The sequence below is a fragment of the Methylobacterium sp. AC832 genome (assembly GCF_979256025.1).
Genome location: NZ_CEEDMV010000001.1, coordinates 363,665 through 477,305, shown reverse-complemented (window position 1 = coordinate 477,305; position 113,641 = coordinate 363,665). Strand labels below are relative to the sequence as shown.

Sequence of the window (113,641 nt, the reverse complement as noted above, 5' to 3'; positions counted from 1 at the left end):
CTTGCCCCCTCGACCTTCCTCGATACGTTCCGCATGGCGGAGCGCTACCAGGCCATCGTCGATGCCGGCGGCTGGGGCACGCTGCCCGCCGATCTGACGATCAAGCCGGGTGCCCGCGACCCGAACATCCCTGCACTCCGACAGCACCTCGTGCTCACCGGGGACCTGCCGGCCGGCGTGCCGAGTTCGGACCTGCTCGACCCCGTCCTCGTTTCGGCGGTGAAGGCGTTCCAGGCCCGCCACGGCCTGCCCGAGACCGGCATGATCGGCCGCCAGACAGTGACCGCCCTCAACGTGCCGGCGGCGACCCGCCAGCGCCAGCTCTCGGCCTCGGCCGCGCGGCAAATCGGCTCCAACTTTCCTTATGGCGACCGTTACGTGGTGGTGAACATTCCCTCCGCCGCCGTGGAGGCGGTGGAGAACGGCGTCGTCGTGCGCCGCTACGTGGCCGTGGTCGGCAAGCCCGACAAGGCGACGCCGAGGATCGAGGCGCGCATCACCGACGTGAACCTCAACCCGACCTGGACCCTGCCGGTCTCCATCATCAAGAAGGAGATCATCCCCAAGATGCGGAAAGACCCGGGCTATCTCGCCCGCGAGCGGATCCGCATCCTCGGCCCCGGCGGCGTCGAGGTCGATCCGACGACGATCGACTGGGCGGGCGAGAAGGCGGCGAATTACACGCTTCGCCAGGATTCGGGCCTCGATAATTCCCTCGGTCAGGTCCGCATCGACATGCCGAACAAGCAGGCGGTCTACATGCACGACACGCCGTCGAAATCGCTGTTCGCCCGCGAGGTGCGGTTCCACTCGCACGGCTGCGTGCGGGTGGCCCAGGTGAAGGAGCTGGCGGGCTGGCTGCTGGAGGGCACTCCCGGCCCGAGCGGCCCCGGCTCGACCTGGGGACCGATGGAGATCGAGGCCAACATCGCCACCAACGAGCGGCTCGACATCAAGCTGCCGAAACAGATCCCGGTCACCTTCGTCTATCTCACCGGCTATGCCACCCCGGACGGCCGCGCGCATTTCCGCGACGACATCTACGGCATCGATTCGCCGGCGGTGCCGATGCGGGATGCGGTCATGACGGGCTCCATCACACCGAAGAAGGCGGCGCCGGTGGCACCCGCCAAGGCCATGGGCGACGCGCCGGTCCCGCCCGGCAGGATACCCGCCAAGGCGGCGCGACCGGCCGCGAACTGATCGGATCAGCCGCGCTGCAGCAGCTCGATCCGAACCCCGTCCGGCCCATCGAGGAAGGCGGTGCGAAGCCCGGGGCGGACATCGGTGATGTCGATGACGAAGGCGATGCCGCGACGCTTCAGATCAGCGACCGTGCCGTCGAGGTCGTCGACCGCCAAGCCGATATGCTCGATGCCCCGGTTAGGCGGCGTGGCAGAAGGGCCGGCTTCGGGTGCATGCTCGATGAAGAGGGTGAGCCCACCGAGGTCGAGGACGACGCGGGTCACGGTGGCGCCGCCGTCACGGGTGAGTTCGCGGGCGCCGAAGGTCTCCACGTAGAAACCGGCGGCCGCGACGGCGTCCTGGCTGCGAAGATGGAGGTGTTCGAAGCGGAAAGTCATGCGGTCCTCGCTCTGTGCCGAGACTCGTGGCAGGCATCGCGCCCACGCCGTGTTCGAGACCTTGCCCGATCCCAGCCGATGCCCCAGCGGCTCAGGGATAGCTCGCAGAAGCCACCGTCAACGGCTGGCAGGGGAGATCGCGATACAAGGCCCCGCCCGTGTCCGGGCGAGGCGGTCGGCGTGAGATGATCCTGCGGGATCAGGCCTCAGGAATCGAGGCCGGCATCCTCGTCGATATCCACGAGGAACACGATATCGGCGTCGTCTTCGCCGTCCTCGTCTTCGTCCTCATCGGGCTCTTCGGCGCTCTTGGCATGACGCATGTCGGGCTCGAACGGAGCGTCTTCCTCCGAATCGTCCTCGGCCAGAGCATCCTCGAAGATTTCGATCTCGTCCTCGGTGGCGGGACGGATCTTGAGCTCGGAGGTGCCGTTCCACAGCACCTTGCCGTCGCTCTTCATCGCCTGGATGTCTTCCTTGAAGCCGTCGCAGGTGAACAGGTCGCGAGCGGTTTCCTCGGTCCCGTTGATGACCGCGATGGCCACGCCATCGATATCGAGAGTGAACATCGCACAATCCTCGTTCTGGGCGCGCCGGAAGGCGGCCGCGTCGGTGTGGGAATCGTCAGCCCGACAGCCGCTCGTGTAGGGGCGAACGGGGCCGAGGCCAAGACCTCAAGCCAAGACCTCAAGCCAAGACCTCAAGCCAAGACCTCACACCAAGACCTATCGCGTTGTCCGGGGCGGTGCTGCGCTCAGGCTCCACCGGCCGCCCGGCCGATCGCGCGCTTGACCACGCCCTGCACCTCGGGATTCGACAGGAACAAGTCGTGGTTGATGAGGCCGCCGCCGTAATCGGACGCATCCGCCACCCTTACGCCCAGGGCCTCCAGCCGCTCGCGGTCGGCCGCGCCCGCACGGACGACGCCGCCCGCGATGGCACCGGAGAGTTCCAGTGCGCGGTCGTTGGTCGAAGAGATCACCGTGATCTTCGAGACGTCCGGCCCCATTCGCTCCACCGCGCCGGTGAACAGGTCGATGTCGATATCGGGCGCCGCGAGGACGATGGCGCCGATCCGCGACATCGCCGCCTCGCCGGCCTCGGCACGCAGCATACGGATGGTCTCCAGGGTCAGGAGAGTCCCCATGGAATGGGCAACGATGTTGATGCGCCCGCCGCTCGGCGAACTCGCCAGCGACTTCAGCAGGTCCTCGAACGCATCGCGTGACCACAGCGCGCTCTCGCGGTCGTAACCGTAATCGAAGGTGGCGGCCGCCGACGGCCAAGTGAAAAGGCCCGATGCGCCCCTGAAATGTATGCCGTCGGAGAGCCGGGCTGCGCTGACCGCCGCCGAGGCGAAGCTCTCTCGGTAGCCGTGGACATAAATGAGCACGTCGCGCCCGAAGGCCGCCTGGGTGAAAGCCGCCGCCGCGCCCGCCCCGGTCTCCACCTGCGGCACGGCGGTCACCGCCCAATCGCCAGACACCACGGAGGAGACCTTGCCGATGAGCGACCGGTCCGGCGCTGAGAGGCGCACCTCGGCAAAGCTCAGGCCGCGACCGCGCTCGGAGCTGAAATACGGGCTCTTGGGCGGGCTGCCCACGGGTTTGCGCGTCGTCGCCACCAATAGGATCGGGCTGACGTCGAGATTCGACTGGCGCTCGGGTCCGGTCCCACCGGTGACGAGACCGTCGGCGACGCAGCCGGCGAGGCCCGGCGTCAGGCTGGCAGCGCCCATGAGCGCGGCGGCGCGGAACAGCGAGCGGCGGGTCGGCAGGGATGCCCCAACAACGTGGTTTCGGATCATGGCGTACTGACGGCCTCGTGACGGCCCGGCGCTTCAAGTCCCGGCCCCTCCTCCTACCGTGTCGTTGACGATCGTGACCATGGCAGGGCATGAGCGTGGCGGGGGCCGATGTGAATAGCGGGCAGAGGCCGGCCTGTGGCCGGTCGGGTACAGGCCGGCCAGCTCAGGGGGCACGTGCCCCCTCGACGAAACCGAGCCGGCCCGGCATGAAGGGCTCATGGCGCTTCCTCCCTCTCTCGACATCGACTCCCTGCGCGACCGGCTGCTCGCGGGCGACCGCGCAGCCCTGGCACGGGCGATCACGCTGGCGGAATCGAAACGGGCCGATCATCGCGCCGCAGCGCGCAGCCTCATCGATTCGGTGCTTCCCCAGACCGGCACGGCGATCCGGGTCGGCATCACGGGGGTGCCAGGGGTCGGCAAGTCCACCACGATCGACAATCTCGGCGCCAACCTCACCGCCGCCGGCCACAAGGTAGCGGTGCTGGCGGTCGACCCCTCTTCCAGCCGCACCGGCGGGTCGATCCTCGGCGACAAAACCCGGATGGCGCAGCTGGCGCTCGACCCGAACGCCTTCATCCGCCCCTCCCCCTCATCGGGCACCCTCGGCGGCGTCGCGGCCAAGACCCGCGAAACCATGCTTCTTTGTGAAGCCGCGGGATTCGACGTGATCCTGGTGGAGACGGTGGGCGTCGGCCAGTCGGAGACGGCGGTGGCCGACCTCACCGACTTCTTCCTCGTGCTGATGCTGCCCGGCGCCGGCGACGAGTTGCAGGGCATCAAGAAGGGCATTCTCGAACTTGCCGACATGATCGCGGTCAACAAGGCCGACGATGGCGAGGGCGAGCGCAGGGCCAACGCGGCAGCCGGCGAATACCGGGCGGCGCTCCATATCCTCAGCGCTCCGAGTTCGACCTGGACCCCGCCGGTGGTGACCATTTCCGGCCTCAACAACAAGCGTCTCGACGCCATGTGGGACAAGGTGGTCGACCACCGCAACAAGCTCACCGCCACAGGCGAAATCGCCAAGAAGCGCCGCGCTCAGGACGTGAAGTGGATGTGGGCCCTCGTCCACGAACGCATGCACCAGCGGCTCGTCGGTTCGCCGGAAGTGCGCAAGCAGACGGCCGAGGCGGAAGCCGGCGTGGCGCGAGGCGAATCCTCCCCGGCCGCCGGCGCGGAGGCCATCGCGACGCTGATCGGGCTGTGACGGGGGGGCATCTCCTCGTCACCGGGTTCGGCCCCTTTCCCGGCATGCCGCGCAACCCGAGCGAGACGCTCGCTCGGCAGGTCGGACATCTCGGCCGGCATGGCATCGCCGGGTTCCCGGTGCGCACGCTCATCCTGCGCACCGCCTATGCGGCTCTTTCCGAGTCGTTGAAGCCGGCCCTCGCCCAGAGCCCGGCCGCCGTGCTGATGATCGGCGTCGCTGGCCGCGCCAAACGGGTTCGCGTCGAGGCTCGCGCCCTCAATCGGGCAAGCCGGCTGTTTCCCGATGCATCGGGGCGGATTCCGACCACCCTGCGGCTCGACCGTCAGGGACCAGTGCAGCGCGAAGCTCCCATCGCGGCCCGCGCCCTCGTCTGCCTGAAACGGCAGGGGATTTCGGCGATCCCATCCCGGAATGCTGGCCGCTACCTGTGCAACGCCAGTTACTTCCAGGCGCTGGCCGAGCCCTGCCCGGTTCTGTTCCTCCACATCCCACCCGTCCGGGCGGCATGGCGGCGATCCGCGTCGCCCGCGCGAAAACGGCGCGATCCCCTGGCGGTCCTTCCCAGGGCGGTATCCGAGGTGGGGCGTCTGCTCCTCATCGAAGCACGGGAGCGACACGCCCCGTAAACGGCTCGCTCAAGAAAGTTGTCTTGCGATGGTGCGCTTGGCCGGTTCGCACGTTCTGTGACCATCGGATGCGGGCGCCGCCTTGGGAGCGCCGCTCACGCATCTGCGATTCTGAAGGAGTTGACCCATGGTTGATACGGATCGAGTCGTCGGGACGGCCAAGGACCTCGGCGGCCGCGTGCAGAGCGCCGTCGGCGATGCCGTCGGATCGTCGCGGACCTCGGCGGAAGGCCGCTACCGCGAGGCGGAGGGCCGCGCCCAGGAGGTCTACGGTCAGGCCAAGGACACCCTTCGCGATGTGGCCGGCAACGTCTCCGACTATGCCGGCGATGCCTATGACCGCGGCGGCAGCTACGTTCGCGATGGAGCGCGTGCCGTGGAGAGCCGTGTCGAAGAGAACCCGCTCATCGCCCTCGTGATCGCCGGAGCCGTCGGCTACGGCCTCGCCCTGCTCCTGCACGGCCGCCGCTGAACACCAGATCCGCTTGAAACGAGCCCGTCCCGTCGTGCCGACGGGGCGGGCTTTTCGCTGCGTGCTACTGCGCGGTCCAGCCGCCATCCATGGGGATATTGGCGCCGGTGATCTGACTCGCACCGTCGCTGCACAGGAACACGGCGAGGGCCGCCACCTGCTCCACCGTGACGAACTGCTTGGTCGGCTGGGCCGCCAGCAGTACGTCGTTCATGACCTGCTCCTTGGTCATGCCCCGTGCCTTCATCGTGTCGGGGATCTGCGCCTCCACCAACGGCGTCCAGACATAGCCCGGCGAGATACAGTTCACGGTGATGCCATGGGTGGCGAGTTCGAGGGCGGCGGTCTTAGTCAGGCCGGCGATGCCGTGCTTGGCCGAAACGTAGGCCGACTTGAACGGTGAGGCCACGAGGGAATGGGCCGAAGCGGTGTTGATGATGCGGCCCCATCCCCGCGCCTTCATTCCGGGGATGGCGTATCGCATGGTGTAGAAGGCCGAGGAGAGGTTGAGCGCGATGATCTGCTCCCATTTCTCGGGCGGGAAATCCTCGATCGGCGAGACGAACTGGACGCCGGCATTGTTCACGAGCACGTCGACCGAGCCGAATGTCTCCTCGCCAAGGCGGATCAATCCCTCGATCTCGCCGGGCTTCGTCAGGTCGGCCGGGGAATAGGCGGCCTTCACACCGAAATCCGCCTCGATCCCGGCGCGCTCCTTCTCGATATCCTCTGGCTTGCCGAAGCCGTTGATGACGACGTTGGCGCCCTCCTTGGCGAAGGCGCGGGCATAGGCGAGGCCTATGCCGCTGGTGGACCCCGTGACGATGGCGGTCTTGGATGTCAGGATCATGGAAGCCTCTCGGGTCATCTGGGCGATCAGGCGAGATAGTCGTGCAGCACCTGCCCGTAGGGCAAGGTGAAGTCGACGATCATGTGCCGGCCGCCGACGATGCGCTTCACCGGCAGGTCGGCGACCCGACAATTCACGTGCGGGATCAGGTCGAGGCGCGCCTCGCCGTCCCAGGCGCCGTGAACGGTGATGTTCTCCAAGCGATAGCCGACGAGCTGGGCCACTTTCGGCGCGCCGGTCACGTCGGGAAGGAGCTTGAGGTTGACGTTGAGGCGGCCGAGGCCGGCCTTCACCGTGTCGAGCTCATTCTCCAGGCTCTTGTGCTTGTAGGTCATGGTGCCCATCGCCACGCGCTCCTCGTCGTAATGGAGCGTGCCGGTGAGCGTGTCCTTCATCACCTTGAGGCGAGGCACGCCCCATTTCTTCGGGAAGCCCCAGATCTCGCGGCCGGCCGTGATCGGCGGCTCGTCGTCGAGATACATCTGGATCGAGAAGTTGCAGGCCTCGCCATTATAGGTGGCGACGGCGCCCGATCCGCTCTCCTCGTAATCGCCGAACCCGGAGGAATCCGGCATCTTCATCCACTCGTAATAGACGAGGTTCTCGGGGTGGGGCTCCAGCGGCTCGGGCAGCGCCCGGCGCAGGGCCTCGGCATCGGTCTCGTAGGTGATGATGAGGTATTCGCGCCTGAGGAAGCGATACGGCCCGCGCGGATAGCTCGGACTGAAGGCGGGCATCGACGGAACTTGCAGGATCTCGTCACGAGTCATGGCGTATGGGCCTCCGGGATGAAGCGGTCGGGATGACGTCAGTCGCGGGCGTCCCGCGTCAGGTCGAACACGGCGACGCCGGTTTCGTCGTGCACTCGGTCGCACCAGGCTGGAGAGCGCAGAGAGCGGCGCATGTCACCGGCACCCGCCGCCCAATGCTCCAGCATGGTGGCGCGGGAGAACTCGTAATCCTTCGAGTTTCCCTCATAGGCTTTCCGCCGGTAGATCAGCTGCATCACGGTCGTGAAATTGGCGTGGGAGACCTGGCGCAGGTAGGCGACGTCCTCGTCGCTCATCAGCTCGGGCGGCAGCTTCTCGGCCAGCCGTCGGAACGCGGCTTTCGCACGCCGGGCTTCGAGGTTCTTGTCGGTGTTGAGCCGCGTGCGGCTCGAGAAGCGGATGTCTTTCTCGCGCTCGGCCGATTCGACCAGGGTGCGGGGCATCGGCCCGCGCGCGGCGAAGAGATCGACCTGATAGACCACGAGGTCACGGCTGCGCTCCTCGTCGAGGATGTATTGCAGCGGCGTGTTCGAGACGATGCCGCCGTCCCAATATTGCTCGCCGTCGATGGTCACAGGCGGGAAACCCGGCGGCAACGCCCCCGACGCCATGATGTGCTCGGGCGTGATGCGGTCGCAGCGATTGTCAAAATAAACGAAATTGCCGGTGCGCACGTTGACGGCTCCGATGCTGAGCCGGGTGCGCCCCTCGTTGATGAGGTCGAAATCAACCAGCCGCTCCAGCGTCGCCCTGAGCGGAGCGGTGTCGTAATAGCTCAGCGCCTCCGGGGCGCCGGGCGGATAGAACGTCGCCGGGGGAACGCGTGGCGTGAAGAAACCGGGCACGCCGAAAGTGGCGATCCAGTTGGCGCTGGCCTCGTTGAAGGCCGCACGCGCCTTCTCGCCGGGAAACCAGGGTGAGCCCATCACGCCGGACGAGACCTGCTCCCAGAACGCCCTCAGCCGCTCGACGCGGCGCTCGGGCGGATTACCGACGATCAGGGCCGCGTTGATCGCGCCGATGGAGATGCCCGCCACCCAGTCGGGCAGGATGCTCTCGGCCGCCAGCGTCTCGTAGATGCCGGCCTGGTAGGAGCCGAGTGCGCCACCGCCCTGGAGTACGAGGACGTGGGATTCGCCGCTGGGAAACGCTATCACGGGCGCGGACCTCTCCATAGCGTCCCAGACGCCATACACAGAGGCTGGAGAGTGGACGCCGAACGATGACGGCACCATGACCCAAGGCCAAGCTTAAGGCTATCGTCGTGTAGGGCGAAGGCCGGCTCTGAGAGCCAGGATGGTTGACAGGCGGTGTTCCTTCGCCAACACCCCCGGCCAATCGCGGCTTTTCCCGCCCGCCCCGGACGCCTTCCGTCGCCGTTGTCTCCGACACGGCATCCCGGCGCACCAATGGCGACGAACAAGGATCTCTGACCGATGTCGGTGACGCGCTCCTATCTCGATTTCGAGAAGCCGGTGGCCGAGCTCGAATCCAAGCTGGAGGAGCTGAGGACCATGGCCGCCCGCGACGGTGCGGTCTCCATCAGCGAAGAGGTCGGCCGGCTCGAGGGCAAGGCCGCCGCCGCCCTGTCGGACATCTACGCCACGCTGACGCCCTGGCAGAAAACGCAGGTGGCACGCCACCCGCAGCGGCCGCACTTCATCGACTACTGCGCCGGGCTGATCACCGAGTTTACTCCCCTGGCAGGCGACCGCACCTTCGGCGAAGACCAGGCCATCGTCGCCGGTTTCGGCCGTTTCGAGGGCCGAGCCGTCTGCGTGCTGGGCCAGGAGAAGGGCTCCTCCACCGAGAGCCGCCTGCGCCACAATTTCGGGATGGCCAAGCCCGAGGGTTACCGCAAGGCGGTGCGGCTGATGGAATTGGCCGATCGGTTCGGCCTTCCCGTCCTCGCCTTCGTCGACACGGCCGGCGCGTTCCCTGGCATCGAGGCGGAGGAGCGTGGGCAGGCCGAGGCCATCGCCAGTTCCACCGAGGCCTGTCTCGCCCTCGGCGTGCCCAATGTCGCCGTCGTCATCGGCGAAGGCGGCTCGGGCGGTGCCATCGCGCTTGCCACCGCCAACCGCGTACTCATGCTCGAACATGCGATCTACGGTGTGATTTCGCCGGAGGGTGCGGCCTCTATTCTCTGGCGCGATCAGGGCCGTGCGGCGGATGCGGCCACCGCCATGAAGATCACTGCGCAGGATCTGCTGCGCCTTGGCATCATCGATGGCATCATCCCGGAGGCGACCGGCGGCGCCCACCGCGGCCGCGAGGCAGCCATCGCCAATACGGGCAAGGCCGTGGCCAAGGCCCTGGCCGAATTCGATGGTCTGAGCCCCGACGAGATTCGAGACCGCCGGGCCGCGAAGTTCCTCGATATCGGCCGCAAACTCTGATGCGTCGTTTTAGCGCACCCCTCATGCGGAACCGTTGAAGAGTTTGTTAAATCCCGCCTCGGGACTGGTCGTGAAGCCCCGCTATGACGACGGGCCTACGGCGCATCGCACAGAGAAATACCAGCGGAATCAAGTCGATTGCTCTCCGACTGGCATGCCTGAAAGTCGAGGCTCGACGACACTTTGCGGCAAGGTGTTGCCCACAATGAGGAAGCCACCGAAATCCACATCCTCACGAGCCGGCCATTTGCGTCTTCTTGCGGTAACAACCGGGTAAGTTTAACGACGCTATTGGGTTGGGGAGTGGCGTTCGACGGGCGAGATCCCGCGAGCGCATGAATGAGGACGGGGTTCCCCATGGCTTTGCGCCCGCTGGCTCTACGCCTGGCTACGGCTGCCGGTATCGTTGCGCTCGCTCTCTCCCTCACCGCTTGCCAGGACGGCTCGATGGGCGGCGGCGTCCCGTTGCGGGCCCTGACTCCCGTCCCCGCGAAAACCTTGGCGCTCATGGCGCAGAAGGGCATGGCGACGAACGACCCCATCCTGATCCGCGCTTTCAAGAAGGAAGCGGAGATGGAGGTATGGAAGCGTGGCGCGAACGGCCAATACGCGCTGCTCAAGACCTTCCCGATCTGCCGCTGGTCGGGCCAGCTCGGCCCCAAGACCAAGCAGGGAGACCGGCAGGCCCCTGAGGGTTTCTACACGGTGACACCGGGGCAAATGAACCCGAACTCGTCCTATTATCTCTCTTTCGATACCGGCTACCCGAACACGTACGACCGGGCCAACGGGCGGACGGGCAATTACATCATGGTGCACGGCACCTGCTCGTCCTCGGGCTGTTTCGCCATGACCGACGAATCGATGGGCGAGATCTACGCCCTGGCCCGCGATTCCTTCGCCGGCGGGCAGCGCGCGTTCCAGTTCCAATCCTACCCGTTCCGGATGACGGCGACGAATTTCGCTAAGTACCGCAACGACCCGAACGCACCGTTCTGGAAGAACCTGAAGGAAGGCTCGGATTATTTCGAGGCCCTTCGCGAAGAGCCGCGCGTGAACGTCTGCGGCACACGCTACGTCTTCGGCGGACAGGATGTGGCGGCCGGCTCGTGCTCGCCGAAGGTGGATACGCTCGTTGCCGAGAAACGGGCGCGGGACAACCACGACATTGCCGAGCTCGTCGCCAAAGGCACGCCCGCGACGCGTGTCGTCTATGACGATGGTGGCCAGAATCCGGTCTTCCGGCCGCAGCCGCCCGCCTCGACGATGGCCTTCGCGAATTTGACGAAGAAGGAAGAGCCGGAGGCCCCCTACGACCCCAAGGAATATGCGCGCCATCATCTCGGTGAGGTGAGCCGGCCCGAGAGCCTGGCGGCCGGCGAGCGCGAGGTCGAGGTGGATGCCAAGGGACGGCCGGTGATGCTTGCCGCCGCCGAAGCTCCGATCCCGACCAAGGCCGCTGCGGCCGCCCTCAAGCCGGGGGCCGACAAGACCAAGTCCGGCAGCATCGTCGCGAAGACGGATGCGGCGTCCGAACCGCAGAAGCCGGCAGCGACGGCGCGCATCATGGTGGCCGATGCCGACGCGGATTCACCTGCCTACACAAAGGTTCTCGGCAGCCTCTTCACCGCGAAGGCTTCACCGACGCCCGCGACCCCATCGGCCAATGCCGCCACGATCCCGGCTGTCGCATCCGCGCCGGAAACGATCCAGACGGCACCGAAGGCTGGCAAAGCGCCCCATACTGGTCATGCGATCACGGTGCCGACAGTGACCGGCGCCGTGGGACAGAAGGCCAAGATCGCCGCCGACCCCGTGAAAACCGGCAAGGCCACGACCAGCGGTGCGCCGTCACCTGTTGCCAAGACGCCTCCGGCCAAGGATGCCGCGCTCAAGGAAACATCGGTGAAAGCCACGGCGGCCACACCGAAGCTCTGAACGGCAGCACTCTCTAACGGTCGTCGCACAAAAAAGGGCCCCGATCGGGGCCCTTTCACATTCACATTGCTGCTGCGATCACATCCGGTGCATGCGGCGGTGATGCATCATCCGGTGACGCATGTGGTGGCGGTGCATGCGCATGTGGTGACGGCGGTGCATCCGACGATGCATGCGGCGCTCAGCATGGTGCATACGCACGGGAGTGACGGTCTCGGAGGAGGTCACACCCATCGGGGCGCCGGGGGCGGCCGAAGCGCTCGTGGCGAGGCCGGCTGCGCCGAGGCTTCCGACCATGGCAAGCGCGAAGATCAATTTTCTCATCGGGCGTTTCCGTTCTCTTTGACCCGAGCTCCGCGCTCGGATTGATCTCCCCCGCTGGCGCCGGGGAGATGATTGCCGCACGCCGAGACGTGCGGCGGGTCCGGTTCGACCCGCCGCTGATAACACTCAAGTCAGAGTTTCGTTTCCTCGAAGGCCCGTACCCATTCCGCGCAAATGCCCGAACGGACGATATCGTCGAGGGTGAATTCGACGATCGGGATCGGCATCATGCGGCTTTTGACGAGATGGATCACGGTTCTGAGGCCCGACGTCTCGCGCAGGTCGGTCTGGGACACGTCGCCATTAATAATGACCTGGCAATCGTCGCCGATCCGGGTGAGGAACATCTTGATTTCGGCGGTGGTGGTGTTCTGCGCCTCGTCGAGGATCACGAGGCAGTTCTTGAAGGTGCGTCCGCGCATCACTTCGAAGGGGACCACCTCGATGTCGCCGGTCTTCATGGCGATCTCGTAGGCGGCGTCGCCCATTCGCTCCTTCATGGTCTCGGTGAGCGGGGTCACCCAAGGCGCGATTTTTTCCTCTAAGCTGCCTGGGAAGAACCCGAGCGAGCGGCCAGCGGGGACGTTGGGGCGGGTGATGATGACCTTGGCGATGCGGCGCTGGCGGAGCTGATCCGCGGCGCGGGTTCCAGCAATGTAGGTCTTACCGGTACCGGCCGGGCCGAGAACGATGACCTGCTTGTTGACGGCGAGAGCGTCGAGATACTCCGCCTGTCGCTCCGTGAGCGGTTGGATCGGGGCCAGGTTACGCTCGTCGTCGAACCGGGTGCGGTGCAGCCGCACCGGGCGGTCTTCTACCAGTTCAAGTCGCGTGCGCCGTCTTTTCATCGATCAACACTCCAACTGGACTTGCCAACTAGGGTTTAACTGATCTTCGACCTGCTGACGTCTTTTAACCTCGATAACATTTCCTGCACGGCTAACTTTATCAACACTACGCCAATTCGAGAGCAGGTCTTTCAGTTCCGGATGTCGCCACGACGCCTGTGGACGACTGGCCTCGAAGATGATGCGGGCCCCGCATGCGCGACCCACGAATCACCTACGCACGCACCATGCCGCTCCCGTCGCGACAGGGGCGTGACAGCGCGAATTCTTGAGTGTGTGGCTGAATATCTCTCGGAAGACTCGGCGGCGACAGTTGAAGCGGGTCATGCGGATGGAGAGGGCGGGATGTCGGCGCATCCATCTCGACCATGACACTCCTGCCCTGCTCAAGGGCTGAACCGGCCGGACCACATCGCTTATCGAGCGTGGAGCCGGCTGGGTGCTTCAGCCGGGCTGGATGAAGCTGTCGAGAACCATCTTGCGGCCGGCCTTATCGAAGTCAACGGTCAGCTTGTTGCCGTCGACGGCCGCCACGTTGCCGGGGCCGAACTTGGTGTGGAAGACTCGCATACCATCCGAAAACGCGGACGGCGCACCTGTCGACTTTGCCACGAGCTCGCCTTCGATCTGGCGAGGGCCACCATTGCCTCGTCCGGGCGGCGAGGACCGTCCGAAAGCTTGCCGATTCCCGCCTCCGAACTCCTGGTTGCCGGCAGTGTTGGCTTGCGCCCGCTGCCAGCCCGGCGTCGCGTAGGAGGAACCGAACGGCGCCGGGTTGCGGTCGAAGCGCGAGGCGCCGGCGGAGAAATGCGCCGGGGCGTCGACCACGTCGACGGCGTCGGCGGGCAACTCGTCGATGAACCGGCTCGGCACCGTCGAGGACCACAGCCCATGGATGCGCCGGTTCACCGCAAAGGACAGCTTGGCGCGTTTGCGGGCGCGGGTCAGGCCCACATGGGCGAGACGGCGCTCCTCCTCCAGCCCGGCGCGGCCGCTCTCGTCGAGCGCCCGCTGGTTCGGGAACAATCCGTCCTCCCAGCCGGGCAGGAACACGGTGTCGAATTCGAGCCCCTTGGCCGCATGCAGGGTCATCAAGGAGACCCGGTCCGCCCCTTCCTGCTCGCTCGCCTCCATCACGAGGGAGACATGTTCGAGGAAGGCAGCCATGTCGGGGAATTCCTCCATGGAGCGCACGAACTCCTTGAGGTTTTCGAGACGCCCGGCGGCATCGGCGGATTTGTCCTTCTGCCACATCTCGGTGTAGCCGGATTCCTCCAGAATGGTTTGAGCCACTTCCGAATGCGGCTGGGTACCGACCATCCGCGCCCACCGCGAAAAGCTCTCGACCAAAGCGCGGACGCCCGAGCGGGCGCGCGGCTTCAACTCGTCGGTCTCGATCAGGCTTCGAGCGGCCTGGAGCAGCGGCACGCGCTGCAAACGCGAATAGCCATGCAGGATTTGTAGGGTAGCGTCGCCCAGGCCCCTCTTCGGGGTGTTGAAGATGCGCTCGAAAGCGAGGTCGTCCGCCGGGTTCATGGTGACACGCAGATAGGCCAGCGCATCGCGAATTTCGGCACGTTCGTAGAATCGTGGTCCACCGATGACGCGGTAGGGCAGACCGAGCTGAACGAAGCGGTCCTCGATCTCGCGCATCTGGGCCGAGATGCGCACGAGCACAGCGATCTCCGAAAGCGGATGCTGCTTGGCCTGCAGGCTCTCGATCGATTCGCCGAGTTGGCGCGCCTCTTCCTCCGAATCCCAGGCGCCCGACACAGTCACCTTCTCGCCGGCCACGTCTTCGGTGCGCAGGGTCTTGCCGAGGCGGCCTTCGTTCTTGGCGATGAGCCCGGATGCGGCGGAGAGAATATGACCGGTGGAGCGGTAGTTGCGCTCGAGCCGCACCACGGCCGCACCGGGGAAATCGTGTTCGAAGCGCAGGATGTTGTCGACCTCCGCCCCGCGCCAGCCATAGATCGACTGGTCGTCGTCGCCCACGCAGGCGACGTTGCGGTGCCCCTGCGCCAGAAGGCGCAGCCAGAGATACTGGGCGACGTTGGTGTCCTGGTACTCGTCGACCAGGATGTAGCGGAAGCGCTGCTGGTAATTCGCCAGCACGTCCGGGTTCTCGCGCCACAGCTTGAGGCAGAGCAGCAGCAAATCGCCGAAATCAGCGGCGTTCAAGGTCAGGAGCCGGGCCTGATAGGCGGTGTAGAGCGCGCCGCCCTTGCCGAAGGCGAAGGCCCCCGCCTCGCCGGGGGGGACCTGCTCCGGCAGGAGGCCGCGGTTCTTCCACCCGTCGATGGCCGAGGACAGGGCGCGGGCGGGCCAGCGCTTCTCGTCGATGTTCTGGTCGACGATGACCTGCTTCATCAGGCGCAGCTGGTCGTCCATCCCCAGGATGGTGAAATCCGATTTCAGTCCCACCATCTCGGCGTGCCGGCGCAGGATCTTGGTACCGATGGAATGGAAGGTGCCGAGCCAGGGCATCCCCTCGCCGGCCGGGCCGATGAGGGCACCGATCCGGTGCTTCATCTCGCGGGCGGCCTTGTTGGTGAAGGTCACCGACAGGATGTCGTAAGGCCGCGCCTTGCCGGTCGAAACCAGATGGGCGATTCGCGTGGTGAGCACCCGCGTCTTGCCGGTGCCTGCACCAGCGAGGACGAGGACCGGTCCTTCCGTCGTCTCGACGGCGCGGCGCTGCTCGGGATTCAGCCCTTCGAGATAAGGCGAACCCTGTGGCCTGAGGGAGGCCATGGCGCGCGCGGCGATAGAGGTCTGCGCGGCCTCGGCCGCCACGCCGGAGGCCGGCGCCGGCACAGGGGCCGTCGTCGCGTCGGGATGCTGTTTCATGTTGCTTCCCTGGACCAAAACGCGAACGACGTCGAGGGTTGGGACAAAAGGTCGGCCCCAGATGGGTGGCCGGGAGGGGAACCACGGTTTCCTCTCGGGCGTCGTCTCACCATACCGTGAACATCATCACCAGAGGACGTTCCATGCGTACCGCCCTATCCGCCATCTCGATGCTGACCGTTGTCGCCGGCCTATCCCCCGCCCTGGCCCAGTCGCCCGGCACGCGATCACTCAACGAAACCAACGACCGGCTCGCGACCCAAAGCGAGATTCGCGGCGTCCGGCATCAGCAGCAATTCGAGAACAATCAGATCCGCATGCAGATGCAGCGCAACGAAGTCACCCGTCCGGCCCCGATCGGCTCGGGACTGACGCCACGTCGCTGACTGGATCGGCTCCGGAAGGCATGCCCGGCAGCTGTTGACCGCGAGAAACGCCTCTGGCGCGGAACCGGTCACCTTGTGCTATGCCGCATAGGGTGGGGGCACGACCGGGCATGACGTCCGGTGAGACAACGTGCCCGCCCCAAGGCAGTCCCGGAGACCGGGCCGGAGCGAGGCGGAAACCAAGACGGTGCGAGACATCCTGACCGCGCTGGCGGGCGCCGTCATCCTGATCCTCGTCGCGGCCCTGGCGGTCCCGCCCCTCGTGGCTTGGGAGAGCTACCGCACATTGGTGGACCGGACGATCGGCAGGTCGCTCGGTCTTGACGCGCGGACCGAAGGACGGATCGCCGTCAGGCTTCTCCCCTCGCCGCAACTGAGCGTCGATCGGCTGCGCATCGGCGGACAGGCCGACAAGCCGGCGTTGGATCTTTCGCTCGTCAAGGCCGAAATCGGTCTCACGCCGCTGCTGACGGGTGAGGTCCGCTTCACCGAGACGCGGATCGGGCGAGCGGAAATCAAGCTCCCGATCAGCGACGACGATGCGGTCCGCCTTCCCGCCGATCTCTATCAGACGCTCGCCGACCAGGATCTCGCCATCGAGGACCTGTCCATCGGACAGGTCATCCTCACGACCGTCGTCCCGCAGAGCGGCCGCACCGATCAGGTGCGGGCCGAGACCGTGCATCTCTCGGCGCCCCGGCTCCTGGGCCCCTGGCGGATCGAGGGGACGAGCGGCGCGGTCGCCTTCCGGATCGCCACCGGCGAACCCGCCGAGGACGGCAGCGTCGCCGTGAAGTTCTCCGGCGGCGGCGATACCCGTCCGCGCTTCGAGGCCGACACTCGTATCCGACTCGAACCTGTGCCCGGCGAGGCTCCCGTACAGGGTAGCCAGCTGCGTGCGATGATTCCGAAGGCCGAAGGATCGGCGCGGGTCGTGGTCGGGCCGCCGGTTCAGGTGGCGGGCGCCTACCTGCCGTTCTCCCTGGGCGGCACGTTCAAGGCGCGGGGACCGGTGGTGCGGTTCTCCGACGTGAAGGCCGAAATCGATCCCGGCGGTCAGGCCATGCGACTGGCCGGAACCGGACGAATCGATCTGCGCTCCTGGCGGGCAGCACTGACCCTGGAGGCGCGCCGCCTCGACCTCGATGCCTTCCTGATTTCAACGGCAGGCCAGGCCATGCTGGCGCGCGGGATGCCCCGCGCCGGATCCGAACTTCCGATGATGGTCGATCTCGACCTCGCCCTCGAAAGCATCGGCCTCGGCCTCGACGAATGGACGAATCTCCAGCTGTCCGGCACGTTCGACCGGACGGGAGGCCTCGCGCTTCGGCGCTTCTCGGTGACGGCGCCGGGCAACACCGCCCTCACCGCATCCGGAGAGGTCGATACGCAACCGGCCCTGCGCTTCACGGGCAACGTCTCCCTGGACGCCGCTGCCTCCGACGGGTTCGGGCGGTACCTGCGCAAGTTCGGCCTCGGCGGCCCGGCTGTCGCGGTGATGGACGGGCGCCCGATTCAGGCATCCGCGGACGTCTCGACGGCGAGCCCGTCCTCGTCACTGCGAAACCTCCGGCTCTCCCTCGGCGAGGCGCGGATCACCGGCAACGCCCGCTATACCCAGGCCGAATCGGGCGGGCGCGGGCGCTTCGATGCTCAGCTTTCGGCGCAAGGAATCGATGTCGCAGCTCTGCCTTCCTTCGGCAGCGCCTTGTCCGGCCTTCACGACCACGACCTAGGCCTGACGATCCAGGCGCGGGACGTGCGCTACGGGCCGGCCGGGGCCGATTCGGGCAACGGAACCATCGCCGCCAGCATCCAGTCGGACGGAGCGAGCCTGAACGTCGGCAGCCTCGACGTCACCGACCTCGCCGGCGCCAACGCCAAGCTGTCGGGCCGGATTGCGCCGGATGGGTCAGGCCGTATCGCGGGCCGGATGTGGGCGCCGGTAGCCGCCCCCCTCATCGCCCTTCTCGACCGGACGTGGATGGCCGAGGCTCGGATGATCCCCGGCTTCCTGCGGGCGGGCAGCCTCGACCTCGCGGTGACCCTGGAGCGCGAGGCAGGGGCCGCCGACACCTTGCGTACCAGCGCCAGCGGAACAGCCGCAGGCGGCAGCCTCGGCCTCGACCTGCTCTCGCGGGGCGGGCGTATCGACAGCCTGTCCCTCGATCTGACGACGCCGCTCGCCGGACGTTGGTTCGAGCGCGAGGACATGGCCGCCCTGCGCAAGCCGGCGGCCCTGCACATCAGCGGAGCACGCGGTCAGCCCGCGCCCGACGGCTCGGTTCCGGCCCTCGGCCTCGATATCTCCGGCACCATCGCCGACCTCACGCTCGCAACGGTGAAGCCGGTCGTGCCCGGTCCGGGCCAGACCCCGCCGGAAGCCGGCGAGATCCTTTTGAAGACGCCGGATCTCGCGCCCTTCCTCATTCTCGCCGGGAGCACGGATGCCCTACCCTTGCCGATGCCGGCGGAACTGCTTGTTGGTCTGTCGCGGGCCGGACGCGATGCCCATGCCGACGTCACGGGGCGGATCGCGGGAGCCACGGTTCTCGCCAATGTCAACCGATCGCCCGCCGGCGACATCTTCGGCAGCGTCGCGCTCGGCCGACTCTCGCTGCCCTGGCTCGCCGCTTCCCTGATCGTCCCGCCCGACGCGAAGAAACCGGAAGCCGGAGACGGCGCACGGTTCGGCGCAGCGCCGGCTGTCAGACCGCCCATCGACCTCGACGTCAGGGTGGATAAGCTCGATCTCGGCCGGCGCTTCACCGCCGAAGGGGCGGCTTTCGGTGCCCGGCTCGACAACGGCGTCCTCACGATTCGCGACGTCAACGGACGTCTCGCCGGGGGACGCCTCGTCGGCAACATCACGTTGTCCCGGCAGGGTGGCGCGGCAGCGATCTCCGGGGAAGGCAGCCTGAGCGACGCCTCCATCGCGGACCTCGTCGGTCCGGGACCGATCTCCGGCCGGGCCAGCGCGACCCTTCGCTTCGGCGCTTCGGGCCAGAGCCTCGCGAACATGGCGAACAATCTGGGCGGAAGCGGCGATCTCAGCCTTACCGATCTGGTGCTTCCCGGCGGCGATCCGGGCGGGATCGAGCGCGCTTTGGCCAAGGCGCTCGCGGAAGACGATCCGCTCCGGGAGGGACGGCTCCAGGCCCTGGTGGCCGAGGAGCTCGCCGCCGCGCCCATGGCAGTGAAGGGAACGGTGAAGGCACCCGCGACCCTCTCGGGCGGCTCACTGCGTGCCGCGCCCCTCACCTTCGATCTCGGCGGACCGCGCTGGGCCGGCACCCTCTCCGTCGACCTGACGACGGGGCGGTTCGATGCACGCGGGACATTGACGGGTGGCGGCGCTCCGAAGGGCTGGACCGGAGGGATTCCCTCGATACAGCTCGCCTATTCCGGCCCGCTCGCGAAGCCCGACCGCAGTGTCGATACCGGGCCCCTGACCACCGGCCTCGCTGCCGTAGTCCTGCAGCGCGAACTCGATAAGATCGAAGTGTTCGAGGCCGATCAAATCGAGCGCCAGCGGCGTCGCGCCAGGATCGAGATGGACAAGGCCCGTGCCGCCGCCATCAAGGCGGCGGCCGAAAAAGCCGCAGCGGAGAAGGCCGCCGCCGACAAAGCCGCGGCGGAGAAGGCGGCCGCCGAGGAGGCCGCCCGTCAGACGCGCATTCGCGCACTCGCACCGAGCCTAGACGATGCCGCTCGCCGCGCCGCCGATGGCGTACCGGCCCCGGATGTCCTTCCAGGCCGGGTTGTCGAACCGCCCGCACCGCAGCCCTGATCGCGGCCGGTTTCAAGAACGAAGACGATCAAGGAACAGGCAGCGCGGCCCGGGCCGCCACGATTGCGTCGGTCATCACGGCATTGGCGCCCTCGGCTTTGAGGGTAGCGAGGGGAATGACCTCCACGTCGGCGCAGGCCTGGACGACATGGGCGAGGTCGAACTGGACTGCGAGGCCGCCCGCCTTCGCATCGAGCCAGACAGTCATCGCAGGCGGCTCATCGCCATCTGGCGTCGATACCGCCTCCCGGCACTCGTCGTCGTCGGCATCCGCCTTCGCCTGACCGGTCCTGGGGCGATAAGCCTTGAGGTAGAGGTCGAAGAGCCGCTTCGAGGACAGGGACACCATCCTGCTTCCATCCATCTCGGTCTGGAGCGCGACCTTGCCGGTGAGAGCGGGCGGAAGCAGCGCGGTCCAATCGACGGGAGCACCGGAAACGAGGTCGTAGACGATTGCCGAGGTGCCGGTATTGGGATGTACGCCGCCGCAGAAGGCGCCGTCCGTCATCGTGTAGCTGAGGAAGCGGGGGCCCCGCATCGTCACGTCGATATGCCGGCCGTAATCGGCATGTTTGCCTCCCTGCGCCAGACACTCGGCCGCGGCTTTACGCGCCGCTCCGTCTAGGCGCTGAACGGCGGCGTTGATCCGCCGCTCGGCGTCGTCGACGGGGTTGGCGATCCGCGGCATCGCCGATAGATCCTTGGCGAGGTCGGGGGGAACCTCGAGGGCCACCGTCCTGTCCGCTGCCGCGCCCGGCACCAGCGTCGCCAGGAGGCACCCAGCGGCGGCAGCGGTTCGGACGAAGGCCGTCACGGCTGCAGGCTCTCGCTGCCACCAGCCAGCCCCGCCGCCCGGAGGGCGAAGGCATAGATCAGGGCCACTTCTTCCAGCCGGTCGAAGCGTCCCGCCGCCCCGCCATGGCCGGCTTCCATGTTGATCCGCATCAGAACGGGGCCTCCGCCAATCATCGTGGCGCGCAGGCGCGCCACCCATTTCGCCGGCTCCCAATAGGTCACGCGCGGGTCGGTGAGTCCGCCGAGCGCCAGGATCGCCGGGTAGTTCTGCGCCGAGACGTTGTCGTAGGGCGAGTAGGACAGGATGCTCTCGAAATCCTCGACGCTCGCGCCCGGATTGCCCCATTCCGGCCATTCCGGCGGGGTCAGCGGCAGGTCGCCGTCGAGCATGGTGTTGAGCACGTCGACGAAGGGCACGTCTGCGACGATCCCGGCGAAGAGGTCCGGCGCGAGGTTGGCCACAGCCCCCATCAGCATCCCCCCAGCCGATCCGCCATGGGCGACGATGCGCCCCGACGTCGTGTATCCGGCGTCCGCCAGGGCGAGACCGCAGGCGACGAAGTCCGAGAAGGTGTTGGGCTTTTTGGCCCGCTTGCCGTCCATGTACCAGTGCCAGCCCTTCTCCGTTCCGCCGCGCACATGGGCGATGGCGTAGACGAAGCCGCGATCCACCAGCGACAGCAGGTTGGTGCGGAACGCGGCCGGCATCAGGGTGCCATAGGAGCCATAGCCATAGAGTAGCAGCGGAGACGAGCCGTCGAGGACGAGGTCACGACGGTGGAGGAGCGAGATAGGCACGCTCTCTCCGTCCGGTGCCGTGGCGAAAATCCGGCGTGTCACATAGGCGGCGGGATCGTGCCCGCTGGGGATGGTCTGGCGCTTGCGCAACTGACGGGCGCGGGTCGAACAATCGTAGTCGTAGGTCTCGGCCGGCGTCGTCATCGACGAATAGGTGAACCGGATCACCGCCGTCTCGAATTCATGGCCCGGCTGGAGGCCGAGGGAATAGGCTTCCTCGGCGAAGGCCACGATGTGCTCGTTGCCCTGCGTATCGCGGACGACGATGCGGGGCCGCGCATTCTCGATCTCGAGACGCACGAGATGCTGGGCGATGACATGCTGGTGGCGGATCATCACACCGCGCCGGTGTGGAATCAGATCGGTCCAATTGGCGCGGCCCGACGCACCGATGCGGGTGGTGACGATCTTGAAGTCCTCAGCCCCATCCGCATTGGTTAGAATGAAGAGGTGGTTCCCCCAATTCTCCACGGAGTAGATGAGCAGCGGCTCCCGCGGCTGAACGCATAGCAGTGTTGCATCCGGCGACCGGCGATCGAGGAGATGCACTTCCGAGGTTTCGTGGTCACTTGCCGTGATGGCCAGGTAATCGCGCGACTGGGTCGTCTCGATATGGACGAAGAAGCCAGAATCGCGCTCCTCATAGAGCATGCTGTCGGCGGACTGGTCCGTCCCGACGACGTGATGCATGACGCGGGCGGGACGATGGTTCTCGTCCACGGCTACGTAATGGAACGACAGGCCATTCGCTGCCCAGACCACCTCGCCGGTGGTCGATTCGACGCGGTCCGGAAGATCCTGTCCCGTGCCGAGATCGCGGACGCGGATCGTGTGAAGCTCGGACCCCTTGGAATCCGCGCTCCAGGCAAGGCGAGCATGGTCGTCCGAATGCACCGCCGCCGCGAGCTCGAAGAAGGCGAGGCCCCTCCCCTCCTCGTCACCATCCAGCAGGACCACTTCGCCCTCCTCAGCCCCACCCGTACCGGCGGTCTCCGCCCCATGACCGGGGATCACCACCACCGTGCGCGGCCGGCGGCAGACGAGGGGATGCTGCCCACCCTCGCGATGCCGGGTGTAATAGGCGAATGCACCGTCCGGCTCGGGTACGCCGCTATCGTCCTCGCGGATGCGCCCGCGCATCTCCGCTACCAGCGTCTTCCGCAAGGGCTCGAGATCGCCGAGCGCGGCTTCCGTATAAGCATTCTCAGCATTGAGATGTTCGCGGATATCCGATGGAAGGGCACTAGGATCCTTCAGGACGTCGCGCCAGTTCTCGGCTTTTAGCCAAGCATAATTGTCGGAAATTGATCGGCCATGCACCGTGAATGTGTGCGGGCGCACGTCAGGGACAGGCGACTTGCTTTCCAGGTGGAAAAGATCGTCCATGGATACACCTGCAAGGTTGCCAAACATCGTCGGCTGAATAGCGTAGCGGCGATCAATTCGGCTCGTGATCGCCTTCGATGTCTGCATGTGTCCCAGCTGAACGCTGTGGGCAAGGTGGAGCGGAAAGTCTTTTCCTGCCGTCTTCGGCCGAACTGTGCCAGACCGGTCAACCGATCGGGAATGCGCGGAATGAGAATGCGTCCAATCATGCATGCATAAGTGACGTCAAACTTGCGCCAATGCATGATCACGCTGAATTGAACTATTGTTCAAAAATCTTGATTCGGCATATCCAGAGGTTTGACTTATGTCTTGCAGGGCCAACTTGAATATCATAAAATGACTGACATGGCGATTACCATCGCCCATCATCATGGAACACCGCTGCGTGACGCCACGATGCCGAAAGTCAATGCCGTGGTTTGCCAAAACGCCTCTTGGCTCCTCGCCCGCATACTTAACAGACTGTTACCGGCATCGTGCTTAAGGGAACCGTTTAGACAATGAGCGACATTGAGAATTCGGCCGACTTCGTTGAACTGACGGTCGACATCGTCTCGGCCTATGTGAGCAACAATCCTGTGCCTGTCGGTGAGCTCGCACAGCTCATTACCAAGATCCACGCCTCGCTGACCCAGGTCGCGAGCGGTGAAACCGAGGCCAAAGTCGCAGCCGCCCCGCAGCAGCCTGCCGTTCCCGTCAAGAAGTCGGTGACTGCCGACCACATCATCTGCCTCGAGGACGGCCGCGTATTCAAATCGCTCAAGCGCCACCTTCGCGCGAAGTACGATATGAGCCCGGAACAGTACCGTGCGAAGTGGGGCTTGCCGTCGGACTACCCGATGGTCGCCCCGAACTACGCCAAGGCTCGTTCGGACCTCGCTAAGGCGATCGGTCTCGGCCAGACCCGCAACGGGACCTACGACGAAGCAGCGTAAATCGACCGGCCGGGCATTCGCGAAATCTCGCAGCCCGGCCTTTTCCCGTTCCGCAGGAGCGGGGATTGTTCGTACCCGTGAGCGACGCTGAACAAAAGCCGCTTGCGCTAGGATATTTTTCCTTTATTCTTCCCTGAGCCAACGCGGCACCCGCTGTCACGTGCTAGGGAACATATCATGAACATATCCCGGATCGGCCAAACTCGCAGCACAAGCCGGCGACCAGTGTCGGTCAGTGTTCCGACGGAACTCGGCCGCGACGCGGCCCGCCTTCTCACGGCACTCGACGCGGAGGGGGCCTACGCGTTGTCGGACCCTTTGGCCGAGGGAGACATCATCGTCCGCAGCGGTGGCGACGGGATCTCGGTAAGTCGCGGACGCTACCTCGCGCAGGCCGGTCAGACCCTCCTGTCCTGCGATCTCGCCGAACAGGCGGACGGGCGCCGTGCCAGGCTGACCATCAGCGCCGCGGGCCGGGCCAGGCTACGGCGGGAACGGGCCGGCCGGGACACCCCCTATCTCGCACAGCATCTCGATCTCGAAGGCCGCGGGGAACCGAGCCGACCGGTTCGCGACACATCGGAAAGTCCACTTGCCTGGATGGCCCGGCGGCGGGATCGGGACGGGACGCCCCTGATCGACGCCGCCTGTTTCGAGGCAGGCGAGCGGCTGCGACGCGACATGACCATGGGGGCATTGATGCCCCGGATGGGTTCGGACTGGAGCGGGGTCAAGGTGGATGGTGGGGGCCCGCGCGATCCCTCGGCTGGGTCGGACGCCATGCTGGCGGCCCGGCAGCGAGTCCGGGTGGCACTCAGTGCGGTAGGCAGCGACCTGTCCGGATTATTGATCGATCTCTGCGGCTTCGTGAAAGGCCTGGAGATAATTGAAGCCGAGCGCCGTTGGCCGGCGCGTTCGGCCAAGGTCGTCATCCGTATCGCCCTGGCGCGGCTGGCGGAGCATTACGGGCTGGAGCGGGAAGCAGTAGGGCCTAGCCAGTCACGCCTGCGCCTATGGCGTGACCGCGCCTGAAGGGCTCAGGCGGCCAGTTGCGCGGCATCCCGGTGGATACGCTCGGCCATGGCCCGAACTCCGTTGGAGCGCTTCGACGTTAGGTGGGCACCAAGGCCGATCTGCTTGAAGACCTGGAAAACGTCGACTTGGGCGATCTCCTTCGGCGTCTTTCCATCGTGCAAGGCCATCACCAGGGCGATCAATCCCTTGGTGATGAACGAGTCACTGGTTCCTCTCAAATGCAGACGCGGAGGCTGCTGCGAATGATCGATGTTAGAATCGACCCAAACCTGGCTTTCGCAACCATGGACGCGATTCTGCTCGGTGAGCAGTTCATCAGGGAAGGGCGGCAAGGCACGGCCGAGTTCCATCAGATACTCGAGCTGGTCCGGCCCGTCGTCGAGGATTTCGAAATTGTCGATGATCGTTTCGATGGGCGGAAGCATAATGGCGGGCTGAACTCTTACGAATGCCGACACGGCGCGCTGTGAATGCGCGGACCGTTGCAGCCATATAGGAAGCGGGGGCCACCCAAGCGACCCTCGCTGGCGTGAAAGTCCGTTATTCCGAGGGATGGACCAGAGCTTCCGGCAGTTGAAGCTCCATCGGATCCGAATGCGTTCCGGTGCCTCGCACCGCGATCTCGGCCTGTGCGGCATAGGCCGCCACCAGCCGGGGGCCAAGATTGGGCACATCCGCCACGCTGGCCGCCGGCTGATCGCCGCCGGAAACGATGGTGAGCCGAACCGGAGCGCCAGCCGTGGCATCGATGGTGATCGAGATCGTGCAGGACACGGAATCGGACGTAGCGTCGAGGCATTCGGCGACGACCTCGGCGACGATCATGCCTAATGCGTTGGCTGTCCTCGGCTCGACGAGGCTGGTGCCGCGCCCTCCCACCGTCACGCTGATCCGCCCGGCCCGCCGCAACTGGCCGAGGCCGGATGCGAGCCGGTGGAGGTAATCGCGCAGGTCGATAGAGGCGATATGTGGCGCCTCATGCAGATGCTGCTGGACGAGGGCGATCGCGCGGACGCGCTGGCCGAGCGCCTCGAAGCTACCGCGGCAAGGTGCCGGCGCGGCGCGGCCGTAAAGGCCGATCAGGCTCACCATCACCTGGAGGTTGTTTCTAACCCGGTGATATACTTCCGCGAGAAGGGCCTCCTTCTCGACGAGCGCGTGTTCGGCATGCTCCTCGGCACGCTTGCGGTCGGTGATGTCGAAGCACGAGGCGAGGTAGCCCTGGAACGTCCCGTTCTCGGTGAGGGGGCGGGCGTTGTTCAGCAGCCAGCGATAGGCACCGTCATGGCGGCGCAGGCGAAACTCGATGGAGTATGGCGCGCGCGATGCAAAGGCCTCTTCGACCAGCGCCGCGTGCCGGTCGAAATCGTCCGGATGCAAGCCACGCCGCCAGCCATGACCGAGCTCGTCGTCGCGGGACCGGCCGGTGAAGTCGAGCCAGCATTCGTTGTGATGGATCGCCCCGCCCTCGGTATCGGAGCGCCACATCATCAGAGGCACGAAATCCGCGAAGCGACGGAAATCGTCGCACGGCACGGCCTCGTCGATGTTTGCCTCGGTCGACTGTGTCTCCGCGGCCATGGTGCTCCTACTCTAACCGCTGCGCGACGCTCGCCCGACAATATCTATCGGCGCCGGTCAACGTATCGGACATGGCACCGTTCCTACGGCTTGGGTCTGCCGATGCACATAGATCGATAAACTAGCAAGCCTCGTGCAAACCCGGCTCCGGGCCGGAGGCGGCGACGTCAGAGCATGCTGGGCAGAATCCGGTCCGGCGGGCGATGTCCATCCATGAAGGTCTTGATGTTGATGATGACCTTCTCGCCCATATCGGTCCGGCTCTCATGCGTCGCCGAGCCCATGTGAGGCAGGAGCACGACCTTGCCGGAACGCGCCAGCTTGACGAGGCGCGGACTCACGGCCGGCTCCTGCTCGAACACGTCGAGGCCGGCGGCGGATATCTCGCCCGCTTCGATCAGGCGTGCGAGGGCCGTCTCGTCGATCACCTCACCGCGGGCCGTGTTCACCACGATCGCCTCCGGCTTCAGCAGCTTCAGACGGCGGGCCGAGAGGAGGTGGTAGGTCGCGGGCGTGTGGGGGCAATTGACCGAGACGATGTCCACCCGCGCCAGCATCTGGTCGAGGGATTCCCAATAGGTCGCGTCGAGCTCGCGCTCGATCTGCGCCGGTGCCTTGCGCCGGTTGTGATAATGGATCTGCAGGCCGAACGCCTTCGCGCGGCGAGCGAGGGCCTGACCGATCCGCCCCATACCGACGATACCGAGGCGCTTGCCGGTGATGCGGCGGCCGAGCATCCAGGTCGGGGACCAGCCTTCGTCCCAATTGTCGTCCGGAATGATCCGGGCGCCTTCGGCGACGCGGCGCGCCACGGCGAGGATCAGCGCCATCGTCATGTCGGCCGTGTCCTCGGTGAGCACGCCGGGGGTATTGGTGACGGTGATGCCCCGCTCCAGTGCGACCGCCACGTCGATATGGTCGACGCCATTGCCGAAATTCGCGATCAGGCGAAGGTTCGGGCCGGCCTGGACGAGGAGACCGGAATCGATCTTGTCCGTGACAGTGGGAACGAGGACGTCGGCTTCGCGCAAAGCGGAGGCCAGGGCCTCGCTGCTCATCGGCTTGTCATCGGGGCTGAGGCGAATATCGAACAATTCGCGCATGCGTGCCTCGACCACCTCAGGCAGGCGACGCGTGACCACAACGAGTGGCTTGCGCTTCAACGACGACATGCACCCTCCGCGAACGTTTCTGCTAGGCCGGTCTCTTCCGTGAGCCGGAGTTCATGCCGAGGCTTGACCTCGCATTAACCACGCATCGGCCAGACAGGTCCCATAGCTCCGACGCCTTGGCTGCCGGTTCCCGAGGCTTCTCTACCAGAGAGGGCACGGAACACAACGTACCCCCGCGCCCGAAGCATCGCGCGGGGATCGCTAGACGAGGATTCACGATGCCGATCGTGGCCATGACGATCATGGAGACATGGCCGTCCGGGAAAATGACGATCGCGAACCTTTGGGAAGACCGATGATGCGCCTGCCTGGATTCCTGTTCTTCACCTGCCTGACGCTGGCCTCCTCATGGGCGGCGCTGCCTTCGAGGGCGATCGCAGCCCCTGCAGGCGCGGGCGATGCGAATCGCGGCCCCGCGACGGGCCTGCCCCTACCCCGCTACGCGAGCCTCAAGACGGATCGCGTCAACCTGCGCGAGGGACCTTCGAAGGATCACCGCACGCTGTGGGTGTTCCAGCGTGCAGGCCTGCCCATCGAGATCGTCGCCGAGTTCGAGACTTGGCGCCGTATCCGGGATTCCGAGGGGACCGAGGGCTGGGTGCTGCACTCCCTCCTTTCCGGCCGGCGCACCTCCATCGTCATGGCAGCCAAGGGAGGAGATTCTGCGATCCCGCTCCATGCGCGGGCGGAAGAAGGGGCGAGCGTGGAGGCGAAGCTCCAGCCCGGCGTCATCGGCAGCGTCAAGAGCTGCACCGGAAGCTGGTGCCGGGTCATCGTCGCGCTGCCACAGAAGAGCGGCGACGTGGACGGCTATATCCGCCAGGACCGCCTCTGGGGGGTGTACCCCAACGAGAAGATTGACTGAGCCGGAACGCGCAGTTCGGCGGACATGAAAAAGGCCCGGCTGAGCCGGGCCTTTTTCATGATGGCGGGCAGGAGGCCGTAGAGGTTCAGGACTGACGCGCACCGTGCCGACGGCGCAGGCGGACGATAACCTCGACCCCGGCGATCTCCATGCCTTCGGGCGCATCTGGGAGCGAATCGACGGTGATGCCGCAATCGGGCATGTCCAGCACCTGTCCCTCGTCTTCCAGGAAGAAGTGGTGGTGCTCACTCGGGTTGGTGTCGAAATAGGCCTTCGACCCATCGAGAGCCAACTGGCGTAGCAGGCCAGCCTCGGTGAACTGGTGCAGCGTATTGTAGACCGTTGCCAGCGAGACCGGCACCTTGGCGCGCATGGCCTCGTCATAGAGCATTTCCGCCGTGAGATGGCGGTCGCCGCGCCCGAACAGGAGCCAGCCGAGCGAAAGCCGCTGGCGGGTCGGACGGAGACCGGAGCGGCGCAAACGGTCGCGCAGGTCGGACAGGGGACATCCCCGACGACCGGCAGCCGAAGCGGCGTCGAGGGGAGCGCCACGAGCGTTCAGCATGGCTTGCAGCGGCAGCGAGTTGGACATCGGCGGTACTGACATCTCACGTAAATAACACAATACAGCGGGAACTCTATACGAACCTCCCCCCTCGTCGCAACCCGAGCTGGTTGATGGGTGGCCACGCGGTGTGAACATGAGGCTTGTTTAAAGTCATTCCATTGAACACGACGAAAACGAGGTGTTTTGAGGCGCAAAGCCGCTGTGTTAACGAAGCGCCGCTCGCGAGCTCGGATCGTGTCGTGGCCCTGGATGGCCATGCGCGTCCGATGTTTCGAGGGCGATGTCCGGCGTTTCGAGCGCGCCCTCCACCAAGGACCGACACACCGATCATGTCTTCCGATCCCGAATCGTCCGCCGCCGCCGGTTCAGCACAGACCGCCCCCCGCGCCTCCCACTACTCCCATGAGGAGTTGCTGGCCTGCGGTCGGGGCGAGCTGTTCGGTGCCGGAAACGCGCAGCTTCCCTTGCCGCCAATGCTGATGTTCGACCGCATCACCTCGATCGGGACCGAGGGCGGCGCCTTCGGCAAGGGTCATGTCCTGGCGGAATTCGACGTGCGGCCGGACCTCTGGTTCTTCGGTTGTCACTTCAAGAACGACCCGGTCATGCCCGGCTGTCTTGGCCTCGATGCTCTCTGGCAGCTCGTGGGCTTCCATCTCGGATGGCTCGGTGCCCCAGGGCGCGGCCGGGCGCTCGGCGTCGGAGAAGTGAAGTTCAGCGACCAGGTGCTGCCCACCGTGAGCAAGGTCGTCTACGGGATCGACATCAAGCGCGTGCGCCAGGGCAAGCTCGTTCTCGGCATCGCCGATGGCTGGCTGGAGGCGGACGGCGCCCGGATCTACGACGCCAAGGATCTGAGGGTTGCCCTGTTCCAGGCACAAAGCTAACCCCGCTGCCGGTGCATCTCGGGGCCGACCGCCATCGCGGTGGTTGAGAATGCCCCGACATCATCCTACCTGACACGCGTCGGTGCGACGGCGCTTCGGCGAAAGAGAAGAGCGTTTCCATGCGGCGTGTCGTGATCACCGGGATGGGCATCGTCTCGTCCATCGGCAACAACACCCAGGAAGTCCTTGCCTCCCTGCGCGAGGCCAAGTCGGGCATCGGCCACTCGGCCTCCTATGCCGAACTCGGCTTCCGCAGCCAGGTCGAGGGACGACCGAGCATCGATCCTGAGGGGATCGTCGACCGGCGCGCCATGCGCTTCCATGGCGGCGGCACGGCCTGGAACCACATCGCCATGGATCAGGCGATCAGTGACGCCGGCTTGGAGGCTGGGGACGTTTCCAACGACCGCACCGGAATCATCATGGGCTCCGGCGGGCCCTCGACGAAGGCGATCGTCGAATCCGCCAACCTCGCCCGGGAAAAGGGCCCCAAGCGCGTCGGCCCCTTCGCCGTCCCCAAGGCGATGTGCTCGACGGCCTCGGCGACGCTCGCGACTTTCTTCAAGATCAAGGGCGTGAACTATTCGATTTCGTCCGCCTGCGCGACGTCCAACCACTGCATCGGCAACGCCGCCGAGGTGATTCAGGGCGGGCGTCAGGACATTATTTTCGCCGGCGGCTGCGAGGATCTGGACTGGACGCTTTCCGTCCTGTTCGACGCCATGGGCGCCATGTCCTCGCGCTACAACGACACCCCTGCCCGCGCCTCCCGTGCCTATGATGTCAACCGCGACGGTTTCGTGATCGCGGGTGGTGCCGGCGTCCTTGTTCTGGAAGAACTGGAGCATGCCAAGGCACGCGGCGCTCGCATCTACGGCGAGCTCGCGGGCTACGGGGCGACCTCCGACGGCCACGATATGGTGGCCCCCTCCGGCGAAGGCGCCGTGCGCTGCATGAGGCAGGCGATGGAAGGGCTCAAGGGCGCGAAGATCGATTACATCAACCCCCATGCCACCGCGACGCCGGTGGGCGATCTCAAGGAGATCGAGGCGATCCGCGAGGTCTTCGGGCGCGGCGACGATTGCCCACCGATCTCGGGCACCAAGTCGCTGACCGGTCATTCGCTGGGAGCCACCGGCGTCCATGAGGCGATCTATTCTCTCCTGATGATGCAGAACGGCTTCATCTGCGAGAGCGCCCATATCGACGAACTCGATCCGGCTTTCGCCGACATGCCGATCCTCAGGCAGCGCCGCGACAACGTTCAGCTCGGTCACGTCGTGTCGAATTCCTTCGGCTTCGGTGGAACCAATTCCACTCTGGTCCTGAAGCATATCGACGCTTGAACGGCTAAGCTTATCGAGCTCTACTTGGGTCATACTGTCCATATATCGGCCATTTTCTCGGAACCGCGAATTCGACTTCGCGTTTCCGGGATGGAGCCGAAAGTCTGTGATGGTGATGATCCTGATTTCCTTGAGTGCGCTGACTGGCCTCGGTGTCGCGGCCACGGCCTGCATTCGGGCTAAGCAGGCGCTCTTCGACACCGCACTCGACGAGACGCGCGGCTATTTTTGATCGCTCGCCATCCCCACAAGCCCAACGCGATAGTCGATCCGTACAAGGCCGGCACCCGAGTCCCGGTTCGCAGTGGGATTGGACAGTTCATCGATGCCCGCGCTAAGCGTCCTCGCAATGGCCGGAACTGTCTGACATTTCGGCGCGAGGGATGCGAGGATACGGATGACGGGTTTGATGGCAGGCAAGCGCGGCCTGATTCTAGGGGTCGCCAACGATCATTCCATCGCCTGGGGCATCGCCAAGTCCCTGCATGAGCACGGGGCCCAACTCGCGTTCACCTATCAGGGGGAAGCTCTCGGCCGCCGCGTGAAGCCGCTGGCCGCCTCCCTCGGCTCCGATATCGTGGTCCCCTGTGACGTGGAGGACATCGCCAGTGTGGACGCGCTGTTCGCTACCCTGGATGAACGCTTCACCGACGGGATCGATTTCGTGGTCCACGCCATCGGCTTTTCCGACAAGGGCCAGCTCAAGGGCCGCTATGTCGATGTGACCAGCCGCGAGAATTTCTCGCGGACCATGGTCATCTCCTGTTTCTCATTCACGGAGATCGCGCAGCGTGCGGCCAAGCGGATGCGCAAGGGTGGCGCGATGCTAACGCTGACCTATGGCGGTTCGACCCGGATCATGCCGAACTACAACGTCATGGGGGTCGCCAAGGCCGCACTGGAAGCGTCCGTGCGCTATCTCGCGGGCGATCTCGGCCCGGAGGGAATCCGCGTCAATGCCCTCTCAGCGGGTCCGATGCGGACTCTGGCCGGCGCCGGCATCGCCGATGCGCGCCTGATGTTCAATCACCAGCGCGCCCACGCTCCCCTGCGGCGCACGGTGACCCTCGAGGAAGTGGGCGGATCTGCGGTGTATCTGCTCTCGGACCTTTCCGGAGGCGTCACCGGCGAGGTCCATTTCGTCGATTCCGGCTACAACATCATCTCGATGCCCCGGCCCGACGTGCTTCAGGCACAAGACGAGGCCGGCGTCGCCGACGCCTGATCCTCCACCCGGCTCAGGCGCTGGCCGGTTCGGGCGGGTTGCTCTCCACCAGCCCGAGAATGTCCTCCCAGCGGGACACGAAGGCGGCGACGCAATCGGGATCGAAATGGGTTCCGGCATGCTCTTCGAGGTGCCGGCGCGCCGCCTCGGGAGTCCAGGCCTTCTTGTAGACCCGCTCCGAAATCAGCGCATCGAACACGTCGGCGACGGCGACGATGCGGCCTGCCAGGGGGATCTGCGTCGTGCTGAGCCCCTGCGGATAACCGCCGCCATCCCAGCGCTCGTGATGGGTCAAGGCGATGTCGGAGGCGAGTTGCAGCAGATGCGAGGGGCTGTCGTACAGCATGCGATAGCCGCGGATCGCGTGGTGCTTCATCTCCTCGCGCTCGCTGTGGCTCAGCGGTCCCGGCTTCATCAGGATGCTGTCGGGGATGCTGATCTTACCGATGTCGTGCATGGTCGAGGCCAGGGCGATATCGTTGGCGTCTCCCTCCGACAATCCGAGGCCCTCGGCGATGGCGATAGCGCAGCCGGCGACCCGCGTGAGGTGGTCCCCCGCCTGATCGTCGCGGAACTCGGCCGCCAGCATCAGGCGGCGGATGATCTCGCGTTCCCGTGAGGCAGCCTCGGCGCCGGCACGGTCGACGTCACGGCTCATCGCATCCGATTGCCGGTCGAGTACCTGGCGAGCCAGAGCGAGTTCGAGCAGGTTGCAGACCCGGATCTGAAGGTCGAGTGGATCGATCGATCCGGTCATCACGTCGGTGGCGCCGGCCTCGACAGCCGGGCGCCGCAGGGCGGGGGAAGACCCGAGAAACAGGATTGCCGTGCGGGCGTGCCCCCCGTAGGCGCGCAGGTCCCGGATCACGGCCGAACCATCGATCCCGCTGTCGGGATCGTGCATCACGATGACGAGATCGGCCGGTTGGAACAGTTCGTCGCTCGCGGCGGCTTTCGCCCCGGTGACCAGCCGGATGGCGCAATCGAGACTTCGCAGGTTCAGGACGAGATGGACCGGCGCAGAGGCGCAGACGATGGCGATAAGGGCCGAAGCCGTCTCTACGGATGCGGGCATGGCAGGCATCAGAACACGGTCTCTCCCGACCTTCGAAAGCAGCGGCGGCTGCCGGACGATCCGGAAGACGGAACGCACGCGGGCGAGTCCGCGACGGACGCACGTTCCATCGCCGGAAGCACGGATACAAGGCTCATAGACGGAAATTGCGGCTGAGGATCGCGCCTCAGTTCTCTGACTTCGCGGCCCGCCTCCCGTGTCGCTTCTTGAGCGCTCTCCGCCGAAGTGGATGCCGGTTCGGCGAAAAAGGAGCGCGGCAGAACAAAGGCCTGAAGATGTGCCCCGACCCAACGTGGTCGGGCGCAGCTCTAGCGCCGGCCGGTCGATCCGAATCCACTTTCTCCGCGCCCGGATGGGGGTTCGGATTCGTCTGGATCGAGCGCGTCGACGATGGTGAAGTCCGGCCGTGTCACGCGGGTGAAGACCAGTTGCGCGATCCTGTCGCCGGGATGGATGACGATGGTCGCCCTCGGGTCGGCGTTGCGGTTCCAGGCCGAGACCATCAGAGGCCCCTCGTAATCCGCGTCGATGACGCCGGTCCCGTTGCCCAGCACCAGCCCCTCGCGATGTCCGAGGCCGGAGCGCGGGAAGACGAGGCCGCACCAGTTCGGGTCGCGGATCAGTACGCTGAACCCCGCAGCGATCAGCACGGGGGGAGCCTGAGGGGTAAGGAGCAGGGGCTCGTCGAGACAGGCATGGAGGTCGAGCCCCGCCGCCGCTGACGACCCCCAGCGCGGAAAACCCCATTCCCGCAGGCGGTTGTCGCGGATGAGCAGACCGACTGTCGGGGCGGCGGACTCGCCGCTCACGCCGCCCGTGCCGCGATGACGTCGGCGAGCGCGACGATGCGGGACGCCTCTACCGCATGGAGCCGCTCGATCATCCGGCCACGGAACGCGATGGCCCCGCGCGTCCGGTTCTCCGGCTCGGCGAAGACAGCGATGATTGCGCGCGCCTCCTCGATCTCATCCTCCGAGGGGCCGAACAATTCGTTGGCGGTGGCGATCTGGCCGGGATGGATCAGCATCTTGCCATCGAACCCGCTATCGCGACCCTGCTCGCATTCGGTGCGGAATCCGCTCTCGTCTCGGAATGCATTGTAGATGCCGTCGATCACGTCGATCTCGTAGGCCCGTGCCGCCATGACCACGTTCATCAGCCAGGGCATCAGGGCCGGACGGCCCGGTACTCCGAGCCGGACCCTACTGGTCTTGGCGAGATCGTTCGGCCCGACGAGCAGGCATGACAGGCGCGTATCCACGTCGCGGGCGGCGCTGGCGATCTCGTTGATGTGCAGGATGGCCAGAGGCGTCTCGATCATGGCCCAGACACGGGTATGGTCCGGAGCTCCGAGCCGGCGCAGGCGAGAGCCGATCGACACGAGGGCATCGGGGCCGGAGACTTTCGGAATCACGATCGCGTCCGGTCCCGCCGGCGCGATGCGGGCGAGGTCGGCCTCACCCCATTGGGTGTCGAGGCTGTTGATCCGCACCGCGACCTCGCGCCGGCCATAGGGCCGGGAGGCCACGGTGGCGGCGACGGCGTCCCGTCCCTCCGCCTTCATCTCGGGTGCGACGCCGTCTTCGAGGTCGATCATCACGACGTCGGTGGGCAGGCCGCGCGCCTTTTCCAGAACCCGCGGATTGGAACCGGGCATGGCAAGGACGCTGCGACGCGGACGGATGTCGGTCATGGGGCGTCGATTTCCCTGAAGCCGTGGCGTGATGCACGGCCGGCGATACCGCTCGCCCTCTCCGGTTTCAAGCTCTCACACTGTGGCGGGACCGTCCGAGACCCGATGCTCGGGCGCCGCTCGGATTTCGTGCAGGCCGGTCCGGTCTCGAAACCAGAACACCCGCTTGAACGGATTCGCCCCGGATTCCGGATACGAGGATGCCAATCTTCGAGCGAGCAAAACCGCTTCGCTCCGGGTCTGAATGGCATGGGCCAGCGTCTTCCAGGAGCTTTCGCCGTCACTGCCAATTCTTCGGACGTAGATCGAATGCGCCATGATTGACCTCCGCTGAACGAAAACTGGATGAACAATAGTTATCATTCAAGTCGCCCCGGCGGATTGTGGTGGCGCCAAATTCCTCGAAGGTTAACAGATTTTAGTATAATCTCAGTTATTTTTAGCCCCGCCCCACCACGGGCGAAAAGCGCTAGAGCAATAGTGGCAAAGCATTAGCGGTGGGTCGAACACAAAGCCAAGCTCCGGCGGAACCGTCATCGGGTTCGGCATTTAAGTTCATATCGCGTGGTCCGTTTCGACCTGGGGGGGCATGTGGGCCAGGCGAAAAGACCCGTGCGCGAAAACTTCCCGTCATCCTCACCCGATCTCTCGAAACTGCTCTTTGACGAGGCCGCCGACGTCGATACCACCCAATGCGTTGGAAGGTCCGTTAGCATTTGATAGCGTACGATGGTGGAAACCGTTCATGATCGGTGCCGACGCCATGTTCCCGAGACCATCGGCACCCGCCGCAATCGATGACCGACACTGCCCGACACAGGAAGCCGCGAGGCTCGCCGCCCTGCGCTCCTGCGGCATGATCGGCGCGGGCTCCGATGCCGGCCTCGACCGCATCGTCAGACTGACCGCGTCGAGCCTCAGGATGCCGATCGCTTGGGTTTCTCTCATCGACGAGGAGTTCTCGTGGCTCGTAGCCCGGATCGGCGTCGACCTGCAGCGGATGCCGCGGCATGGCCTTCCCTGCGAACAAATCATCGCGCGTTCCGGTGTCGTGGTCGTCAACGAGGGTGACGGCACGCCGGGCCACCGGGATGGCGGCCTCTTTCGCGATCTGCCGGATGTCCGCTTCCACGCGGGCGCCCCTCTGATTACAGGCGACGGCCACCGGATCGGCTCACTCTGCGTGCTCGATACCGAGCCGCATGCAGATTTCGACGAAGCAGACCGGGACAGGCTCGCGGACTTCGCCGGCCTCGTGATGGACAGACTGGAAAACCATCGGACGCAATCGGCCAACGCCGCGGTGTTCGGGTTCGCCAAGGCTGCCGAATATGCCCTGTTGGTCGTCGATGGCGCGGGTACGATCGCCTTCTGCAATCCCGCGGCTGAGATCCTGTTCGGGCATGGTGCGGGCGAGATGCTCGGGCGGCCCATCGAAATCATCATTCCCGAACCGCTCCGGGCCGCTCACGCGGCGGGATTTCGACGGATCGCCGCCGGGAACGCGTCACATCTCGCTGGCCGCACCATCGAGTTGATGGCCCTTCATCGCGATGACAGCACGTTCCCCATCGAATTCTCGATGTCGCTCTGGCAGGAGCCCGGCGGGATCGGGATGGGAGCGCTCATCCGCGACATCAGCGAGTGGCGCGCCCGCGACGCCAAACTGCTCCAGCTGGCCCATCACGATAAGCTGACCGGCCTCACCAACCGTGCTCTTTTCGACGAGCGCCTGGATGGAAGCCTCTCGACGGACCGCTACGCCACGGTGATGCTGCTCGATCTCGACGGCTTCAAGGAAGTCAACGACAGTCTTGGGCACGCCGTCGGAGACGCGTTACTCCAGGCTGTGGCGATACGGCTGTCGTCCTGCGTCACGCCCGAAATTACGGTGGCGCGTTTCGGCGGGGACGAATTCGCTCTTCTCCTGCCGGGACAGGGCAACCCGCTGAAAGCGGAAACCCTCTCCGCGAGAATCCTCGAGATCTTCCAGACCCCGTTCCCTGTGGCGGGACACGTCTTCCATGTAGGCCTCAGCATCGGAGCGGCGATTGGTGGTCCCGGCGCCGCCCGCGACGAGTTGATCGCCGATGCGGATCTGGCGCTCTATCAGGCCAAGCGGGACGGGCGGCGCTGCTTCCGTCTGTTCGAACAATCCATGCGTAGCGCGGTCGTCGCCCGCCGGGCGCTGAACGACGAACTGACCCGGGCAGTGGAGCATTCCGAACTAGTGCTGCACTACCAGCCGCAGGTCGATCTGGATTCCGGTCGGATCATCGGTGCGGAAGCCCTGCTGCGGTGGGCGCATCCCAGCCGCGGCCTGCTGTTACCTGCCACCTTCATCGACGCCCTCGAAGCCCATCCCCTCGCGGCCTCCGTCGGCCACTGGATCGTCAACGATGTGTGCCGGCAATCCGCCATCTGGCGCTCTCTCGGCCTCCCGCCCCTGCGGATCGCCGTGAACCTGTTCGGCGCTCAATTGAGGAAAGGCCGGCTGGCGGGCGAGGTGATCGCTGCGCTCGAGCGTCACGCCGTGCCACCGAGCCTCCTCGAGATCGAGGTGACGGAACGGATCGCCCTGCAGGCCGACGACACCCTGCTGAACCCGTTGCGCGACTTGCACCGTCACGGGGTCTCCATCGCGTTCGACGATTTCGGCACCGGGTATGCCTCGCTCAGCTCGCTCAAGCGCTTCCCGCTGACACGGCTGAAGATCGACCGTGGCTTCATCCGCGACATCCTCACCGACCGCCATGACGCCGAGATCGTGCGGGCGGTACTCGGCATGGCTCAGAGTTTTGGCCTCGACGTCATCGCCGAGGGAATCGAGACGATCGAGCAGGATATGATGCTGCGAATGATGGGCTGCCGCGAGGGGCAAGGCTATCTCTATGGCCGGTCCATGTCAGCCGAGGCGCTGGCCGCCCTCGTCACGAGCATGCGGATGGAAGGAAGAACCGGACCGAAAGCGGCCTGACGGAACCTTGTATCAACCCGCAGTGGGCCCAGCGGTCACGCGGAGAGGCGTCGATCGCGCGGCTGGGGCTCAGAGGGGGCGAGTCGCGCTGGCCTTCTGGAGAAGCCAGCCCTTGGCGCGCTGGATCAGGGCCGGGCGGACCCGCGACACATCCTCGTCGTCCAGCAGGGGAGAGGTGGACAGGGCGGCGAGATACGCCGCTTCACTGCCGCGGCAGGATTTCACGGCGGATTCAGCGGCGAACGTCCGGCTCGTCAGGACGGCTTGCAGGCCGAAATGGCGTTGAAGGCATCCGCGCCAGGACGAATGCAGGGTGGCGACTTCGGAATCCTGCGCTGAGACATGAGGATTCTCGGCCGACGCCTGGGATATGCAGGACAACGGGACCAGGGCAGCCAGCAGGATGCCTGCGGACACGCGGCTCAGCTTTGTCATGAGGAGAGTTTCCCGAACCCGGTCACCCTCGCCCATCCAAGCTTAACAAGTCGCTAATTCATCGCCTTTGAAGCGATCCCTCGACGGGATGCTGCCGCATCCGGGACCATGCTCTCTATCTGTTGGCCGTCGTCACCGGCGACGCGGCGCGGCCGAGGGAAACCCAGGCCATGGAGCTCTGGCTTTCGCGCTTGATGAAGGTGTAGCCGGTCTGGCGCCAGGGAAGGACATTGTTGGTCTTGTTGTCGAGGACGAGATCGCCGCGGTCGGTGATCAAGGTCAGGACGGCATGTCCCTCCCCCTTCTCGTCGATGACCACGGTCATCCGCATGGCCCGGCGCGGCAGGCCGGCCTCGGCGAGAAACTTGCGCTTCAGAAGCTGAAAATCCTCGCAATCGCCAGCGCCGGATTCCGCGAGGTCCCAGCGGTCGGCGACGCCGAGTTGCTCCATGTCGGTGACGGCGCGGATGGACTTGTTCACGCGGCGGTTCACCGAGACGATGGTGTTCCAGATCCCCGGGGTCAGCGTGATCATGGCCGGCTCGGCGGCATTGACCGCACATTCAGCGGCATAAGTCTCGCAGAACGTGACCCAGGCGCTGATGGGGCGGGCTGCGCCGGCGGTCGAGATGGCGCTTGGCACATTGGGGAGAGAGGCCAGCGTCTGAGCGGAAGCGACGTCCGGCACGGCGGCGAGGGACGCGAACGCGACACCCGAAACCAGGCTCAAACGCCCAATCGCCCGCCTAAGGGAGACGACCGCATCGTGGAACTTCGAAATCGCGATCCGCATGGCCGCCGCTCGTCCCGTTAATCTGTTGTTAACGAACGTCTCACGGCCACGGGGGAACGGCAATCGGCGGGTTAAGAAAAGGTTAACGCTGTGGATTTCAGGATATCGCGGCGAAAGCCGGGGGACGTTGCACGGGCGCCACGAGGGTCCGCACCGACTGCGCGCCGCACACTACCCGGCTGAGCCGTGGCAGGGTGCGGCGGCCCGAGACGCCCTACGCGTCGGGGATGTCCTGGCTGATGCCGAGGGCGGCGAGTCCTTCGTCGAGGAGGTCACCGGCATCGGGCGAGCCCATGATCTCGCGCAGGGCGCCTTCGCCAACGGCTTCGCGTTCGCGGGCGAAGCGGACCGCCTCCCCCCATTCTTCGGCTTCCATGTCGCCACGTCCGACATAGAGAAGAGCCAGGAGGTTGGCCCGCTCGTCATCGTTGAGACCGTTGATCATGGAGCGGATCTCCGATTCCGTGGCATCGTCGGCGCTCGACGTGAGGACGTCGGTGGCGCCGTCATCGATCGGGTTGGAGCCTGAGTCGGGATCGGTCGGTCCTTCCTTCACGTCCAGTGCCCTGACCCGGAGAATGATCTCGGTGACCTTGTCGACGGCGATATCCATGAGACGATCCTGTGATGCGCACCGCCGGCGGCGGCGTTTCCTGGCCGGACGCGACGGCCCTCGTGGGGCGCCGTCCTTGAGCAGCGTCAACCCGCCAGAGCCGCCACGGTTCGCGTGACGCGCTGGATCGCCGGGCTCGATGGCTGCCGAGGCGCCTGGGCGGGCGTCCTCCTCGATCTGGATGATCCCGGCCGCTACCGCGCGATGCGGTTCACCCGCGTCGCCGATCTCCTCGACGGTCCGGAGGCGCCGGTCTGCATCGGGATCGACGTCCCGATCGGCTTGCCAGACCATATTGAAGGTGGGGGTCGCGTGGCCGACAGCGCGGCCAGGGCCTATCTCGCGGGCGGGAGATCGAGCGTCTTCCCGGTACCGCCGCGCGCGGCTGTTCATGCCGGCAGCTACGAGGAGGCCAAGGCTCTCTCCCGCGCCGCCAGCACACCGCCCTTCGCGCCCTCCATTCAATGCTGGAACATCACCCGCTACATCCGCGAAGTCGATGACCTCCTTCTCTCGCGACCTGAAGCCCGCCTCGTGATCCACGAGGTTCACCCGGAGGTGGCGTTTCGCCGCCTCAACGGTGACCGGCCCCTCACATCCGCCAAGAAGGGACCCGAGCGGCAGGTGGGGCTGGCGGAACGCCGCGCGCTTTTGCGAAACGTCGGCCTTCCCGCCTCGCTGGTGGATGCGGCGCGACCACGGGGCGTAGGGGCCGACGACCACCTCGACGCACTCGCCGCTTTGGTGGTGGCCCGCGACATCTTTCTCGGACGCGCCATCCCACTGCCCGATCCGCCGGGACGCGACCGGCACGGTCTGCCCGTGGTGATCTGGGCTCCCGCTGGTCATGGTCCGATTCCCTGTTAAACCTTGACCATGATTCACCTTCCGACGACCGAAGTACCCGGACGCTCCTCAAACGAAGAGGCTCTCATTCATGGGTTTCGCAGGGAGGAGATTCTCGCCACTCCCCTTCGCGACGCGGCACGTGCCCTCGTCTTCGACCCGCGGGACCGGCTGCTCCTGATCGCGTACGAGGCGCAACGGCCGATCGATCCCTCGAAGCCGGAGGATCGAACTTTCTGGTTCATGCCGGGTGGGGGTTTGGAACCCGGCGAAAGCCACGCGGAAGCCTGCCTCCGGGAACTGGGCGAGGAAATCGGGGTTTTCGATGCCGAGATCGGCCCACAGGTTGCCGCCTGCAATGGGCCGTTCTTGCTGTTCCCGCTGCTGCGCGATGCCCGCGAACGCTATTTCGTGGTGCGTTTGCCGAATGACAAAGTGGATACCACACGCCTCGCCGAAACCGAGGACAGCACGGTCCTCGGTACGCGCTGGTGGACGCTCGACGAGTTGGACGCCACCGGCGAACGGATCGAGCCGGCGGGCCTCGCTCGCATCGCCAGACGCATCGCGAACGGTGAGCGGCCCGATCCACCTGTCATGCTGGCTTGGCATAAGGTGTGAACCCGCACCGGGCCATCCACCGGAAGCTGGGCTAGGCCAGGCGTCGGAACCAAGTATGGCACGGGCCGTGGCTGCCAAAGCTACGTGTCGATAACCGGGCCGCTACGGCTGCCCTCAACAACAACGCTCAAGGAAGGCAAACGCATGTTTCCAGAAAAGCTGACCACAGGATACCGGTCGTTCCTCGATGGACGCTTGTCGGACGAGGCCAAACGCTACGCCGCACTGGCCAAAGGCCAGAATCCGGAAGTCCTGCTGATCGGCTGCTGTGACAGCCGCGTTTCGCCGGAAGTCATCTTCGATACCGGACCGGGCGAACTCTTCATCATCCGCAACGTGGCGAACCTCGTTCCCCCCTTCGAGGAGGGCGGCGAGTATCATGGCACGTCGGCGGCCATCGAATTCGCCGTACAGGCTCTGGAAGTGAAGCACATCGTCGTGCTGGGCCACGCCACCTGCGGCGGCATCAAGGCCTATGCCAACCCGCCGGGCCCGCTATCCACGAGCGACTTCATCGGCAAATGGGTATCCCTGGTGAAGGGAGCCGAGGAGAAGCTCAAGGTTCAGAAGGGGCCGGATCACCTGACCCGCCTCGAATACGCGACCGTGGCTCAGAGCCTCGAGAATCTGCTGACGTTCCCCTTCGTCCGCGAGCGCGTCGCCGACGGCCGCCTGGCGCTCCATGGCGCGCATTTCGGCATCGCTCATGGCGAGCTTCGCCTGCGCAATCCCGAGACGGGGGATTTCGAGCCCGCCGTCGATGGTGGGGGGAAGCCGATGACGCCCGCCTCCCTGATGCATAGCAGCGAAGTCTGAGCAGATTCGCCCCCGTATCTGAATGGATACGGGGGCGGTCGTTTCAGCCAAGTCGATCAGCCAAGTCGATTCACGAAGAAACGCCGGGCCTCGCCAGCCCGGCGTTTCTCGTTGCAAAGGATAGCGCCGCCGCTCCGAAGGACGGCGACGGGTCCCGAGACTTCAGCGAGCGCCGGGAAGACGCTGCGCCATCTGGTAATGCTGCTGCAGCACCGGAAGCGCCTGCTCGGCATGGGCGCGAAGCGCAGGGTTCGTGCCAGTCTGGGCATAGGACTGGTACATGCCGATCGACATCTCGTGCGACTTTACTTGGACCTGGCCGTAGAGGCGGTCGAAGCGCGGGCCGGCCGGGGCAGCGGCGAGTTCCGCGAGCATCGCCTGCTGCTCTGGGTTGACCGGGACCATGGTGGTGCCGGCGGTGGTATCGACGTCGCCGTTGAAAGCCTGGCTACCAGCGGCGGCGCCACGGCTCGCGCCGCTACCGATTCCCTCGACGGCACCGACCGGGCCACCGCTCAGCGTACCGGCGACGACGCCGGTGGCAGCGCCCGTGGCCGCGCCGACTGCACCGCCGGCAATCGCCAGCGGGGCGCCGATCAGACCACTGGGGCCGCCGTTACCGGCAAAGGTGCGTTCGCCGCCGGCCAGGGCCACGTTGGCGGCGCGGTGGTCGCGCACGGCGTCACGGGCGAAACGGATCACCTGAGGGTTGCGGCTCTTCGACAGCGCGAGCTGGCTGGACTGAACCTCGAACGCATTGGCCTGCATCGCCTGCAGGCGGAAATCACCGGACATGGTCTGTGCGGCGGCGGGGGTCGCCATGGCGACGGCAATAGCGGAGAACGCAACGTACTTGTTCATGATGAGAACCTCTGGATAGGATCTGAAAACGTCTGGGCGGCGGTCAGGATCGCAGTTATGCAGATCGGCATGACCAACAACGCCACGTTTGGCGGACAACGATACGTCAACCGTTGGGTTCCAAACAAATGTCGTTCCGCATGCGGGCATTCTACTGACGTTCATCATCATAGAACCAGGATGCACACCGTCTTATAGCCAAGCTTTATCGATACACCCGGCACCTACGATGAGCCCCCCACGGCGCGCCATCTTCCCCTACGCCGCAGAAAAAGCGTGGGTTCACGGGGAGGCAGAGTTTTCCCGAACGCGAAACCGCTCTAGCCTGCCGCCCCGACGACGTTGATGTGGATGGAGGCTCCCGGCGATGAAGACCCTGCTCGTTCCGGTGGCGCTCCATGACGCCCTGCCCTCGGTATTCGCCACGACGCTTCTGGTCGGACGTCGATTCGGTAGCTTGATCGAGGGAATTTCCCTGCGGCCGGCGCTCGCCGAATACGTGCCGGTGGACATGGTCGGCGGCATGACATGGCTGCGCGACGAAGAAGCCGACAAGGCCGAGGCCGAGGCCGCCGGGAAGCGCTTCGTCGATTTCCTCGTCGACGCCGGTATTCCCGTGGCGACCGAGGGTCCGTGCACCCCGGAATTCGTGGCCAGCGCCGGAACACGCTACCGCTGGCGGCCGGACGTACCGGCGGGCGATGCATTCCTCGGCCATCACGCCCGTTTGTTCACCGCCACCGTGGTCGGGCGCCCGGGCACGGGCGACGGCGCTCCGCGCATGACGACGTTCGAAACGGCGTTGTTCGAGAGCGGCCGGCCGATCCTGCTGGCGCCGCCCACGCCTCCGACGAGCGTAGGCGACGCGATCCTCATCGCCTGGAACGGGTCGAGCGAGACCGCCCGGGCTGTGGCCTTCGCCATGCCATTCCTGCGGAAAGCGTCCCGCATCCGCATCATCAGCGCGGAGGGCGGCATGGTACCGGGCCCGAGCGCGGAGGATCTGGCCAAGGCGCTCGCCTGCGAGGGAATCTTCGCAGACCACAAGGCCTTCTCCGAGGGTCGGCGCACACCCGGAGACATCTTCCTCAATGAGGCTCGGGATTTCGGCTGCGATCTTCTGATCAAGGGCGCCTACACGCAGAGCCGCCTGCGCCAGATGATCTTCGGGGGGGCAACCAGCCATGTCCTCGCCCATGCCACCATGCCGATGCTGATGGCGCACTGACAGCATCGGTCGCTCCCTGATAGCGCGCAATTGATTTGTGCGCATACGAACCCGATGCCACCCTGCGCGTTGTCGAAGCGCTTTCCGCCGCAATGGGGGAAGTGTTCGGCCCGGTTCCGAGAACCGGGACGGCTCCACCGCGAGGCATTTCATGACACGACGGATCATCACGGTCGGCACGCTGTGCCTCGGCCTCCTCTCGGGCCTGCCGGCAACGACTTCCTCCGTCCTCGCCGATCCCGCGGTGGTTCGCGTCCGGGGCACGATCGAGGCCGTCGAGGGCGACCACGTGACGATCAAGCCCCGGATCGGACAATCCGTATCGGTCAAGTTCGCCGATGCGATGAAGGTAGCGGCAGCCAGCAAGGCCGAGATCGGCGACATCAAGCCCGACAGCTATATCGGCACCGCCGCGACGCCTCAGGCCGACGGTACCCTCAAGGCCCTCGAAGTCGCCGTCTTCGCTCCGAGCATGCGCGGGACCGGCGACGGTCATTATCCGTGGGATCTCGAGAAGGAAAACACGATGACGAACGGCGCAGTGGGCGCGCTCACGGGCACTGCCGGCCGCACGATCACCGTGACCTATAAGGGCGGCGAGAAGACCATCACTGTCCCCGAGGACGTGCCGATCGTCGCCCTGAACCCGTCGGACAAGTCCGCCATCAAGGTAGGCGCCCGCGTGGTGGCGATCACCAAGGCGGATGCAACCGGCGCGGTCGTGGCCGACCGGTTGATTGTCGGCGAGAACGGTACCGTCCCGCCGATGTGACCCGCGCCTCAGCGCGACTTTGATCGTCCGGGGCATCGGCGCAGCCCCGGCACCGAGGTGTGATTCCTGCCGCCTGCCTCGGGTACTACGACGCCGAACTCCCACGCCTTGAGGGCACGCCATGCTCAAGTCCTTTCTGACGACGCTCACCTTGACGCTCGCCATGACGGCCACCGCCGCGCGGGCCGATGACATCACGCGCTATCGCGGGACCATCGAGAAGGTCGACGGGGCGGTCGTCACCATCAAGCCGCGCGTCGGGGAGTCGCTGACGGTGAGCATGGCGCCGGATGTGAAGGTGCTGGCGGCTTCCACCGGCAGGCTCTCCGACATCAAGCCCGACAGTTACATCGGCACGGCGGCGATCCCGCAGCCGGATGGAACGCAGAAGGCACTGCAGGTCACCGTCTTCGCCTCGTCCCTGCGCGGCACGGCCGACGGCCATTATCCGTGGGATCTCGGCTCCAACTCCACCATGACCAACGGCGCCATCGGAACGATCTCCGGCACCGAGGGTCGTAGCCTGCTGGTCAAGTATCAGGGCGGGGAGAAGAAGGTGACAGTACCGGAAGACGTGCCGGTGACCCAGGTCGATCCGGGCGACAAATCCATCGTCGTCGACGGGGCGAAGGTCGTCGCCTTCACCAAGAAGGGCGCCGATGGAAAGCCCTCCGCCGTGATCCTGATCGTTGGCCGCAACGGGACCGTTCCATCGATGTGACGGCGTTGTGCCCTCCCCTCTCTATGGGGGAGGGTACCGGCGGAGCAAATGGGAGTGGGCGGGGTACGCGAAACGCCGTTCGAGATGCATGTCAAAGGTCGAACACGCGATGTCACCGTCTGCCACCGGCCACTCGCGCGTTGTGGTGATCCACCCCCTCCTTGTGCGCGTGACACATTGGATCAACGCGATCGCGGTGTTCTGTATGCTGTTCAGCGGGTGGGCGATCTATAATGCCTCTCCGCTCTTCCCCTTCGTATTCCCGAAATGGGCGACTCTCGGCGGATGGCTCGGCGGGGCGCTCGCCTGGCACTTCGCCGCCATGTGGCTGTTCGCCCTGAACGGCCTCATCTACGCGCTCTACGGCCTACTCTCCCGTCACTTCGCGCGTTCGTTCCTGCCGGTGAGCCCGGCGGCGTTCTGGCGCGATGCCACGGCCGCCCTGAAGCTGCGCCTGACCCACCGGATCGGCCAGTACAATGCAGTGCAAAGGCTCGCCTATCTGGTGGCGTTCCTCCTCGGCATCCTGCTCCTCGCCTCGGGGCTCGCGTTGTGGAAGCCGGTCCAACTGCAGGCGCTGGCCAATCTCTTCGGCGGCTATGAAGCGGCACGGCGCGTCCATTTCCTCGCCATGTCCGGCCTCGTCGGCTTCATTTTGCTCCATCTCGCGCTGGTGATCCTGGTGCCGCGGACCCTCGTGGCAATGATCACCGGCCGCGCCCGTATCCCCGTCGATCCGGTGGAGGCACGCTCATGAGCCGTGAGGAGAACGAGGCGAAACGCCTGAGCGGGCTCCGCCGCGAGATCCAGCCGGAACTGGTGAAGCTGGAGCGCCGCCTGTTCCTACGCTCCGGCCTGTCGCTCGGCGCCCTGTCGCTGCTCTCGGGCTGCGACCTCTCCACCGGGGCCAACGGCACGGTGATCGACCGGGCGCTCTGGGCGATGTCGCGGGCCAACGACCGGGTCCAGGCCTGGCTGTTCGATCCGAACACCCTCGCGCCGACCTATCCGGCGAGCATGATCGACACGCCGTTCCGCTTCAACGCCTACTACCCACCGGACAACATCCCCGAGATCGACGAGGCGACGTGGAAGCTCGATGTCGGCGGCCTCGTGGCCGACAAGACACCCTGGACTCTACGAAAACTGCGCGCCCTGCCGCAGGAGAGCCAGATCACCCGGCATATCTGCATCGAGGGCTGGAGCCAGATCGGCCAGTGGAGCGGCGTACCGTTGAGGTCTTTTCTCGAACGGGTCGGTGCCGACCTCACCGCGAAGTATGTCGGCTTCAAATGTGCCGACCGCTATTACGGCAGCCTCGACATGCCGAGCGCCCTCCACCCGCAGACCGTCCTGGCACTGGATTTCGGCGGTGTGCCGCTGCCCCTCGAATATGGCTATCCCCTCCGCGTGCGCGTGCCGACGAAGCTCGGCTTCAAGAGCCCCAAACACATCGTATCGGTGTTCGCGACCAATGATGATCCCGGCGGCTATTGGGAGGATCAGGGCTACAATTGGTTCAGCGGCATCTGACCCTGGGGCCCGGCGCGCTGGGGCCGGCGGTTGGTCCAGATATCGTCTCGGGCTCTAAAAGCACAAGCCTGCTCCAGCTTGATGAGGATGGGGGAGGATCTTTCCAGAAGCACCTGGACTTTGAAAATCCCTCTCGTTGACCCGGGAGGGTCATAATAGGCACACTACATCCAAGCCGTAGAGAACATCGTTTCTCCGCGAAATGCTTGCCAGGACTATCGCGTCCGGGCGCTGAGCTTCGATGGGATATCCGTGCCGAGCCACTTCGAGTCGCCCCCCGCCGATATCAACGCCTGTCCGGCAGCGATGAACGTCGCCGCCGCTGCAGAGCGGCCTGCAAGGCGGGCGCCGGACGGAGCGAAACTACGGCAGCGTCGCGGGCGCTGCTAGTGGTCCATAAATCCAGATCCCGTCCCTGCCGCCGCCCCCTCGAGGCCGAGGCCCGCCGGATGACGGTCCTCCCACATAGAAGACGACGCCCGTAGGAGCGAGTGATGGTTCTCGGAGATCAGGTCGTGTTTGCGAGGCTCGATGTCGCCGAAGCACTCGGAATCTGGCGCCATGCCACCGGACGCATTGTGGATGTCTTTCCCGCGGCCGGTGGCGCCCAGGCCGTGGACGTTCACTTCGAAGGCCACGGCCTGCTCGTGGGCTACATTGCGACGCTGTTCCAGCGCGTCGGCTGATCTCTAACTCTTTGATCATGACAGGGCTCGTCCGAGCCCGCCCAGGACGCGAGACATATGACTGCCGGTGCCCAAGCCTCGCGCCGTTCCGGCGATCATCCGAACAGCAACATCCTGCGCCCGCCTCTGCGCAATGTGAGCCGGACCACGGCCGAATCCGACGTCTGGAGCGCCATGCGCGCCGAGGCCGAGGCCGCGCTGATCGAGGAGCCGCTCTATGCCGGAATCATCCAGGCCACGGTCCTCGACCAGCCGAGCCTGATCCACGCCTTCGCCTATAGGCTCGCCCACCGTCTCGGCGACGGTGATCTCGCCCGCCTTTCCACCCGCGACCTCTGCCTCTCGGCTTTCCAGGCCGATCCTTACGCGGGCGACCATGCGGTGCGCGACCTGGTCGCCATCCGCGAGCGCGACCCCACCTGCCGGCGCTACCTCGACCCCTTTCTGTTCTACAAGGGTCTTGCCGCCCTGGAGGGCTACCGCGTCGCCCATTGGCTCTGGCACCAGGGCCGCGTCACCCTCGCGCTGCATATCCAGAGCCGAATCTCCGAGGTGTTCGGAGCCGATATCCACCCGGCCGCGCGAATCGGCTCGGGGGTGTTCATCGACCACGCCACCGGGGTCGTCATCGGCGAGACCACGGTGATCGCCGATGACGTCTCGATCCTGCAATCGGTTACCCTCGGGGGCAACGGCAAGGAAAGCGGCGACCGGCACCCCAAGATCGAACGCGGGGTTCTGCTCAGCGTCGGAGCCAAGGTGCTGGGCAACATCCGCGTCGGCGAAGGCGCGAAGGTCGCCGCCGCCGCTGTGGTGCTGCACGACGTTCCCGCCCACACCACTGTGGCGGGCGTGCCGGCCCGCGTCGTCTCACGGATCGTCACGGCCGAAGATCCCGCACAAAGCATGGATCAGTTCTTCGGCGACGGGATCTAGCGAAACGATTTTTCAGCTCTTGGTTTTCGCCGAACCCCCTCGGGGTGGATTAAAAATCTCTCGATTTGGCGAACGAGAGATCAGCATTGTCATATAAGTCAGCGAATAGAATATCTGATCTAAGATCTCCAAAAAATATAGAAATTAATTCCGTTGACCCGTTTCTATAACAACAGTTAGACACAACCCATCCCTGCAGCGACGATTTGTCTGATGCAGCGGATTATGGGCAAGATCAGCCCAAGATCATTCAATGGCGAAAGCGGACGCGCGACTGGTGCGGTTCCGATGCGGTCTTGCCGCGTCGCGGCTGATCGCTGCCTCCTGCCGGAATACGGAGATAAACCCCGATGAGTGGACCCGGTCTGAGCGTGAGCGCCTCGGCGGCACGCAATCTCGCGACGGCGACCGTCACTTCGGTCCAGAACGCGGCCAATACCCCACGCTGGTTCCATCGCCTGCTGCCCTTTGTCGACGTCGCCGGCGGCGTCTACCGGGTCAACCGCCGCGCGGTGGTGCTGGCCAAGCCCGGCCGCATCGAATTCGCCACTGACGGCGGCACCCGCACCGTCCGCCCGGCCTCCCTGCGCAGCGTCCCGCTGTTCAGCCGTCTCGGCGACAACGAACTGTCGGCCCTCGCCTCCAAGTTCACCGTCTCCCAGCACAAGGCGGGCGACGTCATCGCCGAGGAGGGCTCTACCGGCCGCAGCCTCACCGTCGTGGCCGAGGGTACGGTCGAGCTGACCCTGTCGGGCCCGTTCAAGAACCGCCTGCGCCAGGGCCTCGCCACCGGTGGCGATTATTTCGGCGACAGCGACCTTGTGAGCGAGAACGCCCCCGCCCCCGCCGTGAAGGCGCTCTCGGCGGTGACGCTCCTCACCCTCGACCGCTCCTCCATCGAGGACGAGGGCATCCGCTCGCGCATCTCCCAGTTCGTGGAAGAGCGTGACCGCCTCAAGGGCCACACCAACAGCGAGGGCGAGCAGGGAATCGAGCTTCTGGCGGTCCATACCGGCGAGCCGCGCCTGCCCACGACCTTCGTCGATTACGAAGTGAACCCGCGCGAGTACCACCTCTCCACGATCCAGACGATCCTCCACACCCATACCCGCGTCACCGATCTCTATTCCAACGAGATCGACCAGCTGCGCGAGCAAATCCGCCTCACGGTCGATGCCGTGAAGGAGCGGGAAGAGTGGGAGTTGTTCAACAATTCTGAGTTCGGCCTCCTCCACGAAGTCAGCCAGCGCCAGCGCATCCCCACCCGTGGCGGCCCGCCCACCCCGGACGATCTCGACGAGTTGCTGACCCTGGTCTGGAAGAAGCCCGCCTTCTTCGTGGCCCATCCCCGCGCCATCGCAGCCTTCGGTCGTGAAGCCACCCGCCGCGGCGTGCCCCCGGTGGTGATCCACCTGTTCGGCTCGCCCTTCCTCACCTGGCGCGGCGTTCCGATCGTGCCGAGCGACAAGCTCCCCATCGACATCGACCCGGTGTCCGGCGCCCAGACCACCTCGATCCTGCTGCTCCGCGTCGGCGAAGGCGAACAGGGCGTGGTCGGCCTGCAGAAATCCGGCGTCACCGGCGAGATCGAGACCGGCCTGTCGGTGCGCTACATGGGCACCAACGACCATTCCATCGCCTCGCACCTCGTGACCCGCTACTTCTCGGCTGCGGTGCTGGTGGAAGACGCCATCGCACGCCTCGATAACGTGCTGCTGGGCAACTACCATGACTACGCCTAACGCGCCGGGCCTCCCCACGGGCAGTCTCCCTACGGGGGTGTTCGGTGACACGGCGCATGCGGATCTCGTCGGGCGCCTCGCCCGCGAGATCTACGGTCAGGGTCAGGCGGCGTCCGCGCCCCTGACTCCCACCCTGCCGCAGACGCCGCAAGCGCCGCAGGCCACCCCACAGCTGCCGCAAGCCCTGGAGAATGCGCCCCAAGGCTTCGGCCACCCGATCGCCCCCCAGGCCTTCGCCCCCAAAGCGGATCTCGGCACGCCGTCGATCCCCTCGGGCTCCGCGCCGTCGGGCCTCCAGCCCGACGCCTCGGCGCTGGCCGCCCGCTCGTTCGGTGCACCTCCGGTCGGCCTTCCCGGCCTCACCGGTCCGGGCTTCGCGCAGCCTTCGGCGTTTCCCTCGGTCCATCCCGAGGCCCAGGCTCCCCGTGGGGGCCTGCCCGAGTTCTTCGTGCCGAGCGTCGCCGATGTCGCCGCCTTCCTCCCAGGCGGCCACGATCTCCACGCCACGATCGCCAAGGACCACCCGCGCGCCAATGCCTTCGCGCATGGGTTCGCGCCGTCCCTGGTGCCGGAAGCGCCCGGTCATCGGGGCCAGAACGCCTCGCGTCCGGACGCCTCGCTGGAGACAGTCTCCTGCGCCGGCCGGACTTCTCCGAATGCAGGTGGGAAGGTGGAGATCGCCGACGAGCCGTTCTCGTCGGGCGAGTACTACTTCCTGACCGACCGCAGCCGGACGGGCAACGCCGCGCCCGCCCCGTCGACTCGCCACGAGCCTCGCCCCGGCCATGCGCCCCATGTCTCGTCGCAGGGCTCCAGCCCGGTGGCGGCCCCCTTCGACGTGGAACGGGTGCGCAAGGACTTCCCGGCCCTGCACCAGAGCATCAACGGGCATCCGCTGGTCTGGCTCGACAATGCGGCCACCACCCACAAGCCGCAGAGCGTCATCGACGCGACGTCCGAGTTCTACGCTCGCCACAACTCGAACATTCACCGGGCCGCTCACACCCTTGCGGCGCGCTCCACGGACTTGTTCGAGGGCGGGCGCGAGAAGGTGCGTCGCTTCATCAACGCCGCCTCGACGGACGAGATCATCTTCCTCCGGGGCACCACGGAAGCGATCAACCTCGTCGCCAACTCCTACGGTCGCGCCAATATCGGCCCGGGCGACGAGATCATCATCTCGACCATCGAGCATCACGCCAACATCGTCCCCTGGCAGCTCCTCACCCAGGCGACCGGGGCGACCCTGCGCGTGATTCCCGTGGACGATCGCGGCGAGATCATCTTCGAGCAGTTCGCGACCCTCCTGTCGGGCCGCACCAAGATCGTCTCGCTCACCCATGTGGCCAACGCTCTGGGCACCATCAACCCGGTCCGTGAGATCATCGCCCTGTCGCATGCCTACGGGGTGCCGGTGCTGGTGGATGCGGCGCAATCGTCGCCGCACATTCCCCTGGACGTGCAGGCGCTGGACGCCGACTTCCTCGTCTTCTCCGGGCACAAGGTGTTCGGGCCGACGGGCATCGGCGCCCTGTACGGCAAGCGCGCGCTGCTGGAGGCGATGCCTCCGTGGCAGGGCGGCGGCCACATGATCGAGGACGTCACCTTCTCGAAGACGGTCTACAAGGGCGTTCCCGAGAAGTTCGAGGCGGGCACGCCGGACATCGCGGGAGCGGTGGGGCTCGGCGCAGCCCTGGACTACCTCGAGAGCGTCGGCCTTCCCGGCATCGCCGCCTACGAGCATGACCTGCTCGAATACGCGCAAGCCGGGCTCGCCGAGGTGAAGGGCCTGCGCCTGATCGGAACCGCGCGACAGAAAGCCAGCGTCATGTCCTTCGTCATCGACGGGCATGACAACGAAGCGGTGGCCAAGCACCTCGACGCCCGCGGCATCGCCGTGCGCTCGGGCCACCATTGCGCCCTGCCGGCCCTGCGCCGCTTCGGCGTCGACCAGTCGGTGCGCGCCTCGCTGGCCTTCTACAACACCCGCGCGGACGTCGACGCCTTCCTGAAGGGGCTCCACAGCCTGCCGCGCCGATAGCGTCGGGATCCGAGAACGCGATGCGACATCATTCGGCCCGGTCGGTTCTCCGACCGGGCCGAATGCATGTGCGTCTCACCTGCCGGATGCCGCAGCGGTGAAGCGGTGGAGCAGCATCCCCACAACCATCGCGGCAACGAACCCAATGACCTGAGGCAGGCCCAGGGTCAGGCCGACGAGGGCAGGGCCGGGGCAGAGGCCGACGAGGCCCCAGCCGATGCCGAACAGAACGGCGCCCGCGATGAGGCTCGCCGTGATCGGGCGGTTGCGGGGAATCTCGAAACGCTGCGCGAGAACGGGTTTGCGCATCCGCGACACGAGCAGGTAGCCGAGCGCCGAGACGGCGACCGCGCCGGCCAGCACGAAGGCGAGGCTGGGGTCCCAGGCACCGGCAACGTCGAGGAAGCCCAGGACGCGTGCCGGGTCCATCATGCCCGACAGAGCGAGGCCGAAACCGAACAGCAGGCCGGCAAGCAGCCCCACCGAGGCGCGCAGGGTTTCCATCACCATCCTCCATGTCGGACGAGGAACACCGTCGCGGCGGCGGCGACCATGAAGGTCGCCACGACCGCGATGGAGCGAGGCGACAGCCGGGCGAGGCCGCAGACGCCGTGGCCGCTGGTGCAGCCTCCGCCCAGCCGCGTCCCGTAGCCGACGAGGAGACCGCCGAGGACGATGAGGCTCCACGGAGCGTCAAGCTGCACGACGGGCCATGCACCGAAGGCCAGGCGATACAGGACCGGGCCGAGGAGCAGGCCGGCGAGAAAGGCCCAACGCCACGGCGTGTCCCGGCTCAACGGCATCATTGCCCCGGCGGTAATGCCGCTGATTCCGGCGATGCGACCGTTGAGGATGAGGAGCAGGGCGGCGGAGGTCCCGATCAGGGCACCACCGGCTAAGGCAGACAGGAAGGTACTCATGCCCGGCCACCGGCCCACCCGGAGGCGATTTGGCGGGAACCTCGCAATCCCGGCCTGGAACGACCAGCGCCGGCCGGTGACGGATCTGTTGCCATGGGTTTGAAAACTCGATGAGAGGCGGCTCGCCGTCTCAAGGAGAGGTCGAGCCGGCGAGCGCCGCTGTCAAGACAGTATTCCCGGGCGCGCTTGCCGATCGCCCCCAGGCCTGGAGATACAGGAGCCTCATCTCCGGAATCCCCGTTTCATGGTCCGCCGAGCCCCGCACCCGCCGGACCGTCCCTGCTGGTCGTGCCGGCCTCAGGCGGCCCGGACGGTCGCCAGGAACCGCTTGACCTCGGCGGTGAGGTGCTCGGATTGATGCGAGAGTTCCGATGCGGAGGCCAGGACCTGGTTGGCCGCGGCTCCGGTCTCCTCGGCGGCGCTGGCCACGCCCGAGATGTTGCTCGTCACTTCGCTGGTGCCCGTCGCGGCCTGGGACACGTTGCGGACGATCTCCTGGGTCGCGGCTCCCTGCTCCTCCACCGCCGCGGCGATCATCGTGGCCACGGCGTCGATGTCGCGAATGCGCGTGGTGATGGTGGCGATCGCCGAGACCGCCTGCCCGGTCGCCCCCTGCATCTGGGTGATCTGCTCGGAGATCTCCTGCGTCGCCCGCGCGGTCTGGCCCGCCAGCTCCTTCACCTCCGTGGCCACCACCGCGAAGCCGCGTCCGGCCTCTCCGGCGCGGGCCGCCTCGATCGTGGCGTTGAGCGCCAGCAGGTTCGTCTGGCTCGCGATGTTCGAGATCAGCACGACGACGTCGCCGATGCGTGCGGCGGCCTGGCTCAGGGTCTGGACGAGGACCCCGCTCTGATCGGCCTCCACGACGGCACGCTGGGCGAGATCGGCCGACCCGCTCACTTGGCGGGCGATCTCCTGGACCGAGACGCCGAGTTCTTCGGCGGCGGCGGCGACCGTGTTGACGTTGGTGGCGGCTTCCTCGGCGGCGGCCGCCACAGTGGTGGATTGGCTCGCGGTCTCGGTGGCGGTGGAGGTCATGGTCTGCGCCGTCGCCTGCAATTCCGTGGCCGAGGACGAGACCATCCCGACGATCCCACCAATCGCCGCCTCGAAGGAATCCGCCATCTGGAGCATCCCGAGCTTACGCTGCTCTTCGGCCGCCAGACGGGTCTGGACGGTCTCGGCTTCCAAGACTCGCGCCTGGATCATGCCATCCTTGAACACCTGCACCGCGCCGGCCATCGTTCCCACCTCGTCGCGGCGGTCCTGGAGAGTGACCTCCGTGGTGACATCGCCCAAGGCCAGCCGGCCCATGATGTCGGTGAGGCGCCCGATCGGACGGGTGACACCGATGATCACGACGGCGATGGCCGCGAACATCCCGAGGATCACCCCAAAGGCACTGGCAAAGATCAAGGTGTAGCGGGTCGTGTTGGTCTGCGCTGTCAGACCGTCGGATTCTGTGGCAACGAAATTCTCCAGGTCGGTGGCTAATTTAGCGCCGAATTCAATCATCTTACTATATACGGGATCGATCGACTCATGAAAAACGTCCAGAGCCTTGGCGTTCTCATTGTTTCTTGCCAAATCGCGCACGTGGATGATCTTCTGATCATAGTCTTCAACCATGGACGCTTGTTCAGATACGCGCGCCGAAAACGAGGGTGCTTGCTCGGCAATGGCTTTTAAATCGGTTTTGATCTTCGCGCTGGCAGCATCGAAGTTGCTTATCGCAACGTTCATCTGCTTTTCGTCCGTCTCGACGATGAGCCTGACGATATTGTAGTTGAGTTCGGCGATGAGCCGGTTTACCCGGCGTAAGTTTGCAACGGCGCGTGTTTCGCGTGCAAGGAACGAGCTATAGGCATTATCGATTGCTGCCATGCGAGACTGGGCGTACCAGACGCAGCCGCCGACGATCACGCCGATGAGTGCGATGACCATGCAAACTTTATGAAATATTTTGAAGTTTCCAAGTTTCATATCAACACCCATCAGTGATAAATTATGTCTATCAGCCAAAATATAGATATTTCATTACTATACCCAGTAGACAAGACTTACATTTTCTCATGCGATATAGTTTCCGCACCTGGTCGGCTGATCCCCCGGCAGCCCCTTCGAGGTGGCGGATGCGAGGAGGCTGATCCACCGGTCTCCATCCGCGCGGCGACGATACCGCCAAGGCCCGTAAGACGGCCGTTCCGGAAGAGGAACGAGGCGCCCCGGCGAGAGCGGATAGGACAGCGATCGTGGGCACTTCGCCCCCCTCCGCACCGTCCAGAACGTGCAGCGCCACGGCAGCCGGACATGCCTGACCTTGACGAACCCGTCGTCAGGAACCGGACGATGCGGCGAGGCGGTGCGCTTCCTCCTCGCCGAGAGGCCGCATGTCAGACCTCACCCGCCGACAGGAATGCCCGGTCGCGTAAGGCGATCGCTCGATCGTTCCAGCCCGGCTCCAATCACTGACGTTCATCCCGGGGGCGATCGAAGCTGTCACATCCCTCAAACGCTGTAGGGACACGTTCGCGGCGACCGGGATTTCGTTGAGCCTGTCAGGCGGCCTCGCTGCGCGGACAGCCGATTGGGGCCGGATGGGGACATAGCCGAGGAGGCGAGCGATCCGGCCGCTCAGAACATCCCGTTCGGATTGGCGGAAGAATTCGGCAGGATCTGCAGCACGTCCCAGTGCTCGACGATCCTACCGCCGTCATCGAGCCGGAAGATATCGATGGCCGCATAATCGTGGTCGCCCGGCCAGTGCTGCAGGCAATGCAGCACGACTAGATCGCCCTCGGCGACCGCCCGCTTCACCTCCACGCGCTTGCCCGGCCATTCGCGCGCCATGCGCTCGAAATAGGCGATGAAGCCGTCCTTGCCATTCGCCACATGCGGGTTGTGCTGGATGTAGTCGTCCCCGGCATAACGCTCGATGGCTTCTCGCGGCCGGCACTCGTCGAACATCAACCGATAGAAGGCGATCACATTCGCTTTGTTCTGCTTCAGGTCGGTCATGTTGTCCCCTGAGCGAGGCGGATTCCAATCGAGAAAGGCGGCCCGCCTTTCTCGATACCATCCATCACGCCCTCGCGACCATGACCAGCCACCCGGCCCGGCCCGGCCGTCAGTGACGTTCGGCCGACGCCGCCATCGCCCGGTCGAGGACCCGCGCGACATGGAGCGCTTCGAGCCCGAGGCCGTCATGGATCTGGTGGCGGCAGCTGGTGCCGTCGGCCACGACGAGATCGTCGGGGCCGGCCTTGCGCAGGGCCGGGAACAGCGAGAGCTCGGCCATGGCGAGCGACACGTCGATGGTCTCGGCGCCGTATCCGAAGACGCCCGCCATGCCGCAGCAGCTCGACTCGATCACCCGAACGTCGAGCCCCGGCACCGCGCGCAGCACCGTCTCCACCGCGCCCATGGCGGCGAAAGCCTTCTGGTGGCAATGGCCGTGCAGATGAGCGACGCGTCCGCCCTGGTCCGCCAGAGGCAGGGCGATCCGCCCGGCATCGAGATCGACGGCGAGCAGCTCCTCGAACAGCAGGCTCGCTTTGCTCAGCTCCCCCGCCTCCGGGCCGGGGAGCAGGGACGCGAACTCGTCCCGGAAGGTCAGCAGGCAGGAGGGTTCGAGCCCGACGATCCGCGCGCCCGCCCGGATGAACGGCAGCAGCGTTGTCAGCGTGCGGCTTGCCTCCTCGCGGGCCCGGTCGGTTTGACCGGATGCAAGGTAGGTGCGGCCGCAGCAGAGGGGGCGGCGTCCGCGGTTGGGGAAGACCCGATGCAGACGGTAACCGGCGGCGATCAGCACACGCTCGGCCGCCTCCAGGTTCTCCCGCTCGAAGGCGCGGTTGAACGTGTCGCCGAACAGCACGATGTCGCGGAAATCCCCGGTCACGTCGCCGGGATGCGCCGGCTCGCCCTGCTCGACCCAGGGCCTGCGCCAGCGCGGCAGAGTACGACGCGCAGAGAGCCCGGCCACCCGTTCCGACAGTTTCGCCAGGGCGGGAAGGCGATCGCGCAGGTTGAGGAGCGGCGCCAGCCAGGCGGCAGTGCCGGCATAGAGCGGCAGGGCCGCCACCAGCCGTTCCTTCAGGGGTAGGCCGTGGCGGGCATGGTAATGGTGCAGGAACTCGACCTTCATCTTCGCCATGTCGATGCCGGTGGGGCATTCGCGGCGGCAGGCCTTGCACGAGACGCAGAGATCCAGGGTCCGCTTCATCTCGGGGCTGGTGAAGGCGTCCTTGCCGAGCTGGCCCGAGATCGCGAGCCGCAGGGAATTCGCCCGGCCACGGGTGAGGTGCTGCTCGTCTTTCGTGGCCCGGTAGGACGGGCACATCGCCCCGCCCGCGAGCTTCCGGCAGGTGCCGTTGTTGTTGCACATCTCGACGGCGCCGCCGAAGCCACCCCATTCCGACCAGTCGAGGGCGGTCTTCGCCGGCTGGCTCACGGAATAGCCCGGCTGGAACCGCATCAGCGAGCGGTCGTCCATCTTGAGCGGCCGGACGATCTTGCCGGGGTTGAGCCGGTTCTCCGGGTCGAACGTGTCCTTCACCTGTTCGAAGGCGCGCGTCAGGCGTTCGCCGAACATCGGCGCGATGTATTCGGAGCGCGAGATGCCGTCGCCATGCTCGCCCGAATAGGAGCCCTTGAAGCGGCGGACCTGTTCGCTCGCGGCCTCCGCGATGGCGCGCATCTTGGCGACGTCCCCGCCCTGCTTCATGTCGAGGATCGGGCGCACGTGCAGACAGCCGACGGAGGCATGGGCGTACCAGGTGCCGCGCGTGCCATGGCGGGTGAACACCTCCGTCACCGCGTCGGTGTAATCCGCGAGATGCTCCAGCGGCACCGCGCAATCCTCGATGAAGGAGACGGGCTTCGCATCCCCCTTCATCGACATCATGATGTTGAGGCAGGCCTCACGTACCTCCCAGACCGATTTCTGGCGGATCGGCTCCGGCACCTCCACCACGGCGGCGGCGAAGCCATGATCGGCCATGCAGGTATCGAGGCGCTTGAGGTCGCGCATCAGTGCGTCCCGGTCGTCGCCGGCGAATTCCACCAGGAGCAGACAGTTCGGCGTGCCACGGGTGATGTCGGCCAGCGTCGCCCGGAACATCGGGATGTCGGCGCCGAGCACCAGCACGTTGTTGTCTACGAGCTCAACCGCCACGGGATCGAGGTCGACGATGGCCTTCGTCGTCTCCATGGCGGAGCGGAACGAGGGGAAGTGGCAGACGCCCATGACCCGGTGCGTCGGCAGGCGCGACAGTTTCAGGGTGACGCTGGTGGTGGCTGCCAGCGTGCCCTCCGAGCCGACGAGGAGATGGGCGAGGTTCGGCCTCGCCTCGATCAGCGCATCGAGATTGTAGCCGCCGACCCGTCGCTGCACGCGCGGGTACATGCGCAGGATCTCGTCGCGCTCGGATTCGGCCAGGGCCCGCATGGCGGCGGCGAGCTCGCCGGCCCGCCGCGAGCCGGTGACGCCCGTCGCTTCGTTGCCGGTGAGACCGAAGCCGAAGGGCTCGCCGTCATGGAACAGAGCTTCCATGCCGAGCACGTTGTCGCTCATCTTGCCGAAGCGCAGGGAGCGGGCGCCGCAGGAATTGTTGCCGGCCATGCCGCCGATGGTGCAGCGGGTGGCGGTGGAGGGTTCCACGGGAAAGAACCAGCCGTCGGCCTTCACCCGCGTGTTCAACCGTTCCAGCACCATGCCGGGCTCGACGGTGATCGTTCCGGCTTGCGCGTCGTAGGCGATGATCCCGTTGAAATGGCGCGAGCAATCGACCACGAGGCCGCGCCCGATGGGCTGGCCGTTCTGGGAGGTGCCGCCGCCGCGTAGGATCACCGGCACATCGTGCTCGGCCGCGATCTTCAGGGTCGCGGCGATGTCGGCGGCGCTGCGGGGCAGGACCACCCCCGCCGGCATGATCTGGTAGATCGAAGCGTCGTTGGAATAGCGCCCCCGGGTGAAGGCATCGAACTTCGCCTCGCCGGAGAGGGCTTCGGCGAGGCGGCGCGGAAGGCCGGCGCCCTGGCGGTTGGCGGCGCGCGGACTGACCGGCCCCGGCCCGGCGACGGGCGAAGGGGCGCGGTTCGGGCCGGTGGCGGGCTCAGCCGTTGCGGTCATGATCCATCGTCCTCGTGGGAGTGCCGTCGGCCGGCTTCAAAGCGATGCAGGTTCCGGTAGGGTGGCGGGATCGTCCCGACCGGCTAGAATGGCCCGCACGGATTGCATGCAAAACAGGGCCGGCAGATGATCGATTTGTATAGCGATACGCAGACGCGGCCAACGCCCGGCATGCGCGACGCCATGGCACGCGCGGAGGTCGGCGACGAGCAATCCGATTCCGATCCGACGACCCTAGCCTTGTGCGAGCGCGTCGCTGACCTGCTCGGCATGGAAGCGGGGATGTTCATGCCCTCGGGCACGATGTGCAACCTCGTCTCGATCCTGGTCCAGACCCGCCCCGGCGACGAGATCGTGGTCGACGACCAATCCCATATCTACAACACCGAGGCCGCCGGCTCGGCGGCCATTGGCGGCGTCTCGGTGAAGGCCTTGGCGACCCCGGCCGGTCTCTATACGCCCGAGGCGTTCGAGGCGGCGATCCGCCCACCCGCCCGCACGGCGCCGCGCTCGGCCCTGGTCTCGGTGGAGCAGACCACGAGCTTTTCGGGCGGCTCGGTCTGGCCGCTCACCGACATGCGCCGCATCCGCGACCTCGCCCATCACAAGGGCATGAAGGCGCATATCGACGGGGCGCGCCTGCTCAACGCGGTGGCCGCTACCGACATCTCCGCCAGAGATTATGCCAAAGGCTTCGACAGCGCCTGGATCGACCTGAGCAAGGGCCTCGGTTGCCCGGTCGGTGCCGTTCTGTGCGGCTCGTCGCACTTTATCGTCGAGGCGTGGCGGTGGAAGTACCGGCTCGGTGGCGCCATGCGTCAGTCGGGCATCCTCGCTGCGGCCGGCCTCTACGCTCTCGATCACCATGTGGACCAGCTGGAACTCGACAATGCCAATGCCGGTGAGTTGAAGGCCCGCATCGCTGGCGCGCCCGGCCTCGCCATCGCGCCAGATGCGGCCCAGTCCAACATCCTGTGCTTCTCGGTGGAGCCGCTGGGCATCACCGCAACGGCCTTTGCCGAAGCCTGCCTCGCCGAGGGTATCCGCATCCGCGCCATCGGGCAGCACCAGATCCGCGCGACCACCCATCTCGACGTCGATCGGGCCGGAATCCTGGAAGCGGCGGAAGTGATCCAGGCCCAAGCAGAGCGATTTCACGGCGAGCGCCGCTGAACCGCCATCACGACGCGGCGGAGGCATCGTCCGGCGGAGGCGCCGTCTCCCGCCCTTCCGCCGCGCGGCGCTTGTTTCGTAGGTGCCTGAACAAAATATCGCTGAGCTCGCTGCCGGCGCGCCGGCGCAACGCATCGAGAATTTCCTCGTGCTCGCGCATCGCCTCGCCCCAGCGGTCTCGGTTCTCGTCCAGATTGGCGGAGTAGCGCACACGGCGCAGGCGCCCCGCGAAGTTGGCGTAGCTCGTCCGCAACGGCTCGTTATCGGCCGCCTGAACGATCCGGTCGTGGATCGCCTGATTGCAGGCAAAATAGCCATGCAGATCGCGCCGCATGTAGCTGCTGTACATCTCGTGATGGAGACGCTCGATCTCCGCATAGGCTTCCGGCGTGATCTTTTCGCAGGCTAGGCGCCCGGCCAAGGCCTCGAGACCACCCATCACGTCGAACAGGTCCACCAGTTCCTCGGCGCCGAGCTGGCGCACCCGCGCGCCCCGGTTCGGCAGAAGCTCGATCAACCCCTCAGAGGCCAGCACCTTCAGCGCCTCTCGCAAGGGCGTGCGCGAGATGCCGAAATGCTCGCAGAGCATGCGCTCCGGCACCCGTGCGCCAGCGGCGAGATTACCCTCGACGATGTAGTCCCGCAGGCGGGCCAGGAGCTCGCCGTGAAGAGATTTCACCAGTGATGGGAACGCGGGGAAACGCGCTCCGTCGATCGCGGCGAGGCCGGCATCGGCCTCCGGCTCTGTGACAGGGTCAAGCACCATAATGCGAACTTAGCAGCCGAAAGCGCGGAGGTCGAGGATGGATGTCCGCATAATAGTTCTTGCCCTCTCAAAAAATGAATGCAATTTTCCGCCCCGTTACCTCTTGAAGCATCGATCCGGGGTACAGCTTTCCCTCGACGGGCCATCGCGGAGATCTCGATGACGACACGGACCGGACGCCATTTCCTGCATATTCCGGGCCCCAGTCCGGTACCCGAGCGCGTCCTGCGGGCCATGGACATGCCCGTGATCGACCATCGCGGTCCCGATTTCGCCGGGCTTGGCAAGGCGGTGCTGGAAGGCGCCCAGGCCGTCTTCCAGACGCGCTCGCCAGTGATCATCTATCCGGGTTCCGGCACAGGTGCTTGGGAATCCGCCATCGTCAATACGCTCTCCGCGGGAGACCGGGTATTGATGTTCGAGACGGGCCATTTCGCCACCCTATGGCGACAGATGGCGGCGCGCTGGGGCATCGAAGTGGAGTTCGTCCCCGGCGACTGGCGCCGCGGGGTCGATCCGGCGCAGGTCGAGGCGATCCTGGCCGAGGACCGCGCTAAGTCGATCAAGGCCGTGATGGTGGTCCACAACGAGACCTCCACCGGGGCCACGAGCCGGATCGCGGACATCCGCAAAGCCATCGACCGGGCGAACCACCCTGCTCTCTTCCTCGTCGACACGATCTCGGGTCTCGGCTCGGCCGAATACGCCCATGACGAATGGGGCGTCGACGTCGCTGTGAGTTGCTCGCAGAAGGGCTTGATGCTGCCGCCGGGCCTCGGCCTCGTCGCTGTGTCGGATAAGGCCCTGGCCGCAGCGAAGACAGCGACGCTACCGCGCTCCTATTGGGATTGGGAGGACATGCTGAAGCCGAATGCCGGCGGTTACTTCCCTTATACGCCCGCCACGAACCTGCTCTACGGCCTGCGCGAAGCCATCGCCATGTTGATGGAGGAAGGCTTGACCCAGGTTTTCGTCCGCCATCAGCGTCTCGCCGCCGCCACGCGCGCCGCCGTGGAGGGGTGGGGCCTGGAGGTACTCTGCCAGGAGCCGTCCGAATACTCGCCCGTGCTCACCGCCGTGGTGATGCCGGAGGGCCATGACGCGGATGCCCTGCGCAATCTGATCCTCGAGAAGTACGACCTCTCGCTCGGCACCGGCCTCGCCAAGGTGGCGGGCAAGGTCTTCCGCATCGGCCATCTCGGCGAATGCAACGACCTGATGCTGATGGCGGCGCTGTCGGGCGTCGAAATGGGCCTCAAGGCCGGCGGCGTCCCGCACACGCGCGGCGGCGTGCTGGCGGCCATGGACGCCCTGCGCTCCGGTATCGACGATTGAGTAGCAGGTCCCCTCCCCCTTGTGGGGAGGAGAGCCGCGCCGATCATACCAACCACGCGTGATCCCACAAACAACCGGTGATCAAACCGGGGCGGGTGGCGCGCTCAACCCGAGGAAACCCCGATGACGCCAGCCAAAAGACGCGTCTCAGCGTCGAACATGGTGCTGTTCCTGCTCTGCCTGATGTATTTCGTCACCTATCTCGACCGGGTGAACATCGCCACGGCGGGCGGCGAGATCATGAAAGATCTCGGGATGTCGAACACTCAGTTCGGCCTGATCCTGTCCGCCTTCGCCTATCCCTATGCCATCTTCCAAGTCATCGGCGGATCGGTGGGTGACAAGTTCGGCGCGAGGCGCACGCTCCTCGTATGTGGCCTGATCTGGGCCTCGGCGACGATCCTGACTGGAATGGTGGGCGGCCTCATCAGCCTGTTCCTCGCCCGGGTGCTCCTCGGCTTCGGTGAGGGAGCCACCTTCCCCACCGCCACCCGCGCCATGCAGAACTGGACCGCGCCGGGCAAGCGTGGCTTCGCGCAGGGCATCACGCATGCCTTCGCACGACTGGGCAACGCAGTGGCGCCGCCCATCGTGGCCTTCCTGATCTACCAGTTCGGCTGGCGCCTCGGCTTCGTCATCTTAGGCGTGGCGAGCTTCGCCTGGGTCGTCGTCTGGTTCTGGTACTTCCGCGACGATCCGAAAGAACACCCGGCGATCACCCCGGAGGAACTCGCGGTCCTGCCACCTCCGAGCAAGGTCGGCGCCAAGCAGAACGTGCCTTGGGGCCGCCTCACTCGGCGCATGTTGCCGGTGACGCTGACCTATTTCTGCTACGGCTGGACCCTGTGGCTGTTCCTCGGCTGGCTCCCGAGCTTCTTCAAGCTCAATTATGGGCTCGATCTGAAGAACTCGGCCCTGTTTGCGTCGGGCGTGTTCTTCGCCGGTGTCGTCGGCGACACCCTGGGCGGCGTGTTCAGCGACCGCATCCTGAAGCGCACCGGCGATCTCAAGCTCGCCCGGCTCAGCGTCATCGTGGTCGGCTTCCTCGGCGCGGCGGCGAGCCTCACCGGCGTGTTCTTCACCAGGGACCTGACACTTGTGGCGTTGCTGCTCAGCTCCGGCTTCTTCTTCGCAGAACTGGTGATCGGCCCGATCTGGTCGGTGCCGATGGACATCGCACCGAAATATTCGGGCACGGCGGCGGGCCTCATGAACACCGGCTCGGCGGTGGCGGCGATCATCTCGCCGATCGTATTCGGAATGATCGTGGACATGACGGGGAGCTGGACACTGCCCTTCGTCGGCTCCATCGGCCTCTGCCTCCTGGGCGCGGGCCTCGCCTTCACCATGCACCCGGAACGGCCGTTCGAAGAGGAACCGGTGGTACCGCTCGGGCGGGCCGTGCCGGCGGAGTAGTGGGCATTCTACTTTCCCCTCTGCGGGCGGTGGCCTGCGCGGGGGGGCGATTGCAGATGCCAATCTGTCCGGCGGAAACCCACGCGCAGCACTAGGTCATCCCGGGGCCGCGCAGCGGAGCCCGGGATCCAGAAACATAGGTGGTGCAGGACTTTACAGCGTCGGCGGATCTGGATTCCGGGCTCGCCTGCGGCGCCCCGGAATGACGGCGTGGTGCTCTGCGAGCGAGGCAAGGAGATGCGGGCAGACTTTGCCCCCGTCAGCGACATTCCAGCCGGCGGGCTACGCCCGGCCCCGGCGCAAAACAGGAAACGAGCACGATGGATCACTCCGTGCACGATGGCCCCCGCCCCCTCCCCCTCGCGGGCATCCGGGTTCTCGACGTGACGCAGGTGATGGCGGGGCCGTTCTGCAGCATGCTGCTCGCCGATCTTGGAGCGGATGTCATCAAGATCGAGCCGCCGGGCACGGGCGACCAGACCCGCAGCGCCATGGGATTCAAGATGAAGGGGCCCGACAGCATGGGCTTCCTCAACATGAACCGGAACAAGCGCAGCGTTGCCCTGAACCTCAAATCCGATGCTGGGCGTGACCTGCTCCTCGATATGGCCGCCACTGCGGACGTGCTGGTCGAGAATTACCGGCCCGGCGTGATGGCGCGCCTCGGCCTCGGATACGAGGCGATGCGCGCCCGCAATCCGGGTCTCATCTATGCGAGCATCTCGGGCTTCGGCCAGTCGGGTCCCTGGGCGAAGCGCCCCGGCTACGACCTGATGGCGCAGGCGATGTCGGGGGTCATGAGCGTCACCGGCCATCCGGGCGGCCCGCCGGTCAAGGCCGGCGTGCCCGTCGCCGATATCGGCTGCGCCTTGTTCACCGTCTACGCGATTCTTTCCGCCTATATCGGCCGGCAGGCCAGCGGCGAGGGCCAGTATATCGATGCCTCGCTCTTCGACGCGGCCTTGGCCTTCTCGATCTGGGACGTGTCGGAATATTGGGGGACGGGCCGGATCCCGCAGCCGCTCGGCACCTCCAACCGCATGAGCGCCCCCTACCAGGCGGTGCGCGCCTCCGATGGCTACTTCGTCATGGGGTCCACGAACCAGAAGCTCTGGCGCCTACTCTGTGATGTACTCGGCCGCGCCGAACTCTTCGAGGATAGCCGCTTCGTCGACATTCCCGCGCGGCTCGCCAACCGCGAGGAACTGATCGAGGAGTTGGAGCGGAGCTTTGCCGCCAGGACTGCCGAGGAATGGGTGTCCCTGCTCCTCGAAGCCGGCATTCCGGCCGGCCGCATGAACACCTATCCGGAAGCGTTCGAGAGCGAGCATGGCCGGCACCGGCAGATGCGCATCGAGGTTCCCCATCCGATCGAGGGCACGGTGCCGAATATCGGTTTCCCCGTGAAGCTCACCGGCACGCCGCAACGCGCCCGCAGGCACGCGCCGCTTCTCGGCGAGCATACCGAGGACGTGCTCTCGGAATTCGGCCTCTCGACGGAGGAGATCGCGGCCCTGCGCTCGCGTGGCGCCTTCGCGGCCTGAGCGGGGTGCCGGCCCTCATATGCATATCGGACCCGTGTGAGGTGATTTGCGTGTGGGGCAACCCAGGCTTTGCCGGGCTCGCGGAGAATGGCAGAACCGCGCGGGCGGAGCCGCCTCCGGTGCCATGAAGGGAAGACGACATGACGGTGTCGAACGACGACGAGCTTGCCGGCCTGAAGCAGATCGGGCGCATCGTCGCCGACACCCTCGAGGCGATGGGTAAGGCCATCGAGCCCGGCATGACCACCCGCGAACTTGACGGGATCGGGCGGCGGATCATGGAGGCGGCCGGAGCTCGCCCGGCACCGGAACTGGTCTACGCCTTTCCCGGAGCCACCTGCATCAGCGTCAACGAGGAGATCGCGCACGGCATTCCGAGCGACCGCAGGATCAATCCGGGCGATCTCGTCAATATCGACGTGTCCGCCGAGAAAGACGGCTACTTCGCCGATACAGGCGCGTCCTTCGCCGTGCCGCCGGTGACGCGGGCGGTGGAGCGACTGTGCAGGGACGGGCGCCGGGCGATGTGGACGGGATTGCGCCAGGTCGGCGCCGGCAAGCCCCTGGCCGATATCGGACGGGCCGTCGGGGCCTTCGCGCGGAAGAACGGCTACACCCTGGTCCGCAACCTCGCGAGCCACGGCGTGGGACTGTCATTGCACGAGGAGCCGACCGAGATCGCCACCTGGCCCGACGCCTCCGAGCGACGGATCATGCAGGAGGGGCTGGTCTTCACCGTCGAGCCGTTCCTGTCCCTCGGCGCGGAGTTCGCCGAGGACGGCGACGATCCCTGGACCCTCTACAGCCAGCCGAAGGCCCTCACCGTGCAATACGAGCATACGGTCATCGCCTCGCGCAGCGGGCCGCTGATCCTCACCATGCCGGGGCAATAGCGGACAGATACCGAGCACGACGGGGGAAGGCCGGCGGCACTGCGTCCAAACGGACCTTGCATGAAGACCGGACACGTCATAATCCCAAAGAAAGGCCAATGTTTACAGTAGATTAGACTGTTTAAAAACTATACTCGCCGCGAGAAGCAGGGAGGCTCCGGATGTCCGAAGGGAGGCCCTGTCACGTCGCGCACCGGTTCGCGGATCGATCGCCGCGTCATTCGAGGCCAGTAAAGTGCCTTCTCGGAGGAGCCGGCGTGTCCGGCGCAGGAGGATGGTTCCCAAGGTCCATGCCTATCCTCGACGGGCAACCGAGCCGAGCGGCGCGGATCGCATGAGCGGGATCTGGGTCGAGGGAGCGTCCAGGGCGTGGCGCCGGGCGCGGCCCCTGCTGCCGTTCTTCAGCCTCTACATCACCTTCGGGACCACGCTCGGCTTCCTGGCCAGCGGCGCCCCGCTGATCCTGCGGGCACGCGGCGTCGAACTCGCCGAAATCGGGCTGTTGCAGCTCATTAACTTGCCTGTCGGTCTGACGTTTCTCTGGGCCGTCGCCATCGACAGGCTGCGCCTGCCCGGTCTCCCGCATCGCATCGGTTGGATCGCGCTGATGCAGGGCGCGACCATCGCATTGCTGCTGGTGCTGAGCCTGGGCGAGGCTTGGCCGCTCGGCCTGCTCCTCGGCCTCGCAGTGGCGACCTGCTTCTGCGTCGCCACCATGGACATCGCCCTCGAAGCTTTGGTGGTCGAGACGGTGCCCGCCGACCGGCGGCCCTTCGTGGCGTCGGCCAAACTCTCCGGTGCGTCGCTGGGCGGAATCGCCGGCGCGGGGCTACTGGTCGGGTACTACGACACGGTCGGCTGGCAGGCCGCCGTGCTGGGCATCGCCGGCCTCAACCTTCTCTGCCTGCTGCCGATGCTGCGCTATCCGGAAGTCCGGCTCCGCCGCGATGCCGCTGAGGCGGAGCGCGTGGCAGCCCCGTTCGAACGCCTGCGCCTCCTGGCGCCGCGCATCCTGGTCCTGGGCCTGTACTTCGCGGCCATGTTCGCCCTCTCCGGCCTGAACAACCTCACCCTGCTGGATCTCGGAGTGCCGTTGCGGGAGGTCGGATTCGTCACCGGTTCTCTCTCGCCTGTCATCAACCTCGTCATGGCCCTGGTCTCGGGCGTCCTCGTGCGACGGGTCGGGACCCTGCGGCTCATCACGGTCTCCGCGCTGGGCGTGATCGCCGGCGGCGGGTTGATGATTGCCAGCGCTGCCATCGGTTCGGCCACGCTCGCCATAGCCGCGACGATCCTCGGAATCGTCGGCGGCGGAGGGCTCGGAGTGCCGGTGTTCAACATGATCTATCGCTGGGCGCAGGGGCCTCGCCCCGCCACCGATTACGCGCTCCTGTTCGGGGCGGCATTCTTTGCCGCGATGCCCCTGCGCGTCGCCGCGCCGGCGCTCGCGGCGCATGTGGGCTGGCCGGGCTACTTTACCGCCGCGATCCTGTTCTACACCGTCGCCTTCGCCGCTCTGCGCGCGACGATTCGCCGGACCCTCGATGCCGATCGGGTCGCGGGGGTCGCATGATCGATCAACTCGCCGCCCTGGTTCCACCGTCGCTGTCGGCCTTCGGCTGCCGGATCGCCACGGCGCCGTCCGGGTCCGGCACCCGGCCGCTCTCGATCCTCACCAGCAAGGCCAGGTTCGACGAGGTGGTGGACGGGTTCGGCAGGGCATCAGGCGAAGGCTTCGAGACCGCCGACCGCCGCGCCCTCGTCTCGCTCTGGACGCAGTACTACCTCCCCGCCCTGATCATCCCCTACTTCACCGCGCTCAGCCGCCTCGGCCGTGCCCTTCCGATCGGGTTCGACCGGGTCGGCTTCGAACTCGACGAGGGCGGCATCGTCTCCCGCTTCATCGTGGCGGAGGAGGACGACCGGCGCGCAGCCCCGGAGCCCGGGCTCGATCCCCTGATCGAAGAGCATCTGCGACCGTTCTTCGACCTGTGCCAGACGCATTACGGCCTCTCCCGCCATGTCCTCTGGTGCAATGCCGGCGTGACCGCCGATTTCGCCCTGCGCGAGTTGAGCCGCGACGCGGTGCCGGCCTCCTCCCGCGCCGAAGCGTGCCTCGGCCGTTGCGGTGGCGATGCGTTCGGCCGCTGCCCGCTGGCCCAGGCTTTCCGAGGTGGCGAGGAGCGGCGGCGGCGGGTTTGCTGTATGCGCTACCGCATACCGGGCGTCCCCTCCTGCGGCGCCCTCTGCCCCGTCGATCACCTGACGAAAGCATCATGCTGAAGGACTTCCTCGCTTATTACCGCCCGCACCGGACCCTGTTCCTCGTCGATTTCGGCTGCGCGGTCCTGTCGGGCCTGCTCGAACTGGGCTTCCCCATGGCCGTGAAGGCCTTCGTCGATGTGCTGCTGCCGCGCCAGGACTGGCAGTTGATCGTGCTCGCCGCCCTCGGCCTCGGCGTGATCTACGTGGCCAATGCCGGCCTCATGGTGGTGGTGACCTATTGGGGGCACGTGCTCGGCATCAACATCGAGACCGAGATGCGCCGGCGTGCCTTCGACCATCTGCAGAAGCTCTCGTTCCGCTATTTCGACAACCAGAAGACCGGCCACCTCGTCGCCCGCGTCACCAAGGATTTGGAGGAGATCGGCGAGGTCGCCCATCACGGCCCGGAGGACCTCTTCATCGCGGTGATGACCTTGGTCGGCGCCTTCGCGCTGATGGTCTACGTCCACCCGCAGCTGGCCTTCCTGACCGCCGCCATCCTGCCGGTGATCGCCTTCGTCACCCTCCGCTACGGCGGTCGCATGACACGGAACTGGCAGACGCAATACGGTCGTGTCGCCGCCTTCAATGCCCGGATCGAGGAGAATGTCGGCGGCATCCGCGTGGTGCAGGCCTTCGCCAACGAGCCGCATGAGCGGCGCCTGTTCGCCGCCGACAACCGGAAATACCGCGAGACCAAGCTCGAAGCCTACCGGATCATGGCGGCCAGCCTGTCGATCAATTATCTTGGCATGCGGCTCGTCCAGATCGTCGTGCTGCTGGGCGGCGCGGCCTTCGTCGTGCGCGGTGAGCTCTCGCCCGGTGGGTTCATCGGGTTCCTGCTGCTGGTGGGCGTCTTCTACAGGCCGCTCGAGAAGATCGGCGCCGTCGTCGAGACCTACCCGAAGGGGGTCGCGGGCTTCCGGCGCTACGCCGAGCTGCTCGCCACCGAACCCGACATCGTCGACCGCCCCGGCGCCGTCTCCGTGCCGGCGCTGAAGGGCGATATCCGCTTCGAGGAGGTGAGTTTCGGCTACACCGCCGGCCGGCCCGTCCTGTCGGGGCTCGATCTCGACATCGCGGCCGGGGAGACCGTCGCTTTCGTCGGCCCGTCCGGGGCCGGCAAGACGACGTTGTGCTCCCTCATTCCGCGGTTTTACGAGGTAGAGAGCGGGCGCATCACCGTCGACGGCATCGACATCCGCGACCTCACCCTCGCCTCACTGCGCCGGCAGATCGGCATCGTGCAGCAGGACGTCTTCCTGTTCGCGGGCACGATCCGCGAGAACATCGCCTATGGACGGCTCGACGCCTCCGAAGAGGAGATCGCGCAGGCCGCGGAGCGGGCCAAGCTCACCGCCCTGATCGAGGGCCTGCCCAATGGCCTCGACACCGTCGTCGGCGAACGCGGCGTCAAACTCTCGGGTGGCCAGAAACAGCGCCTCGCCATTGCCCGCGTGTTTCTCAAGAATCCTCCGATCCTGATCCTGGATGAGGCCACCTCGGCCCTCGACAGCGAGACCGAACAGGCGATCCAGGGCTCCCTCGTGGAACTCTCCGAGGGCCGCACCACCCTCGTCATCGCCCACCGGCTCGCCACGATCCGCAAGGCGGACCGGATCGTCGTGGTCGGTCCGGAAGGCATCGTGGAGCAGGGACGGCACGAGGTGCTTCTCTCGGCGAACGGGACATACCGGCGCCTCTACAACGCGCAATTCGCCCAGGCCGACGATGCGGCGGACCGGGTGCGGATGGCTGCCCGGAATGGCATTCTGGAGAACGCTATGCCGTGATCCCGAGGGCCGCCGCGTCCTTTCGGATCGGCCCTGCCGTTCTGACGGCCCCCTTCCTTGGCAATGGCACGAACCAAATGCAGGGACGTCAGGACGCCATCCAAGAGATGCCACCGCGCCGCAAAGGCAGAAGCCCGGCTTCTTGCTCCAACACAGTCGCTGAGCGTCGACAACTTCCTGTTCTAGACCGCGCCTTCAAGCGGCAAAGAACGCGGCGCGTGCCATCCCATGGACCGGACCGGAATTGCATCCGAGCCGGCCCATGAATCCCGTCTCGACCGGGATGACCGATGCGAAACGCTTCATCTCGGTCGGCAGGAAGGCGAGCGAGAACCACCAGCATCGTGGATGCGACCGTGTCCGCGACGGTGGAACCGATGCGTTTCGGGCTCCGGGCTCGATTCTTCCTCTCCACGCTCTTGAAGCGACGCATAACGATGTGCGGAGCGGGGATTTCGACGCCCGAACGAGAAGGTCGCCAGCGTAACGACGCTCGCATCGACGACATCAATGGATGAATGTGCAGTTTATCGATAGGTTTCGCTAACTGCCACTCGTGATGCTGTTTGCAAAACGCGAGTTCACCATGCGAAATCCCCTCGCCATGTGAGGATCATTACGATGAAGCCATGCATTCCCGCCCTGGTCGCTATCTGCAGTTTGGCATCGGTGCCTGCGATGGCCTTTCCCATCGCCTCAAATCTTGCGAGTGAGGCTCCGGTGCTGGGCGTTGCCGGAGGCTGCGGCCCGGGAGCGTGGCGTGGCCCATGGGGCCATTGCCGCTCGACGCCTTATGTCGGACGCCTGCCGGGCGGCTGGTATCAGGCACGGGCCGGCAATGGCTGCCCTCCCGGTTACTGGCGCGGGCCGTGGGGGCATTGCCGCAACACGCCCTATCACGGCCGCCTGCCCGGTGGCGGCTGGAAGTAGCGGGTCCGGTTTCCCGAAGCCTGGGGCAAGGCTCACTCTCCGTGAGCACCGGTCGCCGGCACCCGGCATCTGAACAGGTCGGCGGCGAGCCAGGAAGTCGCGGCTTTATAGAGGAAATCCCGTCTCGATCAGACCTCTATTATAACTTAAGGCAAAAGTTCCGAGTTTTTTAAACCGTACCCCGGCAGGCTCGCCTCTAATTGGCGAAAGGCTGTCGTTGGATGTATCGTGCATTTTTGTGCATGACCGAGGAGCATCACTGGTGGGTCGTACCACTGGCGATCCTCGTATGTTGGGTGTCGAGTCACACCGCTCTGCGGCTCGTTCGCCACGTCTTTCGAAGCCAGGGCTTCGAGACATGGGCTTGGCTGTTCGCGGCTGGTTTCTCGGCCGGTGCCGGCATGTGGAGCACCCACTTCATCGGGATGCTCGGCTATGATCCAGGCCTCGCGACCGGCTACGATCTGACGCTCACCCTCGTTTCCCTTCTCGTCGGCATTCTCGGTTCGATGGTGGCGCTCGCCTTGTCCCGATGGAGCGCGGCCCCCGCAGTGGCTGTCGCGGCCGCGGTGATCCTGGGCATCAGCATGACGGGGATGCATCTCGCGGGGATGGCGAGCCTGCAGGTCGCCGCTACCCCTGTGATGAACTGGCCGCTTCTCGCCACGGCGCTGCTCATCGGCTGGTCGCTGACGGCCATCGCCTTCGTGATTTTTGCACGCGACACGCTTCGATACGCCACCACCGTGGCGGCAACGCTCCTGACGATTTCCGTCGCGGGCGTGCATTTCGCCGCCATGGGCGCAGCCGAGCTGATCCCGAACATGGCCGCGCCCGAGATTGCGTCGAGCCTGCCGCGTTTCGCGCTGGCGTCGGGCATCGCCGCGACAATGCTGACGATTGTCGGTTTCGCGGGACTCGCCCTGTTCGTCGACCGCATGCGCCGGGCCAACCAAGCCTTGCGCACGAGCGAAGCCGCTTATCGGCTTCTCGCGGAGAACACCAAAGACGTCATCATCTGGTCCGACCTCGATACCATCCGCCGTTATGTCTCGCCCGCGTCGGTGGCGGTGCTCGGTTATCCTCCCGAAGACATCATCGGCACCCGGCCCATCGATTTCGTCCATCCCGAGGATGTCGCCCAATACCGACATGTTCTCTCCGACCTTGTCGAGGGCCGGATCGAGGGAGCTATCACGACCCAGCGCTATCGTCGGCAGGACGGCTCCTGGGTATGGATCGAAGCGTGCCTCAAGGTCACGCGCCTGCCCGGCTCGTCCGAGCCCATCGGCTACGTGTCGTCGTTACGCGACGTCACCGACCGCAAGGCCGCGGAAACGGCGTTACGATCCAGCGAAGAACGGCTCGCTTTCGCCCTGGACAGCGGCAGCGACGGCCTTTGGGACTGGGACCTCCCGACGGGCAAGGTGTGGCTCTCGGACCGTTGGCAGAGCATGCTCGGCTACGATCCCGGCGAGATCGAGGGGCATATCAAGGCATGCGAACAGCTAACGCATCCCGTCGATGTCGCGACGGTCCGCCGGCTCCTCCTCGACCATATCGGCGGGCGAACGCCGATTTTCGAATGCGAACTTCGCATGCGAAAGAAGGACGGGGGCCATACCTGGATCTTATCGCGCGGCAAGGTGGTGACACGCGACGCAACCGGACGCCCGCTGCGCATGGTCGGCACGCATATCGACATCGCGGAACGCAAGCATGCGGAACATCAGCTCGAACATCTGGCCACGCATGATGTGCTGACCGGCCTGCCCAACCGCGCGCTGTTCCGGGACCGGCTCGGCCGGGAAATGGACAATGCCCAACGACGGGGGCACATCTTCGCCGTCCTCGCCTGCGACCTCGACCGCTTCAAAGCGGTCAATGACAGCCTCGGCCATCCGGCGGGAGACAGCCTCCTTCGAGCCGTCGCCGAGCGGTTGACGTCGGTCATTCACGAGGGCGACACCGTTGCGCGATTGGGCGGCGACGAATTTGCCATCGTGCTGAGAGAACCCGATCTCCTTCAGACTGCCACCACCACGGCGCAGCAGGTGATCGAGGCGCTGCAATCGCCCTTCGACCTCGGCGGCCGCTCCGTCAGTGTCGGCGTCAGCATCGGCATCGCTGTCGGGCCGCAGGATGGCGGCGACCCGGATCAGTTGTTCAAGAATGCCGACATCGCCCTTTACCGCGCCAAGGCGGCCGGGCGGAACACGTTCCGCTTCTATGAGCCCGGCATGGATGCGGCGATCGCCGCGCGCAACGTTCTCGAACTCGATCTGCGCGAAGCCGTGCGGCTGGGTCAGTTCGAATTGTACTATCAACCGATCATCGAGCTTGCCACCGACACGACCAGCGGCTTCGAGGCCCTGATGCGCTGGCGTCACCCCGTCAAAGGCTTGGTTTCGCCGGCTGATTTCATCCCATTGGCCGAGGAGACCGGCCTGATCGTTCCCCTCGGCAGCTGGGCCCTGCGGGAAGCCTGCCGCGAAGCGGCGGCTTGGCCAGGCGACCTCCGGGTCGCGGTGAACGTCTCGGCAGCGCAATTCACGACGCCCGGCCTGGAGCATTGCGTCGTATCGGCTTTGGCCGCGTCCGGTCTGAGGCCGGACCGCCTGGAGTTGGAGATCACCGAGAGCGTGCTCATCGGTGACGCGGACAGCGTGACGGCTTGCCTTCACCGGCTTCGTGCGCTCGGGATCCGCATCGCGCTGGACGATTTCGGCACCGGCTACTCATCCCTCAACTACCTGCGTCGATTTCCCTTCGACAAGATCAAGATCGACCGGTCGTTCGTTGCCGAGATCGCCGATGCGGACACCGCCGCCATCGTCCGCGCCATCGTCGGACTTGGCGGACGCATGGGAGCGAGCATCACGGCGGAAGGGGTCGAGAACGACGTTCAACTGTCCTGCATTCGTCGCGAAGGATGCACGGAAGCGCAGGGCTATCTTCTGAGCAGGCCCCTCCCTGCCCTGGAAGCGTTCGAGTTCGCATCCAACAGGAAACAAAGCGCTGCCGCTTGAAGCTGGTCACGAACTCCCGGTGATGGATCGGTCTCTCCCCGGGGGAGTCAACGCAATGGGAGACTCGTCAGAAACGTCGTGTCCTGCCTGACCGCAAACCCGGGAGACTTCGCATCGGCCAAAGCGGCGTCAGCGGTCTTCACTCAGGATTCTCAAGGCGCAAATTTTCTGGTCGAGCGCGATCAGCATGTCGATGAGGGTGTAAGGCGCGGGTCCGCGATGCGCCATCTCCCGCGCAAGGGCCTGCTTTTCCAATTCCAGCTGATCGATGAGCGTGTCGAAGCAGATCATGCCCGAGATACGCGGCAACCAAGGCAATAGTTTCACCTCCCGTGACGGACGCGTCTTGAGCGCATGTTTCGACACCGCCGCAAAGAGGGCGAGGTTAATTATCTGTGAACGATAGGGTGGCCCATCGGGCCCGGCGGCCAATCTCCGCCTCGGATTTCCGCCGCGCGACGTTCGCTCCCCCGCGATGGCCCGTCACTCGTCCGCTGGACTCGATCGAGCCCCGAAACACGGGCGGCGCGACGACCGGATCGACGGCGAGGGCCATCCCCTCCGGCCCCCAGAGCCCTATCTTACGTGGCACGGGGCGAACGCGCGCCGCAGGACACCGCATGGCCCTTTCCCGCGACATTCTGGATATCAGGACGATCTACCACGAGCCTGCGGTTTCGAATTTCCCGCGCGGCCTCGCCATCCTCGACCGCTTCCCCGACGCCGAGCGGATCGAGGTGCCGTCGCACTGGAACATCCCCTCCCTGCACGGCAACGAAGGCTCGGCGGAGGACTGGCTGCGGATCAAGCGCTCGACCTTGGTGCTCGGGGTGAAGAAGGGCCTGACGATGCGGCCGAATGGGCGCAGCGCCCATTTCATCGCGCCCTCCACCTCGAATGGCTGCGCCATGGCCTGCGCCTATTGCTACGTCCCCCGTCGCAAGGGTTTCGCCAACCCGATATCCCTCTTCGTCAATGTCGAGCAGGTCTGCGCCGCCATCGCCCGCCATGCCGCGCGCCAGGGACGGCTCCCCGAGCCGGATACGGTGGATGCCGACCATTGGGTCTACGATCTCGGCGAGAATGGCGATCTTTCCGTGGATGCGAGCCTCTCGGACAACGTGCGCGACATGGTCGGTCTGTTTCGGGATCTCCCGAACGCCAAGGCCTCCTTCGCCACGAAGGCCGTGAACCGGGAGTTGCTGACCTACGATCCACAGGGCAAGACCCGGATCCGCTTCTCCCTGATGCCCGAACGGATCGCGAAAGTGGTGGATGTGCGCACGGCCCCGATGCGTGAACGCATCGCCGCCATCGACGACTTCGTGGCGGCAGGGTTCGAAGTCCATGTGAACTTCTCGCCGGTCATCCTCTACGAAGGCTGGGAGGCCGATTGGCGAGAACTGTTCACCGCCATCGATGACGGGATCGGGGCGGCGGCGAAGGCGCAACTCAAGGCCGAGATCATCCTGCTCACGCACAATGCGGATCTCCACGCCGTCAACCTGAACTGGCATCCCCGCGCGGAGGACCTGCTCTGGCGGCCCGATATCCAGGAGGGAAAACGGTCACAGGGTGGCGGCGACAACCTGCGCTATCGAAGCGGCTGGAAAGGGCGGTGGATCGCGCGTTTCAAGGATCATCTGGCCGAGCTGATGCCCTATTGCCAAGTCCGCTATGCCTTCTGAAGCGATGGCGTCCGAGGTGCCGATGCACCCGGCCTAGGTTTCAGACTGGCTTGAGGAACTTGCACTTCCCCTCCTGCGACCAGGGCCCCTTTACGCCGGCTTCCGCGCAGAAGGCATCGACCGCCCGCGTGACCCCGGGGAAGCTCCCACCCAGGCGGTCATAATCGTCGGCGACGAACAGGCCGCCCGGGCGCAGAACCGGCCACCACGCCCGAAGGTCCGCCGCCACGGAGGCCTCTTCGTGGCCGGCATCGAGATGGATGACGTCGGCCGTGACGTTGCGCAGGCGCATCAGTTCCGCAGCGTTCACCGAGTCCAGTGGAAGCGGCACGACCCGGTCCGCCAGCCCCTCGCGCAGGACGTTGGCAAGGAAGCTCCGGTAGAGGCTCGGATAGCCGTGTTCGGTGGCGAGTTCGGCGAACAGACCCGAATCCGCCCAATGGTCGACGGCGCCGAGCCAGGTATCCACCGCGATGACGGTTCCCTCGACGCCATGCGCCGCCATGGTCCTGGCCAGATGAAGTGTGCTCGCGCCCTTCCAGGCTCCTATCTCCACGACCACGTGGGGCCGGAATTCGATGACGGCTTCGTCGAGATAGGGATGGACGCTGCGCCAGCCCTGGAGATCGAGGGGCCGCAGGTCATCCGGCGGGTCCGCGAAGGGATCGCGGCCGTGCCAGAGGGCGTCGATGACGGCGCGGCGGGTCCAGGGAATGGGGCTCATGGGCGGCTCACTAAGAGGTTGCGCCCATCCTCGGGGCGGGCATCCGGAGGGGCGAGGGAACTCAGGGCCGCTTCACCTGCGCCTGCACTTGCGCCTGCGCGTAGAGGGCCTCGCAGCGTTCCAGCCAGAGATCGCGGGTGAACAGGCGCATGACACGGGCGTGCGGGACCTCGCGCGGGATCGTGAGGGCCTCACCGATCGCGACGGCGAGCGCAGAAATGTCGTCCGGCGGCACGAGGTATCCGGCCTCGCCCACGACCTCCGCGGCGGCCCCCATCATGATCCCGGCCACCGGCACGCCGCAGGCCATGGCCTCGATCACCACGAGGCCGAAGGGCTCGTCCCAGCAGGGCGTGAACAGGAAGACGGAGGCGCGGCCGACCTCCTTCGCAAGAGTGTCGCCGAAGAGGTGGCCGCCGTAGCGGATGGCGCCGCCGAGCTGCGGGGCGACCCGCGCGTCCCAGTATTCCCGATCCTCGATCGGACCGAACAGCGTCAGGGGGAGGCCGGCGCGCTGCGCCGCCGCGACGGCGAGATGAGTGCCCTTGATGGGCGCGATGCGCCCGGACCAGACGGCGCTGCCATCGCCCCGATCACGATAAGGCCAGGCGCGAGGATCGATGCCGTTATGGAGGACGGACACATTCTCCGGTGGCACATCGGGCCACCAGACCTTGCGCTGGGCCTCCGACGTGACGGTGATCCGGTGCCCAGGCACGAGGCTCTCCTGCACGAACCAGCGCAGGGCGTCGTAGGGCGGCACGTGGAGCGACGTCACAGTCGGCACCGCCGCCAAGCGCCGACGCTCCAGGGGCAGGCGGCTCAGCGAGTTGTTGTGCAGCACGTCGAAGCCGCCGGCCGCGATCCGGTCGCAGGCGGCGGCGTAGCCGGCATCCACATGAGCCTTGAGCCCGGAATCGCCCCGGTGCTCCAGACCGGGGAAGCTGCGCTCGTGATGCACCGGGATCACCGGATCGATCGCGAAGCGCGGGTCGCTGTCCCCGGCGGCGAACAGCACCACGTCGTGTCCCCGCGCCATCAGCCCCTCGGCGAGGGTCCAGCTATGGGCTTCCATGCCGCCCGCGAAGGGGGCCGCCACCGGATGGCGCAGATGGGCGAGGAGCGCGATCCTCACGCGGTGAGAGCCGTGGCCGACTGGGCTTCGAGGTACCGGATGACGGAGGCCGAATTGCTGTAGGGCTGATGGCTCTGCTGGCCGGTGAGTGCGAAATCACCGGGCTCCGGCCGGCGCAGGATGCGGATCGGCTGGTCGGGAGTGTCGTCGATCAGGCCCATCACCTTGAAGGCGTAGAGCCAGTGGCCCATCGTCCGGTAGCCCCACTTGGCCTCGAACAGTTCGGCGTTGCGCACCACGCTGTCGAGATGGTGGACAGGTGGCATGTGGTGCGGATGGTACTGGTGATAGGCGAGGCCGCCCTTCATCCAGGCGATGGGAATCCCACCCTGGTCGAGGATCTTGCCGAAATCCGTGTCCTCGCCGCCATAGCCGGTATAGCGCTCGTCGAAGCCGCCGGTGGCCAGGAAGGTCGATCGCCGGATGGCGAAGTTGAGGGACCAGAAGCAGCGATAATCGGGACAGATTTCGAGGCCGGAGGCCGGGGGGCCCCGGCGGTCGGAATGCTTCTCCGCGACCGCTGCAAAATCCGCGATTGTCCAGTCGCCCGCAGTGGCGTGCTCGGGCAGGTGGAGCACCTCACCCATCAGCAGGCCGTCGAGTTCGGCGAGGCCTCTTGCATAGTCGGCGACGAGTTCGGGGGCCGGGATGCAGTCGACGTCGAGGAAGATCACCGCGGCCCCGCTGGCTTCCGCGACACCCCGGTTTCGGGCCGCCGCCAGCGGCAGGTCCGTACCCGGCACCAGGATCTGGCGGACCGGGAAGCCGACCTCGGGCAGGTCGTAGGGCACGTCCTGCATCACCGCGATGATGAACTCGGCGGGCCTCTGCGTCTGGCGCTCCAGGCCCCGCAGCACGTTGCGCAGGTGCGCGGGCCGTCCCTTGGCCAGGGTCACGACGGAAACGGTGGACATCGGTCGGTCTGGCTCCGGGCGGGTTTCAACGATGGGGTCGAGGGGCATTCAGCCTGCGGCAACGACGGTGAGCGCGGGACGCTCCGCTGCGCCCTGCCAGAGTTCGTCGGTCAGCCCTTCGAGCCAGCCGGCGGCACGACGGGCGGCGTCCGGCGCGTAGAGGCTGCGCAAGGGCGCGGGGTCGAGGGCGCGGGCCCGGTCGAGGAGATCGCGCCAGCCCTTGAGGTCGCCGGGCCAGACCGGGGCCTGGACGGCCGCACCAAGCCGGACCAGGGCCTCGGCTTTGCGGGTCTGCTCACCGAAGTAGCGCCATTCCGGCATGACGATCAGACGCCCGCCGACGCGCGCGACCTCGTGGATCGTGTTGTCGCCCGCCGACGCCACGACGATGTCGGCCGCGGCGAGATAGTCGGTCACCGAGGGCACCCAGCCGAGTTCGCGCAGGTTGGAGAAATCCGTCTCGTGCCCCTCGCGGTGGGTGGGCCCGAGGGTCAGCCAAAGGGCTTCGGGCGCGGCGCGTGCGGCCACCGTCAGGGGGGCGTAGGGGGTGCCGCTCCCCCCTCCCCCCGTGACCGCGACGACGATCTCGCGGTCGGGGTCGAGGCCGAGCTTCGCACGCGCCTCGGCACGGCCCAGGACACCGTCGACGCTGGTGCAAAGGCCGCCGCTGTAGAAAGTCTTGGCCCGCAGCTGAGCCGGGTAGTCGTCCTGTTCCATGCGCTCGTCGAACGGGGCCAGCATGCCGACACAGGCCTCGTAGGCGCCCAGATGGCCGATGTCGGAGCGGTCCCCGTGCATGCGAATCTGCACCGCCGGAACACTGGCGATGCGCGCGAGCAGCGCGATCTCTGCGGAGACGTCGACCACGAACAGGCCGACGTCACGTTCGTCGAGATGGTCGAGGATCCGCCGCATGGTCCGGCGCATCTCGGTGAGGCCGAGGGGCACGCAGTGCATCACCTGCGGCGTCGGCTCCGCATAGAGTCGCGGGGTCGGTACCTCGGCGCCGATCATGTTCGGCAGCGTCACGATCTCGATATCGCGGGAAAACCCCTCGAACAGCTGCGGGCCGGCGGTGAGCACGGAGACGGGCCGGTCGCGTGCGAACTCGGCCGCCACCGCCATCGTGCGGTTGGCATGGCCGCGTCCCTGGTGGTGGACGAAGAACGCGATGGGCTTCTTGATCGATGTCACGGGTCGCATTTCGTCAGGAGTAAAGGGCGTCGGGCCGCAGGGCGGCGGCGATTTCGGCGGTACTCGGATGGCGGATGACCCGGATCGCGGGGGAGTCCGCGTCCCAGGCGATCAATCCGGCGGCCTCGAACTGACCGAGCCAGTAGGTCATGCACCAGCGTCCATGCGCCCGGCGGAAGCGGGTGGCATTGGCGAGGATGGGCTCGAAATGCTGCAACGGCGGCACGTGGACCGGGTGGTGCTGATGATAGGCGCGCGCCCCCGCGACCCAGAACGTCGGGAGACCGGAAGCGTCGAGGCGGGTGGCGAGGTCGGTCTCCTCGCCGCCATAGCCAACATAGGCCTCGTCCATGCCGCCGACGGCGCGCCAGGCGCGGGCCGGCAGCGCGAAGGACAGGCCCCAGAGTTGGCCGGGATCGGGCTCCCGGCGCAGGCCCGTTCGCGGGACCGCCGGCCGTGCCGGATGTGCCCGGCCGTGTCGGGCCAAAGCCGCGTCGTCGGAAGCCGTCTCCGCATCCAATCCCGGCGGCAGATAAAGCACCTCGCCGAGGAACAGGCCGTCCGTCTCCGATGCGGCCCGGCGATAGGCACCGACGAGGCCGGGCGAGGCAATGCAGTCCACGTCGAGGAAAACCAGCAGGTCTCCGGTTGCGGCCTCGGCCGCGCGGTTGCGGGCGGCGGCGAGCGGCATCGGCTCCCCGGCCACGAAGATATGACGGACGGGACAGCCCGGATCGGGCAAGTCCGGCACCGGCTCTGGCTGCATCCAGGCGATTACCAGTTCATGCGGCCGCAGGGACTGCCGGGCCAAACCACGCATCAGATTGCGCAGGCGGTCGGCCCGGCCGCGCACGAGCGTGAGCACGCTCGCGGAAGGCCCGTCCGAAGGCTCAGCCCGCATCGACCAGCATCCTGCGGAAATGGCCGACGCCTTCGATGATGCCACGGGCGTGCGAGGTCCGGGCGACGTAGGAATGCTTCAGGGCCGCATGGCTCGCCAGGTCGTCGGAATAATTGGCGACGATGATGGCCTGCGCCTCGGCGCGCAGCATCTCCACGTCGTTTCCGGAATCGCCCGCCACGAACACGGCTCTCTCCGGCAAGCCGTAGAGGGCGCGGACATGGCGCACCGCGGTGCCCTTCGATGCCGCCACCGGCAGGACGTCGAGGTAGCGTCCGTGGCTGTGGATCACGTTGGCGAGGAGGTCCGCTTGCGCGAGGCGGTTTCGTACCGCCTCAGCCGCCGCGGCATCCCCGAAATAGCTCAGCTTGTGCCCGCGCTGCTCCAGCCCCCCCTGGGGCACGAGCCCATCGAGACTGCCGAGCACCGCCTGCATGCCGGCACGGTCCCACCCGGTCAAGACGGCGTCGCGCCAAGCCAGATCGGCCGTGTAGGTCACGCCGTTGGGATCGAGATGGTAGATCTCCGATCCCACCGAAGTGATCATCACCTGCGGGCGCGGACTGGCCTGCTGCTCGAGGATCGCCATGGCGCTGTGAAAGGAGCGACCGGTGGCGACACCGAAGGCCAAACCTGCCTGCCAGCTGCGCCAGCGCCGGAAGATTCCGAGCGCCGCCTCGCAACCCACCAGCGTGTTGTCGATATCGCAGATCAGCAATTGCCGTGGCTCCGCCATGGGCGGCTCGGGTGCCAGGAGCGCCCGCAGTAGGTCGTGGTAGCGCGCCGCATGCTGATCCCAGTCATAGGCAGCGGCCGCGCACGCGCCTCCCGCTACACACCGCGCGTAGAGGTCGGGCTCGCCGAGGATGCGCAGGCACGCGGCCGCGATCGCGTCGGGCGCGCGCGGATCGACGAGGAGACCGTTGCCGCAGGTCTCGACGATGTCGTTCGGGCCGCCGCTATCGGTGGCGACCAGCGGCAACCCTGACGCCGAGGCTTCCAGCAATGTCAGACCGAACGGCTCGTTGAGGGCGGGGTTCACGAACAGGCCGCCGCGCACGCGGGCATAGGCGTAGATTGCCGGCACATCCTCCGGGTCGTGGGTCTTCGGATAGGCGACGCGTCCGTAGAGATCGTAGCGGTCGATCAGCACCAGGATCTCACGCAGAGTGGCGGCCATGTCGCCGTCGAGCGCATCGATGTCCTCGCGCGTGCCGGCCATGAGGACGAGGTTGGCGCGGGACTGCAGGGCCGGGCTTTCGCCATAGGCCCGCAGCAGAGCCGCCAGATTCTTGCGCGCCACCGGCCGGGCGAGGGCAAGCAAGGCGGGCTTGCCCGGATCCTGCAGAAAGCGGTCGATGGTGTCATCGACCCGCGAAAGGGGCTCGGCAGACGCGAACCGTGCGAGATCGCTGCCCGGTGGTAGGACCCGGATGCGTCCGGGATCGTAGGCGACGTATCCGGCATATTGCACTTCCGCCTCGTCGCGGGACGAGGCAATGACGAGACTGGCGCTAGCCAGCGCCCCCTCTTCCGCAGCGATGCGGTGGGCGAGATCGGCGGAGGTCTCCGCTCCTACACCCAACATCGATGCCTTGACCCGCCCGAGCGAATGGGCGGTGAACACGAAGGGTATCCCGAGTTCATCCGTCACGAGCCTCGCGACCGAGGCGGCATCGGCGTAATGGGCATGGATCATGTCCGGCGCCCGAGGCTGCCGTGCGATCCAGTCCATGAGGCTCCGGGCGAAGCTCGCCACCTCCTCGTGCATCTCCTCCTTGGCGCGATAGACGGGGGACGCGCTCGCGAGCCGCACGAGCTCGACCTTGTCGGAGATCCGCTCTTCGGGCACGGCGTAATCCGGGCCATGCGTGCCGTCGAACAGACGTGTCGCCATGACGATCCGGTCGATGCCGGCATCCTGTGACGAGGCGGCTACGAGATCGAGCAGGTAGCGGATATGGCCGCCGGTATCGGCGGTGAGCCCAAACACCACTCCGCCGCCGCGCAGGCAGCCCTGAAGGGCGATATGCAAGATAAACATCAGGCCGACAGCGTTGTAAGCGCGCTGAGACAAGCAAATTCTGTAGTTGAGGTCCGCTCCGTGATTCGCGTCGCCCAAGTCGCCCCGAACATTTTCCCTGTTCCTCCCGAGCATCACGGTGGCACGGAGCGGGTCATTCATGACCTCAGCACGGCACTACGAAACCTCAGCGTCGAAATAACGCTGTTCGCGCCGTCCGACAGTGCGACAGACTTACCACGCATCGGCGACCATCCCAGTCTGGCGGCCCTCGAAAGCCGGCACGGTCGCGTTGCACCCGGCGTCCCTGCGGCGCTCGATGCGCTGCAATTGGAGGCGCTGCGGCTGAGGATGGACGAGTTCGACATCATCCATTGCCACGGCGAGTTCGCACATGCGGCGCTCCTCGGAGCCCGCCGGCGGCACAGCCTGACCACGATCCACTGGCGGGTGGACGAGCTCGACCGGGCGCTGTTCTTCGCGGGGTTTCCCGACCTGCCGGTCGCGGCGATCTCGGCGGCGCAGGAGGCCGGCATCCCGGCCTCGAACCGCGCCGGGATCGTCCATCACGGCATCGCGCGGGACCGCTACGGCTTGCAGACGCAGCCCGGCGACCATGTCGCCTTCGTGGGTCGGATGACCGACCAGAAGCGGCCGGACACCGCCATCCGTGTCGCGCGCGCCGCCGGCCTGCCGATCCGGCTCGGCGGCACGATCGACGTCGGGAACCCCGACTATTTCGAACGCCACGTGCGCCCGCTTCTCGGCGAGGACGCGACCTATCTCGGTCCCGTGGACGATTCCCGGAAGGCGGATCACCTGGGAAGCGCGCGGGCTCTGCTCTTCCCCATCGACTGGCCCGAGCCCTTCGGCCTCGTGATGATCGAGGCGATGGCCTGTGGCACGCCAGTGATCGCCTGGAACCGCGGCTCGGTGCCGGAGATCGTCGAGGACGGCGTGACCGGCTTCGTCGTCTCCTCCGAGGCCGAGGCGGTGGAGGCCCTGGGCCGGATAGACCAGCTCGACCGCACCCTCATCCGTCGCCGCTTCGAGGCGCGCTTCACCGCCGAGCGCATGGCGGCCGATTACCTCGCCATCTATCGCCGACTGCTTGCTGCCTGATGCGCGTCGCGCTCCTCACATGGGATTATCCGCCGGCACCGAGCGGCCTCTCGACCGCCGCCCGGGAGATCGCCGAAAGCCTCGCCGAGGCCGGCGTCGACGTCACGGTCTTCACCCTCGACCGCGTCGGCCGCGAACGGGTCGAGGGCGTGACGGTTGCGGGGATTGGCCTGCCGCCGGACGGCGGGCTGGCCCGCCTGCGCCGCTGGGGTTCGGCCGGGCACCTCGCCGCACCGCTGGCCTTCCGCCATGCCATCCTCGCCGACCATGCCCGAGCTCCCTTCGACGTCGTGGAGGCAACGAACTGGTACGCCCCCGCCGCGCTGCTGACCGGCCGCCGAGACCTGCCGCTGGTCACGCGTAGCTCGACGCCCGCCGCTTTCTCGCGCCCACCCGCCGGCTCGTTGCGCGATGACCTGGACGGAAGAGCCGCCGATGCCCTGGAACGCCGCCAGGCACGCGGCAGCGCCGGGTTGATCGCCAACACCGTCGAGCACGGGGCCGTGATCGCCCGAGCCTACGGCCTGTCCGGCCGACAACCGGAGGCAGTGATCGGCCTCAGCCTGCCGCCGGAGATCGCGGCAGCGGCGCGCGGCGCGTTGTATCCGGAGGATGAAGGGCCGGTACGCCTGCTCTTCGTCGGCCGGGCAGAAGCACGAAAAGGCTTCGACGCGCTTCTCGCTGCGGTTGCGATCCTGGCCGAGGAAGCGAGGCGCGGCGGCGTGCCCGCCTTCGTGCTCGATCTCGTCGGCGTGCCGGCAACGGATCTCCCGGCCGACATTCCTGAAGCGGCGCGGGCCTGCATTCGCGCACGCGGCCGGATGCCCGCGGAAGACCTCGCCGACGCCTATGCCAAGGCGCACGCAGTGCTCGCCCCCTCTCGCTACGAGAGCTTCGGCCTCGTCTATCAGGAGGCCCTCGCCTATGGCCGGCCGGTGGTGGCCTGTGCGCAGGACGCGAGCGCGCGCAGGTTCGTAGGCGGGCCCGGCGCCGGGCCGCTGGCCAAGGAGGCTACCGGCCCGGCCCTGGCCGATGCCCTTCGTCCGCTGCTGGCCGATCCGGCTCTGCGCCGCACTTATCGGACCAACGCACTGGCGGCGGCTGGCCGCTTCAGCCGGGAGGTGCTCGCCAGAGAGACCCTCGACCTCTATGCTCGGGCTATCGCGGCGGCCCAGGCCCACGGGTCAGCGCGGCCTCACTCCCGGTAGGGCTGCAGCAGCGAGGCCTCCTCCTCGGGACGTCCGCGTCCCGGGTCCAGGCTCTCGTAGCGCCGTGAGCGAGCCAGGACATGGCCCCGGCTCAGACGGTGCTCGATCGCCCCGTGCAGGGCGATGAAGCTGCGTGGCCAGCCGCCGTCGAGGACCGGCCGCTCATGCACGCGCCCAGCATAGCGCACGGACTTGCGATTGAGCCGATACTGCACGTCCGGGTAGACGTCCGAGAGGATGCCGTCGACACGGTTCCGGCGCGCCAAGCCGACGCAGAGGACAACGTCCGCCTCCGCCATGGCAGCCAGCGCCGGAAGGAGCTGGCCGGAATCGGCAGTGAGGCTCTCGTCGGCATCGAGCTGTAGCATCCAGGGATTGCGGGCGAGATCCTGAAGGACGTTGCGCTGCGTACTGAAATCACCGTCCATGGGCCGGGCGCCCACCCGCACGGCACTCGGTGGAAATCCGGCCGTGGGCACGGCTCGCGGCGGATGCGCCGGCGCGTCGAGCAGGATTACGACATCGTCGGTCCAGCCCGCATGGCTCGCCACGTTAGCCAGGACGGCGTCGAGCTCTGCCGGCCGGCAGAGCATGCCCAGGGAGACCGGCACTCCCGCCGCCCCGTCTAGGGCGTAGAGGTCCGCCCGCGCGGCACGGTCGCCATGCGGATGTCGAAGGTCGGTCCGCCCCTCGTCGTCGAGCGCACGAACGCCGAGGCCGAAGCCGGTCGCGGCACTGCGCAGGGTGTAGAGATCCAACCCGTAGCCGCCCTCCGGGTCGGGAAGGAAAATCGGGCCCGAAAGGCGCTCGGCGAGATCCGCGCGGCATCGCTCAGGGTCTGCATCCGCCGCCAGCAGGAGGCCGCAGGACGCGCAGGCGAGCGGAAAGGCGCGGCGGCGTCCACCCGGATAGATGAGGTGCCGGTCGGTCGGCTGCAGCATGGCGGCGCCACAGACAAAGCATCGACGCATCATCGGTCCCCCTCCCCGCTCGCACCTTGCCGCGCGGGTCCGACGCCATACCTCCGCTGTTCCTCGTACCCCTGCCGCAAGTGAACACCCAGGTCGACTCCCCCCTCTCCCACGACGTGCTGCGGTTACCGGATTCGCCGCTCGCCATCGTCGGCAACGCGCCGGGGATCGAGGCCGCCGCCGCCATCGACGCCGCCGCCTCTGTCGTGCGCTTCAACAACGCGGCGGGTTTCGGCGGGAGCACCGGCTCCCGGGTCACGCACCTCGCCCTGGTCAATCGCGGCGGACAGATGCGCGAATGGCTGGCCGACCCGGGCTTCCTCGATCGCCCCGTCGTCCGGCGGGCAGATGCGTTCATCCTGCCATTCCCGATGCTCGCCGCAGAGGAGAACCAGCCTGAACAGATGTGCTGGACCCGCGAGGTGCTGGCCTTGCTGGCTCCCCTCGGCAAACCGGTCCACGTGCTGTCCGACGATCTGCACCGCGAGGGGCGGCGTCGCCTCGCGCCTGGCACCACGGGACGGCCGAACCCCAGCACCGGATTCCTCGTGACGCTGGCGCTCCTCCTCGGCCGGCGACCACAATCCGAGCCGATCGATGCCTATGGCTTCGGCTTTGCCGGCTGGCCCGGCCATCCCTGGGCCGCCGAGCGCGCGTGGTTCGCAGAGGCCGAGGCGGCCGGGCGGCTTCGACTGCACACCTCCACGTGAACCGCCCATCCCTGGGCCGGGCTCCTCACAAGACCGAGTTTCCCACATGACCACGCTGATCACCGTCCTGAAGGGCGGCGGCCGTTACGACGCGAGCTGGGTCGAGCGCCTCGCTCGCGGCGTGCGCCGCCACGCCCCGGCCTTCGACACGATACTCTGTCTCACGGACCTTCCCCTCAACGTAACCGGCGTGGAGCGCGTGGGGCTTAGGCACGATTGGCCGGCATGGTGGGCAAAGATGGAGGCGTTTCGTCCCGGCCTGACGCGGGGAACGTCGGTGCTGTGCGATCTCGACACCGTCTTCACCGGGCCGGCCGACGCCCTCGCCTCGCCGGGATTGGCCGCGATGGAGGATTATTTCCACAAGGGCCGTCTCTCCAGCGCCCTGATGCGCTGGGAGGGCGGCGAACTGGACTTCCTCTCCACCGCCTTTACGGCGGACCCTGCGCGCTGGATGGAGGCGGGGTCATGCGGACCGGTCCCGAACGCCGTGCACGGCGATCAGGTCGTCATCGACCACCTGCTACGACGGGAAGGCGTGCGCCCGGACTATATCCAGCGCCTTCACCCGAACCTGCTCGATTTCTACGACCCGCGCCGGGCCGATCACGGTCCGGTGGTGATCTTCATCGGTGATGCGAAGCCGGACAATGCGGCCGGCCCGGTCCGCGCGGCATGGGAACGGCCTTGACCCGTCTCATGCCACCGGTCCGGTTCCCGCTCATGAAGGGCTGATCGCCCCGCGATTGGAAGGCGTCCTCCACCGGGACGAGTTCGCATTCCGTCCCTCACCCTGCTTGGCCACTGTTCGACAGGGTGCCGACCCTTTCCGCCGCGAAGCGCTCGCGGAGCCACGCCGCAGCGGGGCCGCAGGGGCGCTGCTTGTGCCAGACCAGTTCCAGGGCGATCGGCCAATCGCCCTTGTCGAATTGTAGGTCCGGCGTGACGAGGTACGGCGCGGTCTGAGACGCCGCGATGACGTGGTCGGTGACGAAAGCCCAGCCGATCCCGTGTTTCACCAATTCGAGGATCACCCAGTGGCTCTCCACCCACCAGACCTCGGCGGCCACCCGCAGGCGGCGCTTTTCCGGCCCGTCGCTGCGCGCGGCGACGAGGATCTGGCGGTGGCGCTTCAGTTCCTCCCACTCCACGCGTGCTTTTGCCAAAGGATGATCGCATCCGCAGACGAGCTTGAGCGGTACCCAGCCGATGGTCTGGAAGCCCAGTTCCGTGGGTAGGACCTCCTGGCGCCACATCACACCGAGATCGGCGGCTCCGGATTGAACCATGCGGCTGACATCCTCCATCAGCGGGAAGAGCAGTTCCAGTTCCACGAAGGGGAAATGCCACGCGAAATCGGCGAAGAGGGCGCCGAGCGCATGTTCGGGGTAGAGTTCGTCGATGGCGACCACCAGCCGGTTCTCCACCCGCCGCTCCAGGCTGCTCGCCACGCCGATGAGATGCTCCCGCCTGTCGAGCACCACGCGCGCTTCGAGCAGCAGCCGCTCTCCCGCCGGTGTGAGCACCGGGTTCCTGCCCGCCCGGCTGAATAACGCCACGCCCAGATCCGTCTCCAGGTTCGCCACCTGGGTGCTGATGGCCGACTGCGCCTTGCGCAATGTCCGGGCTGCGCCGGAGAAGGACCCGGCCTCGGCCGCTGCCACGAAGGCCTGAAGCTGGTCGAGTGAGACGGCCATCTATCTGAATCCGAGATACATACCAACTTGATACTCTGGGTATCGCAGATAGGAAGCGGTCAACCAACGAGATTGTTCAAGGTATGACCATGCGCAGCACACGCGACCGTATCCGCCACGCCCTCCTGTTCGAGATGTTCGGGCTCGCGCTGATCATCCCGTTCGGCACCGTGCTGTTCGGATTGCACGCCTCCGATATGGGCATGATCGGCGTGGGCAGCGCCGTGATCGCAACGGCCTGGAACTACGTCTACAATCTCGGTTTCGATCGAGCCATGCAACGGCTCGCCGGTCACACGCGAAAGAGCCTCCCCCTGCGAGTGGGGCACGCCGTTTTGTTCGAGGCAGGTCTGCTCATGATCCTGCTGCCGCCGATCGCCTGGTATCTCGGGATCGGCCTCGCGCAAGCCTTCTTCATGGATCTCGCGATAGCGGCTTTCTACGTGGTCTACGCCTTCCTCTTCAATCTCGGCTACGACCGGGCCTTCCCATTGCGGAGCTGGAGCGAGAACGCGGCGGAGCCGTGCCGCTGAGCGGCGCCCGTCGCCTGCAGCAGAGGCCCAGGCTTCGAAAGTGCACCCTGGGGGCGGATCGGCGACGATCCCCCCTGCTTTCAGACGGATTCCGCGCTCCTGACGGGCCGTTGCTGACGCGAAACGAAATTCGAGACGATGGCTGAAAATTCCGGAGTGCGAAGATAGCCGTAGGATTTATGGTGGTTCGGCTCCCCGCCGGGACGCCGGTACGCATTCATGACTCTCCGGTCGTCGATGCGGATGCCGGTCTCGTTTGGCGGGTAGTCCGTCGCCAGATCACCCATGATGGCGACGACGTCTTCTCCATCGGCGAGGTTCGTCCAAGCCGCGACGTTGTTCGGCACGCGTAATGTGTCGTGCTCGGCCTCGAATTTGAGTTTCACCTTCGCCAGGCCCAATGGCGACGCCGCCGTGACGAGATGATCGATCCTCAATGAGGGTTCGTCCCGTTCCAGCATCCGCAAGACGTCGTAGGCGATGACCGACCCCATCGAATGGGCGACAAGAAGGATGCGATGGGCGCTGAACGCCTTCAGGCGTTCGATCAGCCGCGTGCGAACCCGACGGGCGAAGTTCTGTTCGGCGTGATAGTGCCACAGGTCGTCGAAGCGATGTTCGAGAATGACATCGTCGACGAGAGTCACGCCGGTCGCCTCCTCGACGGCGTCGATCCCAGCATAGACCGGCGCCAGCATGGCGTTGGTGGTGAGCGTCGGCGCGGTCTCCCCGCGTGGCAGAGGTCCCGTCCCCTCGTAAGGCCGGTATGGCTCGCGGTTGCCATCCCCGGACAGCGGCGCGTCGTAGCGAAGATCGGCCCAGTAGACGAAGTCGAACGCGAAGTGGGGATCGGCGATGCCTTCGTTGCGAACGAGGCCCTCGTCGATGGCCGCCTTCCACCAGCGCGTTTTCTCATCTGCGGGTGGTTTGTTCGCGAGACCGTGGATGCCGATAACGACGCAATCGCGCTCCATAGGTCCGGTGGGTTCCTCTCGATGAAGGCGCGCGCTTCACCACGCCCGCCTTTGTCAGGTCGGTCCATGAACGCGAATCCCCGGATTTCGATGCATGGCGAAGGGTGAAGTTGGCGACGCATGCCCATCGCCCATGCAGCCGTCGGTGCTTGCGTCAGGGCATGTCACGTCCGGGCATCGTCCTCCGGCGCGCGCAGGCGGTAGCCGATTCCGGTCTCGGTGAGGAGGATGCGCGGCCGCTCGGGATCGGCCTCAAGCTTGAGGCGCAGCTGGCGCATGTAGACCCGCAGGTATTGCGGGTCCGACGAGGTCGAGACCTCCTTCATGAGTTGGGCGTGTGTGAGCGCCTTGCCGGCATGCTGGATCAGCACGCGCAGGAAATCGTACTCGCGCGGGGTGAGCTTCACTTCCGCTCCGCGCACCCGGACGATGCGGCGCACGAGATCGACGCTAAGGCCATCGACCTCGAACAGGGCGCGCTCGCCCTGGACGGCGAGCTGATGCCGCAGGGCCGCGCGTATGCGGGCGAGGAGTTCGCCCATGCCGAAGGGTTTCGTCACATAGTCGTCGGCCCCGAGATCGAGGGCTTCGACCTTGCCCGGCTCGTCGTCGCGGCTCGACAGGACGACCACCGGTAGGTCGCGATGGTCCTCACGGATGCGGCGCAAGAGGTCGTGCCCCCGCATGTCCGGCAGCCCGACGTCGAGGATGATGAGGTCGATCGCCTCCTTGGCCAGGAGGTCGAGGGCGATGCGGGCGTTCGGCGCCTCCAAGATCGCGTAGCCCTGGGTCGCGAGCCCCATGCGCAGCAATTTGCGGATCGGCGGTTCGTCGTCGATGACGAGGATGTTCAGGCTCATGCGGCGAGATCCGCCCGGCTGTGTCCGGGCACCGGCAGGACGATGGTAAAGATCGCGCCGAGGCGGTCACGGCGGTTTCCCGCCGTCATTGCGCCACCCATGGCCTCGACGAAACCGCGTGCGATGGCGAGGCCGAGCCCCGTTCCCGCCCTTACGCTGTCGCCTTTGCGGACGCGATAGAACTTGTCGAACACACGCTCGACATCGGCCTCAGGCAGGCCGTCGCCCTCGTCGAGCACCGCGAGGTGGACCCGCCCACCCTCGGCCGAGCCCCGGACGGTGACGGTGGACTCCTCCGGGGCATATTTGGCGGCGTTGTCGAGGAGGTTGACCAGCACCTGCTCGAACAGGACGGGGTCGAGGCGCAGGGCCGGCAAACCCGCCGGCAGATCCAGCACGACACGGTGTCCTGCCAGAATGGGCCCGAGGCGACGCAGGGCCGTGTCCACGATCTCGGCGACATCCTGAAGGGTGAGGTTGGCCGCGACCGCTCCCGCCTCGAGCCGTGTCATGTCGAGGAGGTTGACGATGAAGCGGTTCAGACGCTCCGATTCCACGATGACGGTCGTGAGCAGGTCGGCCTTGGCCTCGTGGGCCAAAGCCCCATCGAGGTCGCGCAGGGTCGTGGCCGCCCCCAGCACCGAAGCGAGCGGCGTGCGCAGATCGTGCGAGATCGAGGTGAGCAGTGCCTGGCGCAGGCGGTCGGTCTCGGCGGCGCGCTCGGCGCGGTCGAGATCCTCCACGAGGCGGACGCGCTCGATGGCGAGCGCCGCCATATCGGCCAGGGTGTCGAACAGGCGTCGTTCCTCCGGGGTGAGGATGGGGCCGATGCGATCCGCATCGAGGCCGATCACGCCGACGATGCCGCGCCCCGTGCGCATCGGCAGGAAGAGCCGCCTGGCGCCCGGCAGGGTGTCGGCGCCGCGTCCCGCCGGCCTTTCGTTGTCGAAGGCCCATTTCGCCGCGCCGAAATCGGCCGCATCCAGCCTGTCCTCGGGTGGGAAGCCGGCGCGCACCGAGACGACGTCGTTCTCGGGCAACAGGAGCACGACGCGGACCTTGAGCATGGCGGCGATCTGGGCCGAGGTGGCCCAGAGCACGTCGTCGAGGGTTCCGCAGCCGGCGAGCTTGCGGCTGAAACCGTAGAGTCGCTCCGTTGCACGGGCACGCCCTTGCGAGACCCTGGCCTCCCGGCGGGTCTGCGAGGCGAGGTTCGAGACCACCACGGCCACCACCGTAAAGAGCAGGAACGCGGCGACGTTGGTCGGGTCGGCGATGGTGAGTGTGTAGACCGGCGGGAGAAAGAAGAAGTTGTAGGCGAGCGAGGCGGCCAGCACCGCGGCCAGCGACGGCCCCAGCCCGAGGCGCACCGCCACCGCCACCACCGCGGTCAGCAGGATGAGGTCGGCATTCTCGACGCCGAGATAGGGTTGCAAAACGAGCGCGAGTCCGAGCCCTAAAGCCGTGGCGGTCAGGGCGAGGACATAGTGACCGGGACTGAAGGCACGCACGGCCGGGGCCGTCGCCACCGTCTTCGGCGGAACCGGACCCGCCTCGATCGCCTCGCCGGCGATGACGTGGATACTGATCGTGCCGGAGCGCCGGACGATATCGTGCACCACTGAGCCGTGGAACAGCTCGAACAAGGGCGAGCGGTCGGCCTTGCCGAGAATGATGTGGTTGACGTTCGCCGAGCGGGCATAGGCGAGGATGTCGTCGGCGACACGACGGCCACCCGGGATCGTCACGGCATCGCCGCCGAGGCGGTCGGCGAGGCGCAGGGTGTCGGCGATGCGGTCGCGCGCGGCCTCGTCGAGGGAGAGGGTTCGAGGGCCCTCGACCGTGATGGCGGTCCAGGGCGCGTGCAGCCGGTCCGCGAGACGTTTGGCGTGGCGCACGAGGCCGGCCGAGCGCGGATCCTCACTGATGCAGACGAGGACCCGTTCGCCCGCGCCCCACGGACCCGCGATGGCATTGGCCCGCATGTGGCTGAGAAGTTCGTCATCGACCCGGTCTGCGGTGCGGCGGAGCGCGAGTTCCCGCAGGGCCGTGAGATTGCCCCGGGAAAAGTAGTGTTTCAGCGCGCGCTCGGCGTTGCCCTTCACATAGACCTTGCCGTCGCGCAGACGCTGGATCAGGTCGTCGGGGCTGAGATCGACAACCTCGATGTCGTCGGCCCGGTCCAAGACACCGTCCGGCACGGTTTCCCGCACGCGGATGCGGGTGATCTGGGCGACGACGTCGTTGAGGCTCTCGACATGCTGGATGTTAAGAGTGGTGTAGACGTCGATGCCGGCGTCGAGGAGTTCCTCGACGTCCTGGTAGCGCTTGGGATGGCGCGAGCCGGGCGCGTTGGTGTGGGCGAGCTCGTCCACGAGGGCCAGGGCGGGCCGACGCAGGAGCAAGGCGTCGAGGTCCATCTCATCCAGCATCGTGCCGTGATACGCGATGGAATGCCGGGCCATCACCTCGAAGCCCTCGACGAGAGTCTCGGTCTCGGACCGGCCATGTGTCTCGACCACGCCAACGACGACGTCCGTCCCGGCCTTGAGCCGAGCACGTCCGACGGTCAGCATCTCGTAGGTCTTGCCGACGCCAGGAGCCGCCCCGAGGAACACCTTGAGGCGGCCGCGATGTCCCTCTTCCCGGCGGACGGCCTCGAGCAGCGCTTCGGGCGAGGGACGGTCCGGATCGCGATGAGGCTTCAGCATGGGCGGCCCGACATGCGGAAAGAATGACGCGGCAAGATTATCTTGGCTTCAGATCGTCCAGGGCGAGGTTGAGGGCAAGGACGTTCACGCGCGGCTCGCCGAGGATGCCGACGAGCCGGCCCTGGATCTGAGCCTCCACGAGGGAGCGCACCCTGTCCTCCGACAGTCTGCGCTCCCTGGCGACGCGGGGAACCTGAAACTGGGCCGCGTCCGGCGAGATGTCCGGATCGAGGCCCGAACCGCTCGTAGTGACAAGGTCGACCGGTACGGGCCGGCCGGGATTCTCGGCCTTCAGAGCGTCGAGGTCACCCTTGACCCGTTCCGCCAGGACGGCGCTCGTCGGACCGAGGTTCGAGCCCGAGGAATTCGCGGCATTGTAGGGCGACGGGACAGTCTTGGTGGAATCGGCCGGGTCGGCGGCACTCGTCGCCGAGGGCCGACCGTGAAAATACCCGGCACCAGTGAAGGACTGTCCGATCAGGCTGGAGCCGACGATCCTGCCGTCGCGCTCGATCAGGCTGCCGGCGGCCTTGGCCGGGAAGATCGCCCCCGCGAGGCCGGTCATCGCGAGGGGATAGGCGAGCCCCGTAAGTGCCGTCAGGGCGATCAGCAGGATGAAAGCGGGGCGAAGCTGGGTCAACATGGACGTATGCCTGTCGTGAGTTGGCGTGACGGCTCGGACGAGGTGGGCGAAATCAGACGAGGTGAAGCGCGGTGATGGCGAGATCGATGGCCTTGATGCCGATGAACGGCACCAGGATACCGCCGAGGCCGTAGATCAGGAGGTTGCGCCGCAGAAGCGCGCCGGCCCCCACCGCCCGGTAGGACACGCCGCGCAGCGCCAACGGGATCAGCACGACGATGATGAGCGCATTGAAGATGATCGCCGACAGGATCGCGCTCTCGGGCGAGGCCAGCCGCATGATGTTGAGCGCCCCAAGCTGCGGGTAGAGCACGAGGAACATCGCCGGGATGATGGCGAAGTACTTGGCGACGTCATTGGCGATGGAGAACGTGGTCAGCGCGCCCCGCGTCATCAGCAGTTGCTTGCCGATGCCGACGATCTCGATGAGCTTGGTCGGATCCGAATCGAGGTCGACCATGTTGCCGGCTTCGCGGGCCGCCACCGTGCCGGTATTCATGGCCACGCCGACATCGGCCTGGGCAAGCGCCGGGGCGTCGTTGGTGCCGTCGCCGCACATGGCCACGAGCTTGCCCTGGGACTGTTCCATGCGGATCAGGGCCAGCTTGTCCTCTGGCGTGGCCTGGGCCAGGAAATCGTCCACGCCGGCCTCGGCCGCGATGGCCGCCGCCGTCATTGGGTTGTCGCCGGTGATCATCACCGTTCGGATGCCCATCTGGCGCAACTCGGCGAAGCGCTCGCGAATGCCGCCCTTCACGATGTCCTTCAGGTAGACGACGCCGAGCAGTTGCCCGTCGCGTGCCACAGCGAGCGGTGTCCCGCCGGCCTTCGCGACGTCGTCGGCAATGGCCTGGATCTCACGCACGATGTCGGTGGCGGGTCCGGGGGCGTAGGCCAGGGCGGCGTTCGATCTGCGCGCGGCTACGGGCTGAGGGCTCACCGAGGCGATGATCGACTCCACCGCGCCCTTGCGGATCGAGGAACCGTCGACATCGACGCCGCTCATTCGCGTTTGAGCGGTGAAGGGCACGAAGGTGGCGTTCAGGCTTCCCATGTCGCGGGCGCGGATGCCGTACTTGTCCTTGGCCAGCACCACGATGGAACGACCCTCGGGCGTCTCGTCCGCCAGCGAAGCGAGCTGGGCGGCGTCGGCCAGTTCCTGCTCGGAGACACCGCGCACGGGTCGGAACTCGGTGGCTTGCCGGTTGCCCAGAGTGATGGTCCCGGTCTTGTCGAGGAGCAGGGTATCGACGTCGCCGGCCGCCTCCACGGCGCGGCCCGACATGGCGAGGACGTTGAACCGGACCAGCCGGTCCATCCCGGCGATGCCGATGGCCGAGAGGAGCGCGCCGATCGTCGTCGGGATCAGCGTGACGAACAGCGCGACGAGAACGATGACCGGGATCGCGCCGCCGGCATAACTCGCGAAACTCGGGATGCTCGCCACCGCGAACAGGAAGATGAGGGTCAAGCCGGCAAGCAGGATGTTGAGCGCGATCTCGTTGGGCGTCTTCTGTCGCGAGGCGCCCTCCACCAGGGCGATCATGCGATCGACGAAGGTCGAGCCGGCGGCGGCGGTGATGCGCACGCGGATCTCATCGGAAAGCACCTGAGTGCCGCCGGTGACGGCCGAGCGGTCGCCGCCGGATTCGCGGATGACCGGGGCGGATTCGCCGGTGATGGCGGCCTCGTTGACGGAGGCGACGCCGGCTATGACCTCGCCATCGGATGGGATCAGATCCCCCGCCTCCACCAGCACCACATCACCGACCTTGAGTGACGTGCCCGGAACGGTCTCGACCTCGCGGCCGGAGCCGGTGAGGCGCTTGGCCGTCATCTCGGTCCGGGTGCGGCGCAAGCTGTCCGCCTGCGCTTTACCACGCCCCTCCGCGAGGGCTTCGGCGAAATTGGCGAAGATCAGGGTGAACCAGAGCCACAGGATGATCTGACCGGAAAAGGCGAGGTTGGCCCCGCTGGTGAGAACGTCGCGAGCGAAGAGGATCGTGGTCAGGGCAGCCACGACCTCGACCACGAACATGACCGGGTTGCGGATCATCCTGCGGGGATCGAGCTTGGTCAGGGCGCCAAGGAGTGCCGGCCCGACGAGGGAGGCGCTGAACAGGCTGGAGGAGTTTGGGCGGGCCATTGCGGTTGTCCGATAGGGAGGCATTTGGGGGCGGCGCCGTCGAGCGGAGCTCAGGGTGCCAGCGCGCGGGTCAGCAGGTCGGCTCCTGCCATGATGCAGAGGGCGCCGAGGAGGATCAGGCCGAGCATGCCGAGGATCACATCCGAAATGCGGAGGTCGTGGCGGTCTCGTTGAACCCGGCTCCAAGTCGGGGGACGGGGTCGGTGCAGGGCGAGCGCCCGGCGGACGACGGATCGTTTCGGCGCGGAGTGGGTAAGCGACAAGCGATGCATCTCAGCCCCCCGCCGGAAATGTCTGCCCGAGGCCGCCGGCGAGGTGCTCCACCACCGGTCCGAGGGCGAGCGCCGGGAAGAAGGTCAGTCCACCGACGATGAGGATCACCCCCACCAGCAGTCCGACGAACAGGCCGCCATGGGTCGGGAAGGTCCCGGCCGAGGCCGGCACGGTCTTCTTGGCCGCCAGCGATCCCGCGATGGCCAGCGCCGGGATGATGACGAAGAAGCGACCGAACAGCATGCCGAGGCCGAGGGTGGTGTTATAGAAGGTCGTGTTGGCCGTGAGCCCACCGAAAGCGGAGCCATTATTGGCCGCCGCCGAGGTGAAGGCGTAGAGGATCTCCGAAAAGCCGTGCGGTCCGGCATTGGCGGGCCCCGCGAGGCCGGCCGCGACGACGGTGGCCAGCGCCGTGAAGCCCAGCATCATCAGGGGCAGGCACAGGATGGCGAGCATCGCCATCTTGACCTCGCGGCCCTCGATCTTCTTGCCGAGATATTCCGGCGTACGGCCCACCATGAGACCGGCCACGAAGATCGTCACGATGACGAAGACCAGGATGCCGTAGAGACCCGCGCCGACGCCACCGACGATGATCTCGCCGAGTTCCATGTTGATCAGTGGGATCATGCCGCCGAGCGCCGTGAAGCTGTCATGCATCGCATTGACCGCGCCACAGGAGGCCGCCGTGGTGATGGCGGCGAATAGTGAAGAGCCGAGAATCCCGAAGCGGACCTCCTTGCCCTCCATGTTGCCCCCGGTGAGGCCGAGGCCGTTGAGGACGGGGCTGCCCGCGCTCTCGGCCCAGTAGACGATGGCGGTTCCAGCCAGGAACAGCGCGCCCATGGCGGCGAGGATGGCCCAACCCTGGCGCTCGTCGCCGACCATTCGCCCGAACACATTGGTCATCGCCGCACCGAGGGCGAAGATCGAGACCATCTGGACGAAGTTCGAGAGCGCGGTGGGGTTCTCGAAAGGATGCGCGGCGTTGGCGTTGAAGAAGCCGCCGCCATTGGTGCCCAGCATCTTGATGGCGACCTGGCTCGCCACGGGGCCGACCGCGAGGGTCTGCTTCGCGCCTTCCAGAGTGGTCGCCTCGACGGCGCCGGAGAGCGTCTGGGGAATGCCCTGCCAGACGTAGAACAGCGTCAGCACCATGCAGAGCGGGAGCAGCAGGTAGAGGGTCGTGCGGGTCAAATCGACCCAGAACGAGCCCACGGTTTTCGCCGAGGCCCGTGAAAAGCCACGCACGAGCGCGACGGCGAGCGCGATACCAGTGGCTGCCGAAAGGAAGTTCTGGTGCGTCAGGCCCAGCATCTGCGTGAGGTATGACAGCGTCGTCTCGCCACCATAGGATTGCCAGTTGGTGTTGGTGACGAAGCTCGTCGCGGTGTTGAAGGCGAGGTCCGGCGCGACGCCGGCTTGTCCGTCCGGGTTGAACGGCAGCAGCGCCTGGACGCGCAGCAGCGCGTAGAGGGTCAGGAAGCCGAGGACGTGAAAGGCGAGCATCGCCGACGCGTAGGCCAGCCAGTGTTGCTCCTGCTCGGCATCGATGCCGGCGACGCGGTAGAGTCCGCGCTCGACGGGTGAGAGCACGGGCGAGAGCAGCGTACACTCGCCCGTGAAGACACGGGACATGTAGCCGCCAAGCGGACGGGCAAGCGCGACGACGACCGCGCAGAACAGCGCGATCTGGAACCAGCCGTTGAGACTCATCGGGTAATTCCTTCAGAACCGCTCGGGGCGGACGAGGGCGTAGGTCAGGTATCCGAGCAGCCCCAGGGTCACGAGGGCGCCCAGCATCAGGTCGAGGGTCATGGCGGGGGCCTCAGAGGCGTTCGCAGAGGCCGGCATAGCCGGCGGCCAGGCCGAAGAAGCCGAGGCCCAGGGCAACGAAGGTGAGATCGAGCATGGAGCGTCCGTTTCGGTTCGGCGCGCCGGTGCCGTGACCGGACGCGCTCGCCCTCCGATGTGGCTCGGAACCGCATTAGGGTTCGAGAGGGACGCGAGGACGATCTTATAAGGATCGCATGAGGATTCGTGCCGTCTTGGATGTCGAGGGTGGTCCCGTGGCAGGACCAGTGCATGGTCGCCATCGGACGCCCGGCACTAAATCCGACGGGCTCCGGGCGATCCGTACCGGCATTTGCGGTCCCGCCGCCGCGCCGACTCATGCGAAGAGGTTGCGATCCAGGCGATTTTTGGTGAAGCTGATACCGCTCAATGCGTGGGAAAAACGCTCACATGTCTACCGAGGCCACCAAGGGACCTGCGTCTTACTTTCCATCCATCGAGAAGAAGTACGGACGCCCGATCGGTGACTGGCAGCGATTGGTGAGAGACCGACTTCCCGCCAAGCACATGGAACTGGTGTCGATGCTGAAGGAAGAGCACGGAATGGGTCACGGTCACGCCAACGCGATCGTCGCTCATGTGCTGTCCGCGCAGAACGCGTAGCCGACCCCGGCCGGCGCTGCGACGTGGCAGCACCGCCCTCATTCCGCGGGGTCGCGTGGTTCGGAATTCTTCCACCGCAACGTATCGACCAATGCCCGAAGCGCGGGCGAGATCTGGCGGTTGGGAAAGTAGAGATGACAGCCTGGAAATCGCGGGCACCAATCGTCCAGCACCTGGATCAACCGGCCGGCCGCCACATCCTCTACGACATCCGTCTCCAGCATGTAGCCGAGGCCAGCGCCCGCACGTATCGCCGAGGCTGCCAGCGCGCCATCATTGACGATAAACTGGCCGCCTGGGCGCACTCGTAAGTCGCGTCGGTCCCGAGCGAACTCCCATGGCAGGAGACCGCCTCCGCCAATCAGACGGTAGCTGACGCAATTGTGGTGCTCCAGATCGGCCGGGGTCTCGGGCCGAGGATGGCGTGCGAAGTAATCCGGCGTGCCGACGACCACCGTGCGGAGATCGGGGCCGACGCGCACCGCCACCATGTCGCCTTCCACGGCTTCGCCGAAGCGGATCCCTGCGTCGAAGCCGGCAGCGACCAGATCGGAGAGACGGTCGTCGACGAGAACCTCGACGGAGATCGCCGGATGGTCGAGGAGGAATTGGGGAAGCGACGGTTCGAGGATCGTGCGGGCGGCATAGGAAAACGTGGTGAGCCGGATGGTACCCGAGGGCTCGCTCCGCCAGTCGGCGAGCGCCGCGAGTCCCCGAGCGATCTCTTCCAGCGCCGGGTTGATCGTGCGCAAGAGCCGGTCGCCGGCTGGCGTCGGGGCCACACTCCGCGTCGTGCGGGCGAGGAGGCGAACACCGAGACGCGTCTCCAATCCACGAATCGCGTGGCTGAGGGCCGAGGGCGAAAGGCCGAGTTCGGCCGCCGCGCGGGTGAAGCTGCAGACGCGCGCCACGGCCGCGAAGGCCGCCAGATCGTCGAGATCGCCGCGCCGCATTGATGCATTCCGCTCACAAACCCATGCCGACCAGCGGAGCTAATCGCCGGGTTGCCACGACCCTATCCTCATCTCGGTGATTAGCGAGGTGCAACAATGGATCTGACGCATTATCGGACGCTCGGCCGCTCGGGCCTAGCCGTGAGCCCCCTGGCGCTGGGCACCATGACCTTCGGCACGGCACGCTGGGGCCTCGACGAAGACGGCAGCCGGGCGGTGTTCGATGCCTATGCCGCGCAAGGCGGCAACTTCGTCGACACAGCCGACATCTACGCAAGCGGCGCCAGCGAGACGATGCTCGGCCGCTTCGTCGCCGAGCGGGGCCTGCGCGACCAAATCGTTCTCTCCACCAAGTCGGGTTTCGCCGCTGGGAACGGACCGCATGCGGGTGGCTGCGGTGCCAAGCATGTCCACGCCGCAATCGACGGATCGCTTCGCCGCCTGGGAACGGATTATGTCGATCTGTACTGGCTGCACGTCTGGGACGGACTCACGCCGGCGGAGGAACTGCTCGAGACGATGGCCGGCCTCGTTCGGTCGGGCAAGATCCGCTACTGGGGCTTGTCGAATACACCTGCCTGGTACGCGGCCAAGCTCGCGACCCTCGCTTCCGTGCGTGGCCTGCCGGGACCGATCGGGTTGCAGTATTTCTACTCGCTCGTGAACCGGGAGGTCGAGGACGAGCACATCCCGCTCGGTGCCGAGTTCGGCATGGGGATGGTGCCCTGGTCTCCCCTCGCCTACGGGCTGCTTACGGGCAAGTACCAGCGTGCTTCCGTCGAGGCGGGCTCCCCGCGTGGCTCGGGGCTACCAACGGACACGGCCAAGGCTGGGCAGGAGCGGACGGCCAAAGATAGACGTCTCGATGGCACCAACCCCTTCGGGGACAGCCTGTTCACGCCACGCAATTGGGACATCGTGGACGCGGTGCGCCAGATCGCTAGCGAGATCGGGCAGCCCCCGGCACGGATCGCCCTGGCATGGGTCGTAGGTCGGCCGGGCGTGGCCTCGACCCTGATGGGCGTGAGCCGGCAGGCGCAGGTGAAGGACAACGTAGCGGCCCTCGACCTTACTTTATCGCCTGAACATCGTGCCGCCCTCGACACTGTCAGCGCCTTCGCCGAACCACGCCTCATCTACGGCCTGTCCCGCCCCCCTTTGCAGCAGCAGGTCATCTTCGGTGGTAGCCGGGTCCACGCATCGACCGAAATGCTGCCCCTCTGAGCAGACCATACGAACCTGATCCGGCAGCGGATCCCGACTACTTGAGACCCTGTGGCATTGCCGGGCGTGATACAGACGGGTTGAGCCATGATCCGGCTTCACCACGTGACAGTCAAAAAACCCGCCACGGCGCGAACCGGGCGGGTCTGATGTCGGTATTATCGCGGATGGACGATCAGCAATCGTCGCCCTTCTTACCGACGGCCTGATTCTCGCCGGCATTGTTCATCGCGCCAACGGTGCCCGGGGCGGCAGGCTGCTGGCCACCTGCAAGATTCTTGCTGCCGGGCTCCTCATTTCCCTTGGTGCCGGAAGCGCCCGCACCCGGCTTATCGCCAAGGCCCTGGTTGGCACCGACATTGTTCATCGCACCGACAGTGCCTGGGGATGCAGGCTGCTCGCCGCCAGCGAGGTTCTTGCTGCCGGTATCGGACTTGGAGCTCTTATCGGTGGTTGAACCGGTATTGCATGGTGCTGCCAGAGTAGTCCCGGCCGTGAAAGCAAGAACCATTGCCGCGCCGGCGATCGCAGTAAACTTCATGGGGCGTCCCTCCAAGATCGGTGTCGGGAGGAATAATTCCGAGCCTCAATATTGGTTCCCGTCGAATGGGCCGCAGGTAATACCACTTGCCAATCCGCCTCCCAGTATCACCACCGAAGCAGGATGGAATTCATCACATCCGCAATCACCGAATCCGAGTGATCGAGAAGGCCGGAAAAAACCGGCTCCTCCGCCGCTCATAACTGTGACGGCTAATCTTATTCATAAGAACTTGCCGGCACCGATGATGTTGGCGTTTCCTTCAGAAATCTAACCGGTGGGCGATACAGGCTTGCGTTATCGACATCGTCCCGTCTGACGATCGCGTCCATCGAGACGTCGACGGTGTCATCCATGAAGGTACGTCCGGCCATGTCGAGGATATGCACGTGGTCGTGCTGGGCATTCTCGCCGTGCCGACGAACGCTGAACAGCAAAGTTACGACGATCCTTCGTGATTGAGAGGGGCACACCCAACGACCAAGATGGCGCCGTCATGTGTTCGGCTCCAGCTTGGTCACCATGCACGATGCCGCTGTGACGGCTCCGGCCAGCAGGGCGATTCCAGCCCACGACAAGCGGCTCGGTCCGGCGGTTTCGAGGATGATGCCGCCCAGGACGGCTCCGCCGAAAATGGCGATATTCCAAGCCGTGACGATCATCGCCTGCGCCACATCGGCCGCTGGGCCTGCCGTACGTGCCGATGCGGTCTGAAGAACCGTCGCCGACCCGCCGAATGCCAGACCCCAGATCAATACGGCGCCATAGATCGCGAGGGACGCTCCACTCGTAACGGCAAGCATGAAGGCCGCGACGATAAACAATCCGATCGCGGCGAAAAGCAAAGCCCGCAGCCATCTGTCGATCAGCACGCCCGTCAGTCCGATACTGACGAGTGCGGAACCCCCGAAGACCAGTAGAACATCGTCGATCCGGTCGGGCATGCGGTAGTCGGCCAGGAGGGGCGCGATGTAGGTGTAGAGGAGATTATGGGCCAGCACGAAGCAGAGCGTCACCGCCAGTACCGGCCGCACGCCCGGCACTGCAAAGACTTGAGTCAGCGATGGGCGTTGCGTTTCAGGTTCGCCAGGGAAATCCGGAACTTTTGCGATGATCCAGCCAACCAGTAGCAACGCGATGAGGCTGAGCAGGCCGAAGGTGAGCCGCCAGCCGGCGAGCATGCCCAGAAACGTACCGGCCGGGACCCCGATAGAAAGTGCCACGGGCGTTCCTGCCATCGCCACGGCCATGGCTCGCCCCGCGAGACGGGGCGGTGCCATGCGAACCGCATAGCCAGCGAGGAGCGCCCATAGCAGGCCGGCCGATACCCCGCCGACAAAACGCGCCGCCATCGCGACGGCGAAACTCCCGGTCAGGGCCGTTATCAGGTTGGCGATCATGAACCCGACGATGGAGTTAAGCAGAAGCGGTCGTCGGCGCCAGCTTCGCGTCGCCGCCGTCAAAGGAATCGCAGCGAGGAGCGATCCCAAGGCGTAGACACTGATCCATTGGCCGGCCATGGCCTCGCTCACCCCCAGCGATCCCCCGATCTGCGGAAGAAGTCCGGCCGGCAGGGCCTCGGTCAGGATCGTGACGAAGCCCGCGACCGCCAGAGCACATAGCCCGGCCATCGGCAGCCGATCGGCTCGCGCCGTCATGCCGAAGCCCTCGGAAGTACAAGGTCGCCCACCGTGTAGGTGTGAAACTCGCTGGACGAAACAGTTTCGAGCGCCTGAAACTTGTCGACGAACACCGGATCGGAGAAGAAAATCTCGACATCTTTCGGATCTGATATCGCCTCGATATTCACGACGGTCAGTCCATCGGTGCTCCTGGCAAGGTTGCTCCATAGAAATCCGGGCTTCCGCTCGGCCACATAGTGAACGACATCCTGGATCAGCCGGAACGCGTCTTCCTGCTTGCCAGGGTGAACGTGAATTACGTTGACGATGAAGGTGGTCGGGATCGGATGAATCGTGAAGGCGGGGATCATGTTCGCTTCCCTGGTTCTGCGAGGTCCAGGGGATAGCGACCGGACCGTTGCGGAAAAACGGGCCAGCGTTCCGGTGACTGCGGAAGGAAATTCGCTTAACCGTGACGACATGGACAAGCTCACGGCGTTCGATGCCTTCGTGCAGTCGGCTGAAACCGGCAGCTTCGTCGCGGCGGGCCGCAAGCTCGGCCTGTCGGCCTCGGCAGTCGGCAAGGCGGTGGCGCGGCTCGAGCAACGGCTGGACGCGCGGCTGTTCCATCGCAACACGCGCAACATGACCCTGACCGAAGAAGGACGATTGTTCCTGGAACGCTGCCACCGCATCTTCGAGGAGATCGAGGCGGCCGAAGCCGAGCTGGCCCGGTCCAATCGAACCCCGAGGGGCCGGTTGCGTGTGAGTCTCCCGCTGGTCGGCATGTTGCTGACGCCGGTGATGGCTCATTTCATGCGCACTTGGCCCGAGGTTCAACTCGACCTGGATTTCACGGATCGGCTGGTGGACGTCGTAGAGGAAGGGTTCGACGCCGTCATTCGGACCGGGCAACCCTCTGACAGCTTGTTGATGAGCCGCCATCTGGGACGGTTCCGCCTGAAAATCGTCGCGTCACCCAACTACTTGGCGCAATATGGAGTGCCGCTCACCCCTGACGACCTGCACCAGCATCACTGTCTTCACCAGCGTTCGCCGGACACCGGAAAGCTGCGGCCCTGGCCCTTTGTGCGTGCTTCAGGCCAGGGGAAGCCCGTTTTGCCCGAGCGGATGAGCGCGACAGCGGTCGACCCCCTGATCGAACTGGCGAGCGAGGGAATGGGCATCGCCTGTCTGCCGCCCTTCGCGATCCGCGACGAAATCGCCGATGGCCGTCTCGTGTCCATCCTGGACGAGTGGTTGACCGGGACCGATCAGTTCCATGTCCTGTGGCCGGCCAGCCGGCAGATTACGCCCAGACTACGTGCGTTCGTCGATTTCATGGCCGAACATCTACAGCCGCAGTAAAGACGATACGCGAGATCGCCAAGAGTGGTCCCGCTGTCTATTCAAGTGCTCCAGCGATGATCTCAGAAGCGAAACTTAGTCGTTCAAGCTGCACAACACAGGGGTGTCGAGGCGAGCGCAGAAATCCGGCTGGAAGTCTTCAGGGTGTTTCGCACCGGGCTGGAAGAGTCGAGAACCGGCCGGCGCAACATCTCTCGTGCCTACCTACAGCGCTCGACGATGCTTCTGTGTACAATCGGCTCGGTGGCGACGGCGGACGATCTGCTCGGCATGCACCATATCCATCGACATGGCATTCCGATCGTGACGGACTTGACAGCGTGCGTTTTCGGCATCCGCACTCAAGCTGTTGATTCAGCTCGCGACAGCAACAAATTGATGAAATTGCTTCACGAGAAAGCGATTTCTTTCGGCGATCATCAATTATGGCGAGGAATCTGCACGCAACCAGAGGATATGCTTCGGCAATCGCCGTTGGTGGCCTCGTTGTGCTGATGGTGCAGGAAGTGCCGAACTGGAACGCGACCCTCATAGGTCTGCTCTCGCTGATCGCGTTTGCCGTACTCTGGATACTGGCAGGACACGAGGTCATCGAGGAGGGGGCGCGCGCGCCGGTTCGGGTCGCCGTCACGGTTCATGACATCGAGGCCGATGACGCGGCCATGTCACAGCACCGCTTGCTTCTCGGCCCGCCGGGACACCTCGAATTACTCGAACCTCGACGCTCACCGACGATCTTGTCCCTTCGACGTCTCCCGAAGCTGCGTTGGAAATAGCGGCACCCAGCGGGTGCGTGTCCGAGCGAGCGGCTCGACGGACGCGATCCCTTCGTTCTTGGAGCGGTTGTCAGCTCTTCCCTTCTTTCCAGGCACAAGGTGCCGGAAAGACCTGCGCACGGCGCGAACCTGTTTGGGGCCGCAGGATCATGACAGGGTTAAGTCTCATGAGAACCCCTGACTGACTCAAGAAAGCTCCGCTTCGAGGAGCCGATTGGTGTCGACGATCTTGTCGGCCAGTTCCAGAATGAGAAAACGTTGAACGTACAGCGCCAGGTCAGGGCGTTCACGCTCCATCCGGGCCAGAGCGGCCCGATCGATGCCGACGGTGCGGCAGGGGCTTTCGGCAATCGCCGTCGCGGTGCGCCGCCCCCCCTGGGCCAAGCCGATTTCGCCGATGACAGTGCCGGCTGTGGTCGTGCGCAAACGATGGTTGGAGCGGCCGGGCATCTCCAGCCGGATGGAAATGATGCCGTGTTCGAGGAAGTAAAAAGCGTCAGCGGGCTCACCCTGACGCATCAGCGCCTCGCCGGCCGCCAGGGTGCGGAGACTGAGATACGGTTCCAGTTCGCCAGCCCCGACCGTGCAGCCGAGCCTATCGGCAAGGTGCTGAGCAAACGATGTCGCTTCACCTTCGTCGCTGGTCCCGGCCTCTGACAAGAGAGCCGTCTCCGCTGCCCGCATGGCCGCATCGCGGGTGCGAAAGATCCGTATTCGCGGCTCTACGAGAAGTCCGTCACGTTCGATCTGTTGATGAGCGATTGGGCCGAGATTGACCAGCAAAACGTCGAAGCGCGCCTGCTCGGCGAACTGCCCGATCTTGCGGAAGACAAGCAGCGCGGAACTGTCCAGTCCGACACATTCACGGAAATCCAGAATCAGGAAACGGAAATCGGCGGTCGCTTCCACGTCAGCGGCGGCTTGGCGCAAGATCGTCTGCGCGTTCAGGAGAAACAGGTACCCTTGCAGGATGTAGATCCGCGTCCGCTCCCCTGATGCACGCAGCAGATCGGTGATGTGGGGCGCGCGAATGATACTGCTTCGACGCTCAGCTCCGGTGTCCTATCTCCTGACCGCCTCACCGTCGATGATCTGCAGCTTCGAGGTGGGCGGCCGCAACGCACCGACATTCATCAGTGAGAATGTCCGGGACCTTCTCGGCTACGAGCCGAGCGAGTATCTCGAGGGCCCCGATTTCTGGCTCGAGCGGCTTCATCCCGACGACCGGGACCGAGTTCTGACCGAGTTCCCCCATCTTCTCGCGAATGGCCACCACGTCGTCGAGTACCGGTTCCGGCGCAAGGACGGTATCTATCGCTGGGTAAGGGACGAGCAGCGCCTGATCAGCGGCCCGCATGGCGAACCTGTCGAGGTCGTCGAATCCTGGAGCGATATCACCGAGCGCAAGGAGGCAGAATTCGCACTTCGGGAGCAGACGACTCTCGTCGAGCTCCTGCAGGTCACGGCAGCCGCGGCCAACGAGGCGCTCAACGTCGAGGATGCCTTGCAGATCTGCCTAGGTCGGATCTCGGCACATACCGGATGGCCGCTCGGGCACGCCTACATGCTTGCCAATGACGGCAGCGAAACCCTGGTGTCGTCCGGCATCTGGCATTGCGATACGCCGGAGCGCTTTGCGCGCTTCCAGGCCGTCGCTTCGGAGACGTCGCTTCCTGTCGGCATAGGGCTGCCGGGACGCGTGTTGGCATCCGGCGAAGCGATGTGGGTCCTCGATCTCGATGCGGAATCCGACCATTCCCATGCCGGTGCCGCCGCTGCGGAGGGGTTCCGGGCGGCTTTCGGGTTCCCCGTCACGATCGGTCGTGAGGTCGTCGCGGTGCTGGAGTTCTTTGCGGCTGACGCGCAAGCACCGAACCGGGCGCTCCTCAACGTCATGGCCAATATCGGCGCGCAGCTCGGCCGGGTGATCGAGCGCAAACGTGCCGAGGAGAACCTGCGGGAGACCAAGGACGCGGCGGAAAACGCCAGCAGATCCAAGAGCAGCTTCCTTGCCAATATGAGCCACGAATTGCGGACGCCGCTCAACGCCATCATCGGCTTCACGCGGCTCATCATGCGTCGCGCCAAGGACGTGCTGCCCATCAAGCAGTTCGAGAACTTGGAAAAGATACTGACGAGTTCGGAGCATCTGCTCTCGCTGATCAACACCATCCTCGATCTCGCCAAGGTCGAAGCGGGCCGGATGGAAGTGAAGACGTCGGAATTCTCGCTCGAATCCACCCTCGACCTCTGTCTCCGTACGGTCGAGCCCCTGGTCAAAAGCGAGCACGTGCGACTGGTCAAAGATTTTGAGGGCCTGCCGGAGACGATCAGCACCGATCAGGAGAAGCTGAGGCAGATCCTGATCAACCTTCTCAGCAACGCCATCAAGTTCACTGAAACCGGCTCGGTGACCCTGCGCGCACGCGCGGTCGGGGACCGGATCGCACTCGCGGTGATCGATACGGGCATCGGCATCCCGAGCGGAGCGCTGACCCTGATCTTCGAGGAGTTCCAACAGGTCGATAATTCCGCAAGCCGAACACATAGTGGAACCGGGCTCGGCCTCGCCATCAGCCACCGACTGGCCCGGATGCTCGGCGGCGACGTGGGCGTGGACAGCCAGGAGGGTAAGGGCTCGACCTTCACCCTCACTCTTCCGCGGCGTATCGACGGCAACGTCGAACCTCCGCCCAGCCCTCGGGCGCCTGTGACCGAAGCCGTAAATCGGACCTCGTCCAGGACCGTGCTGGCCATCGATGACGACCCGAACGTCGTCTACCTCCTCAAGGAAAATCTGCTCGACGCGGGCTACGACGTAATCGGCGCCCCCAATGGCGAGGACGGCCTGAGGAAGGCACGGGAGCTTCAGCCGCGCGCCATCACGCTCGATATCATGATGCCGGGAACGGATGGGTGGCAGGTCCTGCATGCGCTCAAGACCGACCCTCTGACGCGTGAGATTCCCGTCATCCTGATCTCGATCGTCGACCAGAAGGAGCTCGGCTTCCACCTCGGAGCCAGCGACTACATCGTCAAACCATTCGAGCGCGAGTCACTGATCGGCGCCCTTGGGCGCGCGGCCCCCGACAGCGAACGCATCCTCGTGGTCGATGACGACCCGAACGTGGTCGACCTCGTCCGGCAGTTGCTGGATACCGAGCGCTGTACGATCGAATGGGCGCGCGACGGTGTCGCGGGCGTCGAACGGATCGCGCAGGCGCGCCCGAGCGTCATTCTCCTGGATCTCCTGATGCCGGGCATGGACGGCCTTACCTTCCTCGATCACCTGCAGGCCGATCCCGTTGCCCGCACGATCCCCGTTGTCGTCTTGACGGCGGCATCCTTGAACGCAGCCGACCATGGCATGCTTCGGGAACGCGTGCGCGGGCTCATCGACAAGCAGGGTCTCGACCGCGACGCACTCATCCGAGAGGTCAGGCGGGTATTGCCTTTGCTGGAAACCCAGGGCGCCGAGATCGCCCAATGATCTGCGCCGTGGAAGCGAGAATGCGTTCGATGAACAGCCTGGTTGTGCGCCGCGGCATCGGCTGGCAGCGAGCCATGGATCGGCGCAGGATTTGCCGAGTCCTTACCGGAAAATCGAGCCGGACAAAAACAGGGCTTGCCAGCACCGGGCAGCGCCCCGGCTGTCTCTTCGTAGACTACGAAGGTTTCGCGCGATGAAGACCATCCTCATTGTCGAAGATGGCCCTCTCAATCGCGATCTGCTGACTCAGCTCCTCGAGGACGACTACGCGCTGTTGATCGCCGTCGATGGTGGTGCGGGCGTCGCGATGGCCGCGAGTCATATCCCGGATCTCATCCTCATGGATCTTTCCCTGCCCGTCATCGACGGCTGGGAGGCGACGCGTCGGATCAAGGCCAACCCGGCGACGGGAAACATTCCCGTCATCGCGATCACGGCCAACGCGATGAGCGGCGACGAGGAAAAGGCCAAGATGGCGGGGTGCGACGATTTCATGACGAAGCCTGTCGATGAAGACCTGCTTTTCGCCAAGCTACATCAATGGCTCGATTGAACGCAGCCGGTCCTGAAGCGGCTGCGACCTGGAGATAACGAGACCTGTGGACCCCGCACGCATCCTCATCGTCGACGATGAAGCCTTCAACCTTGATCTGCTGGAGCAGGAGCTCGAGCTTCTCGGACACGAGAGCGTTCGGGCCACCAACGGATGCGCTGCGCTCGATCTCCTGAATACCGAACCGTTCGATTTGGTCCTGCTCGACGTGATGATGCCAATACTGGACGGCTACGCCGTATTGGACAGCATAAAGTCGAACGACCGGCTCCGTCATACCCCGGTGGTCATGATCTCGGCGCTGACAGAGATCAGCAGCGTCGTACGCTGTATCGAGATGGGGGCCGAAGATTACCTTCCCAAGCCCTTCGAGCCGGTACTGCTCGAAGCGCGGATCCGTGCCTGCCTCGACAGGAAGCGGCTGCACGACCGGGAAGTGGCCCATCTGGAAACCATCAAGCTCCAGCAGAAACGAGCGGACGACCTGCTGCACGCTATCCTGCCCGTCGCGGCGGTGAGCGAGCTAATGAGCACCGGCCAGGTCAAGCCGCGGCTTTTTTACGATGTCGCAGTGCTCTTCATCGATCTCGTCGGCTTCACGGCGTGGTGCCACAGCAAAGGCCCCGAAGACGTCGTGGCCGAAGTTCAGCGTCTGGCCGAAGCGTTCGAGATCGTGGCGCACAAACACGGCATGGAGAAAATCAAGACGATCGGCGACGCCTTCACGGCAACCGCCAATTTGTTATCGCCCCATACCGATCCGGTGACCGCGGCCATCCGCTGCGCGCAGGACATGGTGTCCATCGCTGGTGATGGCTCCACCGGATGGCGAATCCGGGCTGGCATTCACATCGGCTCCGTCGTTGGCGGCATCGTCGGGCGGTCGAAGTTCACCTTCGATCTCTGGGGCGACACGGTGAACGTGGCCGCTCGTCTGTGTTCGCTCGGCGACGGATGTTCCGTTCATCTCTCCGAGGAAGCCTCAGCCCGCGTGCATGACGGCAGCGCGATCAACCATATCGGCAAGGTGTCTCTCAAGGGAAAAGGCGAGATCGAGGTTTATTGCTTTAAATTTAGGTAGCGCCATAGCCGCTATTCTTATCTCAGACTGATCTGACATCAGATTAGCATGAAAATCAAAGAATATTTCAGTTTGTATAAGAATACACACTTTCATTTCGTATTCGAATATTTCATAGCCCCACCGAAGGAGCCACAATGCGGACGTCCGATCTCAAATAACTAACGATGACGCACTGGGACGACCCGCAGCGTCATACGACTTAAACTCTTCCGCCCAGGTAAAATCGGCTCATCCCGCAGAAATGCGCGTCGTTAAGTGAGGAGCTTCCGTTACTCCAACCGGATCGAATTCGCACCCAATGTAGTCTTCGTCGCGGGCTTGATTTCACAGATCGTCCTGGGTGTCTCCGCGCTCGTCACGTTGGGAGTCATTGCCGCGACCGGCACTCGCATCCTCGATCAGGTCAACTTAGGCCCGACACTCATTCGAGAGGCCATCGTTATGGCAGCCCCACTCGGTATCGGACTAACTCTTATCGTGCTGCCCCTGTGCTTCAAGTCAATGTCTGAGGCAGACCTCCTATCGTCAAGGATCTAATCCTGCTGACTGCGCTCGCGGCCTAAGTGCCCTGACGCGGCAAGAGGATTCACGATGGGATTGACGCCTGCGAAGCTGGGTGATGGCTCAGTCCGTTTGGATACTTTTCCATGAGCCACCGACGTCACAACTGGCTGCGATTGCCGGTGACCAATCCCGGCCATTCAAGCGCATCGTTCGCGCTCTCAGCATCCTGCGGTCGACCGAGCGCTTGAACGTGGAGAGGTGGCTCGAGAGGCAGGTAACAGTTGGCCTGCGGGAGGGCTCTGGCAAAAGCGCTTTGACAAAGAAGGCGTAGAGGGTCTGCTACCCGACAAGACCTGTCTGCCCGACACCCCGCCGCATTTCACAGGAACGGTGGCGGGAGCTCTGGCACTGACCTGCTTGGTGCCGCCGGATGAGGTCATCCACTGGACCGGCCGCGCCGTCGCTGCATAGACCAGGATCTCTCCGCTTCGTGCAGCGGGTCTGGCAGGAGCACCGTCTGCAACCGCATCGGGTGCGTACCTTCAAGCGCTCGCACGACCCGGCCTCGCCGAGAATGTGGAGGATGTGGTCAGTCACAACACCAAATCCGCCCGCCCACGCCGTCGTGCTGTCCATCGACGATCCTTCGACAGGCTCAGGATAAGGAGTCCCAGATCCAGGCTCGGGAGCGAACCCGTCCCATGGTCCCGGCCATCCTATCGCTCAGACGCGTGACTACACCCGCCACGCGCGATGAACGTGTCCCTCCAACCCAACCTCGGCCTCATGGCTCAATGCGGTCGAGGGCTTCTTCTCCACGCTCACACGCCGCCGCCTCCAGTGGGGTACGTTCAGTGGCGTCGTTGATCTGCAGGTGGCCATCAAACGCTATATCGCCGAGCACAACTGCAGCGCCCGCCCCTTCGTCTGGATAAAGCCCGCCGCCGCCATCTTCGATGCCCGCAACCGAGCCGCTGAACAATCCGTCTGAGTCAATGCAATAGCGGTTGACGTGGTGAAGGGGCAGAAAGCCGCCGGATCGCGTGAAGGCGAAGGCCCATACGGCATGCTCGGCTCTGGCCGAGCAGGATTGATCGGCCAGAGCGCATTGCGAAGCTTACGCCACCAGGAAGTCGAGGTGAGTCAGCGTTTCCTTCGTGCCGATGACGGCGAACTGGACGGCAATGCTAGCCGTCCCGTTGCCGTCGGCATCGTAGGAGAGCGCACCGTTCTTGTGGTTGTAGAGAATGCGATCGCTCGCATCCACCACGGCACCGGCATTGCCGAGATCCTTGAACGCAGTCTCTGCAAGCTGCCCCGTGGTAAGAGCGCGGAACACGGCCCGGGCCAGTTGGATCGTGTCCTCCGGTACTGAGAAGTCGGTAAGGCGGTCGACATTGACAGAGCCGAGGTTCGACGAGAATGCGAACGTATCGCTGCCGCCCTTGCCGTAGAGCAGGTCGGCGCCCGCGCCGCCGTTGAGAACGTTGTCACCGGCATTGCCTATCAGTGTGTTAGCGAACGCGTTGGCGCCGAGCCTGATGGCGTCCAGGCCGGTGTCGCTCATGGTTCTCAGCGTCTCGATCTCCTGACCGGCCGACAGCGTG

The 113,641-nt window shown here is 65.9% G+C and carries 102 protein-coding genes and 2 pseudogenes (1 of these 104 only partly in view); 52 read left to right on the top strand and 52 right to left on the bottom strand.

Annotation, left to right across the window (positions count from 1 at the left end):
- Positions 1–1,203, top strand: partial view of a L,D-transpeptidase family protein gene (locus AC0IXR_RS02215; RefSeq protein ID WP_471759597.1) — the 3' portion only. Its footprint begins 324 nt before the window's first position; only the last 1,203 of its 1,527 coding nucleotides appear in the window; the start codon falls outside the window, past its left edge; its stop codon occupies positions 1,201–1,203.
- A 5-nt stretch (positions 1,204–1,208) separates the two neighbouring features.
- Here AC0IXR_RS02215 and AC0IXR_RS02210 read toward each other — a convergent pair whose 3' ends face one another.
- From AC0IXR_RS02210 to AC0IXR_RS02200, 3 genes are all read right to left on the bottom strand, one after another.
- A complete protein-coding gene (locus tag AC0IXR_RS02210) occupies positions 1,209–1,583 on the bottom strand; it encodes a VOC family protein (protein ID WP_471759595.1) in 375 nt (124 codons plus the stop codon).
- A gap of 206 nt (positions 1,584–1,789) precedes the next feature.
- Complete coding sequence (locus AC0IXR_RS02205; protein ID WP_018045358.1) at positions 1,790–2,152, bottom strand: hypothetical protein; 363 nt, start codon at positions 2,150–2,152, stop codon at positions 1,790–1,792.
- Between the two features lie 185 nt (positions 2,153–2,337).
- Entirely contained in the window at positions 2,338–3,390 is a 1,053-nt protein-coding gene (locus AC0IXR_RS02200; protein ID WP_471759594.1) for an alpha/beta hydrolase, read from the bottom strand.
- Between the two features lie 217 nt (positions 3,391–3,607).
- Between AC0IXR_RS02200 and meaB the strand changes: the two genes are divergently transcribed.
- From meaB to AC0IXR_RS02185, 3 genes are all read left to right on the top strand, one after another.
- On the top strand, positions 3,608–4,600 hold the full coding sequence (gene meaB / locus AC0IXR_RS02195; RefSeq protein WP_471759593.1) for a methylmalonyl Co-A mutase-associated GTPase MeaB: 993 nt from the start codon (positions 3,608–3,610) through the stop codon (positions 4,598–4,600).
- On the top strand, positions 4,597–5,229 hold the full coding sequence (locus tag AC0IXR_RS02190; RefSeq protein ID WP_471759592.1) for a pyroglutamyl-peptidase I: 633 nt from the start codon (positions 4,597–4,599) through the stop codon (positions 5,227–5,229). The genes meaB and AC0IXR_RS02190 overlap by 4 nt, the downstream gene beginning before the upstream one ends.
- A 127-nt stretch (positions 5,230–5,356) precedes the next feature.
- Positions 5,357–5,701, top strand: a complete 345-nt coding sequence (locus AC0IXR_RS02185) for a CsbD family protein (RefSeq protein ID WP_056423612.1) — start codon at positions 5,357–5,359, stop codon at positions 5,699–5,701.
- 64 nt (positions 5,702–5,765) lie between these two features.
- On the opposite strand, the gene AC0IXR_RS02180 is transcribed toward AC0IXR_RS02185, so the two are convergent.
- The 3 genes from AC0IXR_RS02180 to AC0IXR_RS02170 are packed head-to-tail and all read right to left on the bottom strand — an operon-like array spanning position 5,766 to position 8,496.
- Positions 5,766–6,551, bottom strand: a complete 786-nt coding sequence (locus AC0IXR_RS02180; protein ID WP_311274277.1) for a 3-hydroxybutyrate dehydrogenase — start codon at positions 6,549–6,551, stop codon at positions 5,766–5,768.
- 26 nt (positions 6,552–6,577) lie between these two features.
- Entirely contained in the window at positions 6,578–7,321 is a 744-nt protein-coding gene (locus tag AC0IXR_RS02175; RefSeq protein WP_056423609.1) for an acetoacetate decarboxylase, read from the bottom strand.
- Positions 7,322–7,359: 38 nt separating this feature from the next.
- Positions 7,360–8,496, bottom strand: a complete 1,137-nt coding sequence (locus AC0IXR_RS02170) for a patatin-like phospholipase family protein (protein WP_461221119.1) — start codon at positions 8,494–8,496, stop codon at positions 7,360–7,362.
- A 261-nt stretch (positions 8,497–8,757) separates the two neighbouring features.
- Here AC0IXR_RS02170 and AC0IXR_RS02165 point away from each other — a divergent pair, with 261 nt between their 5' ends.
- Both AC0IXR_RS02165 and AC0IXR_RS02160 read left to right on the top strand, forming a co-directional pair.
- Positions 8,758–9,720, top strand: coding sequence for an acetyl-CoA carboxylase carboxyltransferase subunit alpha (locus AC0IXR_RS02165; RefSeq protein ID WP_311274279.1), 963 nt, complete (start codon positions 8,758–8,760; stop codon positions 9,718–9,720).
- Between the two features lie 357 nt (positions 9,721–10,077).
- A complete protein-coding gene (locus AC0IXR_RS02160; protein ID WP_405030548.1) occupies positions 10,078–11,658 on the top strand; it encodes a L,D-transpeptidase family protein in 1,581 nt (526 codons plus the stop codon).
- A 78-nt stretch (positions 11,659–11,736) separates the two neighbouring features.
- Here the strand turns inward: AC0IXR_RS02160 and AC0IXR_RS02155 are convergent, their stop codons facing one another.
- From AC0IXR_RS02155 to AC0IXR_RS02145, 3 genes are all read right to left on the bottom strand, one after another.
- The gene (locus tag AC0IXR_RS02155) at positions 11,737–11,982 is read right to left on the bottom strand and encodes a hypothetical protein (protein ID WP_056423601.1); all 246 of its coding nucleotides are present in this window, start codon (positions 11,980–11,982) and stop codon (positions 11,737–11,739) included.
- Positions 11,983–12,113: 131 nt separating this feature from the next.
- Positions 12,114–12,830 carry a PhoH family protein gene (locus AC0IXR_RS02150; RefSeq protein ID WP_461235248.1) on the bottom strand — a complete coding sequence of 239 codons (717 nt, stop codon included), beginning with the start codon at positions 12,828–12,830 and terminating at the stop codon, positions 12,114–12,116.
- A 444-nt stretch (positions 12,831–13,274) separates the two neighbouring features.
- The gene (locus AC0IXR_RS02145; RefSeq protein WP_056423597.1) at positions 13,275–15,680 is read right to left on the bottom strand and encodes an ATP-dependent helicase; all 2,406 of its coding nucleotides are present in this window, start codon (positions 15,678–15,680) and stop codon (positions 13,275–13,277) included.
- Positions 15,681–15,823: 143 nt separating this feature from the next.
- On the opposite strand from AC0IXR_RS02145, the gene AC0IXR_RS02140 reads away from it, so the two are divergent.
- Together AC0IXR_RS02140 and AC0IXR_RS02135 are read left to right on the top strand one after the other, a co-directional pair.
- A complete protein-coding gene (locus tag AC0IXR_RS02140) occupies positions 15,824–16,066 on the top strand; it encodes a hypothetical protein (protein ID WP_056423595.1) in 243 nt (80 codons plus the stop codon).
- A 187-nt stretch (positions 16,067–16,253) separates the two neighbouring features.
- On the top strand, positions 16,254–19,856 hold the full coding sequence (locus tag AC0IXR_RS02135; RefSeq protein ID WP_471759591.1) for an AsmA family protein: 3,603 nt from the start codon (positions 16,254–16,256) through the stop codon (positions 19,854–19,856).
- 28 nt (positions 19,857–19,884) lie between these two features.
- Here AC0IXR_RS02135 and AC0IXR_RS02130 read toward each other — a convergent pair whose 3' ends face one another.
- Positions 19,885–20,670 (bottom strand): polysaccharide deacetylase family protein, encoded by a 786-nt coding sequence (locus AC0IXR_RS02130; protein ID WP_471759590.1) that lies wholly within the window; start codon positions 20,668–20,670, stop codon positions 19,885–19,887.
- Positions 20,667–22,835 (bottom strand): S9 family peptidase, encoded by a 2,169-nt coding sequence (locus AC0IXR_RS02125; protein WP_471759588.1) that lies wholly within the window; start codon positions 22,833–22,835, stop codon positions 20,667–20,669. The genes AC0IXR_RS02130 and AC0IXR_RS02125 overlap by 4 nt, the downstream gene beginning before the upstream one ends.
- Before the next feature lie 503 nt (positions 22,836–23,338).
- Between AC0IXR_RS02125 and AC0IXR_RS02120 the strand changes: the two genes are divergently transcribed.
- Together AC0IXR_RS02120 and AC0IXR_RS02115 are read left to right on the top strand one after the other, a co-directional pair.
- Positions 23,339–23,773 (top strand): Ros/MucR family transcriptional regulator, encoded by a 435-nt coding sequence (locus AC0IXR_RS02120; RefSeq protein ID WP_056423588.1) that lies wholly within the window; start codon positions 23,339–23,341, stop codon positions 23,771–23,773.
- 177 nt (positions 23,774–23,950) lie between these two features.
- Positions 23,951–24,805, top strand: a complete 855-nt coding sequence (locus AC0IXR_RS02115) for a DUF6456 domain-containing protein (protein ID WP_471759587.1) — start codon at positions 23,951–23,953, stop codon at positions 24,803–24,805.
- Between the two features lie 5 nt (positions 24,806–24,810).
- Here the strand turns inward: AC0IXR_RS02115 and AC0IXR_RS02110 are convergent, their stop codons facing one another.
- The 3 genes from AC0IXR_RS02110 to AC0IXR_RS02100 form a co-directional block, all read right to left on the bottom strand.
- Positions 24,811–25,233: a SufE family protein gene (locus AC0IXR_RS02110; RefSeq protein WP_207409983.1), complete on the bottom strand. Its 423-nt coding sequence runs from the start codon at positions 25,231–25,233 to the stop codon at positions 24,811–24,813.
- A gap of 115 nt (positions 25,234–25,348) precedes the next feature.
- Positions 25,349–26,389, bottom strand: a complete 1,041-nt coding sequence (locus AC0IXR_RS02105) for a sensor histidine kinase (RefSeq protein WP_056423579.1) — start codon at positions 26,387–26,389, stop codon at positions 25,349–25,351.
- A 167-nt stretch (positions 26,390–26,556) separates the two neighbouring features.
- Positions 26,557–27,561, bottom strand: coding sequence for a 2-hydroxyacid dehydrogenase (locus AC0IXR_RS02100; protein ID WP_471759585.1), 1,005 nt, complete (start codon positions 27,559–27,561; stop codon positions 26,557–26,559).
- Positions 27,562–27,856: 295 nt separating this feature from the next.
- Here AC0IXR_RS02100 and AC0IXR_RS02095 point away from each other — a divergent pair, with 295 nt between their 5' ends.
- Positions 27,857–28,426, top strand: a complete 570-nt coding sequence (locus tag AC0IXR_RS02095) for an SH3 domain-containing protein (RefSeq protein ID WP_156467660.1) — start codon at positions 27,857–27,859, stop codon at positions 28,424–28,426.
- A gap of 85 nt (positions 28,427–28,511) precedes the next feature.
- On the opposite strand, the gene irr is transcribed toward AC0IXR_RS02095, so the two are convergent.
- Positions 28,512–29,018, bottom strand: coding sequence for a Fur family transcriptional regulator Irr (gene irr / locus AC0IXR_RS02090; RefSeq protein WP_056423575.1), 507 nt, complete (start codon positions 29,016–29,018; stop codon positions 28,512–28,514).
- A gap of 305 nt (positions 29,019–29,323) precedes the next feature.
- On the opposite strand from irr, the gene fabA reads away from it, so the two are divergent.
- From fabA to fabI, 4 genes are all read left to right on the top strand, one after another.
- On the top strand, positions 29,324–29,881 hold the full coding sequence (fabA, locus tag AC0IXR_RS02085) for a 3-hydroxyacyl-[acyl-carrier-protein] dehydratase FabA (RefSeq protein ID WP_056423573.1): 558 nt from the start codon (positions 29,324–29,326) through the stop codon (positions 29,879–29,881).
- A 119-nt stretch (positions 29,882–30,000) separates the two neighbouring features.
- Positions 30,001–31,227, top strand: a complete 1,227-nt coding sequence (fabB, locus tag AC0IXR_RS02080; RefSeq protein ID WP_311274286.1) for a beta-ketoacyl-ACP synthase I — start codon at positions 30,001–30,003, stop codon at positions 31,225–31,227.
- A gap of 109 nt (positions 31,228–31,336) precedes the next feature.
- Positions 31,337–31,459, top strand: a complete 123-nt coding sequence (locus AC0IXR_RS02075) for a hypothetical protein (protein ID WP_281435301.1) — start codon at positions 31,337–31,339, stop codon at positions 31,457–31,459.
- 165 nt (positions 31,460–31,624) lie between these two features.
- Positions 31,625–32,452 carry an enoyl-ACP reductase FabI gene (gene fabI, locus AC0IXR_RS02070; protein ID WP_056423568.1) on the top strand — a complete coding sequence of 276 codons (828 nt, stop codon included), beginning with the start codon at positions 31,625–31,627 and terminating at the stop codon, positions 32,450–32,452.
- A gap of 13 nt (positions 32,453–32,465) precedes the next feature.
- Here fabI and AC0IXR_RS02065 read toward each other — a convergent pair whose 3' ends face one another.
- From AC0IXR_RS02065 to AC0IXR_RS02055, 3 genes are all read right to left on the bottom strand, one after another.
- Positions 32,466–33,527, bottom strand: a complete 1,062-nt coding sequence (locus AC0IXR_RS02065; RefSeq protein WP_311274287.1) for an HD-GYP domain-containing protein — start codon at positions 33,525–33,527, stop codon at positions 32,466–32,468.
- A 308-nt stretch (positions 33,528–33,835) separates the two neighbouring features.
- Positions 33,836–34,336: a dUTP diphosphatase gene (gene dut, locus AC0IXR_RS02060; protein WP_056423567.1), complete on the bottom strand. Its 501-nt coding sequence runs from the start codon at positions 34,334–34,336 to the stop codon at positions 33,836–33,838.
- A complete protein-coding gene (locus tag AC0IXR_RS02055; protein WP_207409969.1) occupies positions 34,333–35,220 on the bottom strand; it encodes an HpcH/HpaI aldolase/citrate lyase family protein in 888 nt (295 codons plus the stop codon). Before AC0IXR_RS02055 ends, dut begins: the two co-directional genes overlap by 4 nt.
- Before the next feature lie 745 nt (positions 35,221–35,965).
- Here AC0IXR_RS02055 and AC0IXR_RS02050 point away from each other — a divergent pair.
- Positions 35,966–38,197 carry a putative bifunctional diguanylate cyclase/phosphodiesterase gene (locus AC0IXR_RS02050; RefSeq protein ID WP_471759584.1) on the top strand — a complete coding sequence of 744 codons (2,232 nt, stop codon included), beginning with the start codon at positions 35,966–35,968 and terminating at the stop codon, positions 38,195–38,197.
- 69 nt (positions 38,198–38,266) lie between these two features.
- Here the strand turns inward: AC0IXR_RS02050 and AC0IXR_RS02045 are convergent, their stop codons facing one another.
- The 3 genes from AC0IXR_RS02045 to AC0IXR_RS02035 form a co-directional block, all read right to left on the bottom strand.
- Entirely contained in the window at positions 38,267–38,632 is a 366-nt protein-coding gene (locus AC0IXR_RS02045) for a hypothetical protein (protein ID WP_419952011.1), read from the bottom strand.
- Between the two features lie 115 nt (positions 38,633–38,747).
- A complete protein-coding gene (locus tag AC0IXR_RS02040) occupies positions 38,748–39,425 on the bottom strand; it encodes a transglutaminase-like cysteine peptidase (protein ID WP_471759583.1) in 678 nt (225 codons plus the stop codon).
- Positions 39,426–39,639: 214 nt separating this feature from the next.
- Positions 39,640–40,038 carry a DUF3775 domain-containing protein gene (locus AC0IXR_RS02035; RefSeq protein WP_056423558.1) on the bottom strand — a complete coding sequence of 133 codons (399 nt, stop codon included), beginning with the start codon at positions 40,036–40,038 and terminating at the stop codon, positions 39,640–39,642.
- Between the two features lie 114 nt (positions 40,039–40,152).
- Between AC0IXR_RS02035 and AC0IXR_RS02030 the strand changes: the two genes are divergently transcribed.
- From AC0IXR_RS02030 to AC0IXR_RS02020, 3 genes are all read left to right on the top strand, one after another.
- Positions 40,153–40,905 carry a DUF429 domain-containing protein gene (locus AC0IXR_RS02030; RefSeq protein WP_471759582.1) on the top strand — a complete coding sequence of 251 codons (753 nt, stop codon included), beginning with the start codon at positions 40,153–40,155 and terminating at the stop codon, positions 40,903–40,905.
- A 9-nt stretch (positions 40,906–40,914) separates the two neighbouring features.
- On the top strand, positions 40,915–41,505 hold the full coding sequence (locus tag AC0IXR_RS02025; protein WP_471759580.1) for an NUDIX hydrolase: 591 nt from the start codon (positions 40,915–40,917) through the stop codon (positions 41,503–41,505).
- Between the two features lie 144 nt (positions 41,506–41,649).
- A complete protein-coding gene (locus AC0IXR_RS02020; RefSeq protein ID WP_056423555.1) occupies positions 41,650–42,321 on the top strand; it encodes a carbonic anhydrase in 672 nt (223 codons plus the stop codon).
- A 162-nt stretch (positions 42,322–42,483) separates the two neighbouring features.
- Here AC0IXR_RS02020 and AC0IXR_RS02015 read toward each other — a convergent pair whose 3' ends face one another.
- Positions 42,484–43,185 carry a DUF4142 domain-containing protein gene (locus AC0IXR_RS02015; RefSeq protein WP_471760223.1) on the bottom strand — a complete coding sequence of 234 codons (702 nt, stop codon included), beginning with the start codon at positions 43,183–43,185 and terminating at the stop codon, positions 42,484–42,486.
- A 364-nt stretch (positions 43,186–43,549) separates the two neighbouring features.
- Here AC0IXR_RS02015 and AC0IXR_RS02010 point away from each other — a divergent pair, with 364 nt between their 5' ends.
- From AC0IXR_RS02010 to AC0IXR_RS01970, 9 genes are all read left to right on the top strand, one after another.
- Positions 43,550–44,410 carry a universal stress protein gene (locus AC0IXR_RS02010; RefSeq protein ID WP_311274294.1) on the top strand — a complete coding sequence of 287 codons (861 nt, stop codon included), beginning with the start codon at positions 43,550–43,552 and terminating at the stop codon, positions 44,408–44,410.
- 151 nt (positions 44,411–44,561) lie between these two features.
- A complete protein-coding gene (locus tag AC0IXR_RS02005) occupies positions 44,562–45,182 on the top strand; it encodes a hypothetical protein (RefSeq protein WP_311274295.1) in 621 nt (206 codons plus the stop codon).
- Positions 45,183–45,303: 121 nt separating this feature from the next.
- A complete protein-coding gene (locus AC0IXR_RS02000; protein ID WP_056423549.1) occupies positions 45,304–45,903 on the top strand; it encodes a hypothetical protein in 600 nt (199 codons plus the stop codon).
- Positions 45,904–46,012: 109 nt separating this feature from the next.
- On the top strand, positions 46,013–46,660 hold the full coding sequence (locus tag AC0IXR_RS01995; protein WP_471759578.1) for a cytochrome b/b6 domain-containing protein: 648 nt from the start codon (positions 46,013–46,015) through the stop codon (positions 46,658–46,660).
- Complete coding sequence (locus tag AC0IXR_RS01990; protein ID WP_471759576.1) at positions 46,657–47,436, top strand: molybdopterin-dependent oxidoreductase; 780 nt, start codon at positions 46,657–46,659, stop codon at positions 47,434–47,436. The genes AC0IXR_RS01995 and AC0IXR_RS01990 overlap by 4 nt, the downstream gene beginning before the upstream one ends.
- Positions 47,437–47,930: 494 nt before the next feature.
- The gene (locus AC0IXR_RS01985) at positions 47,931–48,122 is read left to right on the top strand and encodes a hypothetical protein (RefSeq protein ID WP_056423545.1); all 192 of its coding nucleotides are present in this window, start codon (positions 47,931–47,933) and stop codon (positions 48,120–48,122) included.
- A 57-nt stretch (positions 48,123–48,179) separates the two neighbouring features.
- The gene (gene cysE / locus AC0IXR_RS01980) at positions 48,180–49,058 is read left to right on the top strand and encodes a serine O-acetyltransferase (protein WP_207409942.1); all 879 of its coding nucleotides are present in this window, start codon (positions 48,180–48,182) and stop codon (positions 49,056–49,058) included.
- A 350-nt stretch (positions 49,059–49,408) separates the two neighbouring features.
- Complete coding sequence (locus AC0IXR_RS01975) at positions 49,409–50,800, top strand: family 2B encapsulin nanocompartment shell protein (protein WP_420604603.1); 1,392 nt, start codon at positions 49,409–49,411, stop codon at positions 50,798–50,800.
- Positions 50,787–52,841, top strand: coding sequence for a family 2A encapsulin nanocompartment cargo protein cysteine desulfurase (locus AC0IXR_RS01970; RefSeq protein WP_471759573.1), 2,055 nt, complete (start codon positions 50,787–50,789; stop codon positions 52,839–52,841). The genes AC0IXR_RS01975 and AC0IXR_RS01970 overlap by 14 nt, the downstream gene beginning before the upstream one ends.
- 75 nt (positions 52,842–52,916) lie before the next feature.
- Here the strand turns inward: AC0IXR_RS01970 and AC0IXR_RS01965 are convergent, their stop codons facing one another.
- The 5 genes from AC0IXR_RS01965 to AC0IXR_RS01945 form a co-directional block, all read right to left on the bottom strand.
- Entirely contained in the window at positions 52,917–53,345 is a 429-nt protein-coding gene (locus AC0IXR_RS01965) for a DUF6691 family protein (protein ID WP_461235232.1), read from the bottom strand.
- Positions 53,345–53,761, bottom strand: coding sequence for a YeeE/YedE family protein (locus AC0IXR_RS01960; protein ID WP_471759571.1), 417 nt, complete (start codon positions 53,759–53,761; stop codon positions 53,345–53,347). Before AC0IXR_RS01960 ends, AC0IXR_RS01965 begins: the two co-directional genes overlap by 1 nt.
- A 297-nt stretch (positions 53,762–54,058) precedes the next feature.
- Positions 54,059–55,744 carry a methyl-accepting chemotaxis protein gene (locus tag AC0IXR_RS01955; protein WP_471759570.1) on the bottom strand — a complete coding sequence of 562 codons (1,686 nt, stop codon included), beginning with the start codon at positions 55,742–55,744 and terminating at the stop codon, positions 54,059–54,061.
- A 651-nt stretch (positions 55,745–56,395) separates the two neighbouring features.
- Entirely contained in the window at positions 56,396–56,779 is a 384-nt protein-coding gene (locus AC0IXR_RS01950; protein ID WP_207409925.1) for a nuclear transport factor 2 family protein, read from the bottom strand.
- Positions 56,780–56,888: 109 nt separating this feature from the next.
- Positions 56,889–59,891 carry an FAD-binding and (Fe-S)-binding domain-containing protein gene (locus tag AC0IXR_RS01945; protein WP_471759569.1) on the bottom strand — a complete coding sequence of 1,001 codons (3,003 nt, stop codon included), beginning with the start codon at positions 59,889–59,891 and terminating at the stop codon, positions 56,889–56,891.
- 126 nt (positions 59,892–60,017) lie between these two features.
- Here AC0IXR_RS01945 and AC0IXR_RS01940 point away from each other — a divergent pair, with 126 nt between their 5' ends.
- Positions 60,018–61,064 carry a threonine aldolase family protein gene (locus AC0IXR_RS01940; RefSeq protein WP_471759567.1) on the top strand — a complete coding sequence of 349 codons (1,047 nt, stop codon included), beginning with the start codon at positions 60,018–60,020 and terminating at the stop codon, positions 61,062–61,064.
- A gap of 7 nt (positions 61,065–61,071) precedes the next feature.
- On the opposite strand, the gene AC0IXR_RS01935 is transcribed toward AC0IXR_RS01940, so the two are convergent.
- Positions 61,072–61,830: a GntR family transcriptional regulator gene (locus AC0IXR_RS01935; protein ID WP_156467659.1), complete on the bottom strand. Its 759-nt coding sequence runs from the start codon at positions 61,828–61,830 to the stop codon at positions 61,072–61,074.
- Between the two features lie 159 nt (positions 61,831–61,989).
- On the opposite strand from AC0IXR_RS01935, the gene AC0IXR_RS01930 reads away from it, so the two are divergent.
- From AC0IXR_RS01930 to AC0IXR_RS01890, 9 genes are all read left to right on the top strand, one after another.
- A complete protein-coding gene (locus tag AC0IXR_RS01930) occupies positions 61,990–63,165 on the top strand; it encodes a pyridoxal-phosphate-dependent aminotransferase family protein (RefSeq protein ID WP_471759566.1) in 1,176 nt (391 codons plus the stop codon).
- A gap of 123 nt (positions 63,166–63,288) precedes the next feature.
- The gene (locus tag AC0IXR_RS01925) at positions 63,289–64,581 is read left to right on the top strand and encodes an MFS transporter (RefSeq protein WP_056423520.1); all 1,293 of its coding nucleotides are present in this window, start codon (positions 63,289–63,291) and stop codon (positions 64,579–64,581) included.
- Positions 64,582–64,901: 320 nt separating this feature from the next.
- Positions 64,902–66,125: a CaiB/BaiF CoA transferase family protein gene (locus AC0IXR_RS01920; protein ID WP_471759563.1), complete on the top strand. Its 1,224-nt coding sequence runs from the start codon at positions 64,902–64,904 to the stop codon at positions 66,123–66,125.
- A gap of 140 nt (positions 66,126–66,265) precedes the next feature.
- Entirely contained in the window at positions 66,266–67,018 is a 753-nt protein-coding gene (gene map / locus AC0IXR_RS01915; RefSeq protein WP_461221166.1) for a type I methionyl aminopeptidase, read from the top strand.
- Positions 67,019–67,352: 334 nt separating this feature from the next.
- On the top strand, positions 67,353–68,591 hold the full coding sequence (locus AC0IXR_RS01910) for an MFS transporter (protein ID WP_471759561.1): 1,239 nt from the start codon (positions 67,353–67,355) through the stop codon (positions 68,589–68,591).
- Positions 68,588–69,301 carry a siderophore-iron reductase FhuF gene (fhuF, locus tag AC0IXR_RS01905; RefSeq protein WP_471759559.1) on the top strand — a complete coding sequence of 238 codons (714 nt, stop codon included), beginning with the start codon at positions 68,588–68,590 and terminating at the stop codon, positions 69,299–69,301. The genes AC0IXR_RS01910 and fhuF overlap by 4 nt, the downstream gene beginning before the upstream one ends.
- On the top strand, positions 69,295–71,076 hold the full coding sequence (locus AC0IXR_RS01900; RefSeq protein ID WP_471759557.1) for an ABC transporter ATP-binding protein: 1,782 nt from the start codon (positions 69,295–69,297) through the stop codon (positions 71,074–71,076). The genes fhuF and AC0IXR_RS01900 overlap by 7 nt, the downstream gene beginning before the upstream one ends.
- Positions 71,077–71,697: 621 nt before the next feature.
- Positions 71,698–72,006, top strand: coding sequence for a GCG_CRPN prefix-to-repeats domain-containing protein (locus AC0IXR_RS01895; RefSeq protein ID WP_405030549.1), 309 nt, complete (start codon positions 71,698–71,700; stop codon positions 72,004–72,006).
- Positions 72,007–72,302: 296 nt separating this feature from the next.
- Entirely contained in the window at positions 72,303–75,035 is a 2,733-nt protein-coding gene (locus AC0IXR_RS01890) for a bifunctional diguanylate cyclase/phosphodiesterase (protein WP_471759556.1), read from the top strand.
- A gap of 129 nt (positions 75,036–75,164) precedes the next feature.
- On the opposite strand, the gene AC0IXR_RS01885 is transcribed toward AC0IXR_RS01890, so the two are convergent.
- Positions 75,165–75,467, bottom strand: a complete 303-nt coding sequence (locus AC0IXR_RS01885; protein ID WP_471759554.1) for a hypothetical protein — start codon at positions 75,465–75,467, stop codon at positions 75,165–75,167.
- A gap of 188 nt (positions 75,468–75,655) precedes the next feature.
- On the opposite strand from AC0IXR_RS01885, the gene AC0IXR_RS01880 reads away from it, so the two are divergent.
- The gene (locus AC0IXR_RS01880; protein ID WP_207409913.1) at positions 75,656–76,723 is read left to right on the top strand and encodes a spore photoproduct lyase family protein; all 1,068 of its coding nucleotides are present in this window, start codon (positions 75,656–75,658) and stop codon (positions 76,721–76,723) included.
- Between the two features lie 40 nt (positions 76,724–76,763).
- Here AC0IXR_RS01880 and AC0IXR_RS01875 read toward each other — a convergent pair whose 3' ends face one another.
- From AC0IXR_RS01875 to AC0IXR_RS01850, 6 genes are all read right to left on the bottom strand, one after another.
- A complete protein-coding gene (locus AC0IXR_RS01875; protein ID WP_471759552.1) occupies positions 76,764–77,447 on the bottom strand; it encodes a class I SAM-dependent methyltransferase in 684 nt (227 codons plus the stop codon).
- 61 nt (positions 77,448–77,508) lie between these two features.
- Positions 77,509–78,582, bottom strand: coding sequence for a glycosyltransferase (locus tag AC0IXR_RS01870; protein ID WP_471759550.1), 1,074 nt, complete (start codon positions 78,580–78,582; stop codon positions 77,509–77,511).
- The gene (locus AC0IXR_RS01865; RefSeq protein WP_471759548.1) at positions 78,579–79,496 is read right to left on the bottom strand and encodes a galactosyltransferase-related protein; all 918 of its coding nucleotides are present in this window, start codon (positions 79,494–79,496) and stop codon (positions 78,579–78,581) included. Before AC0IXR_RS01865 ends, AC0IXR_RS01870 begins: the two co-directional genes overlap by 4 nt.
- Positions 79,497–79,544: 48 nt before the next feature.
- Complete coding sequence (locus AC0IXR_RS01860; protein ID WP_471760222.1) at positions 79,545–80,681, bottom strand: glycosyltransferase; 1,137 nt, start codon at positions 80,679–80,681, stop codon at positions 79,545–79,547.
- A 22-nt stretch (positions 80,682–80,703) separates the two neighbouring features.
- Positions 80,704–81,591 carry a glycosyltransferase family 2 protein gene (locus AC0IXR_RS01855; protein WP_471759546.1) on the bottom strand — a complete coding sequence of 296 codons (888 nt, stop codon included), beginning with the start codon at positions 81,589–81,591 and terminating at the stop codon, positions 80,704–80,706.
- Entirely contained in the window at positions 81,581–83,635 is a 2,055-nt protein-coding gene (locus tag AC0IXR_RS01850) for an HAD-IIB family hydrolase (protein ID WP_471759544.1), read from the bottom strand. The genes AC0IXR_RS01855 and AC0IXR_RS01850 overlap by 11 nt, the downstream gene beginning before the upstream one ends.
- A 60-nt stretch (positions 83,636–83,695) precedes the next feature.
- On the opposite strand from AC0IXR_RS01850, the gene AC0IXR_RS01845 reads away from it, so the two are divergent.
- Together AC0IXR_RS01845 and AC0IXR_RS01840 are read left to right on the top strand one after the other, a co-directional pair.
- Positions 83,696–84,736 carry a glycosyltransferase family 4 protein gene (locus AC0IXR_RS01845; protein WP_471759542.1) on the top strand — a complete coding sequence of 347 codons (1,041 nt, stop codon included), beginning with the start codon at positions 83,696–83,698 and terminating at the stop codon, positions 84,734–84,736.
- The gene (locus AC0IXR_RS01840; protein ID WP_471759540.1) at positions 84,736–85,944 is read left to right on the top strand and encodes a glycosyltransferase family 4 protein; all 1,209 of its coding nucleotides are present in this window, start codon (positions 84,736–84,738) and stop codon (positions 85,942–85,944) included. The genes AC0IXR_RS01845 and AC0IXR_RS01840 overlap by 1 nt, the downstream gene beginning before the upstream one ends.
- Here AC0IXR_RS01840 and AC0IXR_RS01835 read toward each other — a convergent pair.
- Positions 85,932–86,915, bottom strand: a complete 984-nt coding sequence (locus tag AC0IXR_RS01835) for a glycosyltransferase family protein (protein WP_471760221.1) — start codon at positions 86,913–86,915, stop codon at positions 85,932–85,934. The genes AC0IXR_RS01840 and AC0IXR_RS01835 overlap by 13 nt on opposite strands.
- Before the next feature lie 80 nt (positions 86,916–86,995).
- On the opposite strand from AC0IXR_RS01835, the gene AC0IXR_RS01830 reads away from it, so the two are divergent.
- Positions 86,996–87,625 (top strand): hypothetical protein, encoded by a 630-nt coding sequence (locus AC0IXR_RS01830; protein ID WP_471760220.1) that lies wholly within the window; start codon positions 86,996–86,998, stop codon positions 87,623–87,625.
- Positions 87,626–87,671: 46 nt separating this feature from the next.
- The gene (locus AC0IXR_RS01825; protein ID WP_471759538.1) at positions 87,672–88,316 is read left to right on the top strand and encodes a hypothetical protein; all 645 of its coding nucleotides are present in this window, start codon (positions 87,672–87,674) and stop codon (positions 88,314–88,316) included.
- A 97-nt stretch (positions 88,317–88,413) separates the two neighbouring features.
- On the opposite strand, the gene AC0IXR_RS01820 is transcribed toward AC0IXR_RS01825, so the two are convergent.
- A complete protein-coding gene (locus AC0IXR_RS01820) occupies positions 88,414–89,322 on the bottom strand; it encodes a LysR family transcriptional regulator (protein WP_471759536.1) in 909 nt (302 codons plus the stop codon).
- An 89-nt stretch (positions 89,323–89,411) separates the two neighbouring features.
- On the opposite strand from AC0IXR_RS01820, the gene AC0IXR_RS01815 reads away from it, so the two are divergent.
- Positions 89,412–89,855 carry a PACE efflux transporter gene (locus AC0IXR_RS01815; RefSeq protein WP_471760219.1) on the top strand — a complete coding sequence of 148 codons (444 nt, stop codon included), beginning with the start codon at positions 89,412–89,414 and terminating at the stop codon, positions 89,853–89,855.
- 80 nt (positions 89,856–89,935) lie between these two features.
- On the opposite strand, the gene AC0IXR_RS01810 is transcribed toward AC0IXR_RS01815, so the two are convergent.
- The 8 genes from AC0IXR_RS01810 to AC0IXR_RS01775 all read right to left on the bottom strand — a co-directional run bounded on the left by AC0IXR_RS01810 (position 89,936) and on the right by AC0IXR_RS01775 (position 99,280).
- A complete protein-coding gene (locus AC0IXR_RS01810) occupies positions 89,936–90,829 on the bottom strand; it encodes a lipase family protein (RefSeq protein ID WP_471759535.1) in 894 nt (297 codons plus the stop codon).
- 164 nt (positions 90,830–90,993) lie between these two features.
- A complete protein-coding gene (locus AC0IXR_RS01805; RefSeq protein WP_471759534.1) occupies positions 90,994–91,689 on the bottom strand; it encodes a response regulator transcription factor in 696 nt (231 codons plus the stop codon).
- On the bottom strand, positions 91,686–94,400 hold the full coding sequence (locus AC0IXR_RS01800; RefSeq protein WP_471759533.1) for a DUF4118 domain-containing protein: 2,715 nt from the start codon (positions 94,398–94,400) through the stop codon (positions 91,686–91,688). The genes AC0IXR_RS01805 and AC0IXR_RS01800 overlap by 4 nt, the downstream gene beginning before the upstream one ends.
- 37 nt (positions 94,401–94,437) lie before the next feature.
- Positions 94,438–95,043: a K(+)-transporting ATPase subunit C gene (locus AC0IXR_RS01795; RefSeq protein ID WP_461235213.1), complete on the bottom strand. Its 606-nt coding sequence runs from the start codon at positions 95,041–95,043 to the stop codon at positions 94,438–94,440.
- Between the two features lie 52 nt (positions 95,044–95,095).
- Positions 95,096–97,189: a potassium-transporting ATPase subunit KdpB gene (gene kdpB / locus AC0IXR_RS01790; protein WP_471759532.1), complete on the bottom strand. Its 2,094-nt coding sequence runs from the start codon at positions 97,187–97,189 to the stop codon at positions 95,096–95,098.
- A 50-nt stretch (positions 97,190–97,239) separates the two neighbouring features.
- The gene (locus tag AC0IXR_RS01785) at positions 97,240–97,452 is read right to left on the bottom strand and encodes a hypothetical protein (protein WP_156467657.1); all 213 of its coding nucleotides are present in this window, start codon (positions 97,450–97,452) and stop codon (positions 97,240–97,242) included.
- 10 nt (positions 97,453–97,462) lie between these two features.
- Positions 97,463–99,178, bottom strand: coding sequence for a potassium-transporting ATPase subunit KdpA (gene kdpA / locus AC0IXR_RS01780; protein WP_471759531.1), 1,716 nt, complete (start codon positions 99,176–99,178; stop codon positions 97,463–97,465).
- Positions 99,179–99,190: 12 nt separating this feature from the next.
- Positions 99,191–99,280, bottom strand: a complete 90-nt coding sequence (locus AC0IXR_RS01775) for a K(+)-transporting ATPase subunit F (RefSeq protein WP_056423457.1) — start codon at positions 99,278–99,280, stop codon at positions 99,191–99,193.
- 426 nt (positions 99,281–99,706) lie between these two features.
- On the opposite strand from AC0IXR_RS01775, the gene AC0IXR_RS01770 reads away from it, so the two are divergent.
- Positions 99,707–99,919 (top strand): DUF4287 domain-containing protein, encoded by a 213-nt coding sequence (locus AC0IXR_RS01770; protein WP_419952920.1) that lies wholly within the window; start codon positions 99,707–99,709, stop codon positions 99,917–99,919.
- Positions 99,920–99,957: 38 nt separating this feature from the next.
- On the opposite strand, the gene AC0IXR_RS01765 is transcribed toward AC0IXR_RS01770, so the two are convergent.
- Complete coding sequence (locus tag AC0IXR_RS01765; RefSeq protein WP_471759530.1) at positions 99,958–100,872, bottom strand: LysR family transcriptional regulator; 915 nt, start codon at positions 100,870–100,872, stop codon at positions 99,958–99,960.
- A 96-nt stretch (positions 100,873–100,968) separates the two neighbouring features.
- On the opposite strand from AC0IXR_RS01765, the gene AC0IXR_RS01760 reads away from it, so the two are divergent.
- The gene (locus AC0IXR_RS01760) at positions 100,969–102,096 is read left to right on the top strand and encodes an aldo/keto reductase (protein WP_471759528.1); all 1,128 of its coding nucleotides are present in this window, start codon (positions 100,969–100,971) and stop codon (positions 102,094–102,096) included.
- A gap of 175 nt (positions 102,097–102,271) precedes the next feature.
- Here the strand turns inward: AC0IXR_RS01760 and AC0IXR_RS01755 are convergent, their stop codons facing one another.
- From AC0IXR_RS01755 to AC0IXR_RS01740, 4 genes are all read right to left on the bottom strand, one after another.
- Positions 102,272–102,637 carry an exopolysaccharide production protein YjbE gene (locus tag AC0IXR_RS01755; protein ID WP_471759526.1) on the bottom strand — a complete coding sequence of 122 codons (366 nt, stop codon included), beginning with the start codon at positions 102,635–102,637 and terminating at the stop codon, positions 102,272–102,274.
- Positions 102,638–102,855: 218 nt separating this feature from the next.
- Positions 102,856–103,074, bottom strand: coding sequence for a hypothetical protein (locus tag AC0IXR_RS01750; RefSeq protein WP_471759524.1), 219 nt, complete (start codon positions 103,072–103,074; stop codon positions 102,856–102,858).
- Between the two features lie 57 nt (positions 103,075–103,131).
- Complete coding sequence (locus tag AC0IXR_RS01745; protein ID WP_471759523.1) at positions 103,132–104,295, bottom strand: MFS transporter; 1,164 nt, start codon at positions 104,293–104,295, stop codon at positions 103,132–103,134.
- Positions 104,292–104,630: an antibiotic biosynthesis monooxygenase gene (locus AC0IXR_RS01740; RefSeq protein ID WP_056451996.1), complete on the bottom strand. Its 339-nt coding sequence runs from the start codon at positions 104,628–104,630 to the stop codon at positions 104,292–104,294. Before AC0IXR_RS01740 ends, AC0IXR_RS01745 begins: the two co-directional genes overlap by 4 nt.
- 109 nt (positions 104,631–104,739) lie before the next feature.
- On the opposite strand from AC0IXR_RS01740, the gene AC0IXR_RS01735 reads away from it, so the two are divergent.
- Positions 104,740–105,627, top strand: a complete 888-nt coding sequence (locus tag AC0IXR_RS01735) for a LysR family transcriptional regulator (RefSeq protein WP_471760218.1) — start codon at positions 104,740–104,742, stop codon at positions 105,625–105,627.
- A 144-nt stretch (positions 105,628–105,771) separates the two neighbouring features.
- Entirely contained in the window at positions 105,772–106,122 is a 351-nt protein-coding gene (locus tag AC0IXR_RS01730; RefSeq protein ID WP_471759522.1) for a hypothetical protein, read from the top strand.
- A gap of 467 nt (positions 106,123–106,589) precedes the next feature.
- Here AC0IXR_RS01730 and AC0IXR_RS01725 read toward each other — a convergent pair whose 3' ends face one another.
- Positions 106,590–107,381, bottom strand: a complete 792-nt coding sequence (locus tag AC0IXR_RS01725) for a cyclic nucleotide-binding domain-containing protein (RefSeq protein WP_471760217.1) — start codon at positions 107,379–107,381, stop codon at positions 106,590–106,592.
- A 79-nt stretch (positions 107,382–107,460) separates the two neighbouring features.
- Between AC0IXR_RS01725 and AC0IXR_RS01720 the strand changes: the two genes are divergently transcribed.
- The 4 genes and pseudogenes from AC0IXR_RS01720 (at position 107,461) to AC0IXR_RS01705 (ending at position 113,025) form a co-directional block, all read left to right on the top strand.
- A complete protein-coding gene (locus AC0IXR_RS01720) occupies positions 107,461–109,893 on the top strand; it encodes a response regulator (protein ID WP_471759520.1) in 2,433 nt (810 codons plus the stop codon).
- A gap of 193 nt (positions 109,894–110,086) precedes the next feature.
- Positions 110,087–110,446: a response regulator gene (locus AC0IXR_RS01715; protein WP_056423423.1), complete on the top strand. Its 360-nt coding sequence runs from the start codon at positions 110,087–110,089 to the stop codon at positions 110,444–110,446.
- Positions 110,447–110,492: 46 nt separating this feature from the next.
- Positions 110,493–111,527, top strand: coding sequence for an adenylate/guanylate cyclase domain-containing protein (locus tag AC0IXR_RS01710; RefSeq protein WP_471759518.1), 1,035 nt, complete (start codon positions 110,493–110,495; stop codon positions 111,525–111,527).
- Between the two features lie 622 nt (positions 111,528–112,149).
- Positions 112,150–113,025: pseudogene (locus AC0IXR_RS01705) on the top strand (transposase).
- Between the two features lie 126 nt (positions 113,026–113,151).
- Here the strand turns inward: AC0IXR_RS01705 and AC0IXR_RS01700 are convergent.
- Positions 113,152–113,641: pseudogene (locus AC0IXR_RS01700) on the bottom strand (hypothetical protein); the annotation flags it as partial.

Coding starts and splice junctions, on each gene's coding strand:
- meaB (WP_471759593.1), top strand. CDS start 3,608: ATGGCGCTTCCTCCCTCTCTCGACATCGACTCCCTGCGCGACCGGCTG.
- AC0IXR_RS01945 (WP_471759569.1), bottom strand. CDS start 59,891: ATGACCGCAACGGCTGAGCCCGCCACCGGCCCGAACCGCGCCCCTTCG.
- kdpB (WP_471759532.1), bottom strand. CDS start 97,189: ATGGCCCGCCCAAACTCCTCCAGCCTGTTCAGCGCCTCCCTCGTCGGG.
- AC0IXR_RS02200 (WP_471759594.1), bottom strand. CDS start 3,390: ATGATCCGAAACCACGTTGTTGGGGCATCCCTGCCGACCCGCCGCTCG.
- AC0IXR_RS01935 (WP_156467659.1), bottom strand. CDS start 61,830: ATGGTGCTTGACCCTGTCACAGAGCCGGAGGCCGATGCCGGCCTCGCC.
- AC0IXR_RS01765 (WP_471759530.1), bottom strand. CDS start 100,872: ATGCGGCGCGGCGATCTCGACGATCTGGCGGCCTTCGCGGCCGTGGCG.
- AC0IXR_RS02160 (WP_405030548.1), top strand. CDS start 10,078: ATGGCTTTGCGCCCGCTGGCTCTACGCCTGGCTACGGCTGCCGGTATC.
- AC0IXR_RS01825 (WP_471759538.1), top strand. CDS start 87,672: ATGACCACGCTGATCACCGTCCTGAAGGGCGGCGGCCGTTACGACGCG.
- AC0IXR_RS02000 (WP_056423549.1), top strand. CDS start 45,304: ATGCTCAAGTCCTTTCTGACGACGCTCACCTTGACGCTCGCCATGACG.
- AC0IXR_RS01865 (WP_471759548.1), bottom strand. CDS start 79,496: ATGTCCACCGTTTCCGTCGTGACCCTGGCCAAGGGACGGCCCGCGCAC.
- AC0IXR_RS02005 (WP_311274295.1), top strand. CDS start 44,562: ATGACACGACGGATCATCACGGTCGGCACGCTGTGCCTCGGCCTCCTC.
- AC0IXR_RS01895 (WP_405030549.1), top strand. CDS start 71,698: ATGAAGCCATGCATTCCCGCCCTGGTCGCTATCTGCAGTTTGGCATCG.
- AC0IXR_RS01745 (WP_471759523.1), bottom strand. CDS start 104,295: ATGACGGCGCGAGCCGATCGGCTGCCGATGGCCGGGCTATGTGCTCTG.
- AC0IXR_RS02165 (WP_311274279.1), top strand. CDS start 8,758: ATGTCGGTGACGCGCTCCTATCTCGATTTCGAGAAGCCGGTGGCCGAG.
- AC0IXR_RS02145 (WP_056423597.1), bottom strand. CDS start 15,680: ATGAAACAGCATCCCGACGCGACGACGGCCCCTGTGCCGGCGCCGGCC.
- AC0IXR_RS02180 (WP_311274277.1), bottom strand. CDS start 6,551: ATGATCCTGACATCCAAGACCGCCATCGTCACGGGGTCCACCAGCGGC.
- map (WP_461221166.1), top strand. CDS start 66,266: ATGACGGTGTCGAACGACGACGAGCTTGCCGGCCTGAAGCAGATCGGG.
- irr (WP_056423575.1), bottom strand. CDS start 29,018: ATGTCCAACTCGCTGCCGCTGCAAGCCATGCTGAACGCTCGTGGCGCT.
- AC0IXR_RS01820 (WP_471759536.1), bottom strand. CDS start 89,322: ATGGCCGTCTCACTCGACCAGCTTCAGGCCTTCGTGGCAGCGGCCGAG.
- AC0IXR_RS01770 (WP_419952920.1), top strand. CDS start 99,707: ATGTCTACCGAGGCCACCAAGGGACCTGCGTCTTACTTTCCATCCATC.
- AC0IXR_RS01930 (WP_471759566.1), top strand. CDS start 61,990: ATGACGACACGGACCGGACGCCATTTCCTGCATATTCCGGGCCCCAGT.
- AC0IXR_RS01925 (WP_056423520.1), top strand. CDS start 63,289: ATGACGCCAGCCAAAAGACGCGTCTCAGCGTCGAACATGGTGCTGTTC.
- AC0IXR_RS02100 (WP_471759585.1), bottom strand. CDS start 27,561: ATGTCGTCGTTGAAGCGCAAGCCACTCGTTGTGGTCACGCGTCGCCTG.
- AC0IXR_RS01800 (WP_471759533.1), bottom strand. CDS start 94,400: ATGCTGAAGCCTCATCGCGATCCGGACCGTCCCTCGCCCGAAGCGCTG.
- AC0IXR_RS02125 (WP_471759588.1), bottom strand. CDS start 22,835: ATGGACGATCTTTTCCACCTGGAAAGCAAGTCGCCTGTCCCTGACGTG.
- AC0IXR_RS01900 (WP_471759557.1), top strand. CDS start 69,295: ATGCTGAAGGACTTCCTCGCTTATTACCGCCCGCACCGGACCCTGTTC.
- AC0IXR_RS02120 (WP_056423588.1), top strand. CDS start 23,339: ATGAGCGACATTGAGAATTCGGCCGACTTCGTTGAACTGACGGTCGAC.
- AC0IXR_RS02205 (WP_018045358.1), bottom strand. CDS start 2,152: ATGTTCACTCTCGATATCGATGGCGTGGCCATCGCGGTCATCAACGGG.
- AC0IXR_RS01965 (WP_461235232.1), bottom strand. CDS start 53,345: ATGGAAACCCTGCGCGCCTCGGTGGGGCTGCTTGCCGGCCTGCTGTTC.
- AC0IXR_RS01995 (WP_471759578.1), top strand. CDS start 46,013: ATGTCACCGTCTGCCACCGGCCACTCGCGCGTTGTGGTGATCCACCCC.
- AC0IXR_RS01950 (WP_207409925.1), bottom strand. CDS start 56,779: ATGACCGACCTGAAGCAGAACAAAGCGAATGTGATCGCCTTCTATCGG.
- AC0IXR_RS01940 (WP_471759567.1), top strand. CDS start 60,018: ATGATCGATTTGTATAGCGATACGCAGACGCGGCCAACGCCCGGCATG.
- AC0IXR_RS01815 (WP_471760219.1), top strand. CDS start 89,412: ATGCGCAGCACACGCGACCGTATCCGCCACGCCCTCCTGTTCGAGATG.
- AC0IXR_RS02115 (WP_471759587.1), top strand. CDS start 23,951: ATGAACATATCCCGGATCGGCCAAACTCGCAGCACAAGCCGGCGACCA.
- AC0IXR_RS02095 (WP_156467660.1), top strand. CDS start 27,857: ATGATGCGCCTGCCTGGATTCCTGTTCTTCACCTGCCTGACGCTGGCC.
- kdpA (WP_471759531.1), bottom strand. CDS start 99,178: ATGAGTCTCAACGGCTGGTTCCAGATCGCGCTGTTCTGCGCGGTCGTC.
- AC0IXR_RS02210 (WP_471759595.1), bottom strand. CDS start 1,583: ATGACTTTCCGCTTCGAACACCTCCATCTTCGCAGCCAGGACGCCGTC.
- AC0IXR_RS01740 (WP_056451996.1), bottom strand. CDS start 104,630: ATGATCCCCGCCTTCACGATTCATCCGATCCCGACCACCTTCATCGTC.
- AC0IXR_RS01975 (WP_420604603.1), top strand. CDS start 49,409: ATGAGTGGACCCGGTCTGAGCGTGAGCGCCTCGGCGGCACGCAATCTC.
- AC0IXR_RS01715 (WP_056423423.1), top strand. CDS start 110,087: ATGAAGACCATCCTCATTGTCGAAGATGGCCCTCTCAATCGCGATCTG.
- AC0IXR_RS02065 (WP_311274287.1), bottom strand. CDS start 33,527: ATGCCCGCATCCGTAGAGACGGCTTCGGCCCTTATCGCCATCGTCTGC.
- fhuF (WP_471759559.1), top strand. CDS start 68,588: ATGATCGATCAACTCGCCGCCCTGGTTCCACCGTCGCTGTCGGCCTTC.
- AC0IXR_RS01755 (WP_471759526.1), bottom strand. CDS start 102,637: ATGAAGTTTACTGCGATCGCCGGCGCGGCAATGGTTCTTGCTTTCACG.
- fabA (WP_056423573.1), top strand. CDS start 29,324: ATGTCTTCCGATCCCGAATCGTCCGCCGCCGCCGGTTCAGCACAGACC.
- AC0IXR_RS02025 (WP_471759580.1), top strand. CDS start 40,915: ATGATTCACCTTCCGACGACCGAAGTACCCGGACGCTCCTCAAACGAA.
- fabB (WP_311274286.1), top strand. CDS start 30,001: ATGCGGCGTGTCGTGATCACCGGGATGGGCATCGTCTCGTCCATCGGC.
- AC0IXR_RS01760 (WP_471759528.1), top strand. CDS start 100,969: ATGGATCTGACGCATTATCGGACGCTCGGCCGCTCGGGCCTAGCCGTG.
- AC0IXR_RS02170 (WP_461221119.1), bottom strand. CDS start 8,496: ATGGAGAGGTCCGCGCCCGTGATAGCGTTTCCCAGCGGCGAATCCCAC.
- AC0IXR_RS01880 (WP_207409913.1), top strand. CDS start 75,656: ATGGCCCTTTCCCGCGACATTCTGGATATCAGGACGATCTACCACGAG.
- AC0IXR_RS02020 (WP_056423555.1), top strand. CDS start 41,650: ATGTTTCCAGAAAAGCTGACCACAGGATACCGGTCGTTCCTCGATGGA.
- AC0IXR_RS01840 (WP_471759540.1), top strand. CDS start 84,736: ATGCGCGTCGCGCTCCTCACATGGGATTATCCGCCGGCACCGAGCGGC.
- AC0IXR_RS02050 (WP_471759584.1), top strand. CDS start 35,966: ATGATCGGTGCCGACGCCATGTTCCCGAGACCATCGGCACCCGCCGCA.
- AC0IXR_RS02105 (WP_056423579.1), bottom strand. CDS start 26,389: ATGGCCGCGGAGACACAGTCGACCGAGGCAAACATCGACGAGGCCGTG.
- AC0IXR_RS02075 (WP_281435301.1), top strand. CDS start 31,337: ATGGTGATGATCCTGATTTCCTTGAGTGCGCTGACTGGCCTCGGTGTC.
- AC0IXR_RS01960 (WP_471759571.1), bottom strand. CDS start 53,761: ATGAGTACCTTCCTGTCTGCCTTAGCCGGTGGTGCCCTGATCGGGACC.
- AC0IXR_RS01955 (WP_471759570.1), bottom strand. CDS start 55,744: ATGAAACTTGGAAACTTCAAAATATTTCATAAAGTTTGCATGGTCATC.
- AC0IXR_RS02175 (WP_056423609.1), bottom strand. CDS start 7,321: ATGACTCGTGACGAGATCCTGCAAGTTCCGTCGATGCCCGCCTTCAGT.
- AC0IXR_RS01855 (WP_471759546.1), bottom strand. CDS start 81,591: ATGCGGGCTGAGCCTTCGGACGGGCCTTCCGCGAGCGTGCTCACGCTC.
- AC0IXR_RS02055 (WP_207409969.1), bottom strand. CDS start 35,220: ATGACCGACATCCGTCCGCGTCGCAGCGTCCTTGCCATGCCCGGTTCC.
- AC0IXR_RS01735 (WP_471760218.1), top strand. CDS start 104,740: ATGGACAAGCTCACGGCGTTCGATGCCTTCGTGCAGTCGGCTGAAACC.
- AC0IXR_RS01875 (WP_471759552.1), bottom strand. CDS start 77,447: ATGAGCCCCATTCCCTGGACCCGCCGCGCCGTCATCGACGCCCTCTGG.
- AC0IXR_RS01775 (WP_056423457.1), bottom strand. CDS start 99,280: ATGACCCTCGACCTGATGCTGGGCGCCCTCGTGACCCTGGGGCTGCTC.
- AC0IXR_RS01990 (WP_471759576.1), top strand. CDS start 46,657: ATGAGCCGTGAGGAGAACGAGGCGAAACGCCTGAGCGGGCTCCGCCGC.
- AC0IXR_RS01810 (WP_471759535.1), bottom strand. CDS start 90,829: ATGGAGCGCGATTGCGTCGTTATCGGCATCCACGGTCTCGCGAACAAA.
- AC0IXR_RS01835 (WP_471760221.1), bottom strand. CDS start 86,915: ATGCGTCGATGCTTTGTCTGTGGCGCCGCCATGCTGCAGCCGACCGAC.
- AC0IXR_RS01970 (WP_471759573.1), top strand. CDS start 50,787: ATGACTACGCCTAACGCGCCGGGCCTCCCCACGGGCAGTCTCCCTACG.
- fabI (WP_056423568.1), top strand. CDS start 31,625: ATGACGGGTTTGATGGCAGGCAAGCGCGGCCTGATTCTAGGGGTCGCC.
- AC0IXR_RS01910 (WP_471759561.1), top strand. CDS start 67,353: ATGAGCGGGATCTGGGTCGAGGGAGCGTCCAGGGCGTGGCGCCGGGCG.
- AC0IXR_RS02045 (WP_419952011.1), bottom strand. CDS start 38,632: ATGACAAAGCTGAGCCGCGTGTCCGCAGGCATCCTGCTGGCTGCCCTG.
- cysE (WP_207409942.1), top strand. CDS start 48,180: ATGACTGCCGGTGCCCAAGCCTCGCGCCGTTCCGGCGATCATCCGAAC.
- AC0IXR_RS01850 (WP_471759544.1), bottom strand. CDS start 83,635: ATGTTTATCTTGCATATCGCCCTTCAGGGCTGCCTGCGCGGCGGCGGA.
- AC0IXR_RS02110 (WP_207409983.1), bottom strand. CDS start 25,233: ATGCTTCCGCCCATCGAAACGATCATCGACAATTTCGAAATCCTCGAC.
- AC0IXR_RS02185 (WP_056423612.1), top strand. CDS start 5,357: ATGGTTGATACGGATCGAGTCGTCGGGACGGCCAAGGACCTCGGCGGC.
- AC0IXR_RS02150 (WP_461235248.1), bottom strand. CDS start 12,830: ATGAAAAGACGGCGCACGCGACTTGAACTGGTAGAAGACCGCCCGGTG.
- AC0IXR_RS02155 (WP_056423601.1), bottom strand. CDS start 11,982: ATGAGAAAATTGATCTTCGCGCTTGCCATGGTCGGAAGCCTCGGCGCA.
- AC0IXR_RS02040 (WP_471759583.1), bottom strand. CDS start 39,425: ATGCGGATCGCGATTTCGAAGTTCCACGATGCGGTCGTCTCCCTTAGG.
- AC0IXR_RS02140 (WP_056423595.1), top strand. CDS start 15,824: ATGCGTACCGCCCTATCCGCCATCTCGATGCTGACCGTTGTCGCCGGC.
- AC0IXR_RS01795 (WP_461235213.1), bottom strand. CDS start 95,043: ATGTTGACCCAGCTTCGCCCCGCTTTCATCCTGCTGATCGCCCTGACG.
- AC0IXR_RS01920 (WP_471759563.1), top strand. CDS start 64,902: ATGGATCACTCCGTGCACGATGGCCCCCGCCCCCTCCCCCTCGCGGGC.
- AC0IXR_RS01985 (WP_056423545.1), top strand. CDS start 47,931: ATGGTTCTCGGAGATCAGGTCGTGTTTGCGAGGCTCGATGTCGCCGAA.
- AC0IXR_RS01805 (WP_471759534.1), bottom strand. CDS start 91,689: ATGAGCCTGAACATCCTCGTCATCGACGACGAACCGCCGATCCGCAAA.
- AC0IXR_RS02035 (WP_056423558.1), bottom strand. CDS start 40,038: ATGGATATCGCCGTCGACAAGGTCACCGAGATCATTCTCCGGGTCAGG.
- AC0IXR_RS02010 (WP_311274294.1), top strand. CDS start 43,550: ATGAAGACCCTGCTCGTTCCGGTGGCGCTCCATGACGCCCTGCCCTCG.